The following is a 115,343-nucleotide window of genomic DNA, read 5'->3' as shown; positions in this document are numbered from 1 at the left end:
TGTCGACACCGATGGCCGCCATGCGACCGTGGCATTTTCCACCGATATTGCCGATGACGCTGCACGGCGCGATTTCACGATGAATGCGCTATATGCGCAGGCGGATGGCACCGTGCTTGACCCGTTGGGCTGTGGCATTGCGGATCTGCGCGCGGGCCATCTGCGTTTCGTCGGGACGCCCGCTGAACGCATTCGCGAAGATTACTTGCGGATATTGCGGTTTTTCCGCTTTACCGCTTGGTATGGTGCGCCCGATCAGGGCCCCGATGCCGAAGGGCTGGCCGCCTGCGCACAGCTGGCAGATGGGTTGGACAATTTGGCCCGCGAACGTGTCGGGCAGGAAATGCGCAAGCTGTTATCCGCCCCCAATCCCAGCACAGCGGTGGGCGCGATGGCCCAATCGGGCATATTGAACCGTATTTTACCGGGTGCTGATCCGGCCGTCTTATTTCCGCTACTGCATCTGGAAGACACGGCCCCTGATCCGCTGCGCCGCCTTGCCGCCCTGACCGGGTTTGACGTGACCGATGCCCTGCGCCTGTCAAAATCAGAGACCCGGCACCTGGATGAGCTGCGCCGCGCGATTTCCGATCTGTCACCACCCGCAGCGATTGGCTATCGTTATGGCACGCAGATTGGGGGCGATGCCTTGCTGGTCCGCGCGGCCTTAATCGGGCAGACGTTGCAACCAGGTTGGCGTGACCTGCTAAACGAAGGGGCCGATGCGACATTCCCCGTTAAGGCGCAGGATTTGATGCCCGGTTTTGAAGGGCCACGCCTTGGCGCACGCTTGAAAGAGCTCGAAGCGCAATGGCTCGCCGCCGATTTCGGCCTAAGCAAAGAAGACCTTTTGCGCGGCTGATCATGGGGGGGGGTGCCGCATCTCTGTGCGTCACTCAACAGAACCTAAAATCAAGACTGACAAAACCGTGGTTTCTCCAAGATGCCTGTGGACTATATGGTCAGGGCGCAAGGAGATTTTCATGATCGACGTATTCCGGCCTGCCAAAACCGCCCCGCCCCGCACACTTGGCGCTTTTTTCACGTGGTGCCTGCGCGGCGCTTGGCCTGTGCTGACGCTCTCGGCTGTGCTGACAGGGCTGGCCGGATCAATGGAGGTGATTTCGGCATGGCTGCTGGGACGGGTGATTGATCAGCTTATTTCCTCAACGGCCGCCGGAGCATTCTCTGACAATTGGGCAATTTTGCTTGGGTTTGCGGCGTTTTATCTGATCATTCGCCCGGCTGTGTTTGGCATTTCATCGGCCGCGAACCAATTGCTGGTGCAACCCAATATTTTCCCGCAGGTCCTGTCGCGTTTGCATCGCTATACGATGGGCCAGGCTGTGACATTCTTTGACAATGACTTTGCAGGCCGCATTGCGCAAAAGCAGATGCAAACTGCGCGGGCTGTCACCGAAACCGCGCTTGGTGCGATAGAAACCGGCATGTTCGCATTGGCATCCGTGGTCGGTTCCATCGTCTTGCTGGCGGGCATTGACACGTGGGGGGCGCTGGCCCTGGTGTTATGGCTGGTGGCTTATGGCGCGTTGGTCCGGCATTTCCTACCGCAGGTGCGGGTGCGGTCTAAGGCGCGCGCGTCGGCCCGTGCCACCGTGTCGGGCAAGGTCGTTGACACGATCACCAACATCAAGACCGTCAAACTATTCGCCAACACCGGGCACGAAGACCGCGAAGCATTAGAATCCATGGATGTGTTCCGCAGCCGCGCGATTGCCTTTGGCAAAGTCTCTACCGGATATCGTATCAGCCAAATGGCATTATCAGGGTTGCTGCCAGTGCTGCTGGTGGGCAGTGCAGTGATGATGTGGCATCAGGGATCGGCGACGCCGGGCGATGTAACCGCTGCAGGTGCCGTGGCGATGCGCATTGCCCAGATGTCGGGCTGGGTATCCATGTCCTTGATGCAGATCTATGGAATGGTTGGCGAGGCCGAAGATGGCATGGCCACATTAACCCCCGCCCATACGCTGTTGGATGCCCCGGATGCGGTGGACGCCGGGCGTGCCAAGGGGGCGGTGCATTTCGACAATGTCAGCTTTAGCTATGGCCGAGGCTCGGGCGGCCTGCATGACGTGGATCTGATGATCCCCAGCGGACAGCGCATTGGCATCGTCGGGGCCTCTGGCGCGGGGAAATCAACGCTCGTGGCGCTGTTGCTTCGGTTGTATGATACCGAAAAGGGCGCAATGCGGCTGGATGGCCGTGACATCAAAACCCTCACCCAGGAAAGCCTGCGCCGCCAGGTTGCGATGGTCACGCAAGAAACTGCGATGTTCAACCGCTCTGCGCGCGAGAACATTCTTTACGGTCGGCCAGATGCAAGTGAGGCCGAAATGATCACCGCCGCCAAAGCCGCAGAAGCGCATGATTTCATTTTAAACCTGGCTGATAACGAAGGGCGCACCGGCTATGACGCTCGGCTGGGCGAACGCGGTGTAAAATTGTCAGGCGGTCAACGCCAGCGTATCGCGCTAGCCCGCGCCTTTTTGAAAGACGCACCGATCCTTGTGCTGGACGAAGCCACATCGGCGCTGGATTCGGAAGTAGAGGCGCAGGTTCAAACCGCATTGCACAATGTGATGTCGGGCAAAACCGTCCTGGCCATTGCCCACCGTCTGTCAACCATTGCACAGATGGACAGGATCATCGTGCTGAACCATGGCCAGATCGCAGAATCTGGCACCCATTCCGAACTTCTGGCCCAAGATGGGTTATATGCACGGTATTGGGAGCGTCAATCGGGCGGGTTCATCGGCACACAGGATGACACAACCGATTGCGACGCGGCAGAATAACGCCGGCAATCCGCCCAACACCCATTGGCCGCAGCCGCCGAAGCTGCTAAATCGCAGGCCATTCCCAGCCAAAGCGAGCCCGGACCATGACCAGCTACCAGATCGAACGCCTTTCCATTCAGGCCGATGGGGTGGCCCATGACAGTGACCACTCCACAATCTATGCGCCAATGACGCTGCCCGGCGAAGAAATCACGGGTGATCTGCGCGAGGGCCGGATTGCACAACCGAAGATCCTGACGCCATCGATCAGCCGAGTCCGGCCACCATGCCCGCATTACAAGACCTGCGGTGGCTGCGCTTTGCAGCATGGCTCTGACGCATTTGTGGCACAGTGGAAAACACAGGTCATTGAATCCGCCTTGGCCAGCCGCGATGTCTCCGCACGGGTCACACGGATCGAAACCTCCCCGCCCCGTTCACGCCGCCGCGCAACATTATCGGGACGGCGCACGAAGAAATCCGCTCTGGTTGGATTTCACGGCAGGGCCTCCGGGATCATGACTGAAATTCCCAATTGCACGCTGCTGCGCCCGGAACTCGTGGCGGCCATCCCCGCGCTGCGCGACTTGACCGTTATCGGCGCGACCCGCAAAGGTGAGATCGCCTTCGCTATGACCCTGTCCGAAGCCGGCGTAGAGGTTGCCGCAACCGGTGGCAAAGAGATGACACCCGAGCTGTTCGCGCAGATTTCTGCCACTGCCGAAACCCATGACTTGGCGCGAATCTCGTGGAATCGCGAAACTGTCGCCGCCCGCCGGCTGGCCTATCAGGCGATGGGGGCGGCCAAGGTTACACCGCCGCCAGGTGCGTTTTTACAAGCCACCACCGAAGGCGCTGCGGTTTTGGTCGATTTCGCGCAGCATTGGACATCCGGCGCGGCAAAGATCGTCGATCTTTTCGCAGGCTGCGGCACATTCACCCTGCCGCTTGCCGCCACCGCCGAAATGCACGCGGTAGAGGCCGAAGCCCCGATGTTAGAAGCGATGGACCAAGGCTGGCGCCAAGCGCAGGGCCTGAAACGGATCAGCCATGAGGCGCGCGACCTGTATCGCCGGCCGCTGCTTCCTGATGAGCTGAACCGTTATGACGCCATCGTCATGGACCCGCCGCGCAATGGCGCCGAGGCCCAAACCGCCGAAATCTGTAACGCCAATGTCAAGAGATTGGTCTATGTCTCGTGCAACCCGGTCAGTTTCGCCCGCGATGCCGCGCAGCTTATTGCTGCCGGGTTTGTGCTGCGCGATCTGATCGCCGTGGACCAGTTCCGCTGGTCATCGCATTGCGAATTGGCCGCCGCCTTCACGCGGGAGTGATCGCTTTACGAAAACCCCAGTTTCCCCAATGGCGTTTTTCAGATAGGTTACCCTGATAAACGAGCAGCAAAAAAGCGATCCAAAATGCAGCGCAGAACCCTTCTCTTGGGCTTGTCCACCGTCGCCATTCTGGCGGCCTGCGGTAAACCAGGGTCTAAATTCATCACCTATTCCGGTCCCGCGGTGACACAGATCCAGGTGTTCAAAGCCGACCGAAAAATGTATCTGTTTTCCGGCAATACGGTGATCAAGAAATACAAATTCGGCCTGGGCGGAAACCCTATTGGCCCGAAACGGTTTGAAGGCGACAGTAAAACCCCGGAGGGGCTATATTACATCGACCGGCAAAACCCGAACTCCCGCTACCATCTGTCGATTGGCATTTCCTATCCAAACCCGGCCGATCGCGCCTATGCGGAAAGTCAGAATAAAAAGCCCGGTGGCGACATATTTATCCACGGTCGCGCCAAGGCGAATAAGGGCAAAGGCAAAGACTGGACGGCAGGCTGCATCGCCGTAAAAGATGAAGAGATCGAGGAAATCTATTCCATGGTGCGTATCGGCACGCCCATCTTCATCTTTCCCTGATGTCGCAATTGTCTTGCCCCCCAGCAGCACGAAATTGGCCCTGTTTCGGGGCCTTTTTTATGCCTGATCGCCCCAGACAATGAAAAATGGCGCAGGCCGAATAAGCCTTGCGCCATTTCATCTGACTGTCAGCACGGGCTGCGCGTGGTGTCAGCGCCCTGTGACCATGGTCCACCAAATCTTACCCGACGGTTCTTGATACCAGGCGAACCCCATCTGCGTGGCCTCCGGGTTCAAGATCACATCACGCGTCTCAGGCTGGCCCATCCACACAGATAATGTCTCGGTTTCGGTTTCATAGGTTTCTGAAATCGTCTCTCCCAGAACCTCACCTCGGTAGCCCGCGCGCGCAGCGCGTGTTAGCGGGGACGATCCATCAGAGCCCCAATGCCATGGCCGGTTTTGCTTCGCCATATCCTGACTATGTGCCGCCGCCGCAATCGCCAGCTGTTGGTTCAAGACCACAGGCCGCGTTCCGCGCACAGACCGAAGGGAGTTCATTGCCTCGACCACGCGGGTCGGAATGACTTCGGCATCAGATTCCGTAATCCGATACAGCTGAGGCAAAGGTTTGCCGTCGGGGCCCAATGTTGGCTCTGGCTGAGTGCAGGCCGCAAGCGCAAGGCCCCCGATCAGGGTCAAAGCCATAAGGGTTGATCTGCGCGCTCGCGTAGGCATCGCCGTGCTGGAGTTCATTGTATCACCTCAAAAATCTGTCTCGACCGTTACACATTCGGCAGAACTCTCGCAAACCCACAGTTGCGTGAAAGGCCGCTTTCGCCGCAATATGAGACATCGACGCACTATTTCACCGCGGCCATAACGCGGACAAACAGTCATAGGCAGGGATTTCACCAATGACAGGACCATTTACCAGACGTGCATTTCTAACAAGCGCCAGCTGTGCCGGGGCCATCTTCGCGCCGGGCATTATCCAAGCGCGCGACATCAGTGAGAGCTATGAAACATCCGGGCTTAGCGATCAGCGGCGAAATATCTCCAGCTTTAAGGCCCGCCGCTGGACCGATCACTTCAAAAGCCTGACGCATGGTGCGATTTTGGTCGATATCGCCTCGCGCAGCCTGCATTTCTGGGCGCCAGATGCAAAGACCTACCTGCTGTATCCGACATCGGTGCCCGTATCACAGGATCTGACCCGGCTGGGCCGCACCAAGATCACCCGAAAAGTCGCCGGTCCGGGATGGTCCCCCACCCCAGCGATGCGCAGACGCAATCCCGAGTGGCCGGATTTCGTGCCGCCGGGCCCCAACAACCCGTTGGGCACGCATGCGCTGTATCTGTCATGGAAATATTACCGGATACACGGCACGCATGATACGCGCAAAATCGGGCGACAAAGCTCTAACGGCTGTATCGGGCTGTATAACGAACATATCGCAGATCTGTTCGCGCGCACGGTGCCGGGCACACAGGTATTGGTGATGTAGGTCAAATGATCCGGGCGTTTGGAAACTGCCACGCGCCCGGACCATCAAGGCGATATCAGTCGATCCAGCCTTTCAGATTCTCTTCCACCACTTCCAACAGGGCCGTGATGTGGATGTCATCATCATTCAAACAGGGGATATAGGTGAATTCCTTCCCCCCGGCATGTTCGAATGCCTCGCAGATTTCGCCTTGGATTTCTTCCAGTGTCTCGATGCAATCAGCAGAAAACGCAGGCGAAATCACCGCGATATTGGTTTTACCCTGTTTTGCCAGCTCTGCGACATGCTCCACGGTGTAGGGTTTAAGCCATTCCTCGCGCCCAAACACCGATTGAAACGTGGTATCGATCGCCTCCACGGGCCAACCCAGACGTTCGCGCAGCAGTCGTGTCGTCTTGGCGCATTGGCAATGATAGGGGTCGCCCTCCATCAAGAACCGCTTGGGCATCCCATGATACGAACACACCAACTTATCCGGGCGGCTGTCCACGGTGGGATAGGCTTTTTCCACCGATTGGGCCAAAGCCTCAATATACGACGGGCGGTCGAAATATTCCGGTGCAGTGCGCGATGCCGGTTGGCGCTTTTGCTTCATCAAGGCGCGGAAGAATTCGTCATTCGCCGTCGCGGTAGTTGGAGAGGCATATTGCGGATACAGCGGGAAAAACAGGATCCTTTCGCAACCGTTCTGCACCATCTTTTCGACCACGCTTTTGGTCGACGGATTGCCATAACGCATGCAAAATTCCACCTGCACCGGTGCGTCATAACGGGCTTCGACGGCCTCACGCAGCTTGACCACCTGTTTTTTCGTGATGGTCATCAGCGGCGATTCATCCGCCTCTTCATTCCAGATCGAGCGATAATTCTTACCCGATGCCGATGGCCGGGTCGTCAGAATAATCCCCTGCAAGATGGGTTGCCATTTCCACGCAGGGTAATCCACGACCCGCTTATCAGACAGGAATTCACCCAAATATCGCCGCATCGACCAGTAATCGGTGTTATCTGGCGTTCCAAGATTCGCGATGAGCACCCCGATTTTGGCCTGCGGCACAGCGGGATGATCCGCCGGGGCATGGGCCAGACGCGGATTTGGCTCGATTTTCATAGTAATTGTCCTATCTGATGGCATCTGGGGAACCAACCTCCGACATATCGCGTTTTTGTCATGCGTCAATGCACGTCATTGGACTCTGCGACAAAGCGACATAGAAAGAAGCTATGAAACTGACGGAACACTGCGGATCCACACCGCGCCCGCCCGCTTTTGACTGCGCCAGCTCTGCGCTGTTTCTTGATTTTGATGGCACGCTTGTTGATATCGCGCCAACCCCAGACGGGGTGCATGTGCCCCCTGATATGGGGCAAATGCTAACCGCGCTTGAAACCGCGTGTGACGGAGCTTTAGCCATCGTATCAGGACGTTCCTTGCATGAGCTGGAGGCATTCCTGACCGGGTTTGACGGTATCATGATCGGCTCGCATGGATCACAAGCGCGCGGTATCGCCCCGCCGCTGCAACGCGATCCAGACGGAATGGAGGCGCTGCAAGACCAGCTCCGCGCCTTTGCCAAGGATCATGACCTTTTATATGAACATAAAAGCCACGGCGGCGGTGTGCATTTTCGTCACCGACCAGAGATGGAGCCCGATGTAAAAGCCTTCGTTACGCAGCTTGCAGCCGATCATCCAGCCTTCACCGTGCAGCCCGCCAAAATGGCGTTTGAACTGCGCCCCGATGGGTTTTCCAAGGATGGCGCACTACGGATTTTACAATCGCATGATGCCTTTGACGGGCGCATGCCTGTTTATTTGGGCGATGATACAACCGACGAACCTGCCCTGCGCTATTGCGAGGACAACGGCGGATACGGCGTAAAAATTGGCGAAGGCGACAGCTGCGCACGCTATCACCTGCCCGACCCCGCGTCGGTTCTGTCATGGCTGAACACAGGGTTAGAGCGCTGATATGGGACGTTTGATTTGTATTTCCAATCGGATACCTATGGGGCCGAACCCCTCTGGCGGCCTGGTCGTGGCGCTGCATGACACATTGATGTCCACGAAAGGGATCTGGATCGGCACCTCTGGTGAGATTGTCGAAAACCCGGAAAACCGCCTGCGCCCGGTTGAGGGCGGGCCATTCGAACGCATGTGTTTCGACCTGTCCGAGAATGAGCAAGAGAACTACTATTTCGGTTTCTCTAATCAGGTGCTGTGGCCACTGTTTCACGGCCGCACCGATATCATGGAAATCCATGCCGAATATCTGGACAGCTACAAAGAGGTGAACCGCCGCCTTGCCCGAATGTTAGCAGAGGTGGTGCAGCCCGATGATCGTATCTGGGTGCATGATTACCAATTGCTACCGTTGGCCCAATATCTGCGCGATATGGGGCTGAGCAATCGCATCGGCTTTTTCTTGCATACGCCCTTTCCAACGCCGCTTGCGCTGCAGGCCTTGCCCAACGGCACCGAGATTCTGGAATGGATGTCGCATTATCACGTTGTGGGGATGCAGGCCGAACGCGATGTGCGTAATGCTATGGCGGCGATGGTCGAGCTGGGCAATGCACAAGAACTGGCCGGTGGGTTTGTCTATATGGAGCCGCGGCAAACCCGAATTGCCGCCTTCCCTATCGCCATCGACGCGGATGAATTCCGCACATTGGCCGAAGAACAGGTGCAAAAGCTTCCCGCAGGGGTGCTGAAGCCCGAACGCCGGCTGATGATCGGCGTGGACCGTCTGGATTATACCAAAGGTGTGCCGCAACGGTTCAAGGCCTTTGGCGAATTTTTGGAACGGCATGAGGATTGGCACCGACATGTCTCGATGCTGCAAATCAGCCCGCCCACCCGCGAAGGCGTTGAAGCCTACGACAATATCCGCGAAGAGACAGAGCTGCTATCGGGCCGTATCAATGGCCAATTCGCGGATATTTCCTGGGCGCCGATCCGGTTTATCAATCGCCCGATCCCGCGCGAGGTTCTGGCCGGGTTGTATCGGGCCTCGGATGTTGCGCTGGTGACGCCGCTGATGGATGGGATGAACCTTGTGGCAAAGGAATTTGTGGCGGCTCAGGATCGCGATGATCCCGGTGTTTTGATCTTGTCGCAATTCGCCGGCGCAGCCGAACAGATGCCCGACGCATTGATCGTAAACCCACATGACACCGAACAGATGGCGACCTCGATCATGACGGCTTTGGCGATGCCGCTGATTGACCGTCGCAGACGTCATGACGCCCTGATGGACCGGCTGATGAAACACGATGTCGCCTGGTGGTCGAAAGGCTTCTTGACCGCATTGGGCTAATCTGCATGTCACGCTTTCTACCAGAAAAGACCCGCGGCATAGCGCTATGCCGCGGGTCTTTTATAAGGTGATGCGGTGATCAGTAATCTTTTTCCAAGAACACGCCCAGACCGCTGTCGCCGCTGGACCCCACTGTGCCGCGCGCCGTGATATGGTCGGTGATATCAAGGTTCAGATTGATCTCGGTCGTGCCATCGCTGCCAACTTCAACGTTGGTATACAGATTGTCGGACAGGTATTTTCCGGCCTGTAAAGTTGCGTTGCCCTGATCATCGGTGCCAACATCCAGGTCATCCAGACCCGTTGACTTGCGCAGATTGGCTACAATACCATTGCCACCTTTGCCTGCCAATGTCGCCACAGCAGAGGCCAGCTGCGCCGCCTGAATGGCCGAGATATTGTCCAATCCGCGCGAGAACAGCAATTGCGACAAGACCTCTTCATCGGGCAATTGCGGCGATGAGGTAAATGACAGCTCTGGCGTGGTGGCATTGCCATAGATCGAAATGGTGATCGCGTAGTCATTCTTTGTCGTGGTGGCGGCAAATTCGATATAAGGCACGAATTCGCCCTGCAGCGAGATTTCCCCTTTGTCCAGGGTGAAGCGCTGGCTCAGCACATCCAAACGTCCGCGCATCAATGAAAATGACCCGATCGGAATGACATTTGCTGTGGTTCCAGTGATCCGCAAACTGCCGCCCAGCTCAGCATCCAAACCACGCCCCCGCACAAAGATCTGGTTTGGCGCGGAAATGGTAATATCAAGCGGATAGGCCACACCGCCACCCCCGCCGGAACCGCCGCCATTGCCAGCACTGTCCAACAGGCCTGCGCGCGCGCGCGTGGTCCGGCTGGCAGCCCCTTCGTTCACATGAGTCATATCAGGGATCGATTCAACCCCGCCCAAACCGGTGGAGGGGACGCGCAATTCAGTATCCGACAGCGTCAAATTGCCCGAAATCCGCGCTCCACCCGTTAAGGGGCCATTCATCCGAACTGCGCCGGTAACTTTGGTATCATACAGATCCGGGTTACGCAGCCGCGCCTGATCCAGCGTGACTGTCAGATCCCCTTGATAAGGCGCCGAAAGGGTTATCGGCCCGTTGACCGAGATCCGCCCCCCGGTGCCAAGCGCACCGCCGCCGTTCAGCGTCATCCGGCCACCATTCATCTGTGCGGTCAGGTCAATACCCTCCAGCACCAGATCCAGTGTCGGCGCACTGACCCGCGCGCCACTGGTCGAAATCGTGCCATTCAGCGATTGCAGCCCCAGTGGCCCGTTCAAATTTAGATCGAAACGAATAGGCCCATCCACCGTGCGTGGCGCGATGAACATATTCGCCAGCCCGGCCTGCGCACCACCTGTGATTGCCAGATTGGCATTGGCCAGCGTGCGGGCCACACGGCCTGACACATCGGCATCAACCCCGCCCGGCCCGGTCGCGGAAATATCCACATCATAGCCCGCACCATCATCTATAACAGATCCGCTCAGCGTGGCCGCGCCGGCAAAGCCGGGCACAAGCAGCGCCATATTGTTCAGCCGTGCCGACAGATCGACCTTACGGTTGGACCCTTGTGCGGCCCCCTGTGCCTGCGCTGACAGCTGCGGGTTTTTCAGATCAAAGTTTTGGACCTCAATCATCCCATTGTCCTCTCTGGCCTGTAATGACAGCTTGGTCACGCCGCGCAAAAGGCTGTCGACCTGCGCCTGACCAATCGCAAGGTTCTGCGTCTGGCCATCCAGTGTAATGTCGCGCTTGCTGCCGGTTTCCTTATAAGTGGCATCCGCCGTCACCGTGCCGCCAAACCGCGACATCGTGGGCAGATTGGCCTGCAGCTTGGCCACCAGATCCGACGCGCCGGCAGCATATAAACCGCTGACCTGTGCATCAATCTGCGGATTGCGGGCGGTGAAATCATTCAACGTGATCGCGCCATCTTTCTCCAATGCATCCACCACCAGAACCGTCTGACCGCGCAGCAAGGGATCTACATCGGCAATCCCCACCGCCAGATCACGGCCCGATGCGTTCATGATCACCGCCCGTCCAGCCGTGGTTTCATTCAGACTGGCCTTGGCGGTAATCTCACCGGAATAGCCCGTCCCCAGAACCGCCAAATCTGCCGTTGCATCAAGATCCAGCTGGCTTGCGCCACTTGCCAATACGCCCGATGCCTGCGCCTGCAACGCCGCAGAATTGGCCGTAAGCGTGTCAATCACCAAACCGTTTCCATCCCGGCTGGCCACCAAAGCGATCTGTGATCTGCCTTTCAACGCCGCATCCGCCTGTGGCTGCCCAATCGCCAAATCCTGTCCGATAACAGTCAGGTCGGCATCAAACGCCCCAGACAACAGCGTTGAGTTACCGGCAATATCTGCCTGCACCGCGCCCTTTAATGGCATGCCCGCCAGTTCCGCCAATGACGACAAATCATCATGGCGCAGCGATGCACGCCCGGCCAGAACGATCCCGCTTTCAGGTTGTTCAAATTGGAGCTGCGCAATCAGCCCGTAATCCTGGCCCTTTACATTCAGGTTGGACAGTCGGATCGGCGCACCTTGTTGCCAGTTAAACAATGTCTTTCCGGTAACAAACGGCCCCACCGCCGCATCCAATGCCGGATCGGTCATTTTCAAGCCAGAGGCCGCAAATTGCACAGTGCCGCCCACGGTTGGCGGTTGATCATCACGCTGTGAAATTCGGCCAGAGCCGTTCAGGCGCAGCCCCTGCATCACCACATCGGCGCGCTCAAATTCCGTCACGTCCCCGGTCAACGACCAGCCGTCGCCTTGCGCCTTGTCATAGCCCAGCATCAGATCTGCCGTGCGCAACCGCGTGTCCGCACCGGAAATCGGCAGCAACACCATTTCGGAATTGCTAAGACCCAATTTCAAATTCAGATCAATTTTTTCGGGCAGCCCCGACGGAAGCAACAACAAAGATCCATTCAGATCAATCGCTTGCGCATCAAGCGTCAGATCGGACAATTCGATCGCGCCATTGGGTTTCACCGCACCATCGGTTTTCAGCGTCAAGCTGTCGCCAAAGAACCCACGATAGGCTTCGGGCAGCATCGGTGTCACATCGCCGGCCAGGTTGGCACTGAACTGGCGCTCAGGATCAGATCCTGCAGGCGCGCCCTCTGCCACGGCATCACGCATCACGACCTGACCGCTGATCCGCGGCCGACCGTCTGTCGCAAGCGAGATATTGGCCGAGAAATTCGACAATGGGCCAGATCCTGCCACCGCCAGCGTCACAGCCGGTTCGCCCGGCAAACCCACAAGGCTGGAAATCAGTCCGCCCTTGCCCTCATCCGCCAAAAGATCCACCGACAGCTCTTGCGAGGCATTGCCATAGGACGCGGTCAGGGCAAACGTGCCTTTAACGTCGTCGGTGCGTGTCAGATTCAGCTTGGCATTGCCATCGCCATCTTTCAGCGTGACCGAACCATTGGCCGAAAATTGCAGCGCCTGACCGATGATCGGCGCGCCCAGCGACACCTTTGCCACGTCCAGCTTGCCAATCACGACCGACACCGGAAGATCAGGCAATGCAAAGGGCTGCGCCTCTGCCGAGACGGTGGCCGCCTCTGAGACAGGTAAGCGCGGCAGCTCTATCGAGGCGGCGGACAGTTCGTCGATCTCGAACTCGCCGCGCAATATGGCAGAGCGATTCCAGGCCATCGCACCATCGGTAATCGTCAACCATGCGCCTTGGTCGTCCGAAATCGTCAGGCTGTCGAAGGTCGCACGGGAACTTAGCGCGCCTTTAAACCCGTCCAGACGGATTTGCCGCCCACTGCCTGACAATTTGTCTTCGATCAGACCGGTCAGATAAGATCGGTCGCGCTGGGTCTGTTCGGCCGTCGCCGCCCCTGCTTGCGCATCCGTCGCGCCATCTTGAGCAAAGCCAATGGCGGGCCATACCGCCAGGAACATCGTCGCCAGAACGCGTTTCATCAAAATGCCTGCCCCAATCCAAGGTAAAGTTGAACGCCTTTGCCTGTGTCACCCGACACTGGCGCGGCAACGTCCAGCCGCAACGGCCCGATGGCCGTGTTGTATCGCAGCCCCAGCCCAGCGCCGGACTGCCATTCACCATCACTGTCCATAAAGTCGCCGGCGCTGATATAGCCCGCGTCATAAAACCCAACCAGACCAATGGATTTGGTCACGCCAGCACGCAATTCGCCCGAGAACCCGACAAATTGCGTCCCCCCTGTCTTCAGCGTTCCATTGTCCAGCTCGGTCACGCCCAGTGATTGGTAGGGCTGGCCGCGCACGGTGCCACCACCGCCGGAATAAAATAGGTAATCACGGGGTGTTTCCGCCAGATCCGACCCCATAACAGATCCCAGCTGGAACCGCCCGGCCAAGACAAATCGGTCATCCGTACCGAACCCCTTGTAGGCCCGTGCGTCTGCGGTCAGCCGGACCCCGCTACCCGTTTCATCCGACAGGCCCACAAATGGGGTCGCCCCGCCTTCCAAATAAAACCCCTGCGTTGCATTGGCCGGCACATTTCGCTTATCCCAAGTGACCGTGGTCGGCGCGGCGATTTGCTGAAACTGTGTCTTGCCGGAGGCATCCGTGACCTCGGACCAACTATATTGCAGACCGGTTTCTGCGGTCAGGATATCGCTAAAGTAATGCGTCACCCCACCGCCGATTGAAAACGTATCCTCGACGTAATCCTCTTCGTCATTATGCGCGACAGAGGCCTGAACATAAGCCGTGGTGTCCGGCGTGAATGTCGCCGGGCGCTCCAAACGGCCGCCAAGGCTGTAATCCATACCGCCCGAACCGCCCCCGATCCCTGTCACCGCGGCATCAATCCGCAGCCGTTCCGCACCGCCCTGCAGATTTCGATGCAGCCAATAGCCTGTCAGGCCCAGCCCTTCTGATGTGGAATATTCGACGCCAGCGCCTAGACGACGCGGTTTTTCTTCAACCAACCCCAGCGTGTAATCCAACGTATCATCGGGGCCCAATGTCTGGCCCTCGGTCAAGGTGATGGAACTGAACGCACCAGAACGACGCAAGCGCGTGCGCACGACTTCCAGCTCATCTGGGTCAAATTTATCCCCAGTCGGAAAGCCGGCGATCTGGCGGGTCCGAAACGGCTTCATCCGATCCAGCCCGGTGATCGTCACAGTGCCAAACGTGACCTCTGGTCCCGGGGCAAGGTCAATCGCGGTTTCCAATGTATCGCTGCGGTGGTCGGCGGTGATTTTTTGCGCCGAAACCTCGGCTTTGGCATGGCCCGCCTTGCGCCAGCCTGTCACCGCCGCGCTGGCGGCGCTGCGGATCACGCTGGTGCGCGCGGTCTGGCCTACGGCAAACCCGTCAGGCAGATCAGTCTTGGGGGCCAGCGGCGCAATATCGGCGCGTGAAAAGGTGAATTTCGGGCCCGGATCAACAGCCACGGCAATCGCGCTGATCGTATCAGGCGCATCCAGCGGCGGGATAGCAGACACTTCGCGCCCATCGGCCTTGACCGAAATCGTCGGTGAAAAATACCCCTGATCATACAAAGCCCCCAGAAGCCGAGCATATTCAGCCCGCGCGGCGGCAAAATAATCCTGCGCTTGCGCGTCCTCTTCACCTTCCTTCTGACGGATCAATGAATCCGCTTCTAGGCTTGCCTTCAAATCTTCGTCACCGCCCGCAACATCGAACGTCACCTGTTGGCCCAATACAGGCGCAAACGCCGGCACGATAAGCCCTGTCGCCAAGGATGCGGCCAAAATAAATTGTGAGGTTTTCACGCCCTGCCCCCAAAACTGCTTTTTCTTATGATTTGCAGCTTGAGCGGCAGATTGCCAGTGTCCTACGCTAAGCTAGACAAGAGTTTTTGCCATTATCAACAGAAGTGATCATCCCATCACAGGCTTTGGGCGAATTCCCGCCGCACGCCCTGTCGATTTATGTCATTGGACACATCATAGTGCCGAAGATCTGCTGCGCCGGCGCGCCCATATATACCGCGATCCATTTTGAGAACCGCTCCGGCGCATGTGTGACTTCGCGTTGCAAGTCGGCCAGCTCAATCCAGCGGGTCTGCGACACCTCTGCAGGGTCTGGTGCAATGGACAGATCACTGTTGGCTTGTGCAAGATAGATGTCCACCACCTCATGTTCGATCAGCCCATTACCGACATCAGCGCGATATTCCAGCCGATCCCGATGGCGCGGCGTCAGGCCGGTGATCCCCAATTCCTGCCGCAAACGGCGCTTGGCACAGTCCAACGGCGTCTCCCCCCAATAGGGATGGGTGCAACACGTATTGGCCCAAAGATTGGGCGAGTGGTATTTCTGCGCGGCACGCTGCTGGATCAGGGTTTTGGACCCATCCATCACGAAAACAGATACAGCCTTGTGGCGTAGACCACGCTGATGGGCCGCCAGTTTATCAACCGGATGCAGATCGTCCCCGATCCAGGCAGGAATAAGCGTATCCATTTCGGTCCTTCATACGCAAACGCACCGCCCAACGGCGGTGCGCATATCACATGGTTTGTCGAAAGATCAGTTGATCGTGCTTTCAGCCTGCTGGGCCTCGGCACGGCGGGCCAATTCTGCACGATACAGCGCCACGAAATCCACCATATCCAGGTTAAAGGGCGGGAAGCCCCCGTCACGGGTTACATCCGACACGATACGCCGCACGAATGGGAACAGCTGCCGCGGGCATTCGATCAACAAGAACGGATGCAGCTGATCCGCCGGCACGCCTTCGATATGGAAGATCCCACCGTAATCAAGCTCCAGCAAATACAGCGGCGTTTCACCGTTTTTATTCTTGGCTGTAACCTTAAATTTGCAGATCACCTCATATTGGTTCTCAACATTGCGTTTTTTCGCATCAAGGCTGACCTGAACCTGCATTTCGGGCTGCACATCAGACGATTGCAAACCCTTTTGCGCGACGATGTTCTCAAAGGACATATCGCGGGTAAATTGCGCCAAGATCTGCATCTTCATCGCGGCTTGTTCGGGCGTTGCGGCTGGATCCGCTGTCGGCGTGGTCTCTTCGGTCATGATGTTCTCCCAATTCGGTTACAGCGTGTTTAGCACCGGCTTGGCTGACGCTCAATGCCGGGTCCAGCCGGAATCGCCCGGCGGTTTGCTGTCAAACCGGGGCGCATCGACATCCACTTCCTGAAATTCGCCGTCAATCACCGTATCGCGTGGGCCAGTCTGGCGCCCGCCCGGCTGAGGCCCCATGCCAAAGCTTTGCACTTTGACGCGCTTCGCAATCTGCGTCATCGCCCACATCCGAATCCTTGGTACCAGCAGCAATAGGCCGCATGTATCGGTGAAAAATCCCGGCGTCAGCAGCAGCGCGCCCGCAAATAGGATCAGCGCGCCATGTGCCAACGGCTGGCTGGGATCGCGCAGCTCTGCCATGGAGCGGCGCAAATCGTTCATCGCCTGCGCACCCTGACTTTTGACCAATGACGTGCCCGCCACGGCCGTAACAATAACGATCGCCAGCGTCGGCCACAGGCCAATCACCCCGCCAACCTGAACAAACAGGCCGATTTCAATCAGCGGGACCATCAAGAAGGCTAGAAAGATCCACATGTTTTCTTTTCCTCTGTAACGTATCGGGTGCGGACATGGACTTGAACGCGCCCATAGCTTACATATGTGCACAATGACCGATGTAAAACCCAACCCACCCAAAAGGGGTTCAAATGAACAACGCAGTTATTCAGCTTATTGTCCTGGCCGGGGTCGCGATCTTTTTGATCCTCAAGTTGAAAAATGTGTTGGGCACACGGGAAGGGTATGAAAAGCCCATTGATCAAACGCCCCGCACCCCGAAGCTTGAGCGCAAGTCGTTCGAGGTGATTGAAGGCGGCCCAGATCCAGATATCGCCGATCATTTCGCCGAAGGATCCACCGCCGCATTGGCGTTGGCACAGATGAAACGCGCAGAGCCTGATTTCGTGGCCTCGGAATTTCTGAAAGGTGCCCGTCAGGCCTATGAGATGATCTTGATGGCCTTTGAACGCGGAGAGTTGGAGCAAGTGCGCCCCTTCTTGGCCCCGCCGGTCTATGAAGCATTTGAAACGGCGGTCGAAGATCGCAAGGCCCGTGGCTTGGAAGTCACTGCACAATTCCTTGGCCTGCGTGAGCTGACATTGCAAGACGCGCAATTCAACGCTCAGACCAGCGAAGCAGAGCTGACGGTGCGATTTGGTGGGGAGCTGATTTCCGCAGCACGCGATGCCAATGGCACCATTGTCGAGGGCGATCCGAAAGTGCCGCGCAAACAGCGCGATATCTGGACCTTCTCGCGGATGATGGCGGCAGAAGATCCCAACTGGCAGCTTGTCGCCACGGGCGGTTAACCCCATGCGGGCGGCCCCCATTATCAGCGTGAACGCCGCCGCACGGGCGGCGTTTTGCATGCCAAGCCCTTGGCACAAAGGGCGGATCATATGAGCCGCCGCCGGAAACTTTCATCAGAAGAGCGCGAGCTGTGGAACCGTGTGGCCGCGACTGCCCGTGCGGCCCATCCCCCGCGTGACCCCGACATCACGCCCGAGACCGCGACGCCGCCGCGCCCAGCACCCGCCAAGGTCAACCCTATCGCACCGCCCACAGATCTGTCGCGGCTGCGCATCGGTGCCAAACCGGCCGCGAAACATGTCAAGATCACCCCCGCCCCGTCCCTGACCGAGCATCTGGCGGCGCAGCCCGTGCAGATGGATCGCAAAGCACATCGGTCGATGACCCGCGGCAAATTGTCTCCGGACGCGCGCATCGATCTGCATGGCATGACACAGGCCGAAGCGCATCCTGAATTGATCCGCTTTATCTTGCGCTCACAAGATCACGGACATCGTCTGGTTTTGGTGATTACCGGCAAAGGCAAGCATAAGGATGAGGGCTGGATCATGCCTGAGCGCCTTGGCGTGCTACGCCATCAGGTGCCGCATTGGCTGCGTCAGGCCCCGCTGGCCCCGGTTGTGATGCAAATCACCCAGGCCCATCAACGCCACGGCGGGCAAGGCGCCTATTATGTCTATCTGCGTAAACTGCGATAACACTGGCATTATAGCAAAGGCTGCGCCCACCCCAAACCGGATCGCAAGCCCAGGCCTATGCCGGCCCAGCCTTGCGATATGTCCGATTACAAAACGTAGCGGCTTAGATCTGCCGATTTGGCCAATGCGCCCACATGGGCTTCGACAAAGGCGGCATCAATCCGAACGGTTTCGCCGGTGCGGTCAGGGGCCTCAAAGGACAGATCCTCAAACACCCGCTCCAAGATGGTATAAAGCCTGCGCGCACCAATATTTTCGACCGATCCATTAACCTCGGCGGCAATACGCGCCAGCGCCGCAATCCCGTCTTCGGTGAAATCCACCGTGACCTCTTCAGTTTGCATCAACGCCCGGTATTGCAGGGTCAACGCATTATCGGTTTCGGTCAGGATACGCACGAAATCCGCTTCGGTCAGCGCCTGAAGTTCAACCCGAATCGGTAAGCGGCCCTGAAGTTCAGGCAAAAGGTCGGATGGTTTCGCGATATGGAACGCACCAGAGGCGATAAACAGGATATGGTCCGTTTTCACCGGGCCATATTTTGTCGAAACAGTCGTACCTTCGATTAATGGCAACAGGTCACGCTGCACGCCTTCACGTGAAACATCGCCTGAACGCGTGTCCTGTTTCGCCGCAACCTTGTCGATTTCGTCGATGAACACGATGCCCGAATGCTGCACCGCCTCTAATGCGGCAGCCTTGACGGTTTCATCATCCAGCAGCTTATCTGCCTCTTCCGAGATCAGAAGCTCATAGCTTTGGGCTACGGTGACTTTCTTACGCGTTTTACGCCCGCCACCAAAGTTTTTGAACAGGTCCTGTAGGCCCTGCATCTGCTGTTCCATACCGGGCTGGTTACCCATGATCCCCAGCGGCATGCCACCGGATTGATCGGCCAGCTCGACCTCGATTTCCTTATCATCAAGCACGCCATCGCGCAGCTTTTTGCGAAACATCTCACGGGTGGATTCGCGTGCATCCGTGCCGGCCAACGCGTCAATCACCCTTTCTTCTGCCGATGCATGGGCGCGTGATTTCACATCCTCACGCATGTGATCGCGGGTTTCGATCATCGCAGCTTCGGTCAGGTCACGGATGATCTGTTCAACATCACGCCCGACATAGCCCACCTCGGTGAATTTTGTCGCCTCGACCTTAAGGAAAGGCGCGCGCGCCAGCTTGGCCAAACGCCGCGAGATTTCGGTTTTGCCAACGCCTGTTGGGCCGATCATAAGAATGTTCTTGGGATAGACCTCATCGCGCAAGTCATCGGGCAATTGGTGACGCCGCCACCGATTGCGCAGCGCCACAGCAACGGCGCGTTTCGCATCGCGTTGCCCGATGATAAAGCGATCAAGCTCGGATACGATTTCACGAGGGGTGAGATTGGTCATATCTTACTCCGTATAAGGGGGGAGCCGGGTCTTGCCCGGGAAATCAGGAAGCATGCGCATCAAACGCCCGCGCAGGGCCGTCCAACCCGCGCCCAGCGCGGTCAAACCCGCACCAAGCACCAGCAGCGTGACCAGCCATGACAGCGGCTTTTGGTCATCTGCAAAAACGTAAATCAACAGGAATACCATGTAGCCCAGCCCTGCCGTCAGGAAAGAGCGGCGGTCAATCACCAGCGCCAACACGGCCGCCACAAGCAACGTCAGGGTCAGCAACCCATAACCCGAACCCGGCCCCATGTTGAAAAATGTGACCGCCACAGTATTCACCAAGGCAGGGGCCGCCAACACATGCAGCCAAAAACCACTGGCCGATTGCCGCCCCAGACGATGCGGGTCGCGCATATCGAACCAAATCCCGCCCGCCAGAGCCAACAGGCCAAAGATCAACATCGCAAGACCTGCGCTATCGGCCTGCGTCAGGTCCATAGCGCTGCGCAGACCTTGTGACCCCGGCATCATCACCGCAAAAACAGAACGCGGATCAACGATCGCCAGAAATCCGCACAGGCCTATTAAAAACATGGTGAAAGGCACCCGGTAGCGCAGGAACCAAAGGAACAGCCCTGCCACAGTCAGGCCCAGCGCCAGCAGCACCCCGCTGCGGTTCGATATCAGACTGATCGGGTCCGTCGCATCTGATGCCGCCCAGGCAATCGCCACCGCCAGTGCCGTGGTCAAAAACATCGAAGGCAGCACCATACGCCGGCGCCGCGTGAAATATTCCGCCAGGACGACGGTTAGCGGCACGATAATCAGGGCCACAGCGCCGCCGCCCGCCAAACCAATCAGACCAAAAGCCGCGAAAAACAGGATCGACAGGCCAACCGTCACGAAAATTTCCGCGAACCCACGGAAAAGTTCAAATGGCTCATCCTCGTTTGACATCGCGCTGCGGTATCCCGCGCGCGTTTGTGCCAGTGCCAAGATGGACGCCGCCTGCGCTTCGGTCAGTTGGCCGGCCGCAACAGAGGCACGCAGATCCTGTGACGTAAGCTCAGCCAATGGTCTCAACCGTCAGCTTGCCATTGGTATAAACACAAATATCCGCAGCAATCGCCATGGCTTTGCGGGCCACTGCCTCTGCGTCCAGATCCGTTTCCATCAGGCCCCGTGCTGCGGCCAATGCAAAATTCCCACCCGAGCCGATGGCAACAATATCATGTTCAGGCTCCAGCACATCGCCCGCGCCGGTGATGACGAATAGATCGGTGCCATCCGTCACGATCAGCATCGCCTCAAGATTTTTCAGGTATTTATCCGTCCGCCAGTCTTTCGCCAGTTCGATGCAGGCGCGCGCCATTTGGCCCGGCGCCGCCTCTAGCTTGGCTTCCAGACGTTCCAGCAATGTGAACGCATCCGCAGTCGAGCCCGCGAACCCGGCAATCACATCATGGCCGCCGGGGCTAAGCCTGCGAACCTTCCGGGCCGTGCCCTTGATGACCGTTTGGCCAAGGCTGACCTGACCGTCGCCTGCAATAACCACCTTGCCGCCCTTGCGGACACCGATGATCGTTGTCCCGTGCCAGCCGGGAAATTTATCGTCCGACATTATATCCTCCGTATTTGAAGCAGATATGCGCGTCCATCCGCCGGCTTACAACCCTTCCCCCTTTTCGGCGCGCACATCATTGGCTAGCGTGAGACACATGACAGAGCGCGTTTTACATCTTCTTTTGAGCAAACCGACCATCGATCAGATCGAGGCCGGGCAGCGGAATTTCTTTCGCCGCCTGATTATCGGCATAGAGGATGAGGGCTGGCATGTTGAGATGGCGGAAAGCACCCCGGACAATCGGCGCACTGCCCGTGATAACAGTTGGTATACCCTGTATCACATGGAAGAACCCGGCCATGAGAACGCGTTGACCTGTCGCCAAAGCTATGTCGGGCCGTTTTGGCGGATCGAACGTATGGCGGAGCGGTGGGAATGGCCCGTCGCCAAAGCGCAGTTTGATCCTGCGGTGGTGGATATGGGCAAGCTGGGCTGGTTTTATGAAGGCTGGCTGAACCGTCTGTATGAGGGGGGCAAGCATGTCTCAGATGACGGTTTTTTGTTTGTGCCGTTACAAGGCAAGCTGTTGGAGCAGCGGTCTTTTCAATCCATGAGCCCATTGCGGATGTTGGAAGAGGTTCTGCAGCGACGTTCCGAACCGGTGGTTGCGACCTTGCACCCGCGCGAGACCTATTCCACCGCAGAGACCGACGCCCTGCGAAAGTTACAACATGCCTATCCCCGGTTGACGGTGCGGACCGGACATTCCGAAAAAATCCTGCCCCATTGCCATGGCGTTGTCACCCAAAACAGCGGATTGGGATTTCAGGGGTTGTTCTTGCAAAAACCATTGGTGTTATTCGCCCAAAGCGAATTTCATCATATTGCCGGGTCCGTGCCGCGCGATGGGCTGGACGAAGCGTTTCGGCATCTGGACTATGAGGCCGATTATCAACGCTATGTGACGTGGTTCTTGCATATGACCGCGCTGAACGCAGGCCGTCCGGAGTTTGAGGCAGCGATGGCGCAGCGACTGCGTGATCTGGGCTGGCCGATCTGAGCAGAGCCAAGGGACGCGCCTGCGGCCGATCGCGGATTTTGGATATTTAAGAGCAAGATGAAAGAGGCGCGAACATGTCGCGGTGCGCGATACCCGCATCGTCATATTCGGGGCCTTCAGCCACAAAGCCAAGCTTTTGGTAGAATGCAATCGCAGGCACCTGCGCCGAGAGATAGGCCCGGGTGCAGCCCCTGTCGCGCAGGCTTTGCATGGCGGCCTGCATCAGCTGCAGGCCGAGCCCTGTGCCGCGATGGGTTTGGGCCGTGCAGACCCGGCCGATTTTTCCCAGCCTGCCTTTGACGAAAAGTCGGGCGGTGGCCGCCGCCTGATCGCCGTCGCGTGCGAGGAGATGAATCGCCTGTGCGTCAAGGTCATCAAGTTCATCTTCGACGGCAACGCCTTGTTCATCGCAAAACACGGCCAAGCGCAGGGCATGAACCTGTGTCAAATCATCTACTTCGCAGATTTGGATCATGAGAAATACGCCTGTAACACACGCAGATACACGGATTTAAGCTGAGAAATCTGTTCGATTTCGATATGTTCGTCGACTTTATGCATGGTTTTGCCAACCAAGCCGAATTCCAACACCGGGCAATGGTTTTTCATAAATCGGGCGTCCGAGGTGCCACCAGAGGTGGACAATGCCGGGGTCAAGCCAGTTTCCGCGCGAACCGCCGCAGCAACCAGATCCACGAACGCCCCGGGAGGGGTTACGAAACTATCCCCGGAAATCACCGGATTAAGCGCGAATGTTACGCCCGATTTTGCCGTGATAGCATCGGCCAGCCCCTGCGCCCAGGCAATGAGGCCGTCGCCGCTATGGGCATCGTTGAACCGAATATTGACAGTGGCTTTGGCATGGGCCGGAATGACATTATTCGCCGGGTTACCGCAATCCACTGTTGTGATCTGCAAAGTGGAAGGGTCGAAATGCTCGGTCCCGTCATCGAGCGGCTGAGCGGTCATTTGCCCCAGCAGATCAACCAGCGCATGCAACGGGTTTTTAGCGCGGTGAGGATAGGCTGCATGGCCTTGAACGCCCTGTGCCTCTATCCAAAAGGTCATCGATCCGCGCCGGCCGATTTTCATCATATCCCCAAAGGTTTCCGGGCAGGTGGGTTCCCCGACCAGACATACGGACATCGATTCGCCTTCCGCCTGCATCCAATCCAGCAATGCAAGCGTGCCATCACGGCCCGGCCCTTCTTCATCACCAGTCAGGGCGAGGATAACGGCACCGTCTTTGGGCGGGGTTTGGGTAACGAAATCCACCGCCGCCGCCGCAAAAGCTGCCACGCCAGATTTCATATCGGTAGCGCCCCGCCCCCAAAGAATGCCATCTTGGATATCTGCGCTGAACGGTCCATGTGTCCAAGCGGCCAGATCGCCCACCGGGACGACATCGGTATGACCATTGAACCCGAAACGCCGTGATGCCGATTTATTCCCCCAGCGCGCGAAGAGATTCGGCGTGCCATTGCGATCAACGCGTGTGCATGAAAACCCTGCCGCCGATAACAGATCTTGCATCAAGACCAGCGCCCCTGCCTCATCTGGTGTTACAGAGGGGCAGCGGATCAAATCGGCACATAGGGCCACGGGATCGATGGTCATCGGCTAGCTTCTTCTTTTTGGGCAATGTCACGAAACACAGGCTTAGCGCGGGCATCGCCACAGCACAATCACTCGCCAAACCTGGCGCGCGGGGGCAAAACGACATGTGTTGCCATCACGCCACCGATTTTGCGACAATTTACCGATACCCATTAGAATCGCTTTCAAAATGAAACCAGATCGCCAATCTTTAACATAATACTAACGCACGCCAAAAAATTGGCGGCGACTACGGCCCGAGGCAGGCCATCACGAGCAGGGCATTCCATAGCCCTTATGAAGACCAAGATCCCCACCCGGCACGGCTGTGCGCGGCCTGATTGGTTGTGACATCGCGTTGGGTGGGGGGTTTTGTGACACGGCAGACGTGACGGACAGCGCCGGGCCCTAAAGGGCAATGGAGCACGTCATGGCAACCGCACAAGAGCTGACCTATAACACCAATGCCAGTGCCATGCAGATGGCGCAAACGATTTTTGGTGACGGCGTTTCGGTGGTATCCGCCAGCTATAGTGGCGATGCACGCTCCTCTGCTATTTATTCTGGCGGGGACACGATCTCCCCGGATGCGACCCCTTCTGACAGTGGTGTTATTTTATCAACCGGCTATGCCGATGCATTCACCAATGCGCCATCGGGCAACTGGTGGAACCGTAACACTGACCCGAACCGATCACAAAACACGACGACAGACACCAATGGTGTCGACAATGACGCCCAGTTCAATGCGCTGGCCAATGCCAACACTTATGACGCATCAATCCTGCGGGTCGATTTCGTACCCGATGGCAATGTAATGACGCTGACCTTCAGCTTTGCCTCCGAAGAATATCCTGAATATGTCGCATCGGATTTCAACGATATGATCGGGATTTGGGTCAATGGCGCGCCGGTTGATGTGACGGTGACAGATGGTGCCACCTCGATCGGGAATATCAACGGCAACACCAACCAAAACCTGTATGTCGACAATACCAATGACGACTACAACACCGAGATGGACGGGTTTACCGTGGCCATGTCGATCTCTTTTCCAGTGACGGCGGGTGAGGTGAACTCGTTAAAAATCGGGATCGCGGATGTTGCGGATAATCGATATGATTCCAATGTTTTGATCGCCTCAGGCTCTGCGCAGACCGTGCTGATCGCGCAAGATGACCTGCGCGAGATGTTCCCCGATCAGTTGAAAACAATGGATGTTCTGGCCAATGATCAGAACGGCACGCCGGGTATTTTAAAAATCACCCACATCAATGGCCAAGCGGTTGAACCGGGCGATTCCGTGACCTTGCCATCAGGTGAGGTGATCACCTTGAACCCCGATATGACGCTGAGCGTTCAAACCGATGATGACGGCGAAAGCTTCAACTTCACCTATCAGGTGGACTCGGTTGGCATGGCCGAAGACGGGTCAGAATTCACCTATGGCAACGATATCGGCATGGTCGAGGTTACAAGCGTGCCATGTTTCACCATGGGCACCCGAATTGACACCCCGCAGGGCGCGCGGCGGATTGAAACGCTGGTTCCCGGCGATCTGGTGATGACCCGCGATAATGGACCCCAGCCGCTGCGCTGGATCGGCCAGCGTCAGGTCGCAGCCGTTGGCCGTTTCGCGCCTGTGCACTTTGCAGCAGGTGCGCTTGGCGATCACGGGGCGCTGACGGTTTCGCCTGCGCATCGCATGATTATTCGCGACCCTTTGGCAGAGTTGCTTTTCGCGGATCCAGAGGTCTTGGTACCCGCCAAGAAACTGGTCAATGGCACTACCATCACGCAGGTTGAAGGCGGCACGGTCACCTATGTGCATCTGCTGTTCGATCGCCATGAGGTGATCTTTGCCGAAGGCTTGGAAACCGAAAGCTTCCTGCCCGGGCCAATGACATTGAACGCGATGGAACGCGACGCCCAAGAAGAAATCTTTGCGCTGTTTCCGCAGCTAAAACGCCAATGTCATCGCAGCTATGGCCCGGCCGCGCGGCCTATCCTGCGCGGGTTTGAAGCACATGTTTTGGCTGCAGGGCTGCGTAAAGGTCAGCAACCGCCTAAGATCGGGAGCGCCGCATGAGGATCACCCGATCCGGCCCGCCCACATGGTTTGTCGCCCATATTCCCGGCGCGCATTTCGGTGGCTCGGTTGTGCCGCTGACCGCGACGCGGGTGCCGGCGATGTTGGATCAAGGCAGTCTGATGATGGAAATCAGCCTTGGTCGGGCCGAAACAACCGCGCTGTCGTTGTTCAACCTGACCCAGGGGCGCGACGTTCTGGATCTATCTTTCGATCCCACGCAGGGGCTGCATCTGCGCCACCGTCAGGGCCGCGCCGAACATAACGTCATCTTGCCGCTGGAACAGGGCATGATGGATGGGGGCCGTTGGTTGATCAGCTGGCGGTGGAGCCGGGCCGACCGGAGCTCAATCCTGACGTTGGAAGCCCTGGAGACAGGGACCTTTTATCAGCGCATTACGCGCGGGCCGCTGCCGCTTTCACAGGCCGATGTGGTCGAGCTGGCAACCGGGCGCGGCCGCGCCACGATCAGCGCACCGGTGCAATGGCTGGCGGCGGGCGCGCATCTGCATCCACATGGGCCGGGCGCATGTTTTGCCCCCGCGACCCCGATCATGACACCCGATGGCCTGCGCCCGGCCGGGCGGTTACGCCCCGGTGATCTGGTGGAAACGATAGATGCCGGGCCGCAGCCCGTGTTGTGGTCAGGGCGCCTATCCCTTCCGACATTTGGCTGTTTTAACCCTGTCCGCCTATGCGCACCCTATTTTGGTGCCGATAGTGACCTATGGGTGCTGCCACAGCATCGCATCGCCCTGTCCGGCCCTGCCGTTGATTATATCTTGGGTGAAGAAGAAGTGCTGCTGCCCGCGCATCATCTGGTCGACACCTGCACCGCGCGTCAAACCCTGCGCAGCACTGTGTTAGAGTGGCAAGGGATCCTTCTGGAGGATCACCACCTACTTATCGCGGATGGCTTCCCCGTTGAAAGCCTTGCCGTGCAGGGTCTGACCGCGCAGCCAAGCTTCGCCCGCACCACGGCGCTTGCGGATCTGTCACTGGCGGGTTGGATGCCCGATCACCAACATCTGGCACGCCGCGCGCTGGCCCCGTTTGAGGCACAGACACTGGCACTGGCCCGTATGCAAAACCGCACAGGGTTGGCCGCCGCCTAAAGTTAGGCTACATCAATGCCTTGCGCAGCAGGTTGGCCCCGGTCAGCAACAGCATCAGCAATGTGAACCTGCGGAATTTCGCTGGATCAAGCCGATCATGGGCACGAAACCCCACCCAAATGCCTAATAAAGCAGGCAACGCCAGAAAAATCGACAATGGCAATGTGCGGTGATCGAGCACCCCGGTGAACAGATGCGCCAACGTCAGCATCAGACCGCCACCAAAGAAGGACACACCCATCACCCGCATCGACTTGGCCTTTTCCACACCAGTCGACAGCAGGTAAATGATCAACGGCGGGCCCCAAATCCCGGAAATCCCTCCATACAGCCCGCCAATCACGCTAAGTCCGAATTCCGCACGTTTACGGTGATGGATTGGGATGACCAGCGACCGGCCCAAAAGCTCATTGGCAGAATATAGCACGATCGGCACGCCCAGGATCAAGAACATCACCATAGCTGGCAAGATCGTCACCAAAGGTGCGCTGATCGCAATAAAAACCAATAACGTGATCAGATGCACCCGGTATTCCACAGCCGTTTGCCACGCCGCCGCAAAGCCATTGCGAAAGGCCTGCGCGGCATTCGTGGCCACCACAGGCACGATTAACAGCGCCAGCGCCGTCTCTGCATCCATAAATGAGGCAAAGACCGAGAGCATGATCATCGGCAGTGCAAAGCCAATTGCGCCTTTCACGAAGCCTGCGCAAAATGTCACAAGAATCGCGGCGCCAAGTTGCCACAGCTCTAACCCGTACATCCGCGATCTCCTGCCTAATTCACCTGACTGAGCTATCGGCTGGATGCTGCACGCACAAGCAATCAGCAGCGTATGCTTGCAAAATGCGCATTCGCCGGGCAGCCGCGGAATCTCTGCGAAACAAATTGTCAAAATATCTCATAAATTGGACTTAATATTGCGCTGCAGGTGCGAAGTGGTTAGAAACATCGCAACAAGGGAAGAGGACTGATTCATGGCACATGATGGTGTGGAAATGAGCAAGACAGCCGTTCTGGGCGATCTGCTAGGCCTGACAGCACAATGTCTGCCAAGCGTAGAAAATTTGGTTGCGCAGGCCACCGAGGCGCTACGCGCATTGGTCGTGGCAGACGGGCGCGTATCCGGCGCGGCCCTCGAAGCCCATCAATATGAAGCGCATGGCCTGGCGTGGTTGGCCACTTATCACCAGGCATTGGTGCAGTTGCAGGCTTGGGCTGCACGTCTGTCCGAAACCGGCGCATTGGGCGAGATGGAAAGCCTTTTGCTGCAAATCGGGTTTGGCGAGTATCTGAATCAGATTGCCGGCGGCATCCCGATGTCCCAAGGGGAAATGGTGCGCCTGTCTGATCTGGGCCTGACATGGGCGCCGGGCAATGCGGCGAAAACGCTGATGGCATCGGGCAACAGCCCACAAGCCCGCGCAAACCTGGTCGCCTTGATGCGCGATACCCAAGGCCGGTCTGTCTTTGGCGCCTCTGGTCTGGATGAAGAATTGGAAATGGTCCGCGAGCAATTCTACCGTTATGCGGAGGACCGAGTGAAACCCTTCGCCCATGACTGGCATCTGAAAGATGAGCTGATCCCGATGGACACCATCGAGGAGTTGGCAGAGCTGGGCGTGTTCGGCCTGACAATCCCCGAAGAATACGGTGGGTTTGGGATGTCCAAAGCCGCAATGGTAGTGGTGACCGAAGAACTTTCGCGCGGCTATATCGGCGTAGGATCGCTTGGCACCCGGTCCGAAATCGCGGCCGAATTGATCCTGTGCGGCGGCACCGAAGATCAAAAGCAGAAATGGTTGCCACAATTGGCCACAGGTGAAGTGCTTTCAACCGCCGTTTTCACCGAACCGAACACCGGATCCGATTTGGGCAGTTTGCGCACCCGTGCGGTGAAGGATGGTGATGATTGGCTGGTGACTGGGAATAAAACATGGATCACCCATGCTGCACGCACCCAGGTAATGACCCTGTTGGCGCGCACCGACACGGGCACCGACAATTACAAAGGTTTGTCGATGTTCCTGGCAGAAAAGCTGCCCGGAACCGATGCCGACCCGTTCCCGACCGACGGTATGACCGGCGGCGAAATCGAGGTTCTGGGCTATCGCGGCATGAAGGAATATGAGCTGGCCTTCGATAATTTCAAAGTCAAAGGCGAAAATCTTCTGGGCGGCGAAGAGGGCAAAGGCTTTAAACAGCTGATGGAGACCTTCGAATCCGCACGCATCCAGACAGCGGCCCGTGCCGTTGGTGTGGCCCAATCTGCCTGTGAAGTGGCGATGCAATATGCCATCGACCGCAAGCAATTTGGCAAATCCTTGATCGAATTCCCCCGTGTTGGATCAAAACTCGCGATTATGGCGGTAGAAATCATGATCGCACGTCAGCTGACCTATTTCAGCGCGTGGGAAAAAGACCACGGTCATCGTTGCGATGTTGAGGCGGGCATGGCCAAGCTGCTGGGCGCGCGCGTGGCATGGGCCTGTGCCGATAACGGGTTGCAAATTCACGGTGGCAACGGGTTTGCGCTGGAATATGGAATTTCTCGTATCCTATGCGACGCGCGGATCTTGAATATCTTTGAAGGGGCCGCTGAAATTCAGGCGCAGGTGATCGCGCGGCGTCTTCTGGGCTAGGACCAGCGGCTGACATTGCGTCACAGCGGGGCCGTCTGGTCCCGTTTTTCATTGCGCCGCACCGCAGTTCGGGCAATCTGCTGCGAAAAGGAGGTCCCAATGATCCGCGACGCGCAGCTATCTGATATTCCCGCAGTTACCCAGATCTATAATGACACGGTGAGGACGACGACCGCGATCTGGAACAAGATCATCGTGGATGAGGACAACCGCGCAGCCTGGTTGCTGGAGCGCCAATCGGCAGGATTTCCCGTGCTGGTGACAGAGCACGAAGGCCGGGTGCTGGGCTATGCCACATATGGTGCGTATCGCCCACATGACGGCTATCACTTGACGGTGGAGCATTCGGTTTATGTCCATCCTGACGCCCGTGGACAGGGATTGGGAACCCCGATGATGTCAGAGCTGATCACGCGCGCCAAAGCCCATGGAAAACATGTCATGGTTGCCGCGATTTCGGCGGATAATCCCGGGTCGATCCGATTGCACGAACGGTTGGGCTTTGTCGAAACAGGCCGGATGCCGCAGGTGGGGATGAAATTTGGCCGTTGGCTGGATCTGGTCTTGTTGCAGCTGATGCTAGATGATCGCACGCAACCGGACTGATCAGGCCCGCGCCAACGCATCCAAAAACCGTTGCCGCGCGGCAGGTAGGGGACGATCACCCAATGCTGTGGCCAGGCGGTGCTGCAAAAAATGCCCGGTCAGCCGCAGCCCGTCTTCGACCTCCGCCAAGGTGGCACTGCCCTGCCCCAGTAAAAATTGCGGCAAGGGCAGCAGACGTGGCGCCCACTCTCCCGCCCCTTCCGGGCTGACTGCGCGCCCGGTTTTCGGGCTGACAAAGGCCAGATGATCTCGCGATCCGGTCACCGCACAGCGTGTCAGATCCAAGCCATAGCCCAGATCCTCCAAAAGCATCATTTCCCACCGCAAATAATCCAGAATCCAGCCATCATGGACCATGCCAATCACGTCAAACAGCGGTTCTGAGGCCGAAAACAGGCGCAGGTGCGGCTCCCGGTCCGGCAAAGCAAATCCCAACAATGCACAGGTCGCGCTGAGCCCCAGAAGCGCCAAACGATCCGACATCGCGCCTGCGCGGGATTTCAGCGGCTCTGGGGTAAAGGTGCCAAGCTGATCTTGCAATCGTGCACGCCAGCGCAGGGACAGATGGCTGCCCGGCTGCAACATCGCAGCCTTCTTACGCGAAATGCCGCCCGGAACGATGCCGCTATGGCGCCCATGATCGCGGGTGAACACCTCGATTAACATGCCCGTTTCACCATGCGGCCGGGCGGACAGGACCGTCCCACTGTCATGCCATTCCATCGCGCGCCCCCTGCCCGCACCGGCCGTGCCCCAGCGATGCGGCCCACCTCGTTACAGGTTCAGGCCATCTTCATCTAGCAAAGTCTGCCCGTCACGCGATTCCAGTTCAATCACCCATAAGTCGGGGTCAAAACCGGTTTGTTTGCGAATGGACGCGTCAACATCGGCCTCTGAGCCGCAGATCAGCTCTATCCAGCGGCGATCGCCGGTCATCAGGTCAAAGCTGCGCTGATAGGCCTGCGCCGTGCCATTCAAACGGGCACATTTCACCAAAACCGCGCCGGAACTATCATTGCCATGCCGAATGACATATGCGGGAATATTTTTCAGTTCCAGCCGCTTAAGATAGGCTTTAACCCAAAACTCCGCTGTCAGCATCAGTCGCCATCTTTAAAATTAAGCCCCATTTCGCCATAGCGCTCGCGCTCTTCAAGCCAACCGGGACGCACTTTGACCTGCAAGAACAAGTGCACAGGGCGCCCCAGGAACTCGGCCAATTCTTCACGCGCCGCCTTAGATACACCTTTGATGGTTTCACCGCCCTTGCCCAGAATGATACCTTTGTGCCCGTCACGGGCGACATAGATCAGCTGGTCAATCCGGGTGGAGCCATCCTTACGATCCTGCCATTGCTCCGTTTCGACGGTCAGCTGGTAGGGCAGCTCTTCATGCAAGCGAAGCGTCAGCTTCTCACGGGTGATTTCTGAGGCAATCATCCGCAGCGGCAAATCCGCAATCTGATCTTCTGGATACAGCCACGGCCCTTGTGGCAGCTGATCTGCCAGCCATGTGCGCAGATGTTCAACGCCATGCCCACGCTCGGCCGAGATCATGAATGTATTGGCAAATTCATAGGCATCATTGAGCTTTTGCGACAATGCCAGCAGCACTTCGGCCTGCACCCGGTCAATCTTATTGATCGCCAATGCGACGGGCTGCGTGCCACCGCGTTCTTTCAATGCCTCAAGGATTGCTTCCACACCCGGCGTCATGCCGCGATGGGCCTCAACCAGCAGCAAAACGACATCCGCATCCGCCGCACCACCCCAGGCCGCAGAGACCATCGCACGGTCCAAACGGCGACGAGGGCGGAAAATGCCAGGGGTATCCACAAACACCAGCTGGCTTTGCCCTTCCATCGCGACGCCGCGGATACGTGCGCGCGTGGTCTGCACCTTATGCGTCACGATGGACACTTTGGCGCCGACCATCTTGTTCAAAAGGGTGGATTTTCCGGCATTGGGCTCGCCAATAAGGGCGACGAAACCGGCTGATGTTTGATCGGTCATTTTTGAGCCTCCATCCGGTCCAAAAGGGCACGGGCTGCAGATTGTTCGGCTTGCCGTTTCGCACCAGCGGTGGCGCGTTCGGCCTCCCCATTGGACAGTCGGGCTTCGATGGTAAAGACGGGCGCGTGATCAGGGCCGTCGCGCGATACCGTCAGGTATTGCGGTGGCGGCAAACGCCGCGCCTGCGCCCATTCTTGCAAGGCGGTTTTCGGATCGCGGCTGTCTTCTGCAACCTCGTGAATACGCTGGCCCCAAAGCGCGATAATGATACCGCGCGCCGCCTCAAACCCGCCATCCAGATAGACGGCGGCAATTACCGCCTCCATCGCATCGGCAAGCAGCGCCTCTTTGCGCCGCCCCCCGGTCATCATTTCTGACCGGCCAAGCTTCAGCACAGCGCCCAGATCCACCTGCCGCGCCACATCCGCACAGGCTTCGCGGCGCACAAGCGCGTTGAACCGCGGCGCAAGCTGACCTTCTGTTGCCTCGGCATCGGCCTGATACAGCGCCTCTGCCATTGACAGGCCCAGCACGCGATCCCCGAGAAACTCCAACCGTTGGTTGTCGGGGCGCGTCGGGGTTGAAATCGACGCATGTGTCAACGCACGAATAAGCAAATCCGGCTGGGAAAATTGATATCCCAACCGGTCCATAAATTCAGCAATATCTTTTGCGATCTTCACAAGACTGCCTTCACTCTACGGCTTTGAAGAAACGATCCGCACGCCATGTCCAGAAGTAGAACAACGAACGTCCGGCCGATGAGAACATGATACGATCCGCACGGCCAATCAGGAATTTCGCCGGAACGAAGCCCAATCCACCACGGACCTGCGGGAAGCGGCTATCTTCAGAGTTATCACGGTTGTCACCCATGAAGAAATATTCCCCATCGGGCACGGTAAACACGGGGGTCGAATCAACCGGGCCTGTGTTGGTGATATTCAAGATCGAATGACTGACACCATTGGGCAACGTTTCGATCTGACGTCCTTTGATACAGATATCGCCCATCCCAACCGGCGCATTTTCGCACCGCGGCGTCAAACGTTGCGGGCCTTGTTGTGCCATGACCTCTTCAAACGGCGGCTGATTTTCCAGCTTTACAGGGGTGCCATTGATATTAAGCACGCCATCGATCATCTGGATTTTATCGCCAGGCAAGCCGATCAAACGTTTGATGTAATCTACGCCTTGGGTCGGATGGCGGAACACAACCACATCCCCACGCTCGGGGTCGGAACCAAACAACCGCCCCTCAATCGGGCAGGCCGAGAAGGGGCAGGAATATTGCGAATACCCATAGGCCATTTTGTTGACGAACAGGAAATCCCCGATCAGCAACGTGTCCTTCATCGACCCGGATGGAATCCAGAACGGCTGAAAGAACAGCGTGCGGAAAACGCCTGCAATCAGCAACGCCCAAAACACGGTCTTGATCGTTTCGACAATGCCGCCTTGCGTCTTGTCCGCCTTGCTTGCCATGGCCAAAATGCCCCCTTTGTAAAGCTTGGCCCTTCTGTGACGCGTGACCTATGGCCTGTCAAGGAAGCTTGGTTGTGAAAGCGTGGAGTTATGCAATTGGGCGGGCTTCGATCACCACAAAAGCCTGCGCCCAAGGGTGATCGTCGGTCAGCGTAACATGCACGATTGCCTGATGCCCGTCCGGCGTCAATTGCGCCAGACGCTCCGCCGCCCAGCCTGTCAACTCCATCACTGGCTGCCCGGTATTGAGATTGCTAACGGCCATATCTTTCCACGAAATCCCCATGCGCAGACCGGTTCCCAGCGCCTTGGAACAGGCTTCTTTCGCGGCCCAGCGTTTGGCAAATGTGCCCACCATATCAGCGCGGCTATCCGCTTTGCGCTGTTCGGTTTCGGTGAAGACACGGTTGCGAAATCGCTCTCCGAACCGGTCCAAAGTGCCCGCGATACGATCAATATTGGCCAAATCAGAGCCGATTCCCAAAATCATTTATCAGCCCCGTGTCGCATCCATTAAATGGCGCATATGTGTCACCGCCGGGCCAAGCCCCATAAACACCGCTTCTGCGATCAGGAAATGGCCGATGTTGAGCTCTTGAATCTGCGGGATCTGCGCGATAGGCCTGACGGTGTCATAGGTCAGCCCATGACCTGCGTGAACCTCTAAGCCCAGTTCATGCGCATAGGCGGCGCCGGCACGCAATGCCTCCAGCTCTGCGTCGCGCTCCTCAAACCGGCCTGCAAAGTGTAGATCGCAATACATGCCGGTGTGCAGCTCGACCACCTGCGCACCGACCCGCGCCGAAGCTTCAATTTGCCGCGGCTCATGACCGATAAACATCGACACACGTGTTCCGGCATCCACCAAAGGCGCAAGATATTCCTTTAGGCGCGCTTGATCTGCGGCAACATCCAACCCACCTTCGGTGGTCAATTCCTCACGCTTTTCGGGGACAATACAGCAGGCGTGTGGTACATGGCGCAGCGCGATCTGTTGCATTTCGGGTGTTGAGGCCATTTCAAAATTCAGCGGCGTCGACAGCGCCGCGTGCAAAGCCTCAATATCGGCGTCACGGATATGGCGGCGGTCTTCGCGCAAATGCGCCGTGATACCATCTGCGCCAGCCTCTTCCGCCAGCTTTGCCGCGCGCACCGGGTCGGGATAAACAGAACCGCGGGCATTTCTAATCGTTGCAACATGATCAATGTTTACGCCAAGACGCAACTTCTTCGACATGGGGCCAACCTCGAAGTTATTATTTTCAGCCGATTATGACGCGGCCGATGGTGGGATTGAAGCGCAATCTGCCATTATCCGGCTTAACTGCGCGTGTCGGGGGTTTGGGCTGCCTTACGGGCGGTCTTTTCTTCACGGCGTTCTTGCTTGCGCCCGGCCCGTTCTTCCCGTTTTGCCGCAAGCTTCGCGCGCGCGGCTTCCAGCCGCTCTTTCAAACGGGCGCGGCGCCGGTTTTGATAAGCTGTGATGAATGGCAAGGACACATAATACATTGCAATGGAACAGAAAATTCCGGGAATAAACCCGCCGACAAGATAGGGCCACCAGATATCTGAGAAGAAATAGGACAGGCCCGTCCAATCGGCTGTATCGGGCGTGAATAACGCCCAGAAATTATGCCACAGGTCATGGCCGGCCCCTGCGAAGATCTCTCCCAGCCCGTCTGGCGGGGGGGGGAAATCCTTTGGGCCGTCATAGCGCCCTTCCAGTGGTGGCGGTGGCAGCGGCGCGCGATCATGTCCCAATAAAAAATGGCCAAGTTTAATCGAAGACACCGCTATAATCGGGAAAGTAACGGGGTTTCCGAAAAATGTGCCCAGGATCGCGGCCAAAATATTGCCCCGCAAAATCCATGCCAAGGCAGCGGCCGTAACAAAGTGGAACCCGAATAACGGCGTAAAGGACACAAACACGCCCGCCATGATACCGCGCGCGATGCGGTGGGGGCGATCAGGCAGCCGGTTGATCCGGTGTTTCACATAATGGAATGCACGCGCCCATCCTGTCCGCGGCCACAACGCATCCCGCAGCGCGCTAAGCATCGGTCGTTTATCGCGCCGTTTAAAAACCACCGTCTGTTCCTTCCGGCCATTCAGGCCGTTGTTCCCCGCTTTGGGCGCACCACCTACTGACGGCGCATGCAACAGGCCAACCGGCCCGGATCACGGTTTGCGCGCCAGATCCCGCCAACGCTCAACCTGAGCTACATCTGTCTCGGCTTCAAGCGCCGTCAACAGTGTATGCAAATGTTCCGCGTCCCGAAGTTCGACCTCTACCACCAGAGAGTAAAAGTCCGGTTTCCGGTCAACAAAATTCAGATCCGAGATATTTGCTTTTTGCTGCCCGATCAAGGTGCACATATGCCCCAACACCCCGGCATCATTGGAAATTGTGATCTTGAGGGATGCGACATAGGCCGGCGGATGCTGGCCCGTTTGCCAATGCAAATCGACCCAGCGTTCAGGCTGATCTTCAAATTCTTCCAGCGCGGGACAATCAATCGAATGGATCACAACACCGCGACCACGGTAGGTGATGCCGACGATTCGCTCTCCTGGAAGGGGCTGACAGCAATCCGCCCGCGAAAAGCTTTGATCGGCGCCAAGCCCAAGAACCGCCCGCGTGGGTTCAATCACTTTGCCGTGGGTTCGCGCCGCCAATTCAGGATATAGCGCCTGTAGCACCTCAGTTGACGCAATCTCGGCAGAGCCTAACCGCGCCAGAAGCTCGGTCTCTCCCGCAAGACCCAGCGATTTTGCCGCCGTGCGCAACGCCTTATCAGTGACCCGGCGCCCCACATGTTCAAACGCCACACGTGCCAGCTCTGACCCCAGCTTAACAAACCGCGAGCGGTCTTCTTCGCGCAGGGACTTACGGATTGCGGCACGCGCACGGCCCGTGCCAACGATATCCAACCATGTCGCCTGCGGTCGTTGCCCCGCCGCCGTAATGATTTGAACTGATTGGCCATTTTTCAAGCGTGTCCATAGCGGAACGCGGATGCCATCGACCTTTGCACCAACACATCCATTGCCGATCCGCGTATGAATCGCATAGGCAAAGTCAATCGGCGTAGCCCCTTTGGGCAGCTTCACAACATCCCCTTTGGGGGTGAAGCAGAAGGCCTGATCGGAATACATCTCAAGCTTGACGTTCTCAAGAAATTCTTCGTGATCGCCTTCGCCAAAACGCTCTGCCAATGAAGACAGCCAACTTGCAGGGTCCACGGCAAATGGGTTCGATGCCCGCTCCCCATCACGATAGGACCAATGCGCTGCGACGCCCGATTCCGCAACCTCATGCATCTGCCGGGTGCGGATCTGCACCTCAACCCGCTTGCCATCGCGTCCTGTCACCGTGGTGTGGATAGACCGATACCCATTGGTTTTCGGCTGGCTGATATAATCTTTGAAACGGCCCGGAACGGCGCGCCAGCGTTGATGGATCAGCCCCAGCACCCGGTAGCAATCCGCATCAGACCGCGTGATCAGGCGAAAACCGTAGATGTCGGACAGGCGCGAAAACGCAAGCTGCTTTTCTTCCATCTTGCGCCAGATCGAATAGGGGCGCTTGGCCCGGCCAAACAGATCCGCATCAATCTGAGCCTCTTCCAGCAGACCACGGATATCGGCCGAAATTTTCGGGATCACATCCCCGGTTTCTTTCTGCAACGACACAAAACGCCGGATGATCGAGGTCCGTGCCTCTGCATTCAAAACCTTGAACGCAAGGTCTTCCAGCTCTTCGCGCATCCACTGCATCCCCATGCGCCCAGCCAAAGGCGCATAGATTTCCATGGTTTCGCGGGCCTTTTGGGCCTGTTTCTCGGGTTTCATCGCACGGATCGTGCGCATATTGTGCAAGCGGTCCGCCAATTTGACCAAGATAACGCGCAGATCCTTGGACATTGCCATGAACAGCTTGCGGAAGTTCTCAGCCTGCTTTGTCTCGGATGATGACAGCTGAAGATTGGTCAACTTGGTAACGCCATCGACCAGCTCTGCGATCTCAACACCGAAGCTGTCCGCGATATCGGTATAAGACGCGCGCGTATCTTCAACCGTGTCATGCAGCAGCGCCGTCACGATTGTGGCGTCATCCAGCCGCTGCTCGGTTAAAATCGCCGCAACAGCAACAGGGTGGGTGAAATAGGGTTCGCCAGAGCGCCGCATCTGCCCGTCATGCATCTGCATGCCATAGGCATAGGCGCTGCGAATCAAATCCGAGTTCGTGCTTGGATTATAATTGCGAACGAGCGCGATCAGGTCTTCGACATCGATCATATCGCTCGTTCGCCTTCTTAATCAGATTATTCGCGGCCCTGCGCTTCCATTAGCGCGCGCAGCATGCGTTCTTCGCTCATGTCGTCATCAGCAGGTTTATCCGCGACTTCACCGCCCATCAGCTGTGCCATTTGATCTTCTTCCGGCTCATCAACCTCAATTTGGGTCTGATTTGCTTCGATCAAACGCTCACGCAGGCTATCTGCGGATTGTGTCTCATCCGCGATTTCACGCAGCGCGCAAACCGGGTTTTTGTCGTTATCGCGGTCAACGGTCAGCGCCGAACCGGCGGTCACTTCACGCGCACGATGTGCCGCGAGCATCACCAGCTCAAAGCGGTTCGGGACTTTGTCAACGCAATCTTCAACCGTCACGCGGGCCATGGGCTACTCCAGTCGGTTCATAGGAATTCAGGCGCATTACTTATGCGTTCGCCCCAGACTTTGCAAGGCAGGATTGTTCTGGAAATAGCCCGTGCAAGGGCTCCAATCCAGTTTTTTGCTCTGGCGGCAGGGCATCACACATGTCGATGACGGTCATACCCGTCAGCGGATGACGCCAGTTTGGCGCTATTTCTGCCAGAGGCACAAGCACAAATCCGCGCTCTGTCATGCGCGGATGCGGCAAAATCAGCTGCTGTGGCGTGTCAATTTGCTGGCGCTCAAAGGGCAATTCCATCCAGTGACGCAACGTTACAATATCTGGCGCGACATTGTGACCCACCGCGAGTAAATCCAGATCAATCACCCGTGCGCCCCAACGCTTTTCGCGCACACGCCCCAATTCATCTTCAATTTTATGCAAGGCGCGCAGCGCGTCTATCGGCGCCATTTCGCCGCCTAGAACCCCACATGCATTGACAAAATCGGGGCCAGAGCTTGCAGGATAGGCCGCGGAACGATAGAAACGAGACAGCGCTTGCAAAGTAAACCCGGCATCACTGCACTTGTGCAGCGCCTCGCGAAAAACACAATCTGGGCGTGAAAAATCTCCGGCCAAATTCCCGCCCAAAGCGAATATAAACGTGCTGTTATACATTTAGACAGATACTCAGACCAAATTCGTATTGTTATTCCGGGCGCCGGTACATTTTGTGCGCAGATCTAAAACCCAAGCACGTCCGCGCGTCAACCACCACTCATAGCGATGCACGGGACACCGTGAAAAACGCGGACAAGAAAAAAGGGATATATATTTATGTTCTACAAAGACGAACGGCTCGCGCTGTTCATTGACGGCTCCAATCTTTACGCCGCGGCGAAATCGCTCGGATTTGATATAGATTATAAGCTTCTGCGCCAGGAATTTGAACGCCGCGGTAAGCTTGTGCGGGCGTTCTATTACACAGCTTTGCTTGAAAACGAAGAATATTCGCCGATCCGTCCGCTCGTCGACTGGCTGCACTATAATGGCTACGCGATGGTGACGAAACCTGCGAAGGAATATACCGATTCCATGGGCCGCCGTAAGGTCAAAGGCAATATGGATATTGAACTGGCCGTGAATGCAATGGAATTGGCACCGCGCCTTGATCATGCTGTGCTATTCTCGGGTGATGGTGACTTCCGACCGTTGATCGAAGCATTGCAACGTCAGGGCGTGCGCGTGTCTGTCGTGTCAACGATCCGCAGCCAACCGCCAATGATCGCAGATGAACTGCGCCGCCAGGCCGATAACTTTATCGAGCTGGACGCATTGCGTGATGTTATCGGCCGTCCACCGCGCGAACCGCGTGAGGGCGAAGAATAATCGGCGCAGCCGACTGATCTGCATGTGTTTTTTACTATGTTTCGCAGATCCACCACTCACAGACCCTAAGGCGTGCGGGACACCGCGCGCCTTTTTTCAATTGGTGCCCGCGTCTAATGCCCGTCTTACGATGGATTCCCCGGTTGGAAAGCGGGATCACGGGTTTTATACTCGCTAAGGACTGGACCTTCGCCTCAGAGCTGCGTAGCTCTGGCAATGGTATAAGGAGCGCACGATGAAACCTTCCCTTCGGCTGTATTTGGCGGCCCCTCGCGGGTTTTGCGCGGGTGTTGACCGCGCGATCAAAATCGTCGAGATGGCATTGGAGAAATGGGGCGCGCCCGTCTATGTCCGCCACGAAATTGTGCATAATAAATTCGTGGTCGACAGCCTGCGCGACAAAGGCGCTGTCTTCGTTGAAGAATTAGACGAATGCCCTGATGACCGGCCGGTGATTTTCTCCGCGCATGGTGTGCCCAAAGCTGTTCCGGCGGAAGCGCAACGCCGTGAAATGATCTATGTTGATGCCACCTGCCCGCTTGTGTCGAAAGTTCATATTGAAGCAGAGCGTCATCATGCCGCTGGCTTGCAAATGGTGATGATCGGCCATACCGGCCATCCGGAAGTGCTTGGCACCATGGGACAATTGCCCAATGGCGAAGTTATGCTGGTCGAAACAGTGGATGATGTTGCGCATCTGGCACCGCGCGATCCCGATGCATTGGCCTTCATCACGCAGACCACACTATCGGTTGATGATACCGCTGAAATCGTCCTTGCGCTGAAAGCACGTTTCCCCGCAATCGTCGGGCCAGCGAAAGAAGACATCTGTTACGCCACCACCAATCGGCAGGCCGCGGTCAAGGCAATCGCCCCGATGATCGACGCGCTATTGGTGATCGGCGCGCCAAATTCGTCGAATTCGCGCCGCCTGGTAGAGGTCGGCTCGGCTGAAGGCTGCGCCTATAGCCAACTTGTACAGCGCGCCAGCGATATTGATTGGCGGGCATTGTCAGGCGTGGCCTCAATCGGTGTGACCGCCGGCGCCTCCGCGCCCGAAGTCCTGATTGAAGAGGTGATCGACGCATTCCGCGACCGCTATAACGTCACTGTGGAACTGGTGGAAACCGCGAAAGAGCGGGTAGAGTTCAAGGTGCCACGCGTGTTGCGGCAAGCATCATGATCCGTTCCGGTGGGGCGAAAATTCCAACTGTGGCGCTTGGCCTCGGGCTCACAGGGCTGTTGCCATTCCTGTGGGGTGTGGTCGTTACGCAAACCGGGGCGCTTGCCTTACCTGCCGTTGTGCAGCCCCACATTGCAGTGCAGGCCTATGGGCTGATGATCTTCTGTTTCATGGCCGGCACGCTCTGGGGCTTTGCGGCCAAGGCGGGTTGGAGTGTCGGCTATGTCCTGTCCATCCTGCCAGTCCTGTTTTTCATGGCGCTGGCCGCGTTGGGGTTGCCGATTGGATTTGTGCTTATGGCCGGGTTTGTCATCTTACTGCCCCTGGACGGGCTCTTTCAAAAACGCGCCGCCGCCCCGCAATGGTGGTTAAAACTACGCATCGGGCTTAGCCTGGTCGTGCTCGCCTGCCTGTATACGCTCTGACACTAACGCCGAATGCTGGCCGCAGGCGGCACCGCCGCCTGGGCGGCGAGAGGGGGCTCGATGCCCCCCAAGCCGCCGCTTCCGCCAGATCCGGTCTTCACCTCGCCGCGCTTCGATAATTATATGCGTTCAAAAGGAATTCTCCATGCCCAAACTCATTGCCTATACGGACGGCGCATGTTCCGGCAATCCCGGACCCGGTGGCTGGGGGGCTCTTTTACGGGCGATGGATGGTGAAGTGGTCCTCAAACAGCGAGAGCTAAAGGGCGGAGAACCCGACACCACCAACAACAGAATGGAACTGCTGGCCGCGATTTCTGCCCTTGATGCATTGGAAAAGCCCGCAACGCTGACCATTGTCACCGACAGCGCCTATGTGAAAAATGGCGTTACAAGCTGGATCCACGGCTGGAAGCGCAACGGCTGGAAAACCTCGGCCAAGAAGCCGGTAAAAAACGTCGACCTGTGGCAACGCCTAGATGAGGCCCAAGCTCGCCATCAGGTGACATGGGAATGGATCAAGGGCCACGCCGGCCATCCAGAAAATGAACGCGCCGATGAATTGGCGCGCGCCGGTATGGCGCCATTCAAACCCGCCAAGGGATCAGCCGAAAAATGACAGGACCCAAGGCGCGATAATCGCTGTTAAAACGGCATTCATCCCCATCCCGATAGAGGCAAACGCCCCGGCTTGCTCATGCACCTGAAACGCCCTTGCCGTGCCGATTCCATGCGCCGCGACACCCACCGCAAATCCGCGCGCGCGCCAATCGCGAAACCCCAGTGCATTCAACATCGGCGTAACCGTGATAGCCCCGATAATCCCGGTCAAAATCACCAACGCTGCGGTTAAGGTTGGCTGCCCGCCCAATGCCTCGGAAATACCGATGGCAACCGGCGCCGTTGCGGATTTCGGCGCCAGTGTCGCCAACAGCTCATGATCTGCGCCCAAAGCCTTGGCAATCGCTAAAGTCGTGACAATCGCCGTGAAACTCCCCGCCAGCAGCGCGGCAAAGATAGGCAATGCCGCACGGCGCAGCGCGCGCAAGTTGGAATAAAGCGGTACAGCAAGGCAAACAGTGGCTGGTCCAAGCATGAAATGTACGAATTGCGCCCCGTTAAAATAGCTCTCATAATCCGTGCCTGTCAACCACAGCAGCAGGCCCAGAAAGACGGTGGCAATCATCACCGGATTTGCCCATGGCTTACGGCCCACCCCTCGGAAAATGGCATCCCCGGCCCAATAGGCAAATAATGTCGCGCAAAGCCATAGCAGCGGCTGCGAGGCAAGATAGGACCAAATTAACAGAGGGTCAGTCATGCGGCACCCGCTCTGTCATCTTGGCGACGGCGGCGAACACGGCCGCGCCCACCACAATCGCCAAGCAGGTCGACACCACCAATGACACGACAAACGCAAGCCCATGCGCAGCCAATGTCGGCACATGCGCCACCACGCCCACACCCGCAGGCACAAACAAGAGTGACAGATGGGCCAACAACCCCTGCGCCGTAGGCCGCACGAGATCACGCAACCGAACCGAGACAACCATCCCGATCAACATGAACACCATTCCCAAAACAGGGCCGGGCAATGGCAAGGCCATCCCGCGCGACAATATTTCGCCAACCAGTTGAAACAACAATATGATTGCAAGTGCACCGACCATGTGACCCCACTGTTTTGTCTGTCTTTTGGGTAAGCCGGGTGTGGCAATCCCGCAAGCGCGCAATCACATTCTGCTTGTCGCGTTTGTGATTTTTGCGCCGCGCGCCTTGAAATGTCGCGCAAATTTGTGGCCTGCTTGTGCAAAACACACTGCATATCAATTGACAGGCCCCATGCTAATCTGAAAGGACCGCCGACCTAAGACACCACAGAATCGGACACTTTCGTTGCGCTTTTCCCGACTCAGATTGAATGGCTTTAAAAGCTTCGTCGATCCGACGGATCTGGTGATCCATGACGGGCTGACCGGGGTTGTCGGGCCCAATGGCTGTGGAAAATCCAACCTGCTTGAAGCGCTGCGCTGGGTCATGGGAGAAAATCGCCCCTCTGCAATGCGCGGCGGCGGTATGGAAGATGTGATCTTTGCCGGTGCAGCCTCGCGTGGGGCGCGCAACTTTGCAGAGGTTGTGCTGCAACTGGATAATGGCGAACGTCTGGCGCCATCGGGGTTCAACGATGCCGATCTGTTGGAAATCACCCGGCGGATCACCCGCGACGCGGGATCGGCCTATAAGGTAAATACGCGCGATGTGCGCGCTCGCGACGTGCAGATGCTGTTCGCGGATGCCTCAACAGGGGCGCATTCCCCGGCATTGGTGCGCCAGGGCCAGATCAGTGAGTTGATCAACGCCAAACCCAAGGCCCGGCGCCGGATCTTGGAAGAGGCCGCTGGGATCTCGGGCCTTTATCACCGTCGCCATGAAGCCGAACTAAAGCTAAAAGGCGCCGAGGCCAATTTGCTGCGCGTCAATGATGTGATTGAACAACTGGCGACACAGCTTGCCACCCTGTCGCGTCAGGCACGGCAGGCGGCCCGCTACCGTGCCATTGCTGAAGATCTGCGCATGGCGGAAGGAATGTTGTTGTATCGCCGCTGGCGCGAGGCCGATGAAACGCGCGACACCGCAGAACAGGCGCTGACCACCGCGCATAAAAACGCCGCACAGGCTGAGCAAGACGCAGCGCAGGCTGAAACCGCCCGTGCCGCGCTGGAAGACCGCCTGCCCCCCTTGCGCGACGAAGATTCCATTGCCAACGCCATCTTGCAGCGGCTGACCGTGCGCCACGAACAGCTGGCCGCACAGGACACCGAGGCACAGGCCCGGATTGCCGCGCTGAAATCCCAGATCGCGCAATTGGATCGCGATATCGACCGGGAAGCCGAACTAAACCGCGATGCCGATGACACCATCGCCCGCCTGACCGCCGAGCACCACGAGATCCGCCTGGCCAGCGACGGTCATGACGCGCAACTTCTTGCGGCAGCAGACGCAGCCCAAGGTGCCGCAGAAGTTCTGCTGGAGCGTGAGACAGTATTGTCAGACATGACCGAAGAGGTCGCGCGCCTCGCAGCGCGCCACCAATCGGCACAGCGTTTAGTCACCGATCAACAGCTTAACCTACAAAAGTCGCTGGCCGCCGCGCAAGGCGCCCGCCAGACTGCCGAAACGGCACAAGAGGCACTGGACAGCGCCGCAACGCAACAAGATCTTGCCGCCTGCGCCCTGGATGAAGCAGCAGAGGCCGCCGAAACTGCCGAAGAGACACTGACTGGCGCCGAGGAAACCCGCAGCGCCGTACAAGACCAAGAGTCCACGGCACGCACTGCACGCGCCGTAGCCGAGGGCGAAGCAACCGCACTCACAGCCGAGCTGACGGCGCTGACCCGGCTGGTTGAGCGCGAAAGCGCCGATGAGGCACAGATCTTGGATGCGGTTCAGGTGGAACCCGGATACGAAGCCGCGCTGGGTGCCGCGCTGACTGAGGATCTTGCTGCACCAGAAGCGCAAGAAGACAGTGCAAGCGGCTGGGCCAGATTGCCAGATTACGACAGGCTGCAGCCGCTGCCGTCCGGGTTGATCCCCTTGGCAAATCATGTAACGATTCCTGCGGCCTTGCGCCGGCGGATCGAACAGATCGGCATTGCCCCAAGCCATGGTGACGGGGCTTCACTGCAAGCGTCGTTGCAGCCGGGCCAGCGTATCGTGACCCTGCAAGGCGATCTGTGGCGCTGGGATGGGTTACGCACCAGGGCCGATGATGCACCAAGCGCCGCCGCGCTGCGCCTGCGCCAGATCAATCGCCAAAACGAATTACAGCGAGATTTGGAAGACCTCCGCACCCGCGCGGATGATGCTATTGCGGCGCATGACACGATCACCGCGCAGCTGCATGATGCCACACAAGCCGATATACAGGCCCGCACGATCCGGCGAGACGCCGATCGCAAGCTGGCAGACGCTCAACGCGCCCTGTCCAAGGCAGAGGCAGACCGCTCCACCGCGGCCAGTCAGCTGGAGACGGCGCGGCTTGCCGCGACGCGCCATGCCGACGATGCAGCCGCTGCGCAACATGCACTGGACGCCGCACAGGCCGATCTGAACGATCTGGCGGATTTGAATGACGCTCGTGCGCAGGCAGATGCCGTTAAGGTCACGGTCGAAGCCGCGCGAATTACAATGATGACGCGCCGCGCCGCCCATGATGAGCTGCACCGCGAGGGGGAAGCCCGCCAAAAGCGTCAGGACCGGATCGCCAAAGAAATGTCAGGCTGGACAGATCGTTTGCAAAGCGCCGAGGCCCGCTCCAAGGAATTACAAACCCGACGCGACGATGCTGAACAAGATCTGCAAGAGGCCGCCGCCCTTCCAGAAGAAATCGCAGCAGCGCGCGACGACCTAGCAGTGCAGATTGCCGCGACACAAGACCGCGCCGCACAGGCCGCTGACGCCTTGGCCAGCGCCGAAACCGCCCTGCGCCACGCAGCGGTCATAGAACGCGATACAGTGCGCCGCTCAGGCGAAGCCCGGGAGGCACGTGCTGGCTGTGACGCGCGGGTTGAAGCCAGCGCCGCCGCCGTCACTGCCTGCGCCGACCGGATTGAAGAGGATATGGGGCTGACCCCGCATGACCTGCTATCGCAGCTAAAGCTTGGTCCTGATGACATGCCCTCGGTCCAGGCGCTGGACAGCGATGTGATCCGCCTGCGCCAACAGCGTGATGCGTTGGGTGCGGTCAATTTGCGGGCTGAAGATGACGCCCGTGAGATACGCGAAGAGCATGATACTTTGATTTCTGAAAAATCCGAACTGGAAGAAGCCATTCGGAAATTACGCTCTGGTATTGCGGGTTTGAACCGTGAAGGACGCGAACGCCTGCTGGCAGCCTTTGAGCAGGTGAATGAAAATTTCCGCACCCTATTCACCCACCTGTTTGGCGGCGGGGACGCCAATCTGATGCTGGTTGAATCCGATGATCCGCTTGATGCCGGGCTAGAGATCATGTGTCAGCCACCAGGCAAGAAATTGTCAACGCTTTCGCTGCTGTCGGGGGGAGAGCAAACCCTGACGGCCATGGCGTTGATCTTTGCCGTTTTCCTGGCCAACCCTGCACCGATCTGTGTCTTGGATGAGGTTGACGCGCCCCTTGATGATGCCAATGTAACGCGCTTTTGTGACCTGCTGGACGAGATGACGCGCCGAACCGAAACCCGGTTTTTGATCATCACCCATCACGCGGTCACCATGGCCCGCATGGACCGGCTATTTGGTGTAACGATGCAAGAACAGGGTGTCAGCCAATTGGTGTCGGTAGATCTGAAAGCCGCCGAAGCGCTGGTTGCTTAAGCCGTTAAAACGGGCATTGCGCGCTAAATGTCATGTGAATGCCCCCATCCGGATGCCGCAGCTTGAGCGTCTCTGCGTGCAGCATCAAACGGGCCACGTTTTGCGCCTCTGGTGGCGCATATAGCGGGTCGCCCATTATCGGATGTCCCAGCGATTGGGTGTGCACCCGCAGCTGATGTGACCGCCCCGTCAGCGGATACAGCCGCACCCGCGTGGTCGCGTCATCATGACGCAGTACCCGCCAATCGGTTTGTGCAGGCTTGCCGGTTTCGTGATTTACATGCTGACGCGGCCGGTTGGGCCAATCCACAATCAAGGGCAGATCGACACGGCCCTTCTTAGGCTCCAGATGCCCCCAAAGCTGCGCAAGATAGGCTTTCTTGGTTTGTCGATTTTCGAATTGCAGGCCAAGATGGCGCTGCGCATGGCGGGTCAAGGCGAAGACCATAACGCCAGAGGTATCGCAATCCAGCCGATGCACCAATAAAACATTGGGATATAGCTTGGCCAGCCGCGCGATCATACAATCGGCCTTATGCGGCCCTTTCCCAGGGACGGACAACAGCCCGGATGGCTTATTCACCACGAGGATTTCGTGATCTTCATGCAAAATGACCGGCGGATCCTGCGGGGGGGAATAGTGATGCTCCATCCTGTCGCTGTGCCGAATGCGAAACGTCACGTCAAGTGGTTGCATTTAGTGAATATCTGAATTGCGCTTACGCGATAGTAAGGATTGCCCGTTAAGACCTGTTACCAGACAGACCCGATCGGAGCCTGAAATGAACCTTTATGCCGAAGCGCGCAATGATGCGCTGTTAGTTCGTATCGACGAAGACAGAATTGATGCTGCAATAGCGATACGCTTCAAGGATTTGATGCGTGAAACCTGTGTACAGCCGTCAAGCCGGGTCGTATTGGATATGAGCAAGGTGAATTTTCTTGACAGTTCCGGCCTCGGCGCTGTGGTTGCCGTAATGAAAGCGCTGGGAAAGCAACGTCCACTGGAATTGGCCGGGCTGACCCCAAATGTTGCCAAAGTATTTCGCCTGACGCGAATGGATACGATTTTTCGCCTGTATCCAGATGTAGAGAGCGCGTTCGATCAGGAGATGCGCAATGCGGGTTGATCAGATTGAATTGGACTCTCGCCGGACGGTCACACATGCACCACACCCGCCAGCGCGGATCTTCCACCTAAGCTTTCCAGCCGATCCAATGTCGGTCCGCGAGGCCTTACGCTCGGCTTTGGCGCGTTTTGTTGGCCAAATGACAAGCGAAGAGGCCGGTACGCTGGAACTTCTTCTGGCAGAGGTGCTGAATAACATCGTCGAACATGGCTATGCCAATTCTGGCGATGGCACGATCACCTTATCGATCGTCAAAGACGTCCGCGGCCTGAACTGCTCTGTTATGGATGACGGGCCAGAGCTGCCTTTGTCCGTTTTCAGCCACACCGACGCGAGCGAGCAGGCCGCGCCCTATGCGGATGTGGATCTTGACGCGCTGCCAGAGGGGGGTTTTGGCTGGTTCTTGATCCGCGAATTGGCAGAGGATCTTGGCTATCGCCGTGAAGATGGCCGAAACCTTTTGGCGTTTCGATTGGCGCTGTCGGGTGTCGGACGCCATAGCGCCGTCGCTTAGTTCATCTGGAACTGTAACGAATACGCCCCGTCAGACACCGAAAAATCACCAAACAGATCCTGAAGATCGGGGTGGTCAACCGGTTCTCCTGTGGCGTCTTGAACCAAATTTTGCTCTGATACATAGGCCACATAGTAGTCGTTATCGGTTTCCGCCAGAAGATGATAAAATGGCTGATCTTTGGCCGGGCGCGCATCTTCTGGAATTGCAGCATACCATTCGTCTGTATTCGAAAAAATCGCATCGACATCAAAAACCACGCCACGAAACGGATGTTTCCGGTGGCGGACGACTTGGCCGATGTGATATTTCGCATGGGTGGTAAGCATAACTGGGCCTCGACTTTCCGTCAGTCTTACGGCGAATGCGGGTGTCATGTCCATCGGCAGACGCGTATTTCCGCGGAAACAGACTGTCAGATATCCTATGATAGTCGTTTTGTGATTTCAGATCTGCTCAAATTTTCGTAGTCTGTCGGGAATGTAGTGAAAATCAGATCCGATAGCGGGCAGAGCAGTTATGAAACATTTTTGGATGCTGGCACTTGTTGCCACGCTGGCCGCTTGTGGCGGCGGAGGCACAACAACCGCACCACGCAACCTGGACAACGCATGTCTTCTGGTGCGTGAAAAACCGAAATATTATTCCGCTATGCGGAAAACCGAACGGCGTTGGGGCATTCCGGTTGCCGTTCAGATGGCAACAATCCATCAGGAATCCAAATTCATCGGCAATGCGAAAACACCGTATCGCTTCGCGCTTGGCGTGATTCCTCTGGGTCGTCAAAGCTCGGCATATGGGTATAGCCAGGCGCTTGACGGCACATGGGACGAATATGTCGAACAAGCTGGACGGCGCAGCGCAAAGCGGAACCGGATCTCTGACGCCACCGATTTCATGGGCTGGTATATGGATGGATCGACCAAACGGTTGGGCATTTCCAAACAAGATGCGGCCAGCCAATATCTTGCGTATCACGAAGGCCGCGCAGGATTTGCCCGTGGCAGCCATAATTCCAAAGCGTGGTTGTTGAAGGTCTCGGCAAACGTCGCCCAGCGGGCACAGATGTATGAGGCCCAATTGATTTCCTGCGGCAAAGCCTGACGCGCCCTGGGGGATCATCGCCACGGCAATTGGCGGCATGGCCGACGAAAGGAACAGCATATGATCTTTAATCTTGGGTCTATCAATTCTGACCTTGTCTATGGCCTGCCGCATTTTCCTGCCCCCGGCGAAACCCTAAGTGCCATAAATCACCGCCGTGGGCTTGGCGGCAAAGGTGCAAACCAGTCCATCGCGCTGGCGCGTGCGGGTGCCACTGTCACACATATCGGCGCGGTTGGCCCCGATGGCGCATGGATGACCGATCAGCTGCGCTGTGCCGGCGTCGAATGCGATCACATTCAGCAGCTGGACTGCGCGTCGGGCCATGCCGTGATCTACGTGGATCCGCATGGCGAAAATTCGATCGTGATTTATCCTGGCGCGAATGTGGCGCTTCGCGACAATGACGTCATGGTAGCATTGGCGCAGGCCGGCCCCGATGACATTCTGGTACTGCAAAACGAAACATCTGCACTGCTCTCCGCCGCGCGCGCCGCCCATGCCAAGGGCATGTTTATCGCCTATTCCGCAGCGCCCTTCGATGCCCAGGCCGTGCGCGATATCTTACCCTATCTTTCGCTGCTTTTGTGCAACGAGGGAGAGGCACGCCAACTCTCGCAGGCACTGGGGTTAGAAGTTTCTGCGATTCCCGTGAAACATTTGGTGATTACCAAAGGGGCCAAAGGCGCGGTTTGGCTTGACCCAGCTGCCGATCCCATCACCGTACCATCGTTCAAGGTCATACCGGTCGATACCACAGGTGCGGGCGATACATTCGCGGGATATCTTGTGGCGGGCCTGTCCGAAGGCAAGAGCCCGGCGAACGCGATGCATTTGGCCAGCGCCGCCGCTGCTTTAAGCGTCACACGGGCCGGAGCCGCAGATGCGATTCCGACCCGTGCCGAGGTTGATGCTTTTTGGGCGGCTCAACCCAAAGAATAGCCGGTGCCACGCACGGTGCGCACCGGGTCTTGCCCGCCATGCACCATCAATGCCTTGCGCAACCGCCCGACATGCACGTCAATCGTACGTGTGTCGACATAGATATCGCGGCCCCATACACGGTCCAGCAATTGATCGCGGGTCCAAACCCGACCTGGCTTTTCCATCAATGTGGACAGCAAGCGGAATTCGGTCGGGCCCAGTTTCAACAATTCACCATCGCGAAAGACGCGATGCTCACTGGCGTCCAAAATAATGTCATCATAGGCCAAACGCTCGCCCATCGCGGCAGGGCGGGTCCGGCGCAATTGCGTGCGCAACCGCGCCATCAGCTCTACCACGGAATAGGGTTTTACGACATAATCGTCCGCACCCGTTTCCAGCCCACGCACCCGGTCAGATTCCTCGGTCCGGGCCGATAACATGATGATCGGGATATGTCGCGTTTCCGGCGATGCCTTTACACGGCGACAAATCTCAATCCCTGACACATTCGGCAACATCCAGTCCAATACGATCAGATCTGGCTTTTCTTCCTTGACCATCAATAGCGCTTCTTCGCCGTTGACAGCCATCACAACGCGAAAGCCTTCAGCCTCCAGATTATAGTTCAGCACTTCACGCTGCGCAGATTCATCTTCTACAACAAGCACACAGGGCTGCTGAGCAGGCGACATATTACCGTGTCTCCTCCAATTTAGGCACAGAGGACGACTTTGGCCGCGCCTCTTCTGGCAGATCGCCAGTGACAAGATAGATCACCTGCTCTGCGATGGATGTGGCGTGATCCCCCATCCGTTCAATATTCTTGGCAATAAAATGAAGGTGCATACAGGCTGTAATATTGCGCGGATCTTCCATCATATAGGTCAGGAATTCGCGAAATAGTGCGTTATACATCTGGTCTACTTCGATATCACGGTCGCGCACATCCGTGGCCAGGCTGGCATCACGCTGAATATAGGCATCCAGCGCATCTTTCAGCATCGCTTCTACGGCTTGCGCCATCCGCCGGATCGCCTTGGGCGAGCCATTCACATCCGGCACATCCAACAGCACCTCGGTGCGTTTGGCGATGTTTTTCGCATAATCGCCCACACGCTCCAGCGATGCGGCGATTTTGATGACCGACAGTGCCATGCGCAGGTCACGCGACACAGGCGCGCGCAGGGCAATCAGCCGCGCAGCCTCTTCGTTGATCTGTTCTTCCAATGCGTCGATGGCTTTGTCTTGGCGGCGTACAACGGCGGCCAAGTCGCCATCGCGGGTTTCCAGGGCGCGGGCACTGTCAAGGATTTGGGCCTCGATCATGCCACCCATTTTGACAACCAACGCCTGAACCGCTTCAAGGTCACGGTCAAATGCAGATGAGATATGCTCGCTCATTTCTGTGTCCTTCCTTAGCCGATCCGGCCGGTAATATAGCTTTCAGTGCGCGGGTCGGTTGGGTTGGTGAAAATCTGACCCGTTTCGCCATATTCCACCAGGTTCCCCAGATGGAAGAAGGCAGTCCGCTGGCTGACACGCGCTGCCTGCTGCATCGAGTGGGTCACAATTACGACCGAGAATTTCTCGCGCAGCTCATCAATCAGATCTTCAACCTGACCTGTTGCGATCGGATCAAGCGCCGAGCAGGGCTCGTCCATCAACAAAACCTCGGGCGAGGTGGCCACTGCGCGGGCAATGCACAAACGCTGCTGCTGGCCACCCGACAGGCCGGTGCCGGGCGCGTGCAAACGGTCTTTTACCTCATTCCAGATGGCCGCACCGCGCAGGCTGCGCTCTACGATTTCATCCAGATCGGCTTTGCTTTGGGCCAGTCCGTGAATACGTGGGCCATAGGCCACGTTATCATAAATGGATTTCGGGAACGGGTTGGGCTTTTGGAACACCATCCCGACCTTGGCACGCAATTGCACCGGATCAACGCGCTTATCATAGATGTCTTCGCCGTCCAGATTGATCGCGCCTTCAACACGACAAATATCAATCGTGTCATTCATCCGGTTCAACGTTCGCAAGAAGGTCGATTTGCCACAGCCTGACGGGCCGATAAAGGCCGTGACCGTCTTATCAAGGATATCGACATTGACATCTTTGATGGCGTGAGTGTCACCGTAGAAGACCTGCACATCGCGGGCCTCGATCTTGATCTCTTTGGAGTCCACTTTTCTCTCCGTCAGTCTCATGTCGTTCATATCTGCGTCCCTCTTACCAACGGCGCTCAAATTTACGGCGCAGGATAATTGCGATGATATTCATGCTTAGAAGGAACAGCAGCAGGATGATGATGCCACCCCACGCCCGTTCATAATAGGCCGGATCTGCCCGTTTCGCCCATTCATAGATCTGTGCCGGCATGGCAGAGTTTGGCGCCATGAACCCATCAATCAGATTACCTGGCGGATTGGTTGCGATGTAACCAATCATCCCGATCAGCAGCAACGGTGCGGTTTCCCCCAGCGCCTGCGCCAAACCAATGATGGTCCCGGTCAGGATCCCCGGCATCGCCAGTGGCAGGACATGGTGGAATACGGATTGCATTTTTGACGCACCGATCCCCAACGCTGCGTCACGGATCGATGGCGGAACTGCCTTCAACGACGCGCGGGTCGAAATGATGATCGTGGGCAACGTCATCAGCGTCAGCACCAGACCACCCACCAAAGGCGCGGATTGCGGCAGATGCATGAACTGGATGAACACTGAAAGGCCAAGAATACCGAACACGATAGACGGCACCGCCGCCAAGTTTGAGATATTGACCTCAATAATATCGGTCCAGCGGTTTTGCGGCGCGAATTCCTCAAGATAGATCGAGGCTGCGACACCGATGGGCAACGACAAACCCAGCACAACCAACATCATGAACAGCGACCCCAACATAGAGGTGCCGATCCCCGCCTGTTCGGCACGCGATTCCGACGCATCCGATCCGGTGATAAAGGCCCAGTTAAAGCCTTTGGCCGCGATACCCGCATCAACCAGCTTATCGGTCAGATCCAGCTGGTCGACATTGATATTCTTATCCTCTGCCACGCCCTCACGGGTCACGCGGCCCTTCAGATAGCCGTCAACCCGCGACGAGGCCAGCAGTTTGAACGTCACTGTTTGACCAATCAGGTTTGGATCCGAAACCACATCTTGGCGCACAACGTTCGCCGCCGATGCCGAGATCAGGTTTTTCATATCCCGCGCCGTTTGCAGCGGCGTGTCGATATTGGCGTCTTGCACCGCGCTCAGCAGCCCCGCCTGGATCAGCGGTGTATATCCAAATGTCGAAACTTTGGCGATATCCGCCGGATCGCGGTTGCCGTTTTTGTCCAGCTTGGCCGGGTCCAGATAAACTGGCACCTGCAAATAGGTCTGTTGATATGCCCCGATGCCATTGCTGATGATCGACACCAACAAGACGATTAGAAAGAAGATACCAAGGGCAATCGCCCCAATCCCCATTGCCTTAAACCGCGTCTCAGAGGCATTGCGTTTCTTCGTGCGGTCACTGGCCGTATGCAGTGAGCTGCGCTTAGGGGTCTTTTCGGGCGAAACGGTTGCGTCGGTCATTCGTACTGCTCCCGGTATTTGCGCACGATATACAGCGCGAAGATGTTCAACCCCAATGTGATGACAAACAGCGTCATCCCAAGGGAAAAGGCGACCAGCGCCTCGGGGGAGGCAAAGTCGGCATCCCCGGTCAACTGCGATACAATTTTTGCAGTGACGGTTGTCATAGCTTCGAACGGGTTCAGGCTTAGGCGTGCCGCCGCCCCTGCCCCCAGCACTACGATCATCGTCTCACCAATTGCACGCGATGCCGCCAGCAAAATCGCGCCGACAATTCCCGGCAGGGCGGCTGGCAAAATCACCTGACGGATGGTTTCGGACCGTGTGGCCCCCAACCCGTAAGAGCCATCGCGCATTGTCTGCGGCACAGAATTGATGATGTCATCGGAAAGCGACGACACAAACGGGATCAACATAATGCCCATCACCAAGCCAGCGGTCATCACAGAGCTTGCCGCATCCATCCACCCCAGACCGCCATCGCCGAACACGCGTTGCAGTAACGGCCCCACGGTCAGCAAAGCAAACAAGCCATATACGATGGTGGGAATGCCGGCCAAGATCTCAAGCAGTGGTTTCGCGAAGGCGCGTACCGGGCGGGATGCATATTCGGACAGGTAAACCGCTGCGAACAACCCGATCGGCACAGCCACAGCCAGCGCGATCAACGAGATATACAGCGTGCCCCATAGCAGCGGCAGCACCCCAAGCGCCGAACCGCCACCGAAGGACGGTGCCCAAGTGGTGCCAAAGAAAAAGTCGCTGAAAGAATACATGCGGAAGAATTCAATCGTGTTGAACACCAGCGAAAAGATGATTCCAATGGTGGTCAAGATCGCGATCATAGCCGCCGAAATCAGTGCAATTTTGACGCCCCGCTCCACGATATTACGCGCCCGCAGCTCTTTGTTGGTTTTCGACAGCGTATAGCCCATCAACCCCAGCGCAACCATAAGCACGACAACGGTCATCGCTATCTGTCCCGTGGCGGTCGCACCGCGATATTGCTGTGCAGCATCCAAAGTGACCATCGTCACATCAGAGCCCAGGGCAACCCCGACTGAGCCAAGAATAGCGCGCAGATCAACCGCACCAAGGTCGATATTGGCCGCCGCCTGCACGCTTAATGCGCCTTGGGCCACGGCGGCTTGCAGCCCTTCCGCGACGCGACGCACATCTGACATCACAAGATTCAGATTGACCCCTTCGTCCAGTTCAGACACGGGGATAAGCCCTGCGACATGCATGTTCACAACAAGCGGCTGCACAATCGTCCAGACGATCAACACCAGTAGTGCCGGAACAGCCGTCAACATCGCGACATTGCTGCCATAGTAGCTGGGCAATGAATGCAGCAGCCTGATGTCGCCATCGGCGGATTTGAGCGCGCGCGCGCGCCCGATAAAGTAACCTATACCGGCCAGGGCCAGAACGATCACTGCGAGCCATAACGCAGGCATGTGAACTCCGTCGGTTGGAAAAGGACCTAAAAGAGAAAAGGGGCGGCGAAATGTGCCGCCCCTGTCTGCGCACTGAGTGGCAGTGCGATTACATACCCGAATTCATGGTGACTTCGTCAGCCACAGCTGCTTGCGTTGCCGCCAGCTCTGGATCCGACACCAAACCATACTGAGCCAAAGGACCGTCTGGGCCAGCGATTTCGTCCGCGACGAAGAACTCAGCATATTCTTTCAGACCGGGGATCACGCCGATATGTGCTTTCTTCACATAGAAGAACAGCGGGCGCGACACAGGGTAGTCACCCGATGCGATCGTCTCGGTCGAAGGCGCGACGCCAGACATTGTCGCGACTTTCAGCTTGTCGGTGTTGTTCTCATAAAATGCCAGACCAAAGACGCCAACGCCACTGGTGTTGCTGTCGATACGGGCCAATGTTTCGGTGTAATCACCGTCGATATCGACCGACTTACCATCGGTGCGAACGGCCATGCACTGACCTTCGGCGTCATCTTCGGACATGCCGGCATCCAGCATCGCCTGCATTGCGCCTGTGTCTTCACAGCCTTGCAGCAGAACTTTTTCTTCAAACACTTCACGGGTGCCGTGCTTGGTGCCCGGAATGAACGTCGCAATTTCGGCTTCTGGCAGATCGGCGTTGAAATCCGACCAGTTTGTGTAGCTATTGTCAACCAGCTCGCCGTCCTTCAAGACTTTGGCAGCGATCGCGTTGAACCAGTCAGCAGGTTCAAATGCGGCGAAATCCGGGCCGGTTTTTTGCGAAGCAAAAACGATGCCGTCATACCCGATGCGCACTTCCATGATGTCGGTGACACCGGCGTCAGCACAGGCCTTCACTTCTGATTCTTTGATGGCGCGCGATGCGTTTGCAACGTCGATGGTGTTTTCACCAACGCCTTCGCAGAAACGTTTCAGACCGGAGGAAGAACCACCAGATTCAACAACCGGTGTTGGAAAATCAAAATTTTCACCGAATGCTTCTGCGACGATAGACGCGTAGGGCAGAACGGTCGATGAACCCGCAATTTGCAGATTGTCACGAGCAAAGGCGCCTGCGGTCGATGCGACCGTGATTGCCAGGGTCGATGCGGTAATATGTGCGAGTTTCATGGGTCTCTCCCGAATAATTGTCCTTGGGCCAGATTGGGGCCTCGCCGCACTGACTATTGATCGTGCGTGACGCTTATGCAAAAGAATTGTAACACTTAGATGACAATCAGAGAAACTCTTTGTCGAACTTATTTTTATAAATCAAAACAAGTTGATAGCATTCGAAATCAAGTTCGGAACCTGTGGGTGTTCGCCTATGGGCGCCATGGCAGGGCCAGAAAATGACGCGTTTTGTAACGCCTCGGGAATGTCGCCTTCCACATGTCCGGCACGCAGCGCAAAAAACGGCAGGCACAGGCCTGTGGTACAGGTCGCAGCGACATCTTCCAGGAACGGGGCCTCTTCTATCAGGGCCACACGAATACGCCAAAATGGCACGCGCCCGCGCAGCGTTTGCGCCATATCATAGGCGCTGTTCTTCGATTTTCTCGCGATCTTTGACCCATGCGCACACAGAATCAGATCACTGTGACACGGGTCCAGACCGGCGTCTTTCGCTGCGGCCTCACAGGCTGCGGCGATCAGATCCGGCAAAGCGGGATCCACCCCGAACGGATCCATATGGCGCGCCACAACATTCACCGCGGCCAATCTCCGGGGCAATTCGCGCTTGGTAAACCACCCTTCGGCCATAAAGAACGGATAGATAATCGGCGCGTCGAATCCTTCCAGCGCGCCTTCTAATGATCCCGGCTTGGCCAAGGTCGCACCGCGCACCTGCGCGTCGCAAAGCGCCCCGACCTGCTGCGCAAGCTGATGCAGCCTACGATCTTGCGGATCAGGATCAGACGGGGAGCCGTGCGCGACAATAACAACCTGTTTCATAAGGTCGCAATTTAGCGGTGCACCGATAGGCGGCAAGGGCAAAGCGATTCTTTTCCGGCCATCACAAAAATCATTAACAGTCAGATAACCACAACTACCTGAAATCGAATCATTTTAGGTATCAAAAACTTGTGATTTCATCACGAATGTGGCTAAGTAATTTTGCCGGCTAGTATGGCCAGGCCCGAATAAGTTTCACGTGTGGTGCGTAGGGGAGCACGTGGGGTAGAAGGGTCCTGGTAGGGGTGCCGGGGCCCTTTGCATTTTTGCGAGGACGAAATATCGGTCGTGCAATTTGTGCGATCTGGCTGTTTCAAACCATATCATCATGCCCATGCCGGTAAGACATCACATGTTTCGGCATATGCTGGGGGCAAATATATCATTGCCGCAGCAACCGTGCCGCCACATATAGCGGCACGATCAAATCAGTTGGCATCCGTGTCGCCCATCGCGCAGACAAGCGTCCATTCCTCTTGCGTCACCGGCTGCACTGACAGACGCATCGATGTAACCAGTGACATTTCCGCCAGGCGCGGCTCTGCCTTCACAGCAGCCAAAGTCACCGGAGTTTTAAACGGGCGAATGGCTTTCAGATGCACGCAATCCCAACGCGGATCGTCGGTCGTGCTGTCAGGGGCGCTTTCGGCACTGACTTCACAGATGCCCACCACCTCTTTTCCAATATTTGAATGGTAGAAAAATCCGCGATCGCCCACTTTCATTTCGCGCATATTGTTGCGCGCCTGATAATTGCGGATACCGTCCCATTCCTCACCCGCATCGCCTTTGGCAACCAGATCCTCCCAGGGGAACTTGTTTGGCTCGGATTTAAACAGCCAGTAGCGCATTAGCCGATCACCTTTTTCCATTCCGAAATGACGACGTTTTCAAACAGCCCTGCATGCGCATAGGGATCATTCGCCGCCCAATCCTGCGCCGCGCCCAAAGTGTCACATTCCAAAATCACCAAAGAGCCGCACATCTGCCCTTCCTCAATGAACGGACCCGCCTGCGCAACAATACCTGTCTCTTTGATATAGGCCAAATGCGCATCGCGTGTGTCCAAACGAATTTGCAAAGCGCCGGGCTTATCCCGACAGATCACGGCATACAGCATTCATTCCTCCTTTAAGGGGCGCGACAAAAGCGCCTGTGTGGCCTGCGCCACTGTGATGTGATGTTCAGTCAGCGCAGCGATCATGGCCGCAATCGGCATATCAATGCATCGCGCCTTTGCCAGCCGCGCCACGGCGCAAGCGGTTGCAGCGCCTTCGACTGTGATGCTTGGGTCAATTTCTTGCGCCGCGCCCAGTGCGAACCCGCGACGATAATTACGCGACAGATCGGATGTGCAGGTCAGGACCAGATCCCCAAACCCGGACAGCCCCGACAGTGTCTCTGGCTCCGCACCCAGCATCAGCGCCAGACGGTTCATTTCGGCAAAGCCGCGCGTGATCAGCGCCGCGCGAGCCGAATCACCCAACCCCGCGCCCATCACGACGCCCGCACCAATCGCGATCACATTTTTCAATGCGCCGCCCAATTCCGCACCGATCAGATCGGGTGTCCGATACAGGCGCAAGGTTGGCGTCGAAAGCTGTTCTTGCAAGACCTGCGCCTGATCGCGGCACGCCAATGTCAACGCAGTTGGCAAGCCACGTGCAATATCGGCGGCAAAGCTTGGTCCGGTCAGAACGGCGGGCCGCGCGCTTGGCACTATTTCTTCGATCAATGCCGTCGGGCCGCGCAGGGTTTCCAGATCAATCCCCTTTGAGCAGCTGACAAGCGTTTTGCCCTGAAGCAGGGTCGCATGCTGCGTCAAAAAGGCGCGCGTTTGCTGCATTGGCACCGCCAGTAACAGGGTCTGCGCCCCGCAGGCCTGCGCAATATCGGCCGAAACAGAGACGTTTTTGGGCAGGGCCACACCGGGCAAACGTGCAGCATTTTCGCCCTGCTGGACCATATCTGCCGCGTGATCGGGACGCCGTGCCCATAATACCACCGGACCGTTTTGCGCCAGGCTAATGGCCAAGGCGGTGCCGAATGCCCCCGCGCCAAGAACTGCAATGCTCATGCTTTTGCACCTTTCTTGCCCGACCCCAACAGCGCCGGCGCCGTCTGATCAAGCGGCCAACGAGGGCGCGCAATCAGATCCATACCGTCGCGCCCGCCATTGCGATAGCGTTCGATACCAGCCCAGGCAATCATCGCCGCATTATCCGTGCACAACCGCAGCGGTGGCGCCAGAAACGCCGCGTTAAACTCTGCTGAAACCGTCTCCAATGCGGCACGAATGGCCTGATTTGCAGCCACCCCACCGGCCACGGCGAAAGCGGGTTGCGCCGGGCTTAAGGCCATATATTCGGCAAAGGCGCGGCGCGATTTTTTCGACAGGACATCAGCCACTGCGGCTTGGAAGCTGGCGCATAGATCGGCGCGAATGGCACGCGGCAGGCCCCCATGTTGTTCAATCACCTGATCGCGGGCGCGCAGCAATGCCGTCTTCAATCCCGAAAAGCTCATGTCGCAGCCGGGGCGATCCATCAATGGGCGCGGTAAGGCAAAGGCCTGCGGATTGCCTGATTTTGCCTCTGACTCGACGCTGGGACCACCGGGTTGGGGCAATGCCAATAGCTTGGCGGTCTTGTCGAACGCCTCGCCCGGGGCGTCATCAATCGTGCCGCCCAGCCGGACGAAATCCTCTGGCCCTTTGGCGATCAGGAATTGGCAATGCCCGCCCGACGCCAACAACATCAAATAGGGAAAGGGCAGCGCATCTGTCAGGCGCGGTGTCAACGCATGGCCCGCCAGATGATTGACCCCGATCAGCGGCAACCCGGCCCCCACGGCCAAGCCCTTGGCACACATCACGCCCGACATCACGCCACCGATCAGCCCCGGCCCTGCAGTCACCGCAATCGCATCCAGATCTTTCAGCGTCACACCCGCCTGATCAAGCGCCTGCTCCACACAGATATCAAGCTTCTCGGCATGGGCGCGGGCCGCGATCTCGGGGACAACCCCGCCAAAGGCCGCGTGCAGCTCTGTTTGGCCCGCGACCACATTGGACAGGATCTGCGCGCCACCATCGTCTGCGCGCACCACGGCAGCGGCGGTATCATCGCAGCTTGATTCAATACCAAGAAAAATCAGTGTCTGGTCCATCTTGCCTCAATTGCATAACAGGCTGTCTGGGGGTAGCACTGGCATCATGGCGAGACAATCCCAAGCCCCAGCACCATCGGATGCTATATTACTGCTGACACGCCCTGAAGCGGCGTCCGAACGGTTTGCCCAGCTGTATCAGGCCCGGTTCGGCCCTGCCACGATTGTCATATCACCGTTAACCGAAATTTCCCCCTGCCCGGTGGTTCCGCATAAGGGTGATGCGATTTTTACCTCAGAGAATGGGGTGATACCGTTTCTGAATGGCCACCTCCCCCCGCTTGGCCGTGCGTTTTGTGTTGGGCCACGCACCGCAGCCGCAGCACGTCAGGCCGGATTTCGCGATGTGATCACAGGTCCGGGCGATGCCACCGGTCTGGCTGGCCTGATTGCAGCCTACCCCGGCCCCTTTGTGCATTATCGCGGGCAAGAAATTGCCGTTTCCATCGCCCAACTTTTGCAAAAGCATGGGACCAAAGTTCAAGAATGCCTTGTTTATAAGCAGAAAAATTGCCCCGCTTCGACGCAAATGCGCGATGCCCTTTGTGGGGGGCGTGCCGTTATAGTGCCATTGTTTTCACAAAAATCTGCACAGCGCCTTGCACAGGCACTACAGGATATGGATACATCGATGACAGCAGATCTATATATTGTATCCATAAGTCAAAACACGGCCAATGCCCTGGGCGCAATCACAGCGCAATCACATTTAATCGCGGAACAGCCAGATGCGTCAGGCGTTCTTAACACATTGGCGCGTCTACATCGTCTACGCAATGCGGGTTGAGCGGACCCGAACACAGCACTAAGGTGATGCAGGCTTAGCCCACTGCCTTTAGAATTTTTAGGAGGACCGCCGTGCCGGAACCCGAAGAGAAGACATCGGATCAAACCGAGGCAATGGCGGATCAAACGCCGAATCGGACAACGGAAAGCGAAGCGTCGACCGACGATGACGCGGTGACTTTGGACACCCAGGCGCATGTGGGCGAAGACGATATCGTCGCGGCCTCCCGTCCCAACGAGGGTGACACAGATACCGCCGCGCAAGATACGCCAGTCAGTGATGCACCCGACAGCGTAACAGGTGACGCCGCGCCGATCTTGGTCCCCAAATCAGACGAGGAAAGCGAACCGACCGACATCGCTGACGCGCCTGCGGACAAATCCGAAGACAAAGACGCCGCGTCGCCGGTCGCGCCCGCCGCCGATTCCTCAGGCAGTGGCTTCTTGCCACTGTTGCTGGGTGGTGTGATCGCCGCAGTTATCGGCGCCGGCGCGATGGTTTTTGTTCTGCCAAAGCTACCGCCTGCGCTTTCAGCAAAATTCATGCCGGAAACCGACGCCGGGCAAATTGACGGATCCCTATCCGATCTGGCGGCACGTCTGGATGCCCTGACCCAGGAATTGGAATCGGTCAAAGCCTCTCCTCTGGCAGCGCCTGATCTGTCTGGTGTGCAAAACGGGATTGATGAGGCGATTTCATCCGCATCTGATTTGGGCAATGCCCTGACCGGGTTAGATGATCGGCTCAGCGCGCTAGAGGCCCGAAATGACACGAGCGGCGGATCTGCGGATTTTAGCGCTATGCAGGCGGAAATCGCATCGCTGAAGGCGATGGTCGAAGATGGTGGCGGCGCAGAAATCCAGCAGCGCATCGCCCAAGCAGCCCAAGAGGCACAGGATAAGATCACTGCCGCGGAAGAGCAGGCCGCGAAATTGCGCGCTGACAGCCAATCCGCCGCAAACGCAGCCTTGGCACAGGCGGCCATTGCACGTCTGGCTGCCGCGCTGGACAGCGGCGCCCCCACAGATAAGGCCATCGCCGATCTGCAGGCCGCTGATTACAACGTGCCTGACGCGTTGACTGCCGATGTTCCGTCGATTGAGGCCCTGCAAAGCAGCTTTGCTGCACCTGCCCGCGCCGCCCTGGATGCATCACGCAAACAAGCTGCGCAAAATGCGTCCGCTGGGGATAAACTAAAGACATTTTTCCTGACGCAAACCGGCGCACGTTCGCTGAACGAGCAAGAGGGCGACACGCCCAACGCCGTATTATCGCGCGCGCAAACCGCGGTTGATCACGCAGATTTCGACACTGCCGTAGCCGATGTTTCGGGTTTGCCCGAAGCAGGCCAAGCAGCAATGGCCGATTGGGTGGCACAGGCCCAAAAGCGGATCGACGCGCTAAGCGCACTTGATCAGCTTGGCACCGACGCGAATTAAGGAGGCCGCCATGCTCTGGTCATTTATCAAAGTCGCCGTGTTTTTCATCCTTGTCGCCGCCATCACTTTGGGCGCGATGCAGCTTTTGGAAAGCGGCGAAGCCATTCGCATCACCGCGATGAACACCGAATTCACCCTTAGCCCATTGATGGCCGTCATCGGCGTGCTTCTCATTTTCGTGGCCGTCTGGTTGACCATTCGCATCGTCGGCCTGATCGTCGCGCTTCTGCGTTTCCTGAACGGTGACGAAACTGCGCTGTCGCGGTATTTTGACCGCAACCGCGAACGCAAAGGGTATCAGGCGCTTTCGGATGCAATCTTGGCGACCGCAGCGGGTGATCCCAAACAGGCCACGTCCAGCGTGAAAAAAGCTGAACGCCTGCTGCAGAAACCTCAGGTTACACAACTGGTTGCCGCCCAGGCACATGAAATGGCAGGCGACACTAAAAACGCCACAGACAGTTACAAAGTGCTGCTGACCGATGATCGCACCCGGTTTGTCGGCATTCGCGGATTGATGCGCCAGAAACTTGCGGAGGGCGACACCGATACCGCGATGAAGCTGGCCGAGAAAGCCTGGCGTTTGAAACCCGGCAATGTCGAGGTGCAAGACACATTGCTCAAGCTATCCACTGAAAAAGGCCAATGGGCTGATGCACGCAAGGTGCTGAAATCCAAACGTGCCACAGGGGAACTGCCGAAAGACCTCCACAAACGCCGCGATGCCGTTTTGGCATTGCAAGAGGCCAAAGTGGTTCTGGACGAAGGCGCCAGCATAGAGGCCCAAGAGGCTGCGATCGCTGCCAACAAATCTTCGCCCGACCTTATTCCGGCGGCGGCAATGGCAGCACGCACCTATATCGCTAAAGAAAAACCCAAAGCCGCGATTCGCGTGATCAAGAAAGCATGGGAGGCGCAGCCGCATCCTGACCTGGCCACCGTCTTCGCGGAAATTGAACCCACAGAAGATGCGCAGGCGCGGTTGAAACGGTTCCAGAAACTTCTGGTTCTGCGCCCCGATCATGAAGAGACTCGTCTGCTGAAGGCCGAGCTGAACATCGCTGCCGAGAACTTCCCAGAGGCGCGGCGCGCGATTGGCGATCTGGCGCAAACCCACCCAACCGCACGGGTCATGGCGATCCTTGCCGCGATCGAACGCGGTGAAGGCGCGGATGACGCTGTTGTACGCGGCTGGCTGGCGCGTGCGCTGTCTGCCCCGCGTGGCCCGCAGTGGTGCTGTGACAAATGCCAGACCATTCAACCCGAATGGATGCCGATCTGTGACAATTGTGGTGGCTTCGATACATTGACATGGCGCGAGCCGACAAAAACCGAACAGCCCTTGCCGCACGGAGCGGAAATGCTGCCGGTGATTGTTGGGCAACCCGCTGTGACCCCGGTGTCGCAAGACATATCTGAACCTGCTCCAAATGCCAGCAAAGCCCCCGCTGCTGCACCGGAAGATGCCGAAATTGTCGACCCTGTCGGGGCAGCCACTGTCGCCCCGACGATCGTCACGGATACAGAAACTGAGGGCGCCAAGCCCAAGGTCGTCTAATATCATATAAGATCAGCATGTTGGCGAATGCCTTCGCCAACATGTCTTCAGCTCGGCATCCGCCAAGGCACATCATAGCCGCGGTATCGAACCATCCGCGCAGGCGCCGCGCGCATAATAATCCGACAAATCCATCCAACCAACTTCCCACAAGCGCTTTCTATCGTCGCCCCCCTTGCCATGGGCGGATTGCACTGTAGCTTCAGTCACATGAGGGGAGAGCAATAATGGACGCACGCAACAATCTGAAAGGGGCTCTTCTGGGCCTGCTGGCAATGGCGATCTATGCCACCCATGATGCTGTTGTAAAATCGCTTGGTGGTCATTTTTCAGCGTTTCAGATCGTATTTGTGGCCGCATTGCTGGGGTTCCCGCTGATCTCATTCATCATGCTGAATGAAAAAAAGGCAGGCCACCTACGCCCTGTCTATCCGTTCTGGGTCATTTTGCGATCAGCTTGCACCATCATTACCGGCGTTTCTGCCTTTTATGCGTTTACCACACTGCCGCTGGCGCAGGTCTATCCCATCCTCTTTGCATCGCCATTGTTGGTGACGGTGCTATCGATCCCAATTCTGGGCGAGACGGTGCGGTTTCGGCGTTGGATGGCGGTGATCGTTGGTCTGATTGGCGTGGTGATCGTAGTGCGTCCGGGCCAAGCCGACCTTGCGCTTGGTCATGCCGCGGCGATGCTTGCGGCATTTTGCAATGCAATGGCCTCTGTGATCGTGCGCAAGATCGGCGCAGAAGAACGTTCTATCGTCTTATTACTCTATCCGATGATGGGCAATTTCTTGGTGATGGGGATCGCCCTGCCCTTTGTCTATGTCCCGATGGAGCTCTCTGACCTGGGCCTGATGGGCATCATCGCCTTGTTCGGGCTTATTGCGTCGTTCATCACCATTCTGGCATATCGCGCAGGTGAGGCGGTGATCGTCGCGCCCATGCAATATTCCCAAATCGTCTGGGCGGTTATTTTTGGCTATGCATTCTTTGATGAAAGCGTCGACACGATCACCCTTGTCGGTGCCGCCGTAGTGATTGGGTCGGGCATGTATATCGTGTTCCGCGAAGGAACAGCCGGCACGTCTGAGAATACGCCAGTCTTGCAAACCCGCCAACGCGTGGAAACTGCAATCGCTCCGCGTAGCTCACTTTTATATCGCATGCTCAAGCGGGAAAACTTCTTTCCGCCGATGACAGAGCGCGCCGCGCGCGGACGGCGACCGAAGGGTTAGCACTGTTTTTTCTCTTGTATTACGCCTTTGGAGGGGGTAATTCCCCGCCCACGGTCGGAGCGTAGCGCAGCCTGGTAGCGCACCTGCTTCGGGAGCAGGGGGTCGGAGGTTCGAATCCTCTCGCTCCGACCAATTTCCCGTTAGAATTATCCAATCCGGTGTGAATTTGGGTGTATCAGACCCGAGTTTGGGATTTGTCCTAGCAAAACATGAGTTTCATCACTCGAAGCCAACTGCTGCTCGCTCTCCCAACCTCATCAAGCCTCAAGACGACGGAAAGCAAAGCTCGCCCTCGTGACATGGTTCCGTCCTTCGATCGATCGAGTGAATCGCTGCGGGTTTGTCGGAGGCTCCAACCCCTTAGTAGGATGGATAATTATTAGAAAAACAACCAAAAAAATATACGCTTGAAGTCCGCAAACGGACGGTTCGGATGGTTCTCGGAAATGAGGGTCGGCACGGATTTCACTGGCGGTCTACCGGTAATCCCCCCATTTTTACGGAGGCTTGGACGTAGAGTTTACGCGGCCATTTTTGGACCTGTCACGGTTTGATGCCGCCCCAAGTGCTCGTTTAAGCCGCCTTCCGTTCGAAGGCGACCGGGCTTTTCCACCCCAATGCTGGGTGCCGGCGCTGCGGATTGTAGAAGCCATTGATGTATTCGAAGATCGCCATCTCAGCCTGCCTGCACGTTTCCCACGACCGTCGCCAGATCAGTTCAGCCTTGATGGTTTTAAAGCACGCCTCGACCGCCGCATTGAAGCTCCTATATTCGTCAAGCGGCAATCCGGGCTGATTCCGGCACGCAGAGCTGGCTGTAGATTTCGCGAACGATATAGCGTTTCAGGCAACGAATGATCTCGCTTTTGCTTTTCCCGTCTTTCATGCGTTTCTGGGCATAGGCAAGCGTGGGTTCGTGGCTTCGCATTCTCACGATGGCAACGCGATACAGGGCGGCGTTGGCTTGTCGATTACCTCCTCGGTTCAATCGGAACCGGTGTGTTGATTGTCACTGAAAATTAACCCGTGTGAACACCCTGCCCCGACGGTTTTGGTTGGGGGGATTTGGAGTGATCGACATGGGATTTTTGAGTGTCATCAGACGCTGGGCATTGCGTGACAAAATGCCGATACGCGAGATCGCCCGGCGGACGGGTTTGTCTCGGAATACGATCAGGATGTATCTGCGCGAAGGCGCGGTAGAGCCACAGTTCAAGACGCCCAAGCATCCAAGCATCCAAGCATCCAAGCATCCAAGCATCCAAGCAAGCTGGATCCCTATGCGGATCGTTTGTCCACTTGGCTTTTGATCCAGACGCGGAAGTCACGCAAAGGGCGGCGGACGGTAAAGCAAATGCATGCTGATCTGGTGAGGCTGGGATATGACGGCTCCTATGAACGCGTGGCGGCTTTTGCACGAGCGTGGCGCGCTGATCAGCATGAAGCGGAACAGACGACGGGGCGCGGCACCTATGTGCCGTTGGTGTTCCAGCCCGGCGAAGCGTTCCAATGCGATTGGAGCGAGGACTGGGCCAACATTGGTGGTGAGCGGGTCAAACTTCAGGTCGCGCGTTCTTGGTACGCGCTTATCCGCTGCAAACGCATGAGATGCTGTTCGACGCTCATTGGCATGCGTTCAGGGTTTTTGGCGGCGTCCCCGGACGTGGCATCTATGACAATATGAAGACGGCAGTTGACCGCGTTGGCAAAGGCAAGCAGCGAGACGTCAATGCGCGCTGCAAAGCCATGGCCAGCCACTATGTCTTTGAACCGGAGTTCTGCAATCCGGCAGCGGGCTGGGGGAAGGGTCAGGTTGAGAAGAATGTGCAGGATGCGCGCAACCGTATGTGGCAGGTCATGCCGGTTTTTGCTGGCTTGGGCGAGTTAAACCAATGGCTTGAAGATCGCTGTATCGCTCTTTGGGCAGAGACACCGCACAAGGCTTTGCCGGGGTCCATCGCTGACGTGGGAGGCCGAGAGACCCATGCTGATGGCGCTGCCGCCAGCATTTGACGGCTTTATCGAACACAGCAAACGCGTATCGCCAACATGCCTGATAACCTTCGAACGCAATCGCTACAGTGTGCCTGCCAGCTTTGCGAACCGCCGGATCAGCCTGCATGTCTACCCTGATCGGCTGGTCGTGGTCGCTGAAGGGAAAACGGTCTGTGAGCATACGCGGATCATCGAGCGGTCTCATCGCAAACCCGGCAAGGTCATCTATGACTGGCGCCACTATCTCGCTGTTATCCAACGCAAACCGGGGCCCCTTCGGAATGGCGCCCCGTTCGCGGAGATGCCAAACGCTTTCCGTCAATTGCAGGCTCATATGCTACGCAAACAGGGCGGAGACGGAGAGATGGTCGATGTCCTGTCATTGGTTCTTCAGCACAATGAGGAAGACGTCCTGTGCACGGTAAAACTGGCGCTGGAAGCGGGTGTACCGACCAAAACGCATATTCTGAATCTGCTGCACCGATTGATCGACCGCAAGCCGACAGATCACCCCGAGGTCGATCCGTCGGACGCGCTGGCATTGCAAACAACGCCAGAGGCCAATGTGGATCGCTATGATGGGTTGAAACAAACTGCGGAGAAGCGCCATGCGTCATGATCCAGCAGGAGCCTGCGTCACGAGCGCACCAGCGTTATCATCACCACCAACCTCAGCTTCTCGGAATGGGCGCAGGTATTTGGAGACGCAAAGATGACAACCGCGCTCCTCGAGAGCCTCACACACCGCTGTCACATCCTCAAGACCGGAAACGATAGCTACCGCTTCAAGGCCTGCGCTAAGGCTGCAAAGAAAACACGAAAGGAGACCAAAACATTGACCACATCATAGACCACGGCGCAGAATGAAGAGTGGGTCAAAGCTCGGTGAAAATACCGGGTCAGTTCTCAGTGACATTCAGCATAGCTTTCATCGGCTGGCATTTCGAGGCGCGCGGCTTGCTGGTCACGGGGGGAATCCCGCGTTGGCAAAGCCTCCGAGACCGTCCGGCTTGTCGAGGAGTTCAACGCCAGCATGACGCTGATACCCAATGAGAAGCCGGGCAGGATTGTCTCCTCTCCCACATATAAGATCAATCTCCGCAGGTTCGCTGATCCGGCGAGAGATCGCGACATGATCGACGGCGACAAGCTCATGGAGATGGTGCTGGACGAATAGCGGATGGCCAATACCGGTATGAACGTTTTAGGGCTCGTATTGCTGGCCATTTTTTGGCTACCGCCCTGCGTGCTTATGCTAAGTGCGGGAAGCGCATAAATCATAAAGCACTGAAATAAATAATATAATTTGACAGAACGCAACTGCCAAATCAGTCAGGAGTGCCAACTGATGGTATATTGGCAGTGACCAAATGCAGGCGGCTCCGTCGTTACACTGTTACACCCTCGCCTTTGTGGCATGAGCCGAGCGTCAGAGGCGCAATCGGGGCGAGCTATCACCCGCGTTTGGGGCGTATTTGCGCTATGACGCTGGCCCCAAAGGATACGCCCCGGCAACCTGCGTTACCGGGGCGTATAATGTCTTTGTCAGCGGATGGCTTTGGCATCCACCAAAGGTCGGATCCGCTTTACTCTGCGGGGACCGCCTCTGCTTCATCCGTTAGCGGATAGGGCAGTAGCTTGAGCATCTCTTTCGGGCATACCTGTAAGAAGTTTGCCTTTTCGACATCCCAATTTTGCAAGATATCCAGCGCCTTTTGCGAGCGTGTCTCTTCGACATGACGTTCGATCAGGCCTTTCAGCTCTGCTTCCCAATGCGCATGGCCTAGGCCACAGGTAACCAAGGATTCCGGGTTGATCAGATCCTCGGCGACCCCGTCAGGATCATACAGATAGCTCATGCCGCCAGTCATACCCGCGCCGAAATTCGACCCGATCGACCCAAGGATCACGGTCACACCACCGGTCATATATTCACAACCATTGGTGCCGCAGCCCTCGATCACCGCCTTCGCGCCAGAGTTCCGCACGGCGAAACGCTCGCCCGCGCGGCCTGCTGCGAACAAATATCCATCGGTAGCACCGTAAAGCACGGTATTGCCGATAATCGTATTTTCAGACGCTTTCAGCGGCGATGACATTGGCGGGCGCACGGTGACGATACCGCCCGACAGACCTTTGGCGACATAGTCATTGGCATCGCCGGACACTTCGATCTTCAGCCCCGGCGCCGCAAAGGCCCCCAGTGACTGCCCGGCGGACCCGGTCAGCTTTACCGTCAGGTGATCAGGTTGCAGCGCGTTGCGCATCCCGAAATTCTGCACGATATGGCTCGATGCGCGCGTGCCAATGGTCCGATGCGTGTTGCGCACGGCATAGGACAGCTGCATCTTTTCGCCCTCTTCGAAGAAACGCGCACCATCACGGATGATCTCTGCGTCCAGCGTATCAGGCACGTAGTTGCGCGGCTTGGAGCGATCATAGACGATTTTATCCCACCCATCCACGGTCAGCAGAAGCGGGTTCAGATCCAGATCGTCCAGATGCGCCGATCCACGGCTGACCTGTGTCAACAGATCCGCACGGCCAATGATCTCATCCATGGAGCGCGCCCCGATGGAGGCCAGCAATTCACGCACCTCTTGCGCATAGAATGTGATCAAGTTGACCACTTTATCCGCAGAACCCGTGAATTTGTTACGCAGCTCGGGGTCCTGGGTGCAGACGCCCACCGGGCAGGTGTTCGACTGGCACTGACGCACCATGATACAGCCCATCGCAACAAGCGCAGCGGTGCCGATACCATATTCCTCGGCCCCCATCATCGCCGCCATCACAACATCGCGTCCCGTGCGCAAACCACCATCTGTGCGCAGAGTTACGCGCTCACGCAGGTTGTTCATCGCCAGAACCTGATGCGCCTCGGTCAGACCCATCTCCCACGGCAGACCTGCGAATTTGATCGAGGTCGCAGGCGATGCGCCCGTGCCGCCATTATGGCCAGAGATCAAGATGATATCCGCTTTGGCCTTGGCCACACCTGCCGCGATCGTGCCAACGCCCGAAGACGCCACCAGTTTCACCGTCACTTTGACCTTCGGGTTGATCTGCTTCAGGTCATAGATCAGCTGCGCAAGGTCTTCGATCGAGTAGATATCGTGGTGTGGCGGTGGCGAAATCAGTGTCACGCCTTTGGTGGAATGGCGCAAACGCGCAATCAGGTCGGTGACCTTCATGCCGGGAAGCTGACCGCCCTCGCCCGGTTTCGCCCCTTGGGCAACCTTGATCTCAAGCTCTTCGCAATGGTTCAGGTATTCGGCAGTCACACCGAACCGGCCCGACGCCACCTGTTTGATCTTGGCCGATGGGTTGTCACCATTGGGTTCAGGCACGAAATGCGCCGGATCTTCGCCGCCTTCACCCGAATCCGACTTGGCGCCGATCCGGTTCATTGCCACGTTCAGCAACTTATGCGCCTCTGGCGACAATGCGCCCAAGGACATGCCCGGCGTCACGAAACGCTTCCGGATCGAAGTAATGGATTCGACTTCCTCAATCGGAACCGGCTTGCCCAATGGTTTTACATCCAGCAGGTCACGAATATGGATCGGCGGATTCGCCTTCATCATCGCGCTATACTGTTTCCACAAATCATAGCTGGCACGGTCACAGGCCGCTTGCAGCATATGCATCGACTGCGCGCCCCAGGCGTGTTTCTCGCCCGAACGGCGGGATTTATAGAACCCACCGATAGGCAGAACATCTTGCTGGCCTTTCCAACCAAGCGCGTGCACCTCTTCCAGCTTGTGCTGGATGCCGTGGATACCAATGCCCGAAATCCGCGAATGCATGCCGGGGAAATATTCCGCCACCATCGCACGCGACAGGCCCACGGCCTCAAAGTTCAAACCGCCGCGATAGGACGAAATGACCGAAATCCCCATCTTTGCCATGATCTTCAGCAGACCGGCATCAATGGCGGCACGGAATTTGCGCACGGCATCCAGCAAGGTGCCATCCAACAATCCGCGATCAATCCGATCGGCCAGCGTGTCTTCTGCCAGATAGGCGTTGACGGTGGTCGCCCCCGACCCCACCAGAACAGCAAAGTAATGCGGGTCGATACATTCCGCCGACCGCACATTGATCGAGGTGAACGTGCGCAGACCTTTCTTCGTCAGCCACGAATGCACAGCCGAAGTCGCAAGGATCATCGGCATCGCAACTTTTTCCGCCGACTGATGTTCGTCGGTCAGCACCAGATGGCCCGCGCCAGAGCGCACCGCATCTTCGGCCTCTTCGCGGATGCGTTGCAGGCCAAGACGCAGCGCCTCTTGATCGGCGTCCGCCGGGAAGGTGCAGTCGATCAGGCAAACGCTTTCGCCGAATTCCGACACCATCTTCTTGAATTCTTCATTCGCAATGAATGGCGTATCAAGGATCAAGATCTCTGTCTGGGCGCCGGATTCCTCCAGCACGTTGCGCAGGTTGCCAAAGCGCGTTTTCAACGACATTACGCGGCTTTCGCGCAGACTATCGATCGGCGGGTTCGTCACCTGGCTGAAGTTCTGGCGGAAGAAATGGCTAAGTGGGCGATATTTCTTTGACAAAACCGCCGGTGGCGTGTCGTCACCCATTGAGGCAATCGCCTCTTTGCCATCTTCGCCCATCGGCGCAAGGATCTGTTCAATCTCTTCGACCGTATAGCCTGCAGCTTTTTGACGCTGGCGCAGGTCATCGCCGGTAAACATCGGCTTTTCAGGCAATTCGCGCATCATCTCTGACAGATCAGTGACTTTTTCGATCCAGTCGCCAAAGGGGCGCTTTTCGGCCAGAAGGTCCTTCATTTCCTTGTCGTGATACAGCTTACCCTCAGCCATATCGACAGCAATCATCTGGCCCGGACCAAGCGCGCCTTTTTCCACAACCGTGGCTTCATCGGTAGGCACCATGCCCACCTCGGACCCGGCGATCAGAACGCCATCGCCTGTCACCACATAACGCAGCGGGCGCAACCCGTTACGGTCCAGACCACCACACACCCAGCGGCCATCTGTCATTGCCAAGGCGGCCGGGCCGTCCCACGGCTCCATCACGGCGTTGGAATAGGCATACATGTCTTGCCACGCCTGAGGCATTTCCTCGGTCGAATTCGACCAAGCTTCTGGCACCAGCATGGTTTTCGCCATCGGCGCAGACCGGCCCGAACGGACCATCAATTCAAACACAGAATCCAGCGCACCGGAATCCGATGATCCTGCCGGGATCACTGGTTTGATATCTTCTGCCATGTCACCGAAAGCCTTCGAGGCCATACGGATTTCATGCGATTTCATCCAGTTGACGTTGCCTTTGATCGTGTTGATCTCACCGTTATGGGCCAACATACGGAAGGGCTGTGCCAACCACCACTGCGGGAAAGTGTTGGTGGAATACCGCTGGTGATAAATCGCAAAGGCCGATTCAAAACGCTCGTCTTTCAGGTCGGGATAGAATTCCGCAACCTGTTCTGCCAGCATCATGCCTTTATAAATGATCGACCGGGTCGACAACGAACACATATACAGCTCGCCGACCTGTGCTGCGATGGCTGATTTTTCGATCCGGCGGCGAATGATATACAATTCGCGTTCGAACTGTTCTTCGTCGATATCCTTCTCATTCCGGATCAGGATCTGTTCAATTTCCGGACGCGTCGCATTGGCCTTTTCGCCCAGGCACGACGTATCAACGGGAACGTGGCGCCAGCCGTAAATATAATGGCCCATCCGCAGAACTTCGGTTTCCACGATGGTCCGGCAGCGCTCTTGTGCGCCGAAATCGGTGCGCGGCAAGAACACCTGTCCCACTGCGATACGCTTTTGCGTATCCGGCTCATGCCCGGTGCGGCGGATCTGGTCATAGAAGAACGGCGCAGGAATTTGCAGGTGGATACCTGCACCATCACCGGTTTTGCCGTCCGCGTCCACTGCTCCGCGATGCCAGATCGCTTTCAGCGCGTCGATACCATTGGCCACCACTTTACGTGATGCTTTACCGTCAATGGACACCACAAGGCCAACCCCGCAAGAGGCCTTTTCATCATCTTCGCGATACAGCGTGTTATCCGCCATCCAAGCCCGCTTGGCTTTCTCGCGGGCAACCCAGGCTTCGTCGTATTTGGTCATGTTATGCCTCCTCGGAGAAGTCGTTGAGCCGCTGGGTCTCATAGGTGCGGCGATGCACACCGCCCGCGGCTTTGATGGTGGAGCACGCGCGGGTCATCTGACCGCGCAATGCACGATGAACGATCGTGCCCAATGCGTCGCTTTCATGCAGCATGGGCGCAATATTGTGATCTTCATCTGGGAAAATGAAATGCCGATACCGCGACGTGTCAGGAAAGCGCAGCGCATGCGCCCGCTCCCGATCCGTGCCGCCGTGAAGCATCAATACATCTGTTTGCGAATCCGTCAGATCGGGCATTGTCGGATAGAGCCAATCTTCGATCTCTTTGCGGAAGAACATCCAACGGCTTTCTTCTGGTATCACATCGGGGTGCACCGAAAATTGCGGCGAAAACACAATGACCCGGTCCACGGCCATCTGCGACGCCAGAATAAGCGCGGCGCTGCCACCCATTGAATTGCCGATGGCGCAGATCTCTGTCACGTCAAGATGCTCAGCCAGATCTTCGATCGTCTCAACTATCATTTCGGCGAGGCCGGGATGGTTCATCCAGCTGCGGCTTTCATCGGCCACAAACAGGACGTGGTTCTCTTCATCCATCCAAGCGGTGCGGCCAAATTCAATCTCTGGCACGCTATGGCGCTCTGTGCCAACGCCAGAAAATGAAATCACAAGCCGTTTTCCGGTCCCCGGAACATAGCTTAGGTGCAGCGGTAGCTCTGCCGGCATCGGCGTGATCGGGATCATTGCTCTGCCTTCCATCGGGTTTGGCCCATATCCAACTGCGTCATCATCATATCGCAATCGAATACAGGGGTGCTTGCGCCAAACCCGGCATCCCCGGGGAAGGCGAAACTTGCCGGAGGAGAGGCGCTTGATGCCTCATCCCCAAACGCGTTCTTATAGTCTTCGCTATCGCCGAAAAATACGCGCATCTTACGGCTGATAAATTGCAATCCGCTGCGGCTTGAAATGAAATTCCCTGCGCCATCCAGCGTTTTTACAGAAAACTCACTGCGTTCCAGTGGTACACCATCAATGGTCACTGTCTGTCCCGTCAGCTGATCATGCCCAACATACCGGCGGGTTTCTCCGAAATTATTCAGCGTGACAAAATCATAATCATCGCGCCCCGCATCCAGCAAAGTATCAAAAGATGCATGATCCGCCGAGGCCTGCACATCCAGATAATCGATTTCACCGGTTTCAAGGCTGATGCTTTCGACCCAGCGTGTTTGATGATCAATCCGCGACAGGAAATATTCTCCTTGCCCGTCGGCATAGGAAATCCAACGTTCACCGCCAGGATCCGACGCGCATTGGAAATGATTGGCCACCTGACATTCGCGCAGCTGAACCGTCATCGTCAATGCACAGCCCGGCGGTGGGACAAACAAATCATCGGCATGCGCAGGCAAGGCGCTTAGCGCCCCAAACCCTGCCAGCATGTAAGATGCCAGTTTCACCCAAGTCAGCCTTTCATCATGCAAGGACAGCCTTGGCGCACCATTTAAGATGCGCCAAGGCCGGTGTCCCTAAACGCGTTTACTCTGCTGCGACTGCGGTCGCACCATCGAGGAAGCGGATGATCTCTTCGCCAGCTTCGCGGCCATCACGAATGGCCCAAACCACCAAAGACGCACCGCGCACGATATCGCCCACGGCATAAACGCCGGGAAGATTGGTCGCATGTGTGCCGAACGCCGCCTTGACCGTGCCCCAACGGGTCACTTCCAGATCGTCGGCGTTCCATTGCTCTGGCAGATCTTCCGGCTCAAACCCAAGGGCTTTGATGACCAGGTCAGTTTTCTCTTCATACAGCCCGCCTTCAATCGGCTCTGGCGATTGACGGCCCGACGCATCGGGTTGCCCCAATTTCATCTGCTGAATGGTCATTGCGCTGACCGGGTTTCCGCTGAAGCCTTTGGGTGCCGCAAGCCAGACGAATTCCGCACCTTCTTCTTCGGCGTTTTGCACTTCGCGTTGCGAGCCGGGCATATTCGCACGATCCCGACGATACAGACATTTCACCGAGGTCGCGCCCTGCCGAATGGCCGTGCGCACACAGTCCATCGCCGTATCACCACCCCCAATGACAACCACATTCTTGCCTTTGGCATTCAATGTGCCGTCGTCATATTCGGGAACGCTGTCACCGAAGCTCAGCTTGTTCGAGCAGGTCAAATAATCGATCGCACGCACGATACCAGCCGCATCGCCGCCCGGATCACGCAGGTCACGGGTTTTATACACCCCGGTTGCGATCAGCACAGCGTCATGTTTGCCACGGATCGCGTCGAAGGTGATGTCCGTCCCAACATTACAATTCAGCACGAATTCAACACCGCCTTTTTCAAGCTGTTCGATACGGCGCATCACAACGTCTTTTTCCAGCTTAAAGCCGGGGATACCATAGGTCAGCAAACCACCGGCGCGATCATGGCGATCATATACGGTGACCTGCACACCCTGACGGCGCAGCACATCCGCAGCCGACAGACCTCCCGGCCCTGCACCAATGATTGCGACGCTTTCAGTGCGCTCTTTGTTGGCGACAACTGGTTTGACCCAACCGTTTTCCCACGCGGTATCGGTGATATATTTTTCCACCGCACCGATGGTAACCGTGCCATGGCCCGATTGTTCAATGACGCAATTGCCTTCGCACAAACGGTCCTGCGGGCAGATACGGCCACAGATCTCGGGGAAGGTATTCGTAGCCTGGCTGATGTTATACGCCTCTTCCAGACGCCCTTCGGCAGTCAAGCGAAGCCAATCTGGGATGTTGTTATGCAATGGGCAATGCGTTTGGCAATATGGCACACCACATTGCGAGCAGCGGCTGGCTTGCTCTTCGGCTTTGGCCGTTGCGAATTCTGCGTAGATTTCATTGAAATCCTGCGCGCGGGTATCTGCCCCGCGCTTATTCGGCATCTCTTTATTGGTCGAAACGAATTTCAGCATGCGTTGCTTGGCCATGGCTGCGCCTCCCTGCGGAATCCTTGAGTTGCGTCTTGCTACACCGGATCAATTCCCAATAAAAGTCAGGAAGGCTGACCCAATTTCGTCTTTTTTACATAATAACCACACTTCCGCGCGAGAATTTCTCGTATTTAGGTAAGTATGCGTTACCTAGTTAGATATATCCTACTGCAATCCCCATCAAAACCGCCGAACCGAAAATGATTCTCCACCAACCAAAAGGCGCATAACCATGCCGGCTGATGAAATCCAACAACCCGCGCACAACGATAATCGCCGACACGAAGGCCATCACAAACCCGATCAAAATCAGATGCAGATCGTCAACCGATAGGATGTCGCGATTTTTATAGAGATCATAGGCAAAAGCCCCTGCCATCGTCGGCATGGACAAAAAGAAGCTAAATTCTGCCGCAGCGCGTTTGGAAACGCCCATCAACATAGCACCAACGATAGTCGACCCTGACCGAGATGTGCCCGGGATCATCGCAAGGCATTGAATAACCCCGATCCAAAACGCGGTCTTCAGTGGCAGACGCATGGCATCGTCATGTTCAACCGTCAGATCTTTTCGATCAATCCACAGCAGGACAATCCCGCCAAGGATCAGCATAACCGCAATCAATGCCGGCGATTCAAAAAGCACCGCTTTGATAAAGTCATGCGCCAGAACGCCGATCACCACAGCGGGCAAAAAGGCCAGCAGAACTGAAAAAACAAAACGCCGCGCCTGTGGATCATGCGGCGCGGCGGAAAATACATCGTAAAGTCTTTTGGCATAGACCCCAAGAATGGCCAAAACGGCCCCAAGCTGGATCACAACCTCGAATGCATTCGCAGTGGAATGGAACCCCAGCAGATCCCCCGCTATCAAGACATGTCCTGTAGAGGAGACCGGCAGGAATTCTGTTAGACCCTCAAGAAACCCAAGGATCGCGGCAGCAATTGTATCATTCATGAACGTGATTGACGCATATTTTTGGCTGAGGATTGAATCGCGTCATATTGACCATGCGGCCGGAAACGCCACAGATAGCCTGGCAAAATCGATGCCATCGCAACTGGCTGGATACCCAGATCAGCAAAGGTTTTCTGCCCCTTTGACACGACATTGTCTTTCGCAAGGCTTTTGACCTGATCGCGGGTTAAAACCGTGTTGGTGAACAAGCCACCTGTCAGCTTTTGCAGCCCGTCGAACACGCCACCCATCAGCGACGCGATACCCGATGGCAGGTTGACCACCCCGCGACGGCGCATGATCACATCCAACATCTCTTGCATCAGCGCCTTAAAGGTCATGACATCTGGCCCACCCAGCTCATAGATGCCCGATGCCTTACCGTTTGCGGCCAGAACCGCAACCTGGGCGACATCGTCGACATGAACGGGTTGGAATTTCGTCGCACCCCCCGTGATAGGCAACACCGGAGAGAACCGTGTCATCGCCGCGAATTTGTTAAAGAACTGATCTTCTGTTCCGAACATCACCGAAGGGCGCAAGATCGTGGCGGCTGGGAAATGCTCCAGCACCTGCTCTTCACCCAGGGCTTTGGACTTTGCATAATCGCTTTGCGCGCCACCGGTGATGGCGGACATATGAACCAATGTCTCAACGCCTTCCTGCGCGGCAAGCCGGGCAACGCGTCCAGCCCCTTCGGCTTGAATAGCACCGAAGCTGTTCTTGCCCTGTGCGTTCAAGATACCGACGCAATTGATGACCGCATCTGCACCCACCATCGCGGCGGCGACAGAGGCATCATCGCGGATATTGCATAGAACCGGTTCGACCTGCCCAACCGCGCCATAGGGTTTGACAAACGTTGCTTCGTTCGGACGACGCACGGCAACGCGAATGCGCCAACCCTCTTTCGCCATCCGGCGGGTGATATAGCGTCCGACAAATCCAGAACCGCCATAAATCGTGACAAGCTTCGACATCGGCTGGGCCTTCCCTTGCATATTTTCATCCTTTGATTACCGCCAAGCCCTTTGTGGGACAAGGGGATTCCGGCGTCTTATAGGGGTCGCGCCGGGAGTGTCTGAATTTCATATGAAGAAAATAAGAAAATCCCGTTGACAGCCCCCTGACCTGACCGTAAAAGCCGCCCTACCAACCGGCCCAGATGGCGGAATTGGTAGACGCGCACGGTTCAGGTCCGTGTGCCGCAAGGCGTGGAGGTTCGAGTCCTCTTCTGGGCACCAAACTAAGCCCCGCAAGCTAACTGCTTGCGGGGCTTTGCTTTTGCCGCCAACCGAAGTCACCTTCATCCCGGTCAACCGATAAGATCCGCCCATCCGCCCCGCGGCGTATGTTTCACGGGAATCACTATGGGCAGGATTACGCTCCGCAAAACCAAGCGCCCAATGAAGCGGCGCAACTGCCAATTCATGCATCAAGCGCGGCGCTTAAAAAGATTATGCAATCATACAAATCTTTATGCTGCAATTCTACGCTGGTGGCGGGTTACCCGTTCACCTGCCGGCGCAGCTCTTCCATGAAACTTAGCAGCAGGCTGGAATGCGGCACGCCTTTGCGCGTCAGCAGTGAGGCGCGTATTTCACAGGCTGGCATAAAGGGGCGCGCCACCAGGCCGCGACCCTCCAGATAGGGCTGTGCTGAGTAGGGATCAACCACGGTCAGCCCCAGACCATCTGCCACCAAGGCCGCCGCCGTCTGGCAATAGCGGACCTCGATCTGTGGCTGATAGCGCACGCCGCCCAACGCGAAGCCCTTGGCCACCAAACGCCCCAATTGCGACGCCTGATCAATGCCAATAATCGCACGCCCTACAAGATGCTCCACCGTGATACAGCTTTCGGTCGCCAGCGGATCCGCTTCGGGCAGCAAAACAACCATCTGACTTCGCTGAATGATTTCGGAATTCACTGTTTCAAGCTTTTCAGCGTTCAAAATCAAACCAATATCGGCCTGACCGGTTTCAATCGACTCCAGCACATTTTCCAGCCGCCGCACATCATAGGAAATTGTCACATCCGGTCGGCCTGCCAAGAAGCCACGCAGCGCCTTGGGGCCGACGGAATAGCCCAGCGGAGGTGTCGACATTACCCGCAACCGACCGACCCGGCCCACACGCATGTCACGCGCCCGCGTTGTAAAAGAGCGTAAAATGCCAAATAAGGGCCGAATTTCTTCAAATAGGTCGCGCGCCTCGGCCGTGGGCTGCAAGCGGCGTCCCGTGCGTTCAAATAGGGTGATGCCAAGCTGGCTTTCCAATTGCCGCAAGCCCGAGGAAACGGCCGGTTGCGAGATTCCCAGAAACTCTGCCGTTTCAACCGTTGTGGCGCAGCGCATCATGGCGGCGAATATCTCAAGCAACCGCAGCGAGACATCCGGCATATCTTCAATTCGACCCAACTTCACCCTATTACCGTTCCCAGCGCCATTGCTGCGCTTGCCAGAACCGGGTCCACAATGGCCAAACCGGTATCGCGTTCCAACCTCGCACGAATGGGTGCCATGCCTGCGCAGCCCAATACGATAGCCCCGGCCCCGCGTTCACCCAACTGAACGGCAGCGTCCCGCACCAACGCATAAACCGCCTCATCCCTGCCAGAGGCTTCAGCAGACACGCCCGGCAAGGGCAACTCCCCGGTCAATCGGCTTTCCACTCCCATCGCGCGAATTTTGCGCAAATGCCGCGGGATCGATGTCTTTGACAGAGCGATGACGCCGAAATTATCCGCCCGCGCAAGGGCGGTTAAAATCCCTGCCTCTTGCGTGCCAATCACCGGAATCGACAGCTCTGCGCGCAAAAGATCCAAACCGGGATCCGAAAAACATGCGGTGATGATAGCACGGGCATCGGGTCGCATCCGCGCCAATTCCAACACATTCAACCCGCCTCGTGCGACATCCTCATCAGAAGAAATCGTCGCCGGACCATGTGGGATATCGGTCACCTCAAAATGCGGGCCAAGCGGCGCCACCGCCGCCTCGATCCCCTCTGTCACGGTTGCGGCGCTATTGGGATTGATGATCAGAATTTTCCCCATTAGCGAAGGTCCGATCCGAAATTCTGTGCCGGATCGAATTCCGGCGCGGTAAAGCCCGACCGTCCCCGCAAATCCACCGGTGCGCGGGCAAAGAACTGCCCCTGCCCTTCGGTCGCCATCAACTCCCCATGTGACACAATGGTGCGGCCGCGGTTCATCACCACCTCTGGCACGCCGACAAGCTCCATCCCCTCCATCGGGGAATAATCCATGTTATCATGCTGATCTTGCAACTGGACAACGCGCTTCGCCTCTGGGTTCCAGATCGCAATATCGGCATCCATGCCCGGCGCGATGCGGCCCTTGGTGGTGCAGCCAAAGGTCTTCGCAGCATTGGTCGCAGATAGCGCCACGAATTGCTCCGGCGTGATGCGACCCTTAACCACCCCTTCCGAAAATAAATAGGGTAGGCGCGTCGCGATACCGGGCATCCCATTGGCGATTTTCGGATAGGGGATATCGGAGCCGTTGATAAATTTCCCAGTGTCGTCAAATCGATAAGGCGCGTGATCCGAGCTGACACTTTCAAACGTGCCATGCGCGATATGATGCCACAGCGCATCCTGCGTATCGTGCCCACGCAACGGTGGAGAGCAGATATATTTCGCCCCCTCCATGCCCGGACGGTCCAGATCATCGCGGGTCAACGCCAGATATTGCGGGCAGGTTTCTGCAAATAACTTTGCACCATTGAATTTTTCGCGCCGCACGATATCGGCCCCGCCTTCCGTCGATACATGCACGATGAACAAGGCGGCATCCACCAGCTTGGCCAGCTGAATCGCACGGTTGATCGCCTCTTCCTCGGCCAATTGTGGACGCGAAATGGCATGATATCTCGGCGCCGTCAGCCCCTTGGCCGCCAAACGCTTGTTCATCCATTTGACCATATCGTTATTTTCGGCATGGACCATTGTGATCGCGCCATGATCGCGCGCCACCGACAAGATATCCAGCATCCCGCCATCACCAAGATTCATCAGATCATACGTCATGAAAACCTTAAAGCTGGTGATCCCGCGTTTGAACGCGCGTGGCAACTGATCGTTCAGCACATCGGGCGTCGGGTCGCTAATGATCAGATGGTAGGAATAATCCAAAACCGACCGTGCCCCGCGCGCATCATAGGTGGCAATGACATCATCCACAGATTGACCGCGTTGCTGTGCTGCGAACGGAATAAACGATGAATTACCGCCAAACGCCGCAGAAATCGACCCAGACAGGTAATCATCCGCAGTCATCACCCCGGACGAAGATTCCTGCGCGATATGTGCATGGGCCTCAATCCCGCCCGGCATCACAAGGCGGCCACCGGCATCCACACGGGTCTTACCGCCGGAAATTACCTCACTGACGGCCGCAATGCGCCCGCCTGTGATCCCAATATCCCCTTTGAATTGGCCGTCAGCTGTGACGACCGTGCCGGAATGGATGACGGTATCAAATGTCATTACACGGGTTCCTTTACACCGGTTTGCGTTGCGATCAGGCCATAATGCTCGATCCGGCGGTGCGCTTCAAAATTAAACACCGTTGATTTACCGAAGGCGCATTTGTCAAAGTCGGCCTCAGCCACCAACAGCTCATCGCCCTCACCCGTCGCTTTGGCAATCACAAACCCGTCCGGATCCACAATCAGCGAACCGGCAAACATGTGATTACCATCTTCCATACCGCATTTCGCGACGGCAATCGCATAGGTCGAATTTTGATATGCCCCCGCACAAACCGAAAGCTCATGGTGATACATGCGTCGTTCAATCCCTTCTTCCTTGGATAGGTTATTTTGCGACGGTGTGTTATAGCCAATCGACACCAGCTGCACGCCCTGCAACCCCATCACACGCCAGCTTTCAGGCCAGCGGCGGTCATTGCAGATCGCCATCCCCATGATGACATCTTGATTGCGCACCACATTGAACCCGGTATCACCCGCCAGGAAGTAGCGTTTTTCCAAATGCTGGTGCGTGCGCTCTGGCTCAAATTCCGCATGGCCCGGCAAGTGGGTTTTGCGATATTTCAGCACGATCTCACCGGCGGGATTGACGATGATCGATGTGTTGAAATGCTCTCCTTCCGGGGTCAGCTCGCAATAGCCAAATGTGAAGCCCATGCCGTATTCCTTGGCACGCGCAAATAATGGCGCGGTGGCATGGTTTGGCATTTCCGTTTCAAACCAATGGTCAAATTCTGCCCGGTCTTCGACGTAGAACCGTGGAAAAAATGTCGTCAGGGTCATTTCTGGATAGGCGATAAATTCAACGCCTTTTTCATGCGCCTGATCCATCAGCGCGATCATCCGGGCCACGACCTGTTCGCGGGTTTCGTCTTTTTGGATACCACCGATCTGGGCGCCGCCGATCATCATCTTGGTCATTTGGGTCTTCCTTAGCATTGTGTCAGTTCACGGCCAGTCCGCGCTGATACCGGGAAATCACCCGCACCAGCGGCCAGAGCACGGCCAGATAAAGGATCGCCGCCATTACAAGGGGCGAGGAATTGTAGGTGACAGAGCGCGCCATATTTGCGGAATACAGTAGCTCTGATAGCGACACGACAGAGGCCAAAGAGGTCAGTTTGACCACCTCCACGGTGTTCGACAAAAGGTCGGGCAAGACATTGCGCACCGCTTGGGGCAGCACGATGTAGCCCATGCATTGCACCGGGCTTAGGCCCGTGGCGCGCGCCGCTTCTGACTGCCCCTTGGGAACAGAGGTAATGCCGGCCCGAAACACCTCTGCGAAATACGCAGAATTGTTAAGGAAAAATGCAATCACCACGGCCACAAAGGGGCTTAACCGGATCCCGGCGAAGGGCAGGCCGGAATAGACGAATACCAGCAAAACAAGCGGCGGAACGGCCCGGAACAGGTCGATATAGACGATGGAAGACCACCGCAGCCAGCGCCGTGGGCTGAGTGCCCCCAAGGCCAGCATCAACCCACCGCACAGCCCCAGCACAATGACCACCGCACAAAGTTTTAGCGTGACAACCGCGCCTTTCAGCAGCAGCGGCAGCGCCTGAAGCATGATGTCAATATTGAAGAAAGTGTCGAGAAACGCTTCCATATCTGTCCCCTTAACGTGTGTAGCGGAAGCGCCGCTCGATCTGATGCGAGGCGATAACAGCGGGGATGAAAATGATCATATAGGCAAGCGCAGCCATGGTCAGCGGCGTAGCCGAACCAGAGAAGCTCTGCGCCGATGACGATACAGACAAGATCTCTTTGACCCCGATAACAGAGCCCAGCGCCGTTAACTTGGTTGTCGCCAATACGCGATTCACCAGCGGCGGGATCCCCATACGAAACGCCTGCGGAAAGGCAATGTAGAACAGGGTCTGCGCCTTGGACAGTCCGGTGGCGCGCCCAGCCTCCCATTGGCCTGCCGTCACCGATGTCAGCCCGCCCCAAAAGATTTCTTCGGCAAAGGCCATCAGGACACAGGACAACACCAGATAGATGACCATTTCACCTGACAGGTTGATCCCCAAGGACGGCATGCCAAAGAATAAGATCAAGATCAGCACCAATGGCGGCAGCGCACGCATCATATCGGCAAACATAATGATGATGAAATTCACATAGCGATTTCCAGCCGCACGCAGACAGGCCAACGCCGCACCACATAAGACACCGGTCAAGATCGTCGCCACCGCAAGATACAGCGTGACACCCATCGCCGCGATCAGATCTGGTAGATATTTCTCGATCACACTCAGGTTGAAGAACGTCTCGAAGAAGCGCATCAGGCGGCCTCATTCCCTGAAACGCGTGACAAAAAGGCCTTCAAACGATCTGATTTCGGATTTCCAAACAGCTCATCTGGTGGGCCCTGTTCGATCACATATCCACCGTCCATGAACACCACGCGGTCAGCGGCCTCGCGGGCGAAGGCCATCTCATGGCTGACAACCAACATCGTCATACCCTTTTCGCGCAACTCTTTCATCACCTTCAAAACAGAGCCCACAAGCTCGGGGTCAAGCGCCGAAGTCGGCTCATCAAACAACATCACTTTCGGGTCCAACGCCAGCGCACGCGCAATGGCCACACGCTGTTGTTGCCCCCCTGACAGTTCGGCGGGTTTGGCATCGGCCTTATGCTTCAGCCCCACTTGATCCAACATGTCCAGGGCGCGTGCCTGTGCCTCGGGTTTGCTGCGGCCCAACGCCTTGACCTGTGCCAACATCACATTTTTCAACACCGACATATGCGGATACAAATGAAACCCTTGGAACACCATGCCGACCTTCAACCGCATCCGGTCCAGATCCCGGCGCGGAATATCGGTGATCCGCTCACGGTCAATCATGATCGCGCCAGACGTCGGCTCTTCCAGCCGGTTGCAGCATCGCAACATCGTCGATTTGCCAGACCCCGATGGGCCGATCACAAAGACCAGTTCACCTTCACCGACTTTCAGGTCGATATTTTTCAAAACTTCAGTCTGGTCAAAGCGTTTTTCCAACGCATGGATCTCTAGCATGGTGCGGGAAGCAGTCATCTGTCGCGGCCTGTTCTTCTTGGTTTTAAGGGGGCGGATAGGCCCGTATGTGGGGAGGGGAGGAGGGCCTATCCGCGTCACACGCGCAGGGTTGTTAGAATGCGCAGGTGATCTCATGTGCGGTATCTTCATACCCGTCAAAACCGGGCGTGCCATAGCCAGGTGTTGGGGTAATGATCGTCGCGCCTTCCGAAGGTGTCACGCCGAACCATTTTTCAGACAACGCCGCCATCGTGCCATCGGTCTTCATACATTCCAAAACGGAATCAATCAGATCACGGGTCGCCGCATCATCCTTGCGGAAGGGCAGGCCCCAGACCAACCCCGTGGGATATTCAAACGCCAGTTCAATCTTGGGGTTCTTCTTCGCAGCCCAGGCCGACACGGTCGCACCGGCCATATTCGCATCTGCCCGGCCTGACAAAACAGCCTGGATCGCATCGGTATTGGTGCCAAAGCTGGTCACCGTCCAATCGTACTCCTCGGCATGCTCCGTCACAAACGCCTCATAGACAGAGCCTTTATTGACAGCAATGGTTTTGCCCCGGAACGATTCCAGGCTGTCAAACCCTTCCGAACCCGCCGGAACAACAAACCGGAAGTTGGTATCCATAAACCCTTCGGTGAACAGCAGGTTTTCCGCACGCTCTTGCGTCACCGTGGTCGGTGCAACAAGGAAATCATAGGTGCCCGCCTGCAACGCCGGGATCAGCCCAGAAAACTGCGCCGCCGTTACGTCGACATCAACGCCAAGCTTCTCACCAATCGCGGCTGCCAGGTCAACGTTGAACCCTTCAACATCACCCGACATCGTGGGCATCGCATGCGGCGCAAATGTGCCGTCCAGTGCAACCTTATATCCGTCGGGCTTTACCGCGGCAGGTTCGGCCACAGCCGAGACGGCCAAACCGATCAAAGCAACACTGGCAAGTAGGGAGGATTTCATCATGGGAGCTTCCTGTTGGTTAAAGTGAATTGGGCGATTTGTGTCGCAACGCCCTTGCTGCCTAAAACGTCACCACTCGCAGGAAAAGCCAATATAGATCAGGATTATTATATAATTAGTAATATATGATTTAATTATATATTCAGCATCACCAACACCCTCTGGAACGCCCAAGAAAGAATTCTATCATATTGAAATTAAACGATTAAAATTCACATTGCAAAATAAATATCCATGTAAATTCCGCCAATCACACAGCCAACCGGCTACGCAATGCCCCTTTACGGCACAGCAAGCCTGCGCAAGGAAAAGGCAGTTTTGAAACATATGCGCGTTGATGCGCGGAAAGGACACAGTATGAAATCCCTGTTCCACCTTGCGATTCACGTCACGGACCTGGATGAAACTCGCCGTTTTTACGGTGATGTTCTGGGCTGTGAAGAAGGCCGCTCCACCGACACCTGGGTCGATTTCGATTTCTTCGGTCATCAATTGTCACTGCATCTGGGCACGCCCTTCCCAACTTCACGCACCGGCAAGGTCGGCGATCATATGGTGATGATGCCGCATATGGGCGCAGTCTTGCGGCTTGACGATTGGAAAGTACTGGCCGAACGTCTGCAGGCCAAAGGCGTCGGGTTCGACATCCCGCCCGTCGTGCGATTTGAAGGCGAACCCGGAGAGCAGCGCACGATGTTCTTCTTTGACCCTTCGGGCAACCCGATCGAAATCAAAGGGTTTGCCGATTACGAAGGACTTTTTGCAAAGTGAGCACGATGCAGAGATATGTTTTCGATCCGCCTGTGACCCCTGCTCTGCCCATCGCGGGGCAAGACACGCTGTTCCCTATCCGCAGGATCTATTGCGTAGGTCGCAATTTTGCAGATCACGCCCGCGAAATGGGTCATGACCCGGACCGCGAACCGCCATTCTTCTTTTCAAAACCCGCCGATGCCGTCTCTGCCGCCGGACAGGATATGCCCTACCCCCCACAGACCGAGGACCTGCATTATGAAGGAGAACTGGTCGTGGCGCTGGGCGCTGGCGGGCGTGATCTCAATATTGACGAAGCCCAAACCTGCATCTTTGGCTATGCGATCGGCAATGACCTGACGCGGCGCGACATGCAATCTGTCGCCAAATCGCTTAAACGCCCATGGGATCTGTCCAAGGGTTTCGATGGCAGCGCGGTGATCGGGCCAGTGCATCCGGTCGCCGATACCGGACCGTTGAATTCGGGCGCTATCAAAAGCTTTGTTAACGGTGTCGAACGTCAAAATGGCGATTTGAACATGATGATCTGGGGCGTGGATGAGGTCATCTCGGCCCTATCGCAATCGGTCGAACTTCGTCCCGGTGATCTGATTATGACCGGCACACCTGCCGGGGTTGGTGCGCTGGAACGCGGCGATGTCATTGCGGTTGAAATCGCAGGGCTTGGCCGGATTGAAACCAAGATCATCTAAAGCGGTCTTCTTATACCCATATCTTCGGGGCAGGGTTTGCGCCCAGCCCCGAAGATCCCGCCCCTGTCACGACCTGTCGCTATGTGCCGCAAAACAGGCGACGCGACGGTTGTGGACATCTGGCTGACGCTGTGGCCGTTCTGTGGCGCAGCGCGCAATTGCCAGCGGACAGCGGGGATGAAAGCTGCATCCCGTCGGCGGTGAAACAGGCGATGGCACCTCCCCTCCCATCGGGGTTCGGTCACGTTTGGGTGCCTCCAGATCCGGGATCGTGTCCAATAGCAGCCGCGTATAGGGATGCAACGGGTTGGCGAACAGATCGGCCGCAGGCTGAATTTCCACAATCCGGCCCAGATACATAACCGCAATCACATCCGCCATATGGCGCACCACGCTTAGGTCATGGCTGATAAACAGATAGGTCAGCCCCATCTGTTTTTGCAGCCGCTTCATCAGATTCAGCACCTGCGCCTGCACCGATACATCCAGCGCCGAAGTCGGCTCATCACAAACCAGAAACTCTGGTTCTCCGGCAAGCGCGCGCGCGATGGAAATCCGCTGCCGCTGCCCACCCGAAAATTCATGCGGGAATTTCAGCCCGTCTGATGGGGTCAGCCCGACGATGCGCAACAGCTCATCCACACGGGCCATGACCTGAGCCGCGGGCGTGTCAGGGCGCAATGTACGTAAAGGTTCCGCAATGATACGACCCACACGCCAGCGGGGGTTCAAGCTTGCAAACGGGTCTTGAAAAATCATCTGCATCCGGTCGCGGTCGCCATGAAAACGGATGGAACCGCCCGATGGCGGGTGCAGCCCCGTGACAAGCTTGGCGATCGTGCTTTTACCGCACCCCGATTCACCGACCAAAGCAAGGGTCTGACCGCGCTGAATGTCAAAATCGACTCCGTCAACGGCCCGCAGCGTGCGACGCGGCTTACGTTCAATCAACCGGTTAAGCCACGGCGCGGAGACATCAAAATGGCGCTCCAGCGCTTCGACCTCTAGGATAGCGTTGCGATGAATATTCATGCACAGGCTCCTTCTTGTGCAAGCCAACAGGCGACCCCGGTCGGCCCCGCCCCAATACTGGGCACATCACGTCGACATCTTGCACCCGCCTGGGTGCAGCGCGGGTTGAAGGCACAGCCATCGGGAATGTCATTCAAACGCGGCATTGATCCCGGGATCATCTGCAATTCCTCCACATCTTTGCGCAAGGATGGGATCGAACCCATCAAACCGGTGGTATAGGGATGTTTCGGACGACGCACGATTTCGTCCACTGTGCCCACTTCGACCAACCGTCCTGCATACATCACCGCCACCCGATCTGCGGTTTCCGCAATCACGCCCATATCATGCGTGACCAGCATCACCGCGGTGCCACGCTCCCGGCACAGCCGCTTCAGCAGCGCGGTGATCTGGGCCTGAATAGACACGTCCAACGCGGTGGTCGGCTCATCTGCCACGATCAGCTCTGGCTCGGCGCATAGGGCCAATGCGATGACAATCCGTTGCCGCATACCGCCCGAAAATTGATGCGGATAGCTGTCGATCCGCTCTTCGACTGCCGGAATGCCGACTTCGCGCATCAGATCTTTTGCCCGTTCCCGCGCCTGTGTCTTTGTCAGGTTCGTATGCAGGCAAATCGTTTCCACCAACTGATCCCCGACCCGAAACAACGGGTTAAGCGAGGTCAGCGGGTCTTGGAAAATTGCCCCGATGCGCTGCCCGCGCACAGGCTGCATCGCGCGGTCGTCCAGATCATCAATCCGATCCCCGGACAGGTGAATTGAGCCTGCAGCAATACGGCCCGGTGGCTCTAGCAACCCAAGGATTGCCATCCCGGTCATGGACTTCCCTGCACCGGATTCCCCAACCATGCCAAGGATTTCACCACGCCGGATTTGCAAGGATATGTCATTCACTGCGGTCAGCACGCCCTTTCGCGTAGGGAATTCAACGCGCAGATTTTTTACGTCCAGTACGATATCGCTCATGGTGCGGCCCTTTCATAACTGGGGATGAAAATGTCGGAAACTGGCGGATGCCCAAGCGTTCTGTCGGGGTATTTCGTCACCAGCCCATCAAACTGAGCCTGTGCACTAGCGGCATCTTTTGCCTCATCAATCCCGGGGATCACGCCATCGGCCATGACCTGGCACCCGTCGATCCAGACATCCCGCACATCGCGGCCCGTGCAAGCGGTCATCAGGGTTTGCACAGGATCAGGCGTTTGCAACCGATCGCGTAGATCGATCACTGTGATATCGGCCTTGGCGCCGGGCGCAAGCCTGCCCAGATCCGGCCGGTTCAAGGCGTGCGCGCCACCCAAAGTTGCCGCGTCAAACATATCCTCGGATCGCAGTGCCTGCGCCCCGTCGGCCAAACGCGCCGTGATCATCGCGATCTGCATGTTCAATATCATATCAGCTGGATAGGTATCAGTGCCCAATCCAATATTGATCCCTTTTGCACGACAGGCCGAAAAAGAGCGCAGCATCGTGCCATGACGTGCCGCAACAAGGGGGCAATGCACCAATGTGGCCTGTGCTGCCGCGATCAGGTCAAACTCGGCCGGGGTCGCATGCGTGCCATGGGGCAACAGCCAATTGCTGCGCAAAACGCCAATCTGGTGCAGCCATTCGATGGGCGCACAGCCATGTTGATCGCGCAGAAGCCGCAGCTCTGTCTTAGATTGGCTACAATGCTGACGCACCGGCGCGTCCATATCGGCGGCCATATCCGCCGTCCGGCACAACAGCGTTTGCGTGCAGGTTTCAATCCGGTCGGGCGCAAACATCGCGCGGATCCGACCGCCTGCCGCGCCGTCAATCCGGGCCGCGAATTCCCCTGCCTGCGCTAAGGCGCGTAGTCCACGGTCTTCATCATAGACCGCGCGGATGGTGCCTGCAGCATCTGTCACCTGCCCCCCCGTGCGATAGGCCGGTCCCAGATAGACCCGCAGCCCAAGCGCCTGCGCCGCCGCTGCAGCTGCGTCAAATTCGGCAACCGTCTCCCCCCATTCGCGGTAAAACAGGGATGCAATCGGCAGCGCGGTCGTGATGCCGTTCCGGATCAGCTGGGCAAAAGCATGATGCTTTTGAAATGCCAGCTCTTGCGCCGAATACATCTCATATGGGCCACGCGCCACATAGGTATCAGGCCACACGCGCCCCTTTTTCCACGCCGGACCGTTGTCATAGCCAAGGATCGTCGTATCCAGATCGGACACAGCATCCAGGTCAATGAACCCCGGTGAGATCACGGCCTGGCCATAATCAATCTGCCGGGCCACCGGCCCATCAAACTGCGGGCCGACATAGACCACCTGCGTGCCGTCGATCACCACTACGCCGTTTTCATATATAATGTGGCGGCCATCGCGGTGACCAATCACCCAACGAGCCGAAAGACGCGTGCGGCCCATCATCACGGTGCCACGATCACGCAGGCACCATCCCGCGCAGTGACCGCCCCACCCTTCAACACCAGCTTGCGCGGCGCATGTGTCACAATCGCCTCGGCCAGTGTTTCGCCCTCCACCAGCAGGCAATCGGCGCGGCATCCGACGTCCAGACCATAGCCTTCGGCCTGCATGATCGCCGCGCCGCCAAACGTGCAGATTTCTAGCGCGAGCGCCATATCATCATCGCGGCGCAGATTGTTGCGCATTCCGATATGCATGGCTTTTTCCAACATATCTGAATTGCCATAGGGGCCCCAGGTATCGCGAATGCCATCACAGCCAGCGCCGGTCAAAATACCGTGCGCTTTCAGCTCTTTGACCGCTGGCACCGGGGCCGAAGCAGGCGCGGTCGTCAAGATATGGATCTGGTTTTGCGCCAGCCTTTCATGCAGCCCGGTCACATAGCCACGATCCACCGCCCCAAGGCAAAACGCATGGCTGATCGCCACTTTGCCCTGCATTCCCAAGGCAATGGTTCGATCAAGGATTTCCTCCATCGAAAACCAGCCAAGCGCATCGCGTTCATGCAAATGAATATCAATCGGCTTGCCATGCTTTTCGGCCAGCGCAAAGACCGTATCAAGATGGCCTTTGGGGTCATGCTCCATGCCGCAAGGGTCGATACCGCCGACCAGATCAGCGCCCATCGCCAGCGCCTCATCCATCAGCTCGGCGGTGCCCGGACGGGTCATCATCCCCGATTGAGGAAAGGCCACGATTTCGATATCCACCATGCCTGCCAGCTTTTCGCGGGTGGCCATGACACCTTCGATCCCCGCAAGACCATGATGAGTATCAACATCCACATGGCTGCGGATATGCGTGCAGCCATAGGACATGGCCAAGATCGCATGGCGCTCACTTTGCACCTGTGGATCAAGTCCCAGCGCGACCTTGACCTCACGCTCATTATTGATCTTGTCGATCAGGCGCGGCCCAACCTCATTGTGATACCACGGCAGACCCAGCAGGGATTTGTCCAGATGGGTATGGGCCTCTACAAGGCCGGGCAGAAGGATCCGCCCGCCGCAGTCGATTACGTCAGCGCCCTGTGGGGCCTGTGCCGCAAACCTGCCATCCACGATATGCAGATCGGTCACCGGGCCGGACATCGGGCGGACGTTTTTAAGGGTCTTAGCAGTCATGAAAATCACCGAAGTTTAGGGTTAAGCGCATCGCGCAGCCAATCGCCGATCATGTTGACCGACAGCACGATCAGGCACAGCTGGATCGACGGGAAGACCACGATCCACCACAGCCCTGAGAAAAGATATTGATTGCCGATACGGATCAGCGTGCCCAGCGAGGGCTGATCTGGCGGCATGCCCACACCAAGGAAGGACAATGTTGCCTCGGATAAAATTGCCAGACCGAAGTTCAACGTCGCCGCCACCATGATCGGGGTCAGGCAATTGGGCAGGATATGCTGCACCATGATGCGCCAAGGCTTGACCCGGATCAGCTTGGCAGCCTGCACATATTCTTTCTTGGCCTCGACCATCGCGCTGGCCCGCACCGTGCGCGCATATTGCACCCAGGACGGGACCGCGATGGCAAAGATCAAGATCGGCGCGGCCAGCACATCTTTCAGTCCCGTTGGCAGCGATGCCGTAGCAATGGCCGTGATCAAGATAGCGATCAAAATAAACGGCATCGACAACAGTACATCGCCCACCCGCATGATCACGTTATCAATCCAACCGCCGAAATACCCGGCCATCAGACCAAGCGACAACCCGATCGCCAGCGCCACCAGCACCGATGCAAAGCCAATGATCAACGAGATACGCGACCCATAGAGCAGCGCGGATAGGATATCGCGGCCCTGCGTATCCGTGCCAAGCACAAAGGGCGCTTGCCCCCCATCGTGCCACAGCGGAGGGATCTCAGAGTTCCACAGTTCCAACGCCGCCAGATCATAGGGGTTTTGCGGCGACAATACCGGCGCAAGAGCCGCGGTCACAGCGACCAAGATCAGCAGAGCCGCCGCAAAGATCGCAGAAGGATGCGTGCAAAAAGAATGCCACAGATCGCTGTCTTTAAGACGTTGCACCCATGTATGGCGCACAAATGGCACCGCAGCACTCGTATCGGTTGGCGGGATAGGATGTTCCATCTTGCTCTCCTTCTCAGCCATTGCGGCCACCGGCACGGGCCGTGTCATCGCGCAGGCGCGGATCCACCCAGGCATAGGTGATGTCGACACAGGTGTTCAGTGCCACGAAAATAAAGGAAACGATCATCAGATAAGCCGCCATCACGGGAATATCGACGAAGGTGACGGCCTGAATGAACAGCATCCCCATGCCGGGCCATTGGAAGACCGTCTCGGTCACCAATGCAAAGGCGATCAGGTTGCCAATCTGCATCCCGGTCAACGTGATCACCGGCATCAGGCAATTGCGCAACGCGTGGCGCCAATGAACCCGGCGCGCCGGCACACCCCGCGCCCGGGCAAATTTTACATAATCGGCACGCAGGGTCTCCAACATCTCGGCACGGACCAGACGCATCACCAAGGTCACCTGAAATGTCGACAACGAAATCGCAGGCAGCACCAGCGCCGCGCGCCCAGAGGGCGTTAAAAGCCCGGTCGACCACCAGCCGATGTCCATCGTCTCGCCCCGGCCAAAGGCGGGCAACCAGCCAAGAGATACGGAAAACGCAAGGATCAGTAATATACCGACCACAAAGCTGGGCAGGGAGACCCCGACAATGGAGCCAAGCTGCAGCATATTGGCCAGGCGGGATTCGCGATATACCGCCGTGATCACACCCGCCGGGATCCCCACCACGAGTGAGATCACCGTCGCCACCAGAACCAATTCAAACGTGGCAGGGAACCGCTCTTTGATCAGCACCATGACATCTTGTTGGTTGCGATAGGAAATACCAAAATTCCCCTGCGCCGCATTGCTGACAAACCGGGTATATTGGGTGACGAAGCTGTCGTTCAGACCCAGCCGCTCGCGCAGTTCCATCCGGTCGGCCTGCGTCGCCTGTTCATTCACCATCATCTCAACGGGATCACCGAAAAATCGAAAGATCACGAAGGCCAACAGCGCCACCGCCAGCATAACAAACGCCGCATTGGCAGTGCGTTTTAAAAGGAAAGCAATCATCTACCGTCTCCATCAGACAGGGGGCAAGACACGCGCGCGACATCGCATCACGCCTCTTGCTGAATGAAGGTCACTTTGCGGGAAGCGGGCCACCATGACGGGCGGCCCGGAACAGCCGTTACGACCCTGAGGCCATACGTGCGAACCAAAGCCGGGGCTTGGCATCGGGAAACAGCGGCATCTGTTCTACATCTTGCGTGACGGCCCAGGCCATCGGCTGCTGATGCAGCGGGATCATGATCATCTCATCCTTGACCATTTCCAGTGCTTTGGTCTGCAGGGCAAGCCGCGCGTCCAGATCCAGCTCGCTGCCAGCCGCGTCGATCAATTTATCCAGCTCTGGGTAGGACCATCCGCCCCAGTTAAACACACCCGCATTGCCATCTTTGCTATGAAAGATCTGCAACAGCGGCGAATAGCTGTCGAGCAAAGGCAACGTCGCCCAGCCAAGCGTATAGACGTCCGTCTTCCCGTTGGTGCGTTTGGGCGATTGCACCGCTCTCGGCGCGACATCAAGCTTTGGCGCCAAGCCGATCCTGCTCCACATGGATGCAATAGCCTGACAGAATTGCTCCTCATTCACCAACCCATCGCTGAGGCAATTGAATTCAAACTCTAATCCTTCAGGAACGCCGGCCTGTGCCAAAAGCACTTTGGATGCTTCGGGATCAAAACCAGGGACGGTGTCCAGCGCGTCCACATAGCCCGGGATCGGCGGCGCCACCGTCGCACCGGCAATACGGGACTTCCCACGCATTACTTTTTGCTGGATCAGATCCAGGTCAATCGCCTTATACAGCGCCTCGCGCACGGATTTTTTGACAAAAGGGTTTGGCTCGCCATTGGTCAATGTCTCTCGGAACGGGAAGCCGATCAGCACGGTGCGCAGGTCAACACCTTCCAGCACCTCGACATTCGGGGCCGCCGCAAGTCGCGGCAAATCCTGCACCGGCGCATCATTGGTAAAGCTGATTTCACCCGACAGCAGCGCAGCCACCCGCGTGGCTGCCGAATTGACCGGCGTTAGCTCAATCCGGTCTAAATTGTGCTGCGGCTCGTCCCACCAATTCGGATTGGCCACAAACACCGTTTTCGCGTCGGGTTGGCGGCTTTCCACAATGAACGGGCCAGTGCCATTGGCATGATAGGTGGCATAGCCTTCTGTGCCCGCACCAATATCCGTGGGCATCAAGGCGTCATGTTCCACCATCCATTCCTTATCAAAAATATGGATATTGGTCAGATCATTCAGCAACAGCGGATAGGTGCCGTTCAACGTGATATCGACCGTATAGTCATCCACGGCTTTTGAACTGACATAGGCGGGAAGATTGCCCTTCAACGGCGACGTATCGTCACTGACCCGTGTCAAAGACGCCACCACATCCGCTGCCGTAAACGGGTTACCGTTGTGGAAAGTGACACCGTGACGCAGGTGAAACCGCCATGTGATCTTGTCGTCCAGAATTTCCCAGCTTTCGGCCAATGCGGGCTCGATCTTCAGATCTTTGTTATAGCGCACCAACCCTTCATAGACGTGGTTAAGCACATTGATCGTGAAGCTATCGCCATAGGAATAGGGATCCAGCGATCCAATGTCGCGATTGGCACCCCATTTCAGAACATTTTCCGCCTGCACTGCGCCTGCAAGGCTAAAGGCTGCCGCCGATACAAGGAAAAGCTGTCGTAATCTCATGATTTCGGTCCCCATGGATAAAGATTGTATTTACTGATCCAATAGATTGGATACGATATTATTTTTGATTGCACAGCAGAAACCCCGGCGCAAGTAAATTGTATCCAGTTGACGTTGAAAATCGTATGCGATAAGACTTGTGCAAATTTGATAGGCAAACAGATCATGAGCGAAAATAAGAATACGCTGACCAGCGCGGTGCATGACCTGCTTCGGCGGGCCATCATTGAACAAGCGTTGAAACCCGGTATGCGCCTGCCTGAAGACACCGTCGGAGAGCAATTTGGCGTCAGTCGCACAATCGTGCGCCATGCGCTTGTTCGGCTTGAAAATGAGGGTTTGGTGATCACACGCCGCAATCGCGGTGCCTTTGTGGCCGAACCCAGCAGAGAAGAGGCCAAGCAAATCTTCGAGGTTCGAAAATGCCTTGAAAATGAAGTTATTAGAATGCTTTGCCTGCGAATGCCTGAAAACGGCTATGATCGTTTGCAGGCCCATGTCCGGCAAGAAGAAACTGTGCGGGGCAAAGATGGTCCCGTTTCCATCCGGCTTGCGGGGGAATTCCATGTGCTGCTGGCAGAGCTGACCGGGAACCATGTGCTTGTGCGATATGTCTCAGAGGTGGTCTTGCGCTGCTCATTGATCATGTCGATGTATGCGCGCAGCCATTCCTCTGACTGTGCGGTTGATGAGCATTCCCAGATTATCGACGCCATTCGCGCAGGCGACGCCCCTCGCGCTATGTCAATTATGGATCATCACCTTGGCGCTGTTGCTGGCCGCGCAGAGCTTTCTGCACAGGAAGATAGTATCCAATCAATCCTCTCACACTACGGTAAGGAATTGGCCCAATGACCCTGAAAGACGGTTACCACGCCTTTGATTTCGCGGATCTTACGCCGCGACAGGCCTATAAGGTCATGATTGGCACCATCGTCCCGCGTCCGATCGCCTGGGTCACGACCATCTCACCCGATGGGGTGGTCAATGCCGCGCCCTATTCGTTTTTCAACTGCCTGTCCGCCGATCCACCCATCCTCGCGCTGGGCGTCGAAAACAAACCCGACCGCAGTTTTAAGGACACCGCCTATAATATTCGCATGACCGAATGTTTTACCGTCAATATCGTTGATCGCCCCAATGCCAAGGCGATGTCGGTCACCGCAGCCAATCTGGAACCGCAGATTGACGAACTGCAGATCGCCGGCCTGACGGCTGTGCGCGGCGATAAGGTGAAATGCCCGCGAATCGCCGAAGCCCCGGTTGCGTTTGAATGCGAACGCTATTTGGGGATCAACGTCAGCTCTGCCCGAGAAATCATCCTTGGCCGTATCGTTAGGGCGCATATCCGCGAAGATATTATAGACCCTGAAACGCATTATTCCGATTATCGCAAATTGGATGCGCTGGGCCGGATGGGCGGCAATGGCTACGCAGGCACATTCGATTACTTTGATTTGCCGACGCCCAGCGCCGACGACGTGCTTGCGGTGCAGGACAAATCCTGAGCCGCAAGCCCAGCGAGCGCGTTACGATGTTTCGCGCTTGCGGTTGCCAAGGTAGATCAGGGCAATAGCCCCCAACAAAAGAACAATCGCCGCCCAGCGCTGTGGATCCAGTGCGATGCGTTGGTTGCCCAACCAAGCAAAATTGTCGATCAACAGCCCCATCGTTAGCTGCCCTGCCACAACGGCAACGGTTGCCGCGGCGATGCCAATCAAGGGCACGGAAAACACCATTGCGACAATATAGAACACTCCGAAGAATGCCCCTGTCATTTGCCAGCGCGGCGCAGCCAACAGGCTAATGTCTTGTGGTGCCTGCACGAACAGCACAAGCAGCACGCTGATCACCGACCCAACAACAAAAGTCAGCCAAGCGGTCGCCAATATACCCACCGCCGCGCCAAGTCGTCCGTTGACCGAAGATTGCACCGCAAGTGTCGCACCGCCCAACAGGGCCAACGGGATAAGAATAAAGCTTAGCATTTGTGACCTCAGTGAATAAGAAACAAGGCGATGGCGATCAAGAACAGCGCACCGGTGCGATAACGATCAACCCGTTGGCGGGGGACGCCAAAGGCGCCGAAATGATCCAGAAGAAGACCTGTTGCGATCTGCCCGAATAAGATTGCAACCATCGTCGTTCCAACCCCCAAGATCGGTGTCGCGGTGGTGATGATAACCACATAGACCGGCCCCAAAACGCCGCCTGTCAGCATCCAACGTGGTTGTGAAAACAGCTGTGGCAGCGCCCGCGTCGGCGCAAAAATCAGCGCCAAAGACAGCAGCAGTCCGCCAACCAGAAAAATGCACAGCGTTGCCGACATATGGCCAACGGTTTCACCCAACGGGCCAAGCAGTCCAGCCTCGACTGACAGGCCCATCCCTGCGGCAAAGACGATGATAAGTGTAAAGATCTGTTTCACAGTGCCTCCTTTGGCGATGAGGCAGACCTAAATCTCGGCGCAATAGACAACAATGATGGGATCATGGTAATCTCCTTTGCAATATGAGCAAAGATATAAACCTGAATGGCCTTCGGCTGTTCGTCGAAGTCGTGACACATGGCAGCTTTAGCGAGGTCGCGCGGCGGCGTGGATTGCCGGTGTCTTCGGTGTCACGCTATATCAGCGGGTTGGAGAACGGGCTGGGGCAGAAGCTTCTGGTGCGTAACACCCGCTCTTTGCGGCTGACCGACCATGGCCGAAGCTATTTCCTATCGGTGCGTGATGCGCTGAATACGTTGGACATGGCATCTGAACAGGTCCGGGGTGGCGCAAGCGAGCCGCGCGGCATTTTGCGGATCAACGCCCCTGTGGCCTTTGGGCGCCGACATGTCGCCCCGCATCTGGCTATGTTTCAGGCACGTTACACCGAATTGGAAGTCGAGCTGACGCTAACAGATGCATTGATCGACCCAATTGCGGATGGCGCAGATGTTATTATCCGCATCGGCAGTCTAAAGGATTCGACCCTGCTTCGGCGCAAATTGGCAGATCAGACATATGTGATGGCCGCAGCGCCACCCTACCTAGAGCGCTGCGGAATGCCGCTTCACCCCGATGCGCTTGGGGCGCATAACTGCCTTATATACAAAGGTCACAATGGCGAAATGCCGTGGCAGTTCAGTCGCCAAGGTGAGCAGGCGCGCCCGCATTCTGTGGCCGGGGATTTGCGCAGCAATGATGCAGACAGCCTGATCGCTGCGGCTCTTTCTGCGCAGGGTATCGTGCTGTTCCCTACCTGGCTGTTACATGAACATCTGGCCCAGGGCCAGTTGCAGCCCATCCTACCACAATGGCAGGTTGGATCCGATCATATCAACGGCGCAATTCATCTGCTGTATCCAGAGAACCGCATGCGCTCGTCTAAGGTTACGGTATTTTTGGATTTCCTGACCGACACCATCGGAAACCCGCCTTATTGGACGCAGCCCAAAAGCGCAGCGCTGCCATAGAGCCACCCGAATTGGGTGGCACGCATTCCAACGCCCCTAGCGCGGGCTACGTTTGGCCAAAATGCGCTGCAAGGTTCTACGGTGCATGTTTAACCGTCGCGCTGTCTCGGACACGTTGCGGTCGCACAGCTCATACACACGCTGAATATGTTCCCAACGGACGCGATCCGCGCTCATTGGATTTTCGGGTGGCGGTGGCGTATCATCATTGCGCGCCAATAAGGCATTGGTGACATCCGTCGCGTCCGCCGGCTTGGCCAGATAATCGGTCGCCCCCATTTTCACAGCCGCAACCGCCGTGGCAATCGCACCATAGCCCGTTAACACAACAATCCGCGCATCAGGGCGTTTTTCCCGAAGCAGTTCAACCACATCAAGACCACTACCATCTTCCAATCGCAGATCGACTACCGCATAGGCCTGCGGCGTGGCCATGACGGCCGCCTTGCCCGCCGCCACGGAATCAGCTGTGGCGACCTCAAATCCGCGTTTTTCCATCGCACGGGCCAAACGAGTGAGGAACGGCAGATCATCATCGACCAACAACAGGCTGCGGTCAGAGCCCAGCTCCGCGAAAATATCTTGCGACATCACTCATTCCTCACATCATACGCCCCACATTTAGGCGTTTGCACAATGGTGGTCAAATCAAGCTGACATTAACTTCAGGTTTTGTTCTTGTCCCATGCGTCGACAAAGCAGCCAATTCGATCGGCCATCGCCTCGGGTGCCAGATCACGATTGAAAAATTCTACATATCCGAGTTCTGGAAACACCAGATAGCTTTGGGTCGAATGATCGATCAACGTCAACGGGTCCCCGGGGTTTTGCACCTTGAAATAGGTGCGATAGGATTTCGACGCCGCCGAAATTTGTTCGGGAGAGCCGGTCAAGCCAAGCATGCGCGGGTGAAAAATATCGGTAAATTCTGCCACAACTTCGGGTGTGTCTCGCGCGCTGTCCACCGAGATAAACACCGGCTGAATGGTCTGCCCGCGGGAATCCAGGATCGCCGTGGCCTCGCCATTGCGGGCCACATCGAACGGGCAGACATCAGGGCAAAACGTATAGCCGAAATACAACAGGCTGGGCTGAGTAATGACATCCGTATCGGTGACGGTCGCACCGGTTTCAGACACCAGTTCGAACGGGCCGCCCAAAGTGCCCGCACCCGATACCGCGCTGCTGCGGCATTGCGCAAAGATATCGTCCGAGCCGTCGGAAAATTTAGGAACCGCCCACATGGCGCCAAGCCCAAGGACAACAAGGCACCCTGCCCCAATCGCATAGGTTTTCGTGCGGATGGCCATGTCATATTCCCCCTTAGGTCGGCTATATTGTTTGCGCGGCTGAACCCTACTATCAAGACGCCGCGACGGAAAGTGTGACACTTTCACACAGATTGGCATCGGCCAAGCGGCAAAAGGGGCAAGGGAATGAGCGGTTTTCCAGATGCGGGGATGGCCCGGATTGAAGCGCATCATGAATGGGTGCGTCTGCGGACCCTGATCTTTCTGCGCTGGACAGCCATTACCGGACAGTTGATCGCAATATTTGTCGCCAATTTTCTGCTGGGGTTTCATCTGGATCTGGCGCTATGCCTTGCCACCGTGGGTGCGGCGGTTGCCGCCAATCTGGTTGCAATTTTCCTATTTCCTGAAAATCGAAGATTAAGCCAAACCGAAGCCACCTCAATGCTACTGTTTGATACAGCACAATTGGCGCTGCTGCTGGCGCTCACCGGGGGCTTAAACAATCCCTTCGCGTTGCTGATGCTGGTCCCCGCGACGATTGCAGCCACTGCGCTGGAACGGCTGCCGACAATGCTGGTGGGGTCTGTCGCGATTGCGCTGATTTCAATTGTTGCGCTGGTCTTCACCCCACTGCAACTGGTGGATGGCACAATGATCGAGGCCCATCCTTTGTTTGAATTTGGCTATTGGCTGGCGATTGTGATCGGGGTCGCTTTTCTTGGCGCCTATGCACATAAAATTGCATCGGAAATTCACACAATGGGGGACGCGCTATTGGCAACTCAGCTGGCCTTGGCGCGCGAACAGAAACTGACCGACCTGGGCGGGGTGGTGGCCGCCGCCGCGCATGAGCTAGGCACGCCACTTGCCACCATTAAGCTTGTCTCATCAGAGCTTTATGACGAATTGTCTGACCGCGAAGATTTACGCGAAGATGCATTGTTGATCCGCGAACAGGCCGATCGTTGCCGTGACATCATGCGTTCTATGGGCCGGGCGGGAAAAGATGACAAACATCTGCGAAGCGCCCCGCTGATGGCGGTGATCAAAGAGGCCGCAGAGCCGCATTTGGACCGTGGCAAAACGATCCATTTCCACAGCGCCCCAATGGCCAATGGGCCAGAGCGCCAGCCCATAATCTATCGCTACCCCGAGCTGATCCACGCGCTTCGCAACCTGGTGCAAAATGCCGTAGATTTCGCCAATACTTCGGTCTGGGTAGATGCCAAGTGGAGCCAGTCGGAGATTGTGCTGCGGATCAGCGATGATGGTCGCGGCTATGCGCCCGACGTGATTGGCCGCATCGGCGACCCTTTCTTGCATGCCCGCACATCCGAGCAGCGCGAACGTGGCCCCTATGAAGGGATGGGGCTTGGCCTGTTTATCGCCAAAACCTTGCTAGAGCGCACCGGCGTGCACCTGAAATTCCGTAACGGGCAACCCGATTGCGAACAATCAGGCGCGGTGGTTGAACTGCGCTGGCCGGCCTATAGGTTGGTTGTGCGCGATACTGGCGCGCTTGGCACCAATCAGCAGATCATTAAATAGCAATTCTTTTTGGTAACGATATTTTCAGCTTAACGACGAATTAACTATTCGAGCGCAATTCTGCCGGTAGGACAGAAAAAAGGTGCGCCGATGCAGGATGTTGTGTTTCAGATTGCCATCGTGGCTTTAAGCTCACTGGTGACTGCGGTGATCGCATTATATGTGATCTCCCGTATCGTCGGTCGGCAACAGCGCAAGGCGGCTTTGGTGCCGGCCCATCCAGAGCTGGAGCAAACCGTCTTTTTATTTGATGGGGATGAGCTGGTCGATGCGACAGGCCCGGCGCGCTGCCTGTTAGAGGCGTCGCCACTTGCCAGCAGTGATTGGGGCCGGTTGCAGGCCTTCTTGCTGCCGCGCTTTGACACATTGACCGCCCGGTTAAAGGACCTGCCAGCTGAAGGTCGGATAGAACTGCGTGGCATCCCACCGCAATATGGCGGTCCTGCGCTGCGCCTAATTGCCGAAACTGTCAATAATATGATGCGCTTGACGATCATCGACCCAGAGGCAGAAGGCCGCGGTGTTCTGGTGGATGGCCTGTCGCAACGCGCGCTGGAAGACGAATTGGATCACCTGCGCCATGCGCTGGATCTGGCACCGACATTGGTGTGGCAAGAAGATCCGGAACGTAACATCACCTGGGCAAACCGGGCCTATCTGACGCAATCGGGTGCTTTGGATGAGGCAGATCAGGGCCTGTTATGGCCACTGCCGCGTCTGTTCGATCTGGACGCATCTTCACGCCGCCATGCAGCCCGCCGCGTGATGCTTACCGACCAGGCCGGGCTGGAGCATTGGTTCGAAGTGCAAAGCTTTGCAGGCGAAGATGGTCATCTGCATTTCGCACAACATGCTGATTCGACCGTCCGCGCCGAAAAAGCGCTGCGTGATTTTGTGCAGACTCTCACAAAGACATTTGCGGATTTACCAATCGGTTTGGCTATTTTCGACCGCAACCGCCATTTACGCCTATTCAACCCTGCATTGATTGACCTGACAACATTAGGGGCCGATTTCCTATCAGGTCGCCCCAGCCTTTATGCGCTTTTGGACCGTCTACGCGAGGTACGTATGATGCCAGAGCCGAAAGACTATCGCAGCTGGCGCGAGCAGATGACCGAACTGGAAACCCAGGCGGCCAAAGGCTTCCATGAAGAAACATGGTCCTTGCCCAATGGCCAGACCTATCGTGTGACGGGCCGTCCCCATCCGGATGGGGCAATTGCCTTCTTATTTGAAAATATCACCTCGGAAGTGTCCTTGACCCGGCAATTCCGTGCCGAGCTGGAAACCAGCCAAGCGGTTTTGGACAATATCTCAGAGGCCGTTGCCGTCTTTGGCGCAGCAGGGGATTTGACCCTGACCAATGCCGCGCATCAAACCCTGTGGGGCTATAGCCAAGACAATGTTCAGCGCATCACGATGACCGACGCATTGCGCCGCTGGAGCGAGCGTTGCGAACGCAGCGCCATTTGGAGCCAGGCCCGCGTTTGCTTTAGCCGCAGAGAACCAGCACAAGGTGAGATCCGGATGAATGATGGCCGCCGACTGATGGGCCGTTTCACTCCTATGAGCGGCGGAGGTTTGATGATTTCGTTCACACCGCTGGTCGCAGATGTGCAACCAGCCCGCACCATCACCGGCCATTTGGCCGCGACCGGGTCAGATTAACCGACAAGATCTTGCGGCTTGCGCGTGTCACCGTCATGATGCGCGCATGTCGTTTTTGCCCCCTCATATCCGCTCGCTTGATTTGCCCGATGCCGATGCCACAGCAGACTTGGGCCGCCGCCTTGGGTCTGTACTGGCCTCAGGCGACGTTGTGCTGCTAGATGGCCCCATTGGCGCCGGAAAAACCCATTTCTCCCGCACAGTTATCCAAGATCGCATGGCCCAAAGTGGGCAGGTTGAAGACGTGCCCTCCCCGACATTCACACTGGTTCAGGTTTATGAAACAGATCCTGAGATTTGGCACGCTGACCTGTATCGATTGCACCATCCCGATGATGTGATTGAACTTGGCTTGGATGTGGCCTTCGATGAGGCGATATGTCTGGTGGAATGGCCAGACCGGCTGGGTGATCTGACACCAAAGACCGCGCTGCAGCTTGCCTTTCGCAACAGCGCTGATGGAGAATCGCGTCAGGTGACGATTTCGGGCGATGCCGAATGGGCCGCACGGCTGCAAAAGATCGGACTTGCATGACCGCAATTGACGAATTCCTATCGCAATCCGGCTGGACGGAGGCCACGCATAGCCCCTTGGCCGGGGATGCATCCTCGCGTCGCTATGAAAGGGTAACGCGCGACGCCACCTCGGCCGTGCTGATGATCACCCGCGCGGGGGAAGAGCTGAACCGGTTTGTCTTTTTGACCGGATGGCTGCGCGACAATGGCTTTTCCGCGCCTGAAATCCTTGCACAAGATCTGAGCGCCGGACTGCTGCTGCTTGAGGATCTGGGCGATGATTTGATTTCGACGCTAATCGTAAATCAGCCCCAACGCGAAGCAGAGCTTTATTCACAGATCACAACCTTTCTGACCGCGCTCCATCAGGTGGCGCCACCGCAGGGTCTGACCGAGCTTGATGGGGCAGGGCTTGCCGCGCTGACAGGGTTGGTTGATGACTATTATCCCTGCACCAGCGATCCGTCGCAGATTTCCGCGCAAATTGCGGCGCTATGGGCGCAATTGGACGATGGTCGCCGCGTCATGTCGCTGCGCGATTTCCATGCCGAAAACGCCCTATGGCTGCCGGACCGCAGCGGGATCGCACGGATGGGCGTGCTGGATTATCAAGACGCGGTCTTGGCCCACCCGGCCTATGATTTGGTCTCGGCGTTTCAAGATGCCCGGCGCGACGTCAATGCCGCAATAGAGGCGCGCGAAACCGCCCGTTACATTTCCCAAACCGGCTGCGACCCTACACAATTCCACGCAATATACGCCCTACTGGGTGCCCAACGCGCACTACGTATTTTAGCTATTTTTACAAGGCTTTGCACAGATTTCGGAAAACCGGGATATTTGCAATTCATGCCTCGTGTCTGGGCCTATTTGCACCGAAACCTCAGCCACCGCGCCCTTGCACCCTTGGCCCGCAGCTGCACTGTTTTGCGCGCCCCGAACCCATCGATGATTGAGGAGCTACGTAAAAGATGCGCCACACGCCAGATGCCCTGATGTTGTTTGCCGCGGGCTTTGGAACCCGGATGGGGCCTCTGACAGCACAACGACCAAAGCCCTTGGTCCAGGTTGCAGGCCGCGCGCTGCTTGATCATGCGCTGGATCTGGTGGAACAGGCCGGGATGGCACGCAAGGTCGCCAATATCCATTATCTTGGCGAGCAGGTTGTTGATCATCTGGCCGGTCGCGGCGTCGATATTTCGGATGAGCGCGATCGGGTTTTGGAAACCGGTGGCGGGCTGCGCAAGGCATTGCCACTGCTGGGGGATGGTCCAGTTTTTACCCTCAACACGGATGCGATCTGGACCGGACCGAACCCGTTAACCGGGTTGCGAGCGGCATGGGATGGCGCGCAAATGTCGGCTTTGCTGATGCTTGTGCCGCCAGAACGGGCACAGGGTCACACCGGGACGGGCGATTTTACGCTTGCGCCCGATGGGCGGCTAACGCGCGGTAAGGGCCATGTGTATACCGGGGCGCAAATCATTGATCCGACAGGTTTGCATGATATCACGCATGACGTTTTCTCGCTGAACCTGCTGTGGGATCAGCTGCTGGCGCAGGGCCGGGTCTATGGTGTTGTGCATCGCGGTGGTTGGTGTGATGTGGGCCGTCCGGACAGTATTGCGTTGGCAGAAACCCTGTTGAAGGACACGCCATGACTGCACCCACCGTTCACGCCCTGCCATGTGGGGTCGATTTTCCGCGTGAATTGGTCAATGGCTTGATCGCCAAAATGGCAGATCACCCCCCCGAAGCCATGGCCCGCGTTCATCTGTACCTGAACGCGGGGCGGATGATGCGCCGCGTGCGCGAAGAATTCGACCGCCACGGCGCGCGCTACCTGCCGCGGCTAAAGTTGGTTACAGATCTTGGCCGTGCACCATTGCCCGGATTGCCCCCTGCAATCCCATCGCTACGGCGCAAATTGGAACTTGCGCAGCTTGTCGCGGGGTTGGTAGATCGCCTACCGGGGTTTGAGGCCGGTCACGGGCGGTTTGGTCTGGCAGAGAGCCTCGCCACATTAATGGCCGAAATGCAAAGCGAAGGCGTGCCCCCCGATGCGCTTGAGGCGTTGGATATCGCGGACACCCACGCCCAGCATTGGCGTCTAAGCCTTGATTTCATTCGTATTGTGGCGCGGTATTTTGAACCCGATGCCACCCCGGATTCCGAGGCGCGTCAACGCCGCGTCGTGCAGCATATTTTAGACACATGGGCCATGTCCCCCCCCAGTGACCCGATTATCGTGGCAGGCTCCACCGGTTCGCGCGGGGCAACGGCTTTGTTCATGGAGCATGTCGCGCGACTGCCAAATGGCACGGTTGTTCTGCCCGGATATGATTTTGAAATGCCCGATTTGGCGTGGAGCAGCTTAAAATCGGGCAGTTTCCCGATCGAGGATCACCCGCAATATCGTTACCGTGCCTTTTTGGACCGACTGGACGTGCCACCAAATCAGGTCCAAAATTGGAGCATAACCCCACCCGCATCGCCCGCGCGCAATGCGATGATCTCCTTGGCACTGCGGCCCGCGCCAGTGACCGATCAATGGATGAGCGAAGGGCAATCCCTGCCTGATCTAGCCGAATGCACTCGCGATATAACCCTGATCGAGGCCCCGGATCCCCGCCACGAAGCCGTAGCGCTTGCGCTTGTGCTGCGCGAAGCGGCCGAACAGGGACGAACCGCCGCCCTGATTTCACCCGACCGTTTGCTGACCCGCCGCGTTGCGGTCGCGCTGGATCGTTGGGGGATCACCCCCGATGATTCCGCCGGACAGCCATTACAACAGACCGCGCCGGGGCGTTTGATCCGCCATGTGGCCGCGATGATGGGACAACGGATTGCGCTGGATGGCGTGCTGATTTTGCTGAAGCACCCGCTGACAGCGACGGGGTCCACATTGCGCGGCACCCATCTGCGATACACCCGCGAATTAGAGCTGCGCTTACGTCGATATGGCCCGGCCTTTCCGGACCGCGATGCACTGATGAAATGGGCCAAAGAGGACGACGACAAAATTCGCTGGGCCGAATGGGTTTGGGCGGTTCTTACTGCGTTAGCGGCCGCGCAGGGCGGTCCTTTGACCCAAATCTGCACGGCACATCTGGCGATCACAGCGGATTTGGCAGCCGGGCCGGGCGGCGATATTGACGCGTCAGAGCTGTGGCTGGAAGAAGGCGGGCGTGAGGCCCGTCGGATCTTTGCCGAATTGCTGCGCGAATCCGATACTGCCGGGGACTATAGTCGCAGCGATTATGCCGATCTGGTGCATCACCTGCTGCAAGGCGGGATGGCGCGCGCCGGGCTGGCTGCCCATCCCAATATTGCCATCTGGGGCACGCTGGAGGCCCGGACCCAAGGGGCGGACCTGGTGATTTTGGCCGGGCTGAACGAAGGCAGCTGGCCCGAAGCCCCGGCCCCCGACCCTTGGCTTAGCCGTGCGATGCGGCTAGAGGCCGGGCTGCTGTTGCCGGAACGCCAAATTGGCCTGTCAGCGCATGACTTTCAACAAGCCGTCGCAGCCCCGCAGGTGATCTTGTCACGCGCCCGCCGCGATGCCGAAGCGGAAACAGTGCCATCGCGTTGGATCAACCGCTTGATGAACCTGTTGTCGGGCCTGACCGCACAAGACGGCCCACAGGCATTAAAGGCAATGGTTGACCGTGGTAACCGTTGGGTCGACATGGCGCAATCGCTTGACGCGCCACGCCAAGATGTCGCGCCCATGCGCAGGCCGTCGCCCCGCCCCCCTGTCGAAAAGCGACCCAAAGAACTGTCGGTGACCGCGATCCGGACGCTGATCCGTGATCCATATGCGATTTATGCAAAGCGGATTTTGCGGCTGAACCCTTTGAATCCGCTGTCACCAGAGCCTGACCCCTTGCTGCGCGGAACCGTATTGCACAAGATCGTCGAGACATTCACCGAACGCCCCATTTCCGACGACACACCTGAGCAGGCGCATGACCGGCTGTTGCGTGTGGCCGAAGAGGTGCTGCAAAAGACGGTGCCTTGGCCCTCGGCGCAGCGGCTGTGGTTGGCGCGAATTGCACGGATCGCCAAACGCTTTGTCGCCGATGAAATCCATCGCGCCGAAAATGGCACGCCTGTGGTGGTCGAAAACCAGCGCAGCGTGACATTGCAAAACCCAATATTCACGCTGACGGCCAAGCCAGATCGCATTGATCTGCTGCATGATGGCCGGGCACGGATTTATGATTACAAATCCGGCACACCGCCCACCGCGGCGCAGGTCATCAGCTATGATAAGCAGTTGCTATTGGAAGCGGCGATGGTTGAACGCGGCGCCTTTGAGGTCCTTGGCCCGCGCGAAGTCGCTGGTATGAGTTATATCCAATTGGGCGCTGCCGGTGCCACGACAGATTTCGGTTCGAAGATCATCACCCGTAAACACGGCAACACGCCGGCCCGCGAAGAAAGCGTGGCCGAAAGCTGGGCAAAATTTGAGATGCTGATCGCGCAATATTTTGACCCCAAACAAGGCTATACCGCGCAGCGCGCGATGGAATTGCAAAGCCATGCAAGCGATTATGGCCACCTGTCGCGCTTTGGCGAATGGGAATTGTCTGATGAGGCCGTGCCAGAGGATTTGACATGACTGCCCCTGCCCCCACACCGCGCGACGCCGCAAGCGAAGCACAGATCCGCGCGGCGTCTCCGACGCGGTCAACATGGCTGTCGGCCAATGCCGGATCGGGCAAAACGCGCGTGCTGACCGACCGCGTTGCGCGGCTGCTTTTGGCTGGAACAGAGCCGCAGAAAGTGCTGTGTCTAACCTATACCAAAGCCGCCGCGACAGAGATGCAAAACCGCCTGTTGGGCCGTTTGGGTGGCTGGGCCATGCTGCCCGATGCACAGCTGCGCACAGAACTAAGCAAACTGGGCGAAGAAGGCCCGATCCTGCCCGAGCGTCTGGCAGAGGCCCGGCGGTTATTTGCCAAGGCCATCGAGGCCCCGGGTGGGTTGAAGATCCAGACCATTCACTCGTTTTGTGCGGCATTGCTGCGCCGTTTTCCGCTGGAGGCGGGCGTCCCGCATGGGTTCAGCGAGATGGACGAGCGTGCTGCGCAAAGGATGCGGCAAGACATTTTGGAAGATATCGCCAGCGGTGAAGACCGCGCCGCATTGGATCATCTGGCCATGATCGGCGCGCTAGAAGATCTGACACCATTGTTGCAGGCGATGGTGCACAACCGCACCGGCTTTGGCATGGGGCTTTGTTTCGATGACATGCTGGCGCAGTTTGACTTGCCCCCGGGATATGACGAAGCGACGCTGCTCGCGGATGTGTTCGACACGCATGATCTGAAGATGCTCGCGGATTTGGTCACTGTGTTGAAAACATCTGGCCCGACTGACCAGAAGGCTGCCGCAAAACTTGCGACCCTAAGCGGGGCAGACCTTTCCAGCCTTTCGGTTCTGGAAGATGTTTTGCTGACCGGTGCACGCACGGCGCAGCCATTTAGCGGTAAGTCAGGGTCTTTTCCGACCAAGGACGCACGACTAGCCTGCGCCAATTTAATGGATGATCTTAACGAGCTGATCGACCGTGTCGAAATCGCGCGGCCAAAGCGATGCGCCTTGCAAGCCGCCCGCCGTATGGAGGCGCTGCACCGGTTTGCGGATGTGTTCCTACCCCGACTGGCGGCGGAAAAAGCCGCACGCGGATGGCTGGATTTCGATGATTTGATCGACCGCGCCGGACGGCTTTTATCTGATTCCGCCTTGGCACAATGGGTCTTATTCCGACTGGATGGTGGGATCGACCATATTTTGGTGGATGAGGCGCAAGATACCTCGCCTGGGCAATGGGCCGTGATTGAGCGTTTGGCCGATGAATTCACCGCCGGCGAAGGGGCCCGTGATGAATCGCGAACGATCTTTATCGTTGGCGACAGAAAGCAGTCGATCTATTCGTTTCAAGGTGCCGATCTGGCCAAGTTTGAGGCGATGCAGAGCCATTTCGCGCAAAAATTTGACGCCATCGACCGCCCCTTGCAAAAGGCCGAACTGAAACATTCCTTCCGCTCCTCTCATGCTGTGTTGGGGTTGACTGACAGGACCTTTGACCGTGGCGAGGCAGCACAGGGTTTGGGCGGGGTGCCCGAACATATCTCATTTTTCGACGCAATGCCGGGCCGTGTAGATCTGTGGCCCACCATTGAGGCATCAGAGAAATCCCCAGCGGGCAATTGGGAAGACCCGATCGACCTGATCGAAGAAACACATCACACCGTCATTTTGGCGAAAACAATCGCGCAGGAAATTCGCGCGATGATCGATGCAGGCGTGCAGCTTCCAGATGCCACCGGCGCGAATGCCCGGCCCCTGCATGAAGGCGATTTCTTGATCCTTGTTCAGCGCCGCTCTGACTTGTTTGCGGAAATCATCCGTTCGTGCAAGGCCGCCGGCCTGGCGATTGCCGGGGCGGATCGCTTGAAATTGGGTGCCGAGCTGGCGGTAAAAGACATCGGCGCGGTCTTGCGGTTTTTGGCCACACCCGAAGATGATCTGGCATTGGCGGAGGCCCTGAAATCGCCATTTTTCGGCTGGACCGAGCAACAGCTTTACACCCTGGCCCAGCCGCGCCCCGGCTATTTATGGGAGGCGCTGCGCAATGCGCCCGAACATGGCCCGACAATTCGGGTGCTACAAGATTTGCTGGGCCAGGCAGATTTCTTGCGCCCACATGATTTGATCGAACGGTTGCTGACCCGTCATCAAGGCCGCGAAAAGCTGATCGCGCGTCTTGGGATCGAAGCCGAAGACGGGATTGATGAGTTGATCTCGCAGGCATTGGCCTTTGAACGCTCGGACGTACCATCGTTGACCGGGTTTCTGGTCTGGCTGGCCACAGATGATGTGCAGGTAAAGCGGCAATTGGACTCCGGCGGGCGCGCCATCCGGGTGATGACTGTGCACGGGTCGAAAGGGCTGGAGGCCCCCGTGGTTATCCTGCCCGACACTGCCAAACCGTCCCAAAAACCGCACACGCCCAAAATCCAACGTATTGGTGACGATGAAATCGCCGCTTGGGACACCGTCAAGGATGAACGCCCGGATATTTTAAAACACGCGGCTGACTTCACGACACAGCGGCAGGAAGAAGAAAAAATGCGGCTGCTATATGTCGCGATGACACGGGCGGAACGATGGCTGATCGTGGCCGCCGCCGGTGATGTGGGGACCGGGCCAGAAAGCTGGTATGGGCTGGTGGCTGACGGGCTGCACGCCGCCGGGGCAAAGGAAGACCACGGCCAGTCCCCAGAGCTGCGCGCGCAGGGGCCAATCCGACGGTTGTCACATGGCGCTTGGCCGAAAAATGGCCCAATGGCTGAAACACGCGTGATCAGCCGCGCCGCCCTGCCCGATTGGACCCAAACCCCGGCCAAACGCCCGGCAAAACCCGCTAAGCCGATCACCCCATCGGATCTGGGCGGCGCCAAGGCCCTTCCAGGTGAGGGGCTGGGCCTGGATGAAGACGCGGCAAAGCGCCGGGGCAGACACATTCATTTGCTGCTGGAGCATCTGCCGAACTGGCCCCGTGATCAGTGGGACGCTTGGGCGTCAGAGATGTTGCTGGCGGGTGATGATGCGGCCGAACCCGCCGATCTGCCCGCGCTGATGGCAGAGGCGGTGCGGGTGCTGGAGGCCCCCGAAATGCAACCTTTCCTTGGCCCCGAAACCCTGGCTGAAGTGGAAGTGACCGCGCCGCTCGCAGATTTCGATGGCGCGCAGATGCACGGAATCATCGACCGTCTGTTGATTACGGACAGCCATGTGAAAGTTTTGGATTATAAATCCAATGCTATTGTGCCCCGACAGGCGGCGCAAATTCCCCTGGGCCTGTTGCGGCAACTGGCCGCCTATCGTGCTGCATTGAAAGAGATTCATCCCGATAAACAGATCGACTGCGGCATCCTATGGACCGCCACAGCAACCATCACCTGGGCTGATAGCGCACAATTAGATGATGCGCTTCGCACAGACCCCGTATCTTGACGCTGCCCGGTCGCATCCCTACGTTCCACCCAACCGCAGATTAAGGAGAGACTCATGGCCACTGTCGCAGTCACAGATTCCACATTCGACGAAGAAGTTCGCAAATCCAGCATCCCAGTCGTCGTCGACTTTTGGGCAGAATGGTGCGGCCCATGCCGCCAAATCGGCCCGTCGCTGGAAGAGCTTGCCACTGAAATGGAAGGCAAGGTCAAGATCGTAAAGGTCAATGTCGACGAGAACCCCGATAGCCCGGCAACATTGGGTGTACGTGGCATTCCGGCGCTGTTCCTGTTCAAGGATGGCGAAGTAGTGTCGAATAAAACCGGCGCGGCCCCGAAAGCGGCCCTGCAAAGCTGGATCCAATCCGCGATCTGATCGAATGCAGGATGGAATTAAACAACGGCCGGTCATAACGACCGGCCGTTTTGCATTTCACTATGAGACGTACGATCAGATTATGCCACCTGCCCGGCCGCCCAGCCCGACGCCCAGGCCCATTGGAAATTATACCCGCCTAGCCAGCCGGTCACATCGACGACTTCACCGATGAAATACAGCCCCGGCACAGATTTTGCCTCCATCGTTTTGGCATCCAGCGCATCGGTCGACACGCCCCCCAATGTGACCTCTGCCGTGCGATACCCTTCAGAGGCCACCGGCCGCAGCGTCCAGCCATGAACATGAGTGGCCAAATGACCAAGCGCCTTATTGCTTTGATCTGCCAAACGGCCAGACAACCCCGACTCCGCCACCACCAGCGCAGCAATCTTATCGGGGAGCCATCGGGCCAGCGCGTTATGCAATGCCATGCGCCCGGTGTCTTGTTTCAGCGCCGCTAAATCCTGCGCGATATCGGCCCCCGGCAGAAGATCAATGCAGATAGCGTCGCCTTCCTGCCAATAACTGGAGATCTGCAAAATGCCCGGCCCCGACAGGCCACGATGTGTGAACAAAAGATCTTCGTCAAAGCGCGTTTTATGATGCGACACACCCGCAGGCAGGGCAATGCCGGCAAGCGGTTTCGTCCGCACCAGCTCTTGTTCGGCAAATGTCAAAGGCACCAAACCCGGCCGCGGGTCAACAATTGGCACACCGAAGCGTTCGGCGATTTTATACCCCAGCCCCGTGGCGCCCATCTTCGGAATTGACTTGCCCCCCGTCGCAACGATCACCGAACCAGCCGTCAGCGCGCCGTCACTTGTGTGGACAGTAAAGCCGTTGTCAGTGCGATCGACCGCGTCGATATGTGTCCCAAGATAGATTTCGCCCCCCGCTTGTGCCAAATCATCCAGTAACATTGCGATAATCTGCGCCGCCTTCCCGTCACAAAACAGCTGGCCACGATGTTTTTCATGCCATGCAATCCCGGCACGATCGAGACGGTCAATAAAGGCTTGCGGCCGGTACCGGCTTAGCGCTGACAAGGCAAAGCGCGGATTCTCAGATAAAAACCGCTCTGTCGCATTTTGCCGTGTAAGATCGCGGTTCGTAAAGTTACATCGCCCCCCACCGGAGATGCGGATTTTCTCGCCAGCGCGGGACGCATGGTCCAGCACGATGGCACGTTTTCCACGGCGCGCGACCTCAATCGCGGCCATCAGGCCAGCAGCGCCGGCCCCAAGAATGACTGTGTTTTGACTGCTCATGCCCTCCCCTGCACGACCCGAATGAAGTTCGCAATTATTTTTTACATTTTTCCTCTTGCAGCCAGAATAAAGCCCCGCTAAATAGCCCCACAAGTTGGGATGTAGCCAAGTGGTAAGGCAACTGTTTTTGGTACAGTGTACCGTAGGTTCGAATCCTACCATCCCAGCCAAATTCATTTTGTGTGATGTGCGCCGAAGATTGGAACCTATCCGGTTCTACTTGGCATCTTGCTCGGGCAAGACTGGCATCTGCTGACATTTCGAACGTCTTACCGTCCAGAATCCCTCTGAACTAACAGGCATTTGCGCCCGTATGATCTCGTCCCTAAACTGAGCGGTGACGAACACGGAGGGCACAGGTATGGCCAACTGGTATTCGGCCGACCTGCACTTCGGCCACCACCGCATCATCGACTTCTGCAGGCGCCCCTTCGCCTCAACCGCGGAGATGAACGCGGCCCTGATCGCAAACTTCCAGGGCTGTGTCGCGCACGATGATGACCTCTGGATCTTGGGAGATTTTGCCTTCGGTCGCGCTGACGATACGGCACAGTTCGAGAACTGGTTTCACAGCCTCCCCGGCCGCAAGCATCTGATCATTGGCAACCACGACGATGAAGCCGTCATCTCGCTGCCTTGGGCCAGCACTGAGTACATGGCCGAGATCCAGGACGGCGAACATAGCCTCGTCCTCTGCCACTATCCGATGATCACTTGGAACGGCGCACGCAGAGGCGCTCTACAGCTGTTCGGCCACGTTCATGGACTTGTCGCGGTTTGGTGCCGCTCCTTTGATGACGTAATGTGCAGCAAAGGAGATAAACCATGGGCACAGGCAGAACGGATGAATTTCGCAAGGATGCGGTGCGGATTGCGCTGACCAGCGGGCTTTCGCGTCGTCAGGTCGCGGATGATCTGG

107 protein-coding genes, 3 tRNA genes and 3 pseudogenes (1 of these 113 running past the window's edge) are annotated in these 115,343 nt (G+C 57.2%); 45 read left to right on the top strand and 68 right to left on the bottom strand.

The window, feature by feature from the left end; translation table 11 throughout:
• The 4 genes from BFP70_RS15400 to BFP70_RS15385 form a co-directional block, all read left to right on the top strand.
• Positions 1 to 862 carry the 3' portion of a CCA tRNA nucleotidyltransferase gene (locus tag BFP70_RS15400; RefSeq protein ID WP_066012537.1) on the top strand. It extends 284 nt beyond the left edge of the window, so only the last 862 of its 1,146 coding nucleotides appear in the window; the start codon falls outside the window, past its left edge; its stop codon occupies positions 860 to 862.
• A gap of 121 nt (positions 863 to 983) precedes the next feature.
• Entirely contained in the window at positions 984 to 2,819 is a 1,836-nt protein-coding gene (locus BFP70_RS15395) for an ABC transporter ATP-binding protein (protein ID WP_066012536.1), read from the top strand.
• A gap of 86 nt (positions 2,820 to 2,905) precedes the next feature.
• Entirely contained in the window at positions 2,906 to 4,135 is a 1,230-nt protein-coding gene (locus BFP70_RS15390; protein WP_066012535.1) for a class I SAM-dependent RNA methyltransferase, read from the top strand.
• Positions 4,136 to 4,219: 84 nt separating this feature from the next.
• Positions 4,220 to 4,723 carry a murein L,D-transpeptidase family protein gene (locus BFP70_RS15385; RefSeq protein WP_066012534.1) on the top strand — a complete coding sequence of 168 codons (504 nt, stop codon included), beginning with the start codon at positions 4,220 to 4,222 and terminating at the stop codon, positions 4,721 to 4,723.
• Between the two features lie 150 nt (positions 4,724 to 4,873).
• Here the strand turns inward: BFP70_RS15385 and BFP70_RS15380 are convergent, their stop codons facing one another.
• Positions 4,874 to 5,371, bottom strand: a complete 498-nt coding sequence (locus tag BFP70_RS15380; RefSeq protein WP_066012533.1) for a CAP domain-containing protein — start codon at positions 5,369 to 5,371, stop codon at positions 4,874 to 4,876.
• 209 nt (positions 5,372 to 5,580) lie between these two features.
• On the opposite strand from BFP70_RS15380, the gene BFP70_RS15375 reads away from it, so the two are divergent.
• Positions 5,581 to 6,171, top strand: coding sequence for a L,D-transpeptidase (locus tag BFP70_RS15375; protein ID WP_066012532.1), 591 nt, complete (start codon positions 5,581 to 5,583; stop codon positions 6,169 to 6,171).
• 55 nt (positions 6,172 to 6,226) lie between these two features.
• On the opposite strand, the gene hemH is transcribed toward BFP70_RS15375, so the two are convergent.
• Positions 6,227 to 7,282, bottom strand: coding sequence for a ferrochelatase (hemH, locus tag BFP70_RS15370; RefSeq protein ID WP_083217545.1), 1,056 nt, complete (start codon positions 7,280 to 7,282; stop codon positions 6,227 to 6,229).
• 113 nt (positions 7,283 to 7,395) lie between these two features.
• Between hemH and otsB the strand changes: the two genes are divergently transcribed.
• Both otsB and BFP70_RS15360 read left to right on the top strand, forming a co-directional pair.
• Positions 7,396 to 8,142 carry a trehalose-phosphatase gene (gene otsB / locus BFP70_RS15365; RefSeq protein ID WP_066012530.1) on the top strand — a complete coding sequence of 249 codons (747 nt, stop codon included), beginning with the start codon at positions 7,396 to 7,398 and terminating at the stop codon, positions 8,140 to 8,142.
• A gap of 1 nt (position 8,143) precedes the next feature.
• Positions 8,144 to 9,490, top strand: coding sequence for a trehalose-6-phosphate synthase (locus BFP70_RS15360; protein WP_066012529.1), 1,347 nt, complete (start codon positions 8,144 to 8,146; stop codon positions 9,488 to 9,490).
• Positions 9,491 to 9,569: 79 nt separating this feature from the next.
• On the opposite strand, the gene BFP70_RS15355 is transcribed toward BFP70_RS15360, so the two are convergent.
• The 5 genes from BFP70_RS15355 to BFP70_RS15335 form a co-directional block, all read right to left on the bottom strand.
• The gene (locus BFP70_RS15355; RefSeq protein WP_066012528.1) at positions 9,570 to 13,457 is read right to left on the bottom strand and encodes a translocation/assembly module TamB domain-containing protein; all 3,888 of its coding nucleotides are present in this window, start codon (positions 13,455 to 13,457) and stop codon (positions 9,570 to 9,572) included.
• On the bottom strand, positions 13,457 to 15,265 hold the full coding sequence (locus BFP70_RS15350; RefSeq protein WP_066012527.1) for an autotransporter assembly complex family protein: 1,809 nt from the start codon (positions 15,263 to 15,265) through the stop codon (positions 13,457 to 13,459). The genes BFP70_RS15355 and BFP70_RS15350 overlap by 1 nt, the downstream gene beginning before the upstream one ends.
• A 157-nt stretch (positions 15,266 to 15,422) precedes the next feature.
• Positions 15,423 to 15,959, bottom strand: coding sequence for an isopentenyl-diphosphate Delta-isomerase (idi, locus tag BFP70_RS15345; RefSeq protein WP_066012526.1), 537 nt, complete (start codon positions 15,957 to 15,959; stop codon positions 15,423 to 15,425).
• Positions 15,960 to 16,025: 66 nt separating this feature from the next.
• A complete protein-coding gene (gene secB, locus BFP70_RS15340; protein ID WP_066012525.1) occupies positions 16,026 to 16,538 on the bottom strand; it encodes a protein-export chaperone SecB in 513 nt (170 codons plus the stop codon).
• A gap of 51 nt (positions 16,539 to 16,589) precedes the next feature.
• Positions 16,590 to 17,084 carry an FxsA family protein gene (locus tag BFP70_RS15335; RefSeq protein ID WP_066012524.1) on the bottom strand — a complete coding sequence of 165 codons (495 nt, stop codon included), beginning with the start codon at positions 17,082 to 17,084 and terminating at the stop codon, positions 16,590 to 16,592.
• A 113-nt stretch (positions 17,085 to 17,197) separates the two neighbouring features.
• Here BFP70_RS15335 and BFP70_RS15330 point away from each other — a divergent pair, with 113 nt between their 5' ends.
• Complete coding sequence (locus tag BFP70_RS15330; RefSeq protein ID WP_066012523.1) at positions 17,198 to 17,857, top strand: Tim44/TimA family putative adaptor protein; 660 nt, start codon at positions 17,198 to 17,200, stop codon at positions 17,855 to 17,857.
• A gap of 90 nt (positions 17,858 to 17,947) precedes the next feature.
• A complete protein-coding gene (locus BFP70_RS15325) occupies positions 17,948 to 18,556 on the top strand; it encodes a Smr/MutS family protein (RefSeq protein ID WP_066012522.1) in 609 nt (202 codons plus the stop codon).
• An 86-nt stretch (positions 18,557 to 18,642) separates the two neighbouring features.
• Here the strand turns inward: BFP70_RS15325 and hslU are convergent, their stop codons facing one another.
• The 3 genes from hslU to hslV are packed head-to-tail and all read right to left on the bottom strand — an operon-like array spanning position 18,643 to position 21,559.
• Entirely contained in the window at positions 18,643 to 19,950 is a 1,308-nt protein-coding gene (gene hslU, locus BFP70_RS15320) for an ATP-dependent protease ATPase subunit HslU (protein ID WP_066012521.1), read from the bottom strand.
• 3 nt (positions 19,951 to 19,953) lie between these two features.
• On the bottom strand, positions 19,954 to 21,012 hold the full coding sequence (locus tag BFP70_RS15315; protein WP_066012520.1) for a hypothetical protein: 1,059 nt from the start codon (positions 21,010 to 21,012) through the stop codon (positions 19,954 to 19,956).
• Complete coding sequence (gene hslV, locus BFP70_RS15310) at positions 21,005 to 21,559, bottom strand: ATP-dependent protease subunit HslV (protein WP_066012519.1); 555 nt, start codon at positions 21,557 to 21,559, stop codon at positions 21,005 to 21,007. Before hslV ends, BFP70_RS15315 begins: the two co-directional genes overlap by 8 nt.
• Positions 21,560 to 21,683: 124 nt before the next feature.
• Between hslV and BFP70_RS15305 the strand changes: the two genes are divergently transcribed.
• Entirely contained in the window at positions 21,684 to 22,562 is an 879-nt protein-coding gene (locus BFP70_RS15305; protein WP_176715581.1) for a hypothetical protein, read from the top strand.
• Positions 22,563 to 22,608: 46 nt separating this feature from the next.
• On the opposite strand, the gene BFP70_RS15300 is transcribed toward BFP70_RS15305, so the two are convergent.
• Together BFP70_RS15300 and dapE are read right to left on the bottom strand one after the other, a co-directional pair.
• Complete coding sequence (locus BFP70_RS15300) at positions 22,609 to 23,037, bottom strand: GNAT family N-acetyltransferase (RefSeq protein WP_141693223.1); 429 nt, start codon at positions 23,035 to 23,037, stop codon at positions 22,609 to 22,611.
• Positions 23,034 to 24,179 carry a succinyl-diaminopimelate desuccinylase gene (gene dapE / locus BFP70_RS15295; RefSeq protein ID WP_066012517.1) on the bottom strand — a complete coding sequence of 382 codons (1,146 nt, stop codon included), beginning with the start codon at positions 24,177 to 24,179 and terminating at the stop codon, positions 23,034 to 23,036. The genes BFP70_RS15300 and dapE overlap by 4 nt, the downstream gene beginning before the upstream one ends.
• A 409-nt stretch (positions 24,180 to 24,588) precedes the next feature.
• Between dapE and BFP70_RS15290 the strand changes: the two genes are divergently transcribed.
• Positions 24,589 to 26,247, top strand: coding sequence for a Hint domain-containing protein (locus BFP70_RS15290; RefSeq protein WP_066012516.1), 1,659 nt, complete (start codon positions 24,589 to 24,591; stop codon positions 26,245 to 26,247).
• Entirely contained in the window at positions 26,244 to 27,362 is a 1,119-nt protein-coding gene (locus tag BFP70_RS15285) for a Hint domain-containing protein (protein ID WP_066012515.1), read from the top strand. The genes BFP70_RS15290 and BFP70_RS15285 overlap by 4 nt, the downstream gene beginning before the upstream one ends.
• A gap of 7 nt (positions 27,363 to 27,369) precedes the next feature.
• Here BFP70_RS15285 and BFP70_RS15280 read toward each other — a convergent pair whose 3' ends face one another.
• The gene (locus tag BFP70_RS15280) at positions 27,370 to 28,125 is read right to left on the bottom strand and encodes a sulfite exporter TauE/SafE family protein (protein WP_066012514.1); all 756 of its coding nucleotides are present in this window, start codon (positions 28,123 to 28,125) and stop codon (positions 27,370 to 27,372) included.
• A gap of 214 nt (positions 28,126 to 28,339) precedes the next feature.
• Here BFP70_RS15280 and BFP70_RS15275 point away from each other — a divergent pair, with 214 nt between their 5' ends.
• Both BFP70_RS15275 and BFP70_RS15270 read left to right on the top strand, forming a co-directional pair.
• Positions 28,340 to 30,004 carry an acyl-CoA dehydrogenase family protein gene (locus BFP70_RS15275; RefSeq protein ID WP_083217544.1) on the top strand — a complete coding sequence of 555 codons (1,665 nt, stop codon included), beginning with the start codon at positions 28,340 to 28,342 and terminating at the stop codon, positions 30,002 to 30,004.
• A gap of 99 nt (positions 30,005 to 30,103) precedes the next feature.
• Positions 30,104 to 30,610, top strand: a complete 507-nt coding sequence (locus tag BFP70_RS15270) for a GNAT family N-acetyltransferase (protein ID WP_066012513.1) — start codon at positions 30,104 to 30,106, stop codon at positions 30,608 to 30,610.
• On the opposite strand, the gene recO is transcribed toward BFP70_RS15270, so the two are convergent.
• The 11 genes from recO to folK all read right to left on the bottom strand — a co-directional run bounded on the left by recO (position 30,611) and on the right by folK (position 39,444).
• A complete protein-coding gene (recO, locus tag BFP70_RS15265; RefSeq protein ID WP_066012512.1) occupies positions 30,611 to 31,333 on the bottom strand; it encodes a DNA repair protein RecO in 723 nt (240 codons plus the stop codon).
• Positions 31,334 to 31,384: 51 nt separating this feature from the next.
• Positions 31,385 to 31,711, bottom strand: a complete 327-nt coding sequence (locus tag BFP70_RS15260; RefSeq protein ID WP_066012511.1) for a DUF1491 family protein — start codon at positions 31,709 to 31,711, stop codon at positions 31,385 to 31,387.
• Entirely contained in the window at positions 31,711 to 32,622 is a 912-nt protein-coding gene (gene era / locus BFP70_RS15255) for a GTPase Era (RefSeq protein WP_066012510.1), read from the bottom strand. Before era ends, BFP70_RS15260 begins: the two co-directional genes overlap by 1 nt.
• A complete protein-coding gene (rnc, locus tag BFP70_RS15250; protein ID WP_369820214.1) occupies positions 32,619 to 33,275 on the bottom strand; it encodes a ribonuclease III in 657 nt (218 codons plus the stop codon). The genes era and rnc overlap by 4 nt, the downstream gene beginning before the upstream one ends.
• A 40-nt stretch (positions 33,276 to 33,315) precedes the next feature.
• Entirely contained in the window at positions 33,316 to 34,107 is a 792-nt protein-coding gene (gene lepB / locus BFP70_RS15245; protein ID WP_066012508.1) for a signal peptidase I, read from the bottom strand.
• 88 nt (positions 34,108 to 34,195) lie between these two features.
• Positions 34,196 to 34,597 carry a holo-ACP synthase gene (acpS, locus tag BFP70_RS15240; protein ID WP_066012507.1) on the bottom strand — a complete coding sequence of 134 codons (402 nt, stop codon included), beginning with the start codon at positions 34,595 to 34,597 and terminating at the stop codon, positions 34,196 to 34,198.
• A gap of 3 nt (positions 34,598 to 34,600) precedes the next feature.
• Entirely contained in the window at positions 34,601 to 35,344 is a 744-nt protein-coding gene (locus BFP70_RS15235; protein ID WP_066012506.1) for a pyridoxine 5'-phosphate synthase, read from the bottom strand.
• 83 nt (positions 35,345 to 35,427) lie between these two features.
• Complete coding sequence (locus BFP70_RS15230; RefSeq protein WP_066012505.1) at positions 35,428 to 36,195, bottom strand: DUF2062 domain-containing protein; 768 nt, start codon at positions 36,193 to 36,195, stop codon at positions 35,428 to 35,430.
• Between the two features lie 90 nt (positions 36,196 to 36,285).
• Entirely contained in the window at positions 36,286 to 38,406 is a 2,121-nt protein-coding gene (locus BFP70_RS15225; protein ID WP_066012504.1) for a bifunctional (p)ppGpp synthetase/guanosine-3',5'-bis(diphosphate) 3'-pyrophosphohydrolase, read from the bottom strand.
• 26 nt (positions 38,407 to 38,432) lie between these two features.
• The gene (rpoZ, locus tag BFP70_RS15220) at positions 38,433 to 38,789 is read right to left on the bottom strand and encodes a DNA-directed RNA polymerase subunit omega (RefSeq protein ID WP_066012503.1); all 357 of its coding nucleotides are present in this window, start codon (positions 38,787 to 38,789) and stop codon (positions 38,433 to 38,435) included.
• A gap of 40 nt (positions 38,790 to 38,829) precedes the next feature.
• Positions 38,830 to 39,444: a 2-amino-4-hydroxy-6-hydroxymethyldihydropteridine diphosphokinase gene (gene folK, locus BFP70_RS15215; RefSeq protein WP_066012502.1), complete on the bottom strand. Its 615-nt coding sequence runs from the start codon at positions 39,442 to 39,444 to the stop codon at positions 38,830 to 38,832.
• 159 nt (positions 39,445 to 39,603) lie between these two features.
• Between folK and BFP70_RS15210 the strand changes: the two genes are divergently transcribed.
• The 4 genes from BFP70_RS15210 to rnhA all read left to right on the top strand — a co-directional run bounded on the left by BFP70_RS15210 (position 39,604) and on the right by rnhA (position 42,382).
• On the top strand, positions 39,604 to 40,155 hold the full coding sequence (locus BFP70_RS15210; RefSeq protein ID WP_066012501.1) for an NYN domain-containing protein: 552 nt from the start codon (positions 39,604 to 39,606) through the stop codon (positions 40,153 to 40,155).
• A gap of 235 nt (positions 40,156 to 40,390) precedes the next feature.
• Positions 40,391 to 41,338 carry a 4-hydroxy-3-methylbut-2-enyl diphosphate reductase gene (gene ispH / locus BFP70_RS15205; RefSeq protein ID WP_066012500.1) on the top strand — a complete coding sequence of 316 codons (948 nt, stop codon included), beginning with the start codon at positions 40,391 to 40,393 and terminating at the stop codon, positions 41,336 to 41,338.
• Positions 41,335 to 41,763: a DUF3429 domain-containing protein gene (locus tag BFP70_RS15200; RefSeq protein ID WP_066012499.1), complete on the top strand. Its 429-nt coding sequence runs from the start codon at positions 41,335 to 41,337 to the stop codon at positions 41,761 to 41,763. The genes ispH and BFP70_RS15200 overlap by 4 nt, the downstream gene beginning before the upstream one ends.
• Before the next feature lie 145 nt (positions 41,764 to 41,908).
• Positions 41,909 to 42,382 (top strand): ribonuclease HI, encoded by a 474-nt coding sequence (rnhA, locus tag BFP70_RS15195; RefSeq protein WP_066012498.1) that lies wholly within the window; start codon positions 41,909 to 41,911, stop codon positions 42,380 to 42,382.
• On the opposite strand, the gene BFP70_RS15190 is transcribed toward rnhA, so the two are convergent.
• Positions 42,368 to 43,084 (bottom strand): LrgB family protein, encoded by a 717-nt coding sequence (locus BFP70_RS15190; RefSeq protein ID WP_066012497.1) that lies wholly within the window; start codon positions 43,082 to 43,084, stop codon positions 42,368 to 42,370. The two genes, rnhA and BFP70_RS15190, sit on opposite strands and share 15 nt — an antisense overlap.
• Positions 43,077 to 43,433 (bottom strand): CidA/LrgA family protein, encoded by a 357-nt coding sequence (locus tag BFP70_RS15185; protein WP_066012496.1) that lies wholly within the window; start codon positions 43,431 to 43,433, stop codon positions 43,077 to 43,079. The genes BFP70_RS15190 and BFP70_RS15185 overlap by 8 nt, the downstream gene beginning before the upstream one ends.
• A 226-nt stretch (positions 43,434 to 43,659) precedes the next feature.
• Here BFP70_RS15185 and smc point away from each other — a divergent pair, with 226 nt between their 5' ends.
• Entirely contained in the window at positions 43,660 to 47,118 is a 3,459-nt protein-coding gene (smc, locus tag BFP70_RS15180; protein ID WP_066012495.1) for a chromosome segregation protein SMC, read from the top strand.
• Positions 47,119 to 47,122: 4 nt separating this feature from the next.
• Here the strand turns inward: smc and BFP70_RS15175 are convergent, their stop codons facing one another.
• Complete coding sequence (locus BFP70_RS15175; RefSeq protein ID WP_083217543.1) at positions 47,123 to 47,815, bottom strand: RluA family pseudouridine synthase; 693 nt, start codon at positions 47,813 to 47,815, stop codon at positions 47,123 to 47,125.
• 85 nt (positions 47,816 to 47,900) lie between these two features.
• Between BFP70_RS15175 and BFP70_RS15170 the strand changes: the two genes are divergently transcribed.
• Together BFP70_RS15170 and BFP70_RS15165 are read left to right on the top strand one after the other, a co-directional pair.
• Entirely contained in the window at positions 47,901 to 48,248 is a 348-nt protein-coding gene (locus BFP70_RS15170) for an STAS domain-containing protein (RefSeq protein ID WP_066012493.1), read from the top strand.
• Positions 48,238 to 48,762: an ATP-binding protein gene (locus tag BFP70_RS15165; protein ID WP_066012492.1), complete on the top strand. Its 525-nt coding sequence runs from the start codon at positions 48,238 to 48,240 to the stop codon at positions 48,760 to 48,762. Before BFP70_RS15170 ends, BFP70_RS15165 begins: the two co-directional genes overlap by 11 nt.
• On the opposite strand, the gene hspQ is transcribed toward BFP70_RS15165, so the two are convergent.
• Positions 48,759 to 49,091 carry a heat shock protein HspQ gene (gene hspQ / locus BFP70_RS15160; RefSeq protein WP_066012491.1) on the bottom strand — a complete coding sequence of 111 codons (333 nt, stop codon included), beginning with the start codon at positions 49,089 to 49,091 and terminating at the stop codon, positions 48,759 to 48,761. The two genes, BFP70_RS15165 and hspQ, sit on opposite strands and share 4 nt — an antisense overlap.
• Positions 49,092 to 49,281: 190 nt before the next feature.
• On the opposite strand from hspQ, the gene BFP70_RS15155 reads away from it, so the two are divergent.
• Positions 49,282 to 49,866, top strand: a complete 585-nt coding sequence (locus BFP70_RS15155; protein WP_066012490.1) for a lytic transglycosylase — start codon at positions 49,282 to 49,284, stop codon at positions 49,864 to 49,866.
• 60 nt (positions 49,867 to 49,926) lie between these two features.
• Entirely contained in the window at positions 49,927 to 50,808 is an 882-nt protein-coding gene (locus BFP70_RS15150; protein ID WP_066012489.1) for a ribokinase, read from the top strand.
• On the opposite strand, the gene phoB is transcribed toward BFP70_RS15150, so the two are convergent.
• From phoB to tsaD, 11 genes are all read right to left on the bottom strand, one after another.
• Positions 50,793 to 51,485 carry a phosphate regulon transcriptional regulator PhoB gene (gene phoB, locus BFP70_RS15145; RefSeq protein WP_066012488.1) on the bottom strand — a complete coding sequence of 231 codons (693 nt, stop codon included), beginning with the start codon at positions 51,483 to 51,485 and terminating at the stop codon, positions 50,793 to 50,795. The two genes, BFP70_RS15150 and phoB, sit on opposite strands and share 16 nt — an antisense overlap.
• A 1-nt stretch (position 51,486) precedes the next feature.
• Complete coding sequence (gene phoU / locus BFP70_RS15140) at positions 51,487 to 52,194, bottom strand: phosphate signaling complex protein PhoU (protein ID WP_066012487.1); 708 nt, start codon at positions 52,192 to 52,194, stop codon at positions 51,487 to 51,489.
• A 14-nt stretch (positions 52,195 to 52,208) separates the two neighbouring features.
• Positions 52,209 to 53,006, bottom strand: a complete 798-nt coding sequence (gene pstB, locus BFP70_RS15135; RefSeq protein ID WP_066012486.1) for a phosphate ABC transporter ATP-binding protein PstB — start codon at positions 53,004 to 53,006, stop codon at positions 52,209 to 52,211.
• Positions 53,007 to 53,019: 13 nt separating this feature from the next.
• A complete protein-coding gene (gene pstA, locus BFP70_RS15130) occupies positions 53,020 to 54,372 on the bottom strand; it encodes a phosphate ABC transporter permease PstA (RefSeq protein WP_066012485.1) in 1,353 nt (450 codons plus the stop codon).
• Positions 54,369 to 55,832, bottom strand: a complete 1,464-nt coding sequence (gene pstC / locus BFP70_RS15125; RefSeq protein ID WP_066012484.1) for a phosphate ABC transporter permease subunit PstC — start codon at positions 55,830 to 55,832, stop codon at positions 54,369 to 54,371. The genes pstA and pstC overlap by 4 nt, the downstream gene beginning before the upstream one ends.
• Positions 55,833 to 55,920: 88 nt before the next feature.
• Entirely contained in the window at positions 55,921 to 56,961 is a 1,041-nt protein-coding gene (locus BFP70_RS15120; protein ID WP_066012483.1) for a substrate-binding domain-containing protein, read from the bottom strand.
• A 141-nt stretch (positions 56,962 to 57,102) separates the two neighbouring features.
• A complete protein-coding gene (locus BFP70_RS15115) occupies positions 57,103 to 57,786 on the bottom strand; it encodes a CbiX/SirB N-terminal domain-containing protein (RefSeq protein WP_066012482.1) in 684 nt (227 codons plus the stop codon).
• A gap of 428 nt (positions 57,787 to 58,214) precedes the next feature.
• A complete protein-coding gene (locus BFP70_RS15110; RefSeq protein ID WP_066012481.1) occupies positions 58,215 to 58,637 on the bottom strand; it encodes an EVE domain-containing protein in 423 nt (140 codons plus the stop codon).
• Positions 58,637 to 58,906 carry a YciI family protein gene (locus BFP70_RS15105; RefSeq protein WP_066012480.1) on the bottom strand — a complete coding sequence of 90 codons (270 nt, stop codon included), beginning with the start codon at positions 58,904 to 58,906 and terminating at the stop codon, positions 58,637 to 58,639. The genes BFP70_RS15110 and BFP70_RS15105 overlap by 1 nt, the downstream gene beginning before the upstream one ends.
• On the bottom strand, positions 58,907 to 59,863 hold the full coding sequence (locus BFP70_RS15100; RefSeq protein ID WP_066012479.1) for an NAD(P)H-dependent glycerol-3-phosphate dehydrogenase: 957 nt from the start codon (positions 59,861 to 59,863) through the stop codon (positions 58,907 to 58,909). It abuts the gene before it with no gap.
• A complete protein-coding gene (gene tsaD, locus BFP70_RS15095; protein ID WP_066012478.1) occupies positions 59,860 to 60,954 on the bottom strand; it encodes a tRNA (adenosine(37)-N6)-threonylcarbamoyltransferase complex transferase subunit TsaD in 1,095 nt (364 codons plus the stop codon). Before tsaD ends, BFP70_RS15100 begins: the two co-directional genes overlap by 4 nt.
• A gap of 46 nt (positions 60,955 to 61,000) precedes the next feature.
• Between tsaD and BFP70_RS15090 the strand changes: the two genes are divergently transcribed.
• From BFP70_RS15090 to BFP70_RS15070, 5 genes are all read left to right on the top strand, one after another.
• On the top strand, positions 61,001 to 61,741 hold the full coding sequence (locus BFP70_RS15090) for a uroporphyrinogen-III synthase (protein WP_066012477.1): 741 nt from the start codon (positions 61,001 to 61,003) through the stop codon (positions 61,739 to 61,741).
• 71 nt (positions 61,742 to 61,812) lie between these two features.
• Positions 61,813 to 63,180 carry a COG4223 family protein gene (locus tag BFP70_RS15085; protein WP_066012476.1) on the top strand — a complete coding sequence of 456 codons (1,368 nt, stop codon included), beginning with the start codon at positions 61,813 to 61,815 and terminating at the stop codon, positions 63,178 to 63,180.
• 10 nt (positions 63,181 to 63,190) lie between these two features.
• The gene (locus BFP70_RS15080) at positions 63,191 to 64,738 is read left to right on the top strand and encodes a heme biosynthesis protein HemY (RefSeq protein WP_066012475.1); all 1,548 of its coding nucleotides are present in this window, start codon (positions 63,191 to 63,193) and stop codon (positions 64,736 to 64,738) included.
• Positions 64,739 to 64,965: 227 nt separating this feature from the next.
• The gene (locus tag BFP70_RS15075) at positions 64,966 to 65,976 is read left to right on the top strand and encodes a DMT family transporter (protein WP_066012474.1); all 1,011 of its coding nucleotides are present in this window, start codon (positions 64,966 to 64,968) and stop codon (positions 65,974 to 65,976) included.
• A 55-nt stretch (positions 65,977 to 66,031) separates the two neighbouring features.
• A tRNA-Pro gene (locus BFP70_RS15070) sits at positions 66,032 to 66,108 on the top strand.
• Between the two features lie 441 nt (positions 66,109 to 66,549).
• On the opposite strand, the pseudogene BFP70_RS15065 reads toward BFP70_RS15070, so the two are convergent.
• Positions 66,550 to 66,735, bottom strand: a pseudogene (locus tag BFP70_RS15065) (IS3 family transposase); the annotation flags it as partial.
• A 320-nt stretch (positions 66,736 to 67,055) separates the two neighbouring features.
• On the opposite strand from BFP70_RS15065, the pseudogene istA reads away from it, so the two are divergent.
• Together istA and BFP70_RS20435 are read left to right on the top strand one after the other, a co-directional pair.
• Positions 67,056 to 68,590, top strand: a pseudogene (gene istA, locus BFP70_RS15060) (IS21 family transposase).
• Positions 68,591 to 68,608: 18 nt separating this feature from the next.
• A pseudogene (locus BFP70_RS20435) lies at positions 68,609 to 68,821 on the top strand (ATP-binding protein); the annotation flags it as partial.
• Positions 68,822 to 68,877: 56 nt separating this feature from the next.
• On the opposite strand, the gene BFP70_RS20795 reads toward BFP70_RS20435, so the two are convergent.
• From BFP70_RS20795 to BFP70_RS15030, 7 genes are all read right to left on the bottom strand, one after another.
• Complete coding sequence (locus BFP70_RS20795; RefSeq protein WP_141693222.1) at positions 68,878 to 69,198, bottom strand: hypothetical protein; 321 nt, start codon at positions 69,196 to 69,198, stop codon at positions 68,878 to 68,880.
• Between the two features lie 359 nt (positions 69,199 to 69,557).
• Positions 69,558 to 74,096, bottom strand: coding sequence for a glutamate synthase large subunit (gltB, locus tag BFP70_RS15055; protein WP_066012472.1), 4,539 nt, complete (start codon positions 74,094 to 74,096; stop codon positions 69,558 to 69,560).
• Position 74,097: 1 nt separating this feature from the next.
• Entirely contained in the window at positions 74,098 to 74,844 is a 747-nt protein-coding gene (locus tag BFP70_RS15050) for an alpha/beta fold hydrolase (protein WP_066012471.1), read from the bottom strand.
• Positions 74,841 to 75,563 carry a hypothetical protein gene (locus tag BFP70_RS15045; protein ID WP_255356731.1) on the bottom strand — a complete coding sequence of 241 codons (723 nt, stop codon included), beginning with the start codon at positions 75,561 to 75,563 and terminating at the stop codon, positions 74,841 to 74,843. Before BFP70_RS15045 ends, BFP70_RS15050 begins: the two co-directional genes overlap by 4 nt.
• Before the next feature lie 79 nt (positions 75,564 to 75,642).
• Positions 75,643 to 77,076, bottom strand: a complete 1,434-nt coding sequence (locus BFP70_RS15040) for an NAD(P)-dependent oxidoreductase (RefSeq protein ID WP_066012469.1) — start codon at positions 77,074 to 77,076, stop codon at positions 75,643 to 75,645.
• A 157-nt stretch (positions 77,077 to 77,233) separates the two neighbouring features.
• A complete protein-coding gene (locus BFP70_RS15035) occupies positions 77,234 to 78,037 on the bottom strand; it encodes an undecaprenyl-diphosphate phosphatase (protein ID WP_066012468.1) in 804 nt (267 codons plus the stop codon).
• Positions 78,034 to 79,017, bottom strand: coding sequence for a complex I NDUFA9 subunit family protein (locus BFP70_RS15030; RefSeq protein ID WP_066012560.1), 984 nt, complete (start codon positions 79,015 to 79,017; stop codon positions 78,034 to 78,036). Before BFP70_RS15030 ends, BFP70_RS15035 begins: the two co-directional genes overlap by 4 nt.
• A 179-nt stretch (positions 79,018 to 79,196) precedes the next feature.
• Here BFP70_RS15030 and BFP70_RS15025 point away from each other — a divergent pair.
• Positions 79,197 to 79,281: transfer RNA gene (locus BFP70_RS15025), tRNA-Leu, on the top strand.
• 262 nt (positions 79,282 to 79,543) lie between these two features.
• On the opposite strand, the gene BFP70_RS15020 is transcribed toward BFP70_RS15025, so the two are convergent.
• From BFP70_RS15020 to BFP70_RS14985, 8 genes are all read right to left on the bottom strand, one after another.
• Positions 79,544 to 80,437, bottom strand: coding sequence for a LysR family transcriptional regulator (locus BFP70_RS15020; protein WP_066012559.1), 894 nt, complete (start codon positions 80,435 to 80,437; stop codon positions 79,544 to 79,546).
• 20 nt (positions 80,438 to 80,457) lie between these two features.
• On the bottom strand, positions 80,458 to 81,093 hold the full coding sequence (locus BFP70_RS15015) for an aspartate/glutamate racemase family protein (protein WP_066012467.1): 636 nt from the start codon (positions 81,091 to 81,093) through the stop codon (positions 80,458 to 80,460).
• Positions 81,093 to 82,547, bottom strand: coding sequence for a dihydropyrimidinase (hydA, locus tag BFP70_RS15010; protein WP_066012466.1), 1,455 nt, complete (start codon positions 82,545 to 82,547; stop codon positions 81,093 to 81,095). Before hydA ends, BFP70_RS15015 begins: the two co-directional genes overlap by 1 nt.
• Complete coding sequence (locus BFP70_RS15005; protein ID WP_066012465.1) at positions 82,547 to 83,473, bottom strand: N-carbamoyl-D-amino-acid hydrolase; 927 nt, start codon at positions 83,471 to 83,473, stop codon at positions 82,547 to 82,549. Before BFP70_RS15005 ends, hydA begins: the two co-directional genes overlap by 1 nt.
• 22 nt (positions 83,474 to 83,495) lie before the next feature.
• Entirely contained in the window at positions 83,496 to 84,164 is a 669-nt protein-coding gene (locus BFP70_RS15000; protein ID WP_066012464.1) for an amino acid ABC transporter permease, read from the bottom strand.
• A gap of 10 nt (positions 84,165 to 84,174) precedes the next feature.
• A complete protein-coding gene (locus BFP70_RS14995; protein WP_083217542.1) occupies positions 84,175 to 84,843 on the bottom strand; it encodes an amino acid ABC transporter permease in 669 nt (222 codons plus the stop codon).
• Positions 84,843 to 85,583: an amino acid ABC transporter ATP-binding protein gene (locus tag BFP70_RS14990; protein ID WP_066012558.1), complete on the bottom strand. Its 741-nt coding sequence runs from the start codon at positions 85,581 to 85,583 to the stop codon at positions 84,843 to 84,845. The genes BFP70_RS14995 and BFP70_RS14990 overlap by 1 nt, the downstream gene beginning before the upstream one ends.
• Before the next feature lie 112 nt (positions 85,584 to 85,695).
• Complete coding sequence (locus BFP70_RS14985; RefSeq protein WP_066012462.1) at positions 85,696 to 86,550, bottom strand: transporter substrate-binding domain-containing protein; 855 nt, start codon at positions 86,548 to 86,550, stop codon at positions 85,696 to 85,698.
• A gap of 354 nt (positions 86,551 to 86,904) precedes the next feature.
• Between BFP70_RS14985 and BFP70_RS14980 the strand changes: the two genes are divergently transcribed.
• Entirely contained in the window at positions 86,905 to 87,318 is a 414-nt protein-coding gene (locus BFP70_RS14980; RefSeq protein WP_066012557.1) for a VOC family protein, read from the top strand.
• Between the two features lie 5 nt (positions 87,319 to 87,323).
• Positions 87,324 to 88,013, top strand: coding sequence for a fumarylacetoacetate hydrolase family protein (locus BFP70_RS14975; protein WP_066012461.1), 690 nt, complete (start codon positions 87,324 to 87,326; stop codon positions 88,011 to 88,013).
• Between the two features lie 66 nt (positions 88,014 to 88,079).
• On the opposite strand, the gene BFP70_RS14970 is transcribed toward BFP70_RS14975, so the two are convergent.
• The 7 genes from BFP70_RS14970 to BFP70_RS14940 all read right to left on the bottom strand — a co-directional run bounded on the left by BFP70_RS14970 (position 88,080) and on the right by BFP70_RS14940 (position 96,303).
• Entirely contained in the window at positions 88,080 to 89,045 is a 966-nt protein-coding gene (locus BFP70_RS14970) for an ABC transporter ATP-binding protein (RefSeq protein ID WP_066012460.1), read from the bottom strand.
• Positions 89,042 to 90,016 carry an ABC transporter ATP-binding protein gene (locus BFP70_RS14965; RefSeq protein ID WP_066012459.1) on the bottom strand — a complete coding sequence of 325 codons (975 nt, stop codon included), beginning with the start codon at positions 90,014 to 90,016 and terminating at the stop codon, positions 89,042 to 89,044. The genes BFP70_RS14970 and BFP70_RS14965 overlap by 4 nt, the downstream gene beginning before the upstream one ends.
• A complete protein-coding gene (locus tag BFP70_RS14960; protein WP_066012458.1) occupies positions 90,013 to 91,449 on the bottom strand; it encodes a chlorohydrolase family protein in 1,437 nt (478 codons plus the stop codon). Before BFP70_RS14960 ends, BFP70_RS14965 begins: the two co-directional genes overlap by 4 nt.
• The gene (locus tag BFP70_RS14955; protein WP_066012556.1) at positions 91,449 to 92,630 is read right to left on the bottom strand and encodes an amidohydrolase family protein; all 1,182 of its coding nucleotides are present in this window, start codon (positions 92,628 to 92,630) and stop codon (positions 91,449 to 91,451) included. The genes BFP70_RS14960 and BFP70_RS14955 overlap by 1 nt, the downstream gene beginning before the upstream one ends.
• 5 nt (positions 92,631 to 92,635) lie before the next feature.
• Complete coding sequence (locus BFP70_RS14950; protein ID WP_066012457.1) at positions 92,636 to 93,601, bottom strand: ABC transporter permease; 966 nt, start codon at positions 93,599 to 93,601, stop codon at positions 92,636 to 92,638.
• A 13-nt stretch (positions 93,602 to 93,614) separates the two neighbouring features.
• Positions 93,615 to 94,607: an ABC transporter permease gene (locus BFP70_RS14945; RefSeq protein ID WP_066012456.1), complete on the bottom strand. Its 993-nt coding sequence runs from the start codon at positions 94,605 to 94,607 to the stop codon at positions 93,615 to 93,617.
• Positions 94,608 to 94,725: 118 nt separating this feature from the next.
• A complete protein-coding gene (locus tag BFP70_RS14940) occupies positions 94,726 to 96,303 on the bottom strand; it encodes an ABC transporter substrate-binding protein (RefSeq protein WP_141693220.1) in 1,578 nt (525 codons plus the stop codon).
• A gap of 165 nt (positions 96,304 to 96,468) precedes the next feature.
• Here BFP70_RS14940 and BFP70_RS14935 point away from each other — a divergent pair, with 165 nt between their 5' ends.
• Positions 96,469 to 97,158 carry a GntR family transcriptional regulator gene (locus tag BFP70_RS14935; RefSeq protein ID WP_066012455.1) on the top strand — a complete coding sequence of 230 codons (690 nt, stop codon included), beginning with the start codon at positions 96,469 to 96,471 and terminating at the stop codon, positions 97,156 to 97,158.
• Entirely contained in the window at positions 97,155 to 97,811 is a 657-nt protein-coding gene (locus BFP70_RS14930) for a flavin reductase family protein (protein WP_066012454.1), read from the top strand. Before BFP70_RS14935 ends, BFP70_RS14930 begins: the two co-directional genes overlap by 4 nt.
• 21 nt (positions 97,812 to 97,832) lie before the next feature.
• Here the strand turns inward: BFP70_RS14930 and BFP70_RS14925 are convergent, their stop codons facing one another.
• Together BFP70_RS14925 and BFP70_RS14920 are read right to left on the bottom strand one after the other, a co-directional pair.
• Positions 97,833 to 98,291: a DMT family transporter gene (locus BFP70_RS14925; protein WP_066012453.1), complete on the bottom strand. Its 459-nt coding sequence runs from the start codon at positions 98,289 to 98,291 to the stop codon at positions 97,833 to 97,835.
• Between the two features lie 8 nt (positions 98,292 to 98,299).
• Entirely contained in the window at positions 98,300 to 98,731 is a 432-nt protein-coding gene (locus tag BFP70_RS14920; RefSeq protein WP_066012452.1) for a DMT family transporter, read from the bottom strand.
• Between the two features lie 83 nt (positions 98,732 to 98,814).
• On the opposite strand from BFP70_RS14920, the gene BFP70_RS14915 reads away from it, so the two are divergent.
• Entirely contained in the window at positions 98,815 to 99,762 is a 948-nt protein-coding gene (locus BFP70_RS14915) for a LysR family transcriptional regulator (protein ID WP_066012451.1), read from the top strand.
• A 36-nt stretch (positions 99,763 to 99,798) separates the two neighbouring features.
• Here the strand turns inward: BFP70_RS14915 and BFP70_RS14910 are convergent, their stop codons facing one another.
• Positions 99,799 to 100,353: an ActR/PrrA/RegA family redox response regulator transcription factor gene (locus BFP70_RS14910; protein WP_066012450.1), complete on the bottom strand. Its 555-nt coding sequence runs from the start codon at positions 100,351 to 100,353 to the stop codon at positions 99,799 to 99,801.
• A 74-nt stretch (positions 100,354 to 100,427) separates the two neighbouring features.
• Entirely contained in the window at positions 100,428 to 101,072 is a 645-nt protein-coding gene (locus tag BFP70_RS14905; RefSeq protein WP_066012449.1) for an SCO family protein, read from the bottom strand.
• Positions 101,073 to 101,198: 126 nt separating this feature from the next.
• Here BFP70_RS14905 and regB point away from each other — a divergent pair, with 126 nt between their 5' ends.
• The 8 genes from regB to trxA all read left to right on the top strand — a co-directional run bounded on the left by regB (position 101,199) and on the right by trxA (position 113,153).
• The gene (gene regB, locus BFP70_RS14900) at positions 101,199 to 102,563 is read left to right on the top strand and encodes a sensor histidine kinase RegB (RefSeq protein WP_066012448.1); all 1,365 of its coding nucleotides are present in this window, start codon (positions 101,199 to 101,201) and stop codon (positions 102,561 to 102,563) included.
• 90 nt (positions 102,564 to 102,653) lie between these two features.
• On the top strand, positions 102,654 to 104,234 hold the full coding sequence (locus BFP70_RS14895) for a PAS-domain containing protein (protein WP_066012447.1): 1,581 nt from the start codon (positions 102,654 to 102,656) through the stop codon (positions 104,232 to 104,234).
• Positions 104,235 to 104,280: 46 nt separating this feature from the next.
• Positions 104,281 to 104,769 carry a tRNA (adenosine(37)-N6)-threonylcarbamoyltransferase complex ATPase subunit type 1 TsaE gene (gene tsaE / locus BFP70_RS14890; protein WP_066012446.1) on the top strand — a complete coding sequence of 163 codons (489 nt, stop codon included), beginning with the start codon at positions 104,281 to 104,283 and terminating at the stop codon, positions 104,767 to 104,769.
• Entirely contained in the window at positions 104,766 to 105,746 is a 981-nt protein-coding gene (locus tag BFP70_RS14885) for an aminoglycoside phosphotransferase family protein (protein ID WP_066012445.1), read from the top strand. The genes tsaE and BFP70_RS14885 overlap by 4 nt, the downstream gene beginning before the upstream one ends.
• Complete coding sequence (locus BFP70_RS14880) at positions 105,722 to 106,411, top strand: nucleotidyltransferase family protein (protein ID WP_066012444.1); 690 nt, start codon at positions 105,722 to 105,724, stop codon at positions 106,409 to 106,411. Before BFP70_RS14885 ends, BFP70_RS14880 begins: the two co-directional genes overlap by 25 nt.
• Entirely contained in the window at positions 106,408 to 109,374 is a 2,967-nt protein-coding gene (gene addB, locus BFP70_RS14875; RefSeq protein WP_066012443.1) for a double-strand break repair protein AddB, read from the top strand. The genes BFP70_RS14880 and addB overlap by 4 nt, the downstream gene beginning before the upstream one ends.
• Positions 109,371 to 112,778 (top strand): double-strand break repair helicase AddA, encoded by a 3,408-nt coding sequence (addA, locus tag BFP70_RS14870; protein ID WP_066012442.1) that lies wholly within the window; start codon positions 109,371 to 109,373, stop codon positions 112,776 to 112,778. Before addB ends, addA begins: the two co-directional genes overlap by 4 nt.
• Before the next feature lie 54 nt (positions 112,779 to 112,832).
• On the top strand, positions 112,833 to 113,153 hold the full coding sequence (gene trxA / locus BFP70_RS14865; RefSeq protein ID WP_066012441.1) for a thioredoxin: 321 nt from the start codon (positions 112,833 to 112,835) through the stop codon (positions 113,151 to 113,153).
• Positions 113,154 to 113,233: 80 nt separating this feature from the next.
• Here trxA and BFP70_RS14860 read toward each other — a convergent pair whose 3' ends face one another.
• Positions 113,234 to 114,424 (bottom strand): NAD(P)/FAD-dependent oxidoreductase, encoded by a 1,191-nt coding sequence (locus BFP70_RS14860; RefSeq protein ID WP_066012440.1) that lies wholly within the window; start codon positions 114,422 to 114,424, stop codon positions 113,234 to 113,236.
• Positions 114,425 to 114,519: 95 nt separating this feature from the next.
• On the opposite strand from BFP70_RS14860, the gene BFP70_RS14855 reads away from it, so the two are divergent.
• A tRNA-Gln gene (locus tag BFP70_RS14855) sits at positions 114,520 to 114,594 on the top strand.
• A 266-nt stretch (positions 114,595 to 114,860) separates the two neighbouring features.
• Here the strand turns inward: BFP70_RS14855 and BFP70_RS21260 are convergent.
• The gene (locus BFP70_RS21260) at positions 114,861 to 115,106 is read right to left on the bottom strand and encodes a hypothetical protein (protein WP_066012438.1); all 246 of its coding nucleotides are present in this window, start codon (positions 115,104 to 115,106) and stop codon (positions 114,861 to 114,863) included.
• Positions 115,107 to 115,343 lie beyond the last annotated feature (237 nt).

This window comes from Thioclava sp. SK-1, assembly GCF_001705665.1.
In the GTDB taxonomy this organism is placed as follows: Bacteria; Pseudomonadota; Alphaproteobacteria; order Rhodobacterales; family Rhodobacteraceae; genus Thioclava.
This window is presented reverse-complemented; position numbering and strand designations above follow the sequence as displayed.

Bases quoted from the DNA above. Each gene is read 5' to 3' on its own strand.
- hemH (WP_083217545.1), bottom strand. From the start codon at position 7,282: ATGAAAATCGAGCCAAATCCGCGTCTGGCCCATGCCCCGGCGGATCAT.
- BFP70_RS15380 (WP_066012533.1), bottom strand. From the start codon at position 5,371: ATGGCTTTGACCCTGATCGGGGGCCTTGCGCTTGCGGCCTGCACTCAG.
- BFP70_RS14905 (WP_066012449.1), bottom strand. From the start codon at position 101,072: ATGGCCATCCGCACGAAAACCTATGCGATTGGGGCAGGGTGCCTTGTT.
- pstB (WP_066012486.1), bottom strand. From the start codon at position 53,006: ATGAACGACATGAGACTGACGGAGAGAAAAGTGGACTCCAAAGAGATC.
- BFP70_RS15020 (WP_066012559.1), bottom strand. From the start codon at position 80,437: ATGCCGGATGTCTCGCTGCGGTTGCTTGAGATATTCGCCGCCATGATG.
- BFP70_RS14945 (WP_066012456.1), bottom strand. From the start codon at position 94,607: ATGATTGCTTTCCTTTTAAAACGCACTGCCAATGCGGCGTTTGTTATG.
- BFP70_RS15290 (WP_066012516.1), top strand. From the start codon at position 24,589: ATGGCAACCGCACAAGAGCTGACCTATAACACCAATGCCAGTGCCATG.
- BFP70_RS15090 (WP_066012477.1), top strand. From the start codon at position 61,001: ATGGCGAGACAATCCCAAGCCCCAGCACCATCGGATGCTATATTACTG.
- addA (WP_066012442.1), top strand. From the start codon at position 109,371: ATGACTGCCCCTGCCCCCACACCGCGCGACGCCGCAAGCGAAGCACAG.
- rpoZ (WP_066012503.1), bottom strand. From the start codon at position 38,789: ATGGCCCGCGTGACGGTTGAAGATTGCGTTGACAAAGTCCCGAACCGC.
- BFP70_RS14925 (WP_066012453.1), bottom strand. From the start codon at position 98,291: ATGCTAAGCTTTATTCTTATCCCGTTGGCCCTGTTGGGCGGTGCGACA.
- rnhA (WP_066012498.1), top strand. From the start codon at position 41,909: ATGCCCAAACTCATTGCCTATACGGACGGCGCATGTTCCGGCAATCCC.
- secB (WP_066012525.1), bottom strand. From the start codon at position 16,538: ATGACCGAAGAGACCACGCCGACAGCGGATCCAGCCGCAACGCCCGAA.
- BFP70_RS14985 (WP_066012462.1), bottom strand. From the start codon at position 86,550: ATGATGAAATCCTCCCTACTTGCCAGTGTTGCTTTGATCGGTTTGGCC.
- BFP70_RS15330 (WP_066012523.1), top strand. From the start codon at position 17,198: ATGAACAACGCAGTTATTCAGCTTATTGTCCTGGCCGGGGTCGCGATC.
- BFP70_RS15075 (WP_066012474.1), top strand. From the start codon at position 64,966: ATGGACGCACGCAACAATCTGAAAGGGGCTCTTCTGGGCCTGCTGGCA.
- BFP70_RS15225 (WP_066012504.1), bottom strand. From the start codon at position 38,406: ATGATCGATGTCGAAGACCTGATCGCGCTCGTTCGCAATTATAATCCA.
- BFP70_RS15335 (WP_066012524.1), bottom strand. From the start codon at position 17,084: ATGTGGATCTTTCTAGCCTTCTTGATGGTCCCGCTGATTGAAATCGGC.
- pstA (WP_066012485.1), bottom strand. From the start codon at position 54,372: ATGACCGACGCAACCGTTTCGCCCGAAAAGACCCCTAAGCGCAGCTCA.
- hydA (WP_066012466.1), bottom strand. From the start codon at position 82,547: ATGACATTTGATACCGTCATCCATTCCGGCACGGTCGTCACAGCTGAC.
- tsaD (WP_066012478.1), bottom strand. From the start codon at position 60,954: ATGGACCAGACACTGATTTTTCTTGGTATTGAATCAAGCTGCGATGAT.
- lepB (WP_066012508.1), bottom strand. From the start codon at position 34,107: ATGGCAAGCAAGGCGGACAAGACGCAAGGCGGCATTGTCGAAACGATC.
- BFP70_RS15040 (WP_066012469.1), bottom strand. From the start codon at position 77,076: ATGGCCAAGCAACGCATGCTGAAATTCGTTTCGACCAATAAAGAGATG.
- pstC (WP_066012484.1), bottom strand. From the start codon at position 55,832: ATGCCTGCGTTATGGCTCGCAGTGATCGTTCTGGCCCTGGCCGGTATA.
- dapE (WP_066012517.1), bottom strand. From the start codon at position 24,179: ATGACCATCGATCCCGTGGCCCTATGTGCCGATTTGATCCGCTGCCCC.
- recO (WP_066012512.1), bottom strand. From the start codon at position 31,333: ATGGAATGGCATGACAGTGGGACGGTCCTGTCCGCCCGGCCGCATGGT.
- BFP70_RS15285 (WP_066012515.1), top strand. From the start codon at position 26,244: ATGAGGATCACCCGATCCGGCCCGCCCACATGGTTTGTCGCCCATATT.
- idi (WP_066012526.1), bottom strand. From the start codon at position 15,959: ATGGATACGCTTATTCCTGCCTGGATCGGGGACGATCTGCATCCGGTT.
- BFP70_RS15185 (WP_066012496.1), bottom strand. From the start codon at position 43,433: ATGGTCGGTGCACTTGCAATCATATTGTTGTTTCAACTGGTTGGCGAA.
- BFP70_RS15200 (WP_066012499.1), top strand. From the start codon at position 41,335: ATGATCCGTTCCGGTGGGGCGAAAATTCCAACTGTGGCGCTTGGCCTC.
- otsB (WP_066012530.1), top strand. From the start codon at position 7,396: ATGAAACTGACGGAACACTGCGGATCCACACCGCGCCCGCCCGCTTTT.
- ispH (WP_066012500.1), top strand. From the start codon at position 40,391: ATGAAACCTTCCCTTCGGCTGTATTTGGCGGCCCCTCGCGGGTTTTGC.
- BFP70_RS15175 (WP_083217543.1), bottom strand. From the start codon at position 47,815: ATGCAACCACTTGACGTGACGTTTCGCATTCGGCACAGCGACAGGATG.
- BFP70_RS21260 (WP_066012438.1), bottom strand. From the start codon at position 115,106: ATGTTCGCCGTCCTGGATCTCGGCCATGTACTCAGTGCTGGCCCAAGG.
- BFP70_RS14915 (WP_066012451.1), top strand. From the start codon at position 98,815: ATGAGCAAAGATATAAACCTGAATGGCCTTCGGCTGTTCGTCGAAGTC.
- BFP70_RS15165 (WP_066012492.1), top strand. From the start codon at position 48,238: ATGCGGGTTGATCAGATTGAATTGGACTCTCGCCGGACGGTCACACAT.
- phoB (WP_066012488.1), bottom strand. From the start codon at position 51,485: ATGTCGCCTGCTCAGCAGCCCTGTGTGCTTGTTGTAGAAGATGAATCT.
- folK (WP_066012502.1), bottom strand. From the start codon at position 39,444: ATGTATAACAGCACGTTTATATTCGCTTTGGGCGGGAATTTGGCCGGA.
- BFP70_RS14895 (WP_066012447.1), top strand. From the start codon at position 102,654: ATGCAGGATGTTGTGTTTCAGATTGCCATCGTGGCTTTAAGCTCACTG.
- BFP70_RS14880 (WP_066012444.1), top strand. From the start codon at position 105,722: ATGCGCCACACGCCAGATGCCCTGATGTTGTTTGCCGCGGGCTTTGGA.
- BFP70_RS14885 (WP_066012445.1), top strand. From the start codon at position 104,766: ATGACCGCAATTGACGAATTCCTATCGCAATCCGGCTGGACGGAGGCC.
- gltB (WP_066012472.1), bottom strand. From the start codon at position 74,096: ATGACCAAATACGACGAAGCCTGGGTTGCCCGCGAGAAAGCCAAGCGG.
- BFP70_RS20795 (WP_141693222.1), bottom strand. From the start codon at position 69,198: ATGGCCAGCAATACGAGCCCTAAAACGTTCATACCGGTATTGGCCATC.
- hslU (WP_066012521.1), bottom strand. From the start codon at position 19,950: ATGACCAATCTCACCCCTCGTGAAATCGTATCCGAGCTTGATCGCTTT.
- BFP70_RS15050 (WP_066012471.1), bottom strand. From the start codon at position 74,844: ATGATCCCGATCACGCCGATGCCGGCAGAGCTACCGCTGCACCTAAGC.
- BFP70_RS15155 (WP_066012490.1), top strand. From the start codon at position 49,282: ATGAAACATTTTTGGATGCTGGCACTTGTTGCCACGCTGGCCGCTTGT.
- BFP70_RS15375 (WP_066012532.1), top strand. From the start codon at position 5,581: ATGACAGGACCATTTACCAGACGTGCATTTCTAACAAGCGCCAGCTGT.
- BFP70_RS15360 (WP_066012529.1), top strand. From the start codon at position 8,144: ATGGGACGTTTGATTTGTATTTCCAATCGGATACCTATGGGGCCGAAC.
- BFP70_RS15030 (WP_066012560.1), bottom strand. From the start codon at position 79,017: ATGTCGAAGCTTGTCACGATTTATGGCGGTTCTGGATTTGTCGGACGC.
- BFP70_RS15105 (WP_066012480.1), bottom strand. From the start codon at position 58,906: ATGCTGTATGCCGTGATCTGTCGGGATAAGCCCGGCGCTTTGCAAATT.
- BFP70_RS14970 (WP_066012460.1), bottom strand. From the start codon at position 89,045: ATGAATATTCATCGCAACGCTATCCTAGAGGTCGAAGCGCTGGAGCGC.
- BFP70_RS15390 (WP_066012535.1), top strand. From the start codon at position 2,906: ATGACCAGCTACCAGATCGAACGCCTTTCCATTCAGGCCGATGGGGTG.
- trxA (WP_066012441.1), top strand. From the start codon at position 112,833: ATGGCCACTGTCGCAGTCACAGATTCCACATTCGACGAAGAAGTTCGC.
- BFP70_RS15115 (WP_066012482.1), bottom strand. From the start codon at position 57,786: ATGAAACAGGTTGTTATTGTCGCGCACGGCTCCCCGTCTGATCCTGAT.
- BFP70_RS15000 (WP_066012464.1), bottom strand. From the start codon at position 84,164: ATGGAAGCGTTTCTCGACACTTTCTTCAATATTGACATCATGCTTCAG.
- BFP70_RS14975 (WP_066012461.1), top strand. From the start codon at position 87,324: ATGCAGAGATATGTTTTCGATCCGCCTGTGACCCCTGCTCTGCCCATC.
- BFP70_RS14955 (WP_066012556.1), bottom strand. From the start codon at position 92,630: ATGACTGCTAAGACCCTTAAAAACGTCCGCCCGATGTCCGGCCCGGTG.
- BFP70_RS15080 (WP_066012475.1), top strand. From the start codon at position 63,191: ATGCTCTGGTCATTTATCAAAGTCGCCGTGTTTTTCATCCTTGTCGCC.
- BFP70_RS15385 (WP_066012534.1), top strand. From the start codon at position 4,220: ATGCAGCGCAGAACCCTTCTCTTGGGCTTGTCCACCGTCGCCATTCTG.
- BFP70_RS15260 (WP_066012511.1), bottom strand. From the start codon at position 31,711: ATGCTGACAGCGGAGTTTTGGGTTAAAGCCTATCTTAAGCGGCTGGAA.
- BFP70_RS15100 (WP_066012479.1), bottom strand. From the start codon at position 59,863: ATGAGCATTGCAGTTCTTGGCGCGGGGGCATTCGGCACCGCCTTGGCC.
- hslV (WP_066012519.1), bottom strand. From the start codon at position 21,559: ATGTCGGACGATAAATTTCCCGGCTGGCACGGGACAACGATCATCGGT.
- BFP70_RS14950 (WP_066012457.1), bottom strand. From the start codon at position 93,601: ATGGAACATCCTATCCCGCCAACCGATACGAGTGCTGCGGTGCCATTT.
- BFP70_RS14965 (WP_066012459.1), bottom strand. From the start codon at position 90,016: ATGAGCGATATCGTACTGGACGTAAAAAATCTGCGCGTTGAATTCCCT.
- BFP70_RS14910 (WP_066012450.1), bottom strand. From the start codon at position 100,353: ATGTCGCAAGATATTTTCGCGGAGCTGGGCTCTGACCGCAGCCTGTTG.
- BFP70_RS15120 (WP_066012483.1), bottom strand. From the start codon at position 56,961: ATGAAACTCGCACATATTACCGCATCGACCCTGGCAATCACGGTCGCA.
- BFP70_RS14960 (WP_066012458.1), bottom strand. From the start codon at position 91,449: ATGATGGGCCGCACGCGTCTTTCGGCTCGTTGGGTGATTGGTCACCGC.
- BFP70_RS15210 (WP_066012501.1), top strand. From the start codon at position 39,604: ATGTTCTACAAAGACGAACGGCTCGCGCTGTTCATTGACGGCTCCAAT.
- BFP70_RS15270 (WP_066012513.1), top strand. From the start codon at position 30,104: ATGATCCGCGACGCGCAGCTATCTGATATTCCCGCAGTTACCCAGATC.
- BFP70_RS15190 (WP_066012497.1), bottom strand. From the start codon at position 43,084: ATGACTGACCCTCTGTTAATTTGGTCCTATCTTGCCTCGCAGCCGCTG.
- BFP70_RS15235 (WP_066012506.1), bottom strand. From the start codon at position 35,344: ATGTCGAAGAAGTTGCGTCTTGGCGTAAACATTGATCATGTTGCAACG.
- BFP70_RS14980 (WP_066012557.1), top strand. From the start codon at position 86,905: ATGAAATCCCTGTTCCACCTTGCGATTCACGTCACGGACCTGGATGAA.
- regB (WP_066012448.1), top strand. From the start codon at position 101,199: ATGAGCGGTTTTCCAGATGCGGGGATGGCCCGGATTGAAGCGCATCAT.
- acpS (WP_066012507.1), bottom strand. From the start codon at position 34,597: ATGATTTTGGGAATCGGCTCTGATTTGGCCAATATTGATCGTATCGCG.
- rnc (WP_369820214.1), bottom strand. From the start codon at position 33,275: ATGGACCGGTTGGGATATCAATTTTCCCAGCCGGATTTGCTTATTCGT.
- BFP70_RS15150 (WP_066012489.1), top strand. From the start codon at position 49,927: ATGATCTTTAATCTTGGGTCTATCAATTCTGACCTTGTCTATGGCCTG.
- BFP70_RS15005 (WP_066012465.1), bottom strand. From the start codon at position 83,473: ATGACCAAGATGATGATCGGCGGCGCCCAGATCGGTGGTATCCAAAAA.
- tsaE (WP_066012446.1), top strand. From the start codon at position 104,281: ATGTCGTTTTTGCCCCCTCATATCCGCTCGCTTGATTTGCCCGATGCC.
- BFP70_RS15355 (WP_066012528.1), bottom strand. From the start codon at position 13,457: ATGAAACGCGTTCTGGCGACGATGTTCCTGGCGGTATGGCCCGCCATT.
- BFP70_RS15325 (WP_066012522.1), top strand. From the start codon at position 17,948: ATGAGCCGCCGCCGGAAACTTTCATCAGAAGAGCGCGAGCTGTGGAAC.
- BFP70_RS14990 (WP_066012558.1), bottom strand. From the start codon at position 85,583: ATGCTAGAGATCCATGCGTTGGAAAAACGCTTTGACCAGACTGAAGTT.
- BFP70_RS14860 (WP_066012440.1), bottom strand. From the start codon at position 114,424: ATGAGCAGTCAAAACACAGTCATTCTTGGGGCCGGCGCTGCTGGCCTG.
- BFP70_RS14935 (WP_066012455.1), top strand. From the start codon at position 96,469: ATGAGCGAAAATAAGAATACGCTGACCAGCGCGGTGCATGACCTGCTT.
- addB (WP_066012443.1), top strand. From the start codon at position 106,408: ATGACTGCACCCACCGTTCACGCCCTGCCATGTGGGGTCGATTTTCCG.
- BFP70_RS14940 (WP_141693220.1), bottom strand. From the start codon at position 96,303: ATGAGATTACGACAGCTTTTCCTTGTATCGGCGGCAGCCTTTAGCCTT.
- BFP70_RS15110 (WP_066012481.1), bottom strand. From the start codon at position 58,637: ATGCGCTACTGGCTGTTTAAATCCGAGCCAAACAAGTTCCCCTGGGAG.
- BFP70_RS15300 (WP_141693223.1), bottom strand. From the start codon at position 23,037: ATGATCCAAATCTGCGAAGTAGATGATTTGACACAGGTTCATGCCCTG.
- BFP70_RS15015 (WP_066012467.1), bottom strand. From the start codon at position 81,093: ATGGGGAAAATTCTGATCATCAATCCCAATAGCGCCGCAACCGTGACA.
- BFP70_RS15035 (WP_066012468.1), bottom strand. From the start codon at position 78,037: ATGAATGATACAATTGCTGCCGCGATCCTTGGGTTTCTTGAGGGTCTA.
- hspQ (WP_066012491.1), bottom strand. From the start codon at position 49,091: ATGCTTACCACCCATGCGAAATATCACATCGGCCAAGTCGTCCGCCAC.
- era (WP_066012510.1), bottom strand. From the start codon at position 32,622: ATGACCGATCAAACATCAGCCGGTTTCGTCGCCCTTATTGGCGAGCCC.
- BFP70_RS15275 (WP_083217544.1), top strand. From the start codon at position 28,340: ATGGCACATGATGGTGTGGAAATGAGCAAGACAGCCGTTCTGGGCGAT.
- phoU (WP_066012487.1), bottom strand. From the start codon at position 52,194: ATGAGCGAGCATATCTCATCTGCATTTGACCGTGACCTTGAAGCGGTT.
- BFP70_RS14995 (WP_083217542.1), bottom strand. From the start codon at position 84,843: ATGCGCTTCTTCGAGACGTTCTTCAACCTGAGTGTGATCGAGAAATAT.
- BFP70_RS15395 (WP_066012536.1), top strand. From the start codon at position 984: ATGATCGACGTATTCCGGCCTGCCAAAACCGCCCCGCCCCGCACACTT.
- BFP70_RS15170 (WP_066012493.1), top strand. From the start codon at position 47,901: ATGAACCTTTATGCCGAAGCGCGCAATGATGCGCTGTTAGTTCGTATC.
- BFP70_RS15280 (WP_066012514.1), bottom strand. From the start codon at position 28,125: ATGTACGGGTTAGAGCTGTGGCAACTTGGCGCCGCGATTCTTGTGACA.
- BFP70_RS14930 (WP_066012454.1), top strand. From the start codon at position 97,155: ATGACCCTGAAAGACGGTTACCACGCCTTTGATTTCGCGGATCTTACG.